Here is a 113,431-nt window from a genome sequence, read left to right on the forward strand (position 1 = left end):
AGGCGGCCCTGGGTGACGTACGGCGAAGTGATCGAGGTGTCGGCCGAGTAGACCTCGCCGAACATGAAGAAGTCCTTGCGCCCGTGCCGGGCGGCGTACGCGTCGAGGGCGGTGGCCCACTGCGTCCAGAACTCCATGTTCACGTGCTTCACGGTGTCGATCCGGAAACCGTCGATGTCGAAGTCCCTGACCCACTTCTCGTAGATCTTCTCCATGCCGCTGACGACCTCGGGACGCTCGGTCCACAGGTCGTCGAGGCCGGAGAAGTCGCCGTTCGTGGAGCTCTCGCCGGCGAAGGTGGAGTCGCCGCGGTTGTGGTACATGGTCGGGTCGTTCAGCCACGACGGAACCTTGGCGTTCTTCTTCGCGGCGGGCACGGTCGGCGTGCGGGGGAAGGAGTCGGCGTCGACGGCCGGGAACTTGGAGGTGCCGTCCGCGTAGTCGGCGTCGTCGAAGGGCACGCCGTCCTTGGTCAGATACGGGAAGGCACCCTTGGAGAGGTAGTCGTAGGACTTCTCCTCGTAGTCGACGACATCGGCCGTGTGGTTGGTGATGACGTCGAAGAAGACCTTCATGCCCTTGGCGTGGGCCTTGGAGATCAGCGTCTCCAAGTCCTTGTTGGTGCCGAAGTGCGGGTCGACCTGGGTGAAGTCGGTGATCCAGTAGCCGTGGTAACCGGCCGAGGCGTCCTTGCCGGTGCCCTGCACGGGCTGGTTCTTGAAGATCGGCGCCATCCAGATGGCGGTGGTGCCGAGCCCCTTGATGTAGTCGAGCTTCTTGGTCAGGCCCTTGAGGTCGCCGCCCTGGTAGAAGCCCTTGTCGGTGGGGTCGTAGCCGGTCGACAGGCGTGACCCGGTCAGGCCGCCCTCGTCGTTGGACGTGTCGCCGTTGGCGAAGCGGTCCGGCATCACGAAGTAGAACTGCTCGCGGGTGTCGTCGTGCCGGGACGGCTCGGCGGCAAGCTTCGCGTCGGACGGCGGTGCGGGCGGGGTGTCGGCCCGCGCGGCGAGGGGCTGCGCAAGCGATACGGCCAGAGCGGCGGCGAGGACGGCTGCGCGCAGCCTCAGACGGCGGCGCGCCGGCCCTCTCGGTATCAGGTCCACAGGTGTGAACTCCTAGCGATTACGGCGTATTCGGGTCCGACCCCGCGCTGCGTTCCGGCTTCGGTGCCGAACGCCCGCGTGACCGTATCGCTCACGCAAGGTTTACAGCAAGAGTCTTGCAATGCGCGGCAAGGGCTTTCAGCAGCTGGACTTGCCCGTGTAGATCGCCAGTGCCGTGTTGGAGCCCAGCGTCGCCGTGAACTGGCCGGAGCCGTTCACCGTGACGCTCGTGTTGTTCTGGACGTTGCAGTACGTCCCGGCGGCGAGCGAGGTGGTGTACGTCCGGGTCAGCGAGGAGGACTCGTGGTTGATGGCCACGAAACCCTTGCTGCCGCGACCGAAGGCGATGGCGTCGGCGCCGTTGTCCCACCAGTTGGTGAGGGACTCACCGCGGGTGGCGTTGCGGAAGGCGACCATCGACTTGATCTCCGGCCAGGCGTGCTGGCACTTCCAGCCGTCCTGCCAACAGGCGTTGACCGTACCGCCGTTGGGCGGGCCCGCGTCCGTGTCGGACCACTCGTAGCCGGAGTTGATGTCGGGCGCGCCGTAGGGGTAGGCGAGCATGAAGACGTTCGCGAGGGTGTAGTTCGCGCCGTCCTTGTAGTTGAGCGTCGAGCCGTTGCGCTCGGTGTCGTGGTTGTCGACGAAGACGCCCGCGACTGAGCTGCTCATGTACCCCCAGCCCTCGCCGTAGTTCTTCAGATAGGCGAGGTTCTCGTTGTTAAAGACCCGCTTGAGGTCGTAGGCGTACCGGAACTCCTGGACATCGCCGTTGCCCGTGTACTCGGTCGGCTGGACGGCCTCGCCCGAGCCGTAGATCACCTCCTGCTTCCAGTACACGGACGGATTGCTCAGCCGGGACTTGATGTTCGCGAGGTCGGCCGCCGGTATGTGCTTGGCCGCGTCGATGCGGAAGCCGTCGACGCCGTAGCCGAGCAGGGTGTTCATGTACCCGGCGATGGTCTTGCGGACGTACTCCTCGCCGGTGTCCAGGTCGGCGAGCCCGACGAGTTCGCAGTTCTGGACGTTGGCGCGGTTGGTGTAGTCGCTGATCGTCGCCGTGCAGTCGTCCATGTCGTAGGACGAGTACAGGCCCGGGTAGTTGTACTTCGTGTACGAAGAGCCGCCCGTGCCGGTGCCGGAACCGGCCGACATGTGGTTGATCACCGTGTCCGCCACGACCTTCACGCCCGCCGCGTGGCACGTGTTCACCATGTTCTGGAACGCGGTGGCGTCGCCGAGCCTGCCGGCGATCTTGTAGCTCACGGGCTGGTAGGAGGTCCACCACTGCGAGCCCTGTATGTGCTCGGCGGGCGGGGACACCTGGACGTAGCCGTAACCGGCCGGGCCCAGCGTGTTGGTGCATTCCTTGGCGACCGAGTCGAACTTCCACTCGAAGAGGACGGCGGTGACGTCCTTGGTGCCGGGTGGGGAGGCCGCCGCCGTACCGGGGGGAACGGTCACCGAGACCGCCAGGCCCGCCGCGAGGGCGAACGAGGCGGCAAGCGTTTTCCTTGCCATGTGGGTGCTCCTGCACTTCGTCGTGCGGGTGGGGGGATCGGAAGGTATCTCTTGCAAACAAGTTTCAGCAAGATGTCGTAAGAACTTTCAACTTCCTTATTGACGCCGCCCCTTCAACAGTCCCACGCTCCACACGTGTCAACTCCCGCCCACACCGCTCGAGTTGACCGATCCGGAGAGGAGCCGCATCACTATGGCCTTACGACGACGAAGAGTCACCAGACTGCTGGTGACCGCAGCGCTGGCAATCGGCGGCCTGGCCGCACTGCCCGCTCAGCAAGCCGCCGCGGCCGACACCGGTGTTCCCAACGGCGATGTGATCGCCAACCTGTGGGATTGACATCCTCCCCCCCCTTAAAAGTGGGGGATTCCAACCCGGGTGGGTTGAGGTTCACGGACGCTCGAACGGCCGGTGGCCGCTGTCATCCCTCCGGCACCGGCTGATCGCCGGGGGCGGGGAACCCGCCCTGTCCTGCCGCGACATTGGTTGCTGCGTTCTCGTCGGCGTTGCAGGTGAACCCGCAGGACACGCAGACGAAGTCGGCTTGGCTCTTGCGCGACTTCTTCTCGATCCATCCGCAGGCGCTGCACCGCAAGGAAGTGAAAGGTGCGGGGACGTCCTCGACCCGGCCGGGAGCCTTGTGCTCCGTGCGCTGCCGGAGCAGGCCCCAGCCCTGGGCGAGGATCGCCCGGTTCAGCCCGGCCTTCTGCTTGATCTTCTTGCCGGGCTGTTCGACCGTCCCCTTCGCGGAGGCGGTCATGTTCTTGATGTTCAGCTTCTCGAAGCGCACCAGGCCATAGGTGCGGGCGAGCATGGTGCTGGTCTTCTCGCACCAGTCCTTGCGCCGGTCAGCTTCGCGTGCCTTGAGTCTGGCGACCCTGGCGTACTCGGCGGTCCTAGCCTCGCTGCCCTTGGGCGCGCGGGCGGCTCGGCGCTGGTGCTTGCGGATCTGGGCACGTTCCCTGACGGTGAGCTGCGGGCAGTTCAGCTTCCGCCCGTCCGAGAGGGCGGCCGTGATCTTCACGCCCCGATCGATGCCGATGACTTCGCCCGTTGCGGGCGCGTCGACGGGCTCGGGGATGACCGCGAACGCGATGTGCCACTGGCCGTTGCGGAAGGTGACTCGGAACGTCTTCGCCTTCGGCAGTTCGGCGCGGGTGAGCCGGAAGCGCACCCACCCGCAGCCGGGCACCTTGACCTGCGCCCAGCGCCGGTTCAGCTTCTGCACTACGACAGACCGGCCCCAGACCTGCGTGCTCTTGGCGTTCAGCTTCGGCGACCCGTCCGCCTCGAACTCCGGCACGCGGTCGGTGCCGATGACACGGAAGCCTTCGTGCACGTACTTCTTGCGCCACGTCGGCTCACCGAAGCCGGAGGTGAATTTGGCGGTCTTGGCCGTGGCGAAGTCCTTCAAGGCCTGCTGCTGCACGTCGGCGTTACCGGCACGCAGCCATTCGCTGGCACGCCGGGCCTCGGTGAGCTGGCGGCACTGCTCGGCGAAGCCGGGTGCGGCCTTGCGGCCCTTGTACCAGTGCGAGTGCTGCTCGACGGCGAGGTTCCACACGTACCGGGCGTGCGCGCAGTGGTCGAGCATGATGCCCGCCTGCTCGCTCGTCGGGTACATCCGGAAACGTGACATGCCGCCACCGTAGCGGCGTGATCAAGTTCACGCTTCGCATCCCTGACGACCTGCACGACCGGCTGACCACTCAGGCACAGACCGACCGGCGGTCCCTCAACTCCGAGATGCTGCATCTGCTTGAGGTCGGCCTCAGCGTCGTACCTTCCGGAACGCCGAATCGCCCTGGCGGCGATTCGCCCTCCCCTGCCCGAAAGCAAGGTGGAACTGGCGGTCGGTCACCTCATCCGGCAACATGACGTGGGATCCCAACCCTTCTGTTTCACGGTGCCGCGCTCAGCGGTCACCATGAACCCGCACTCCGAAAGGTCGCGCTCCGCCCGGTCGGGTAGCGTCGCCTGATGCGCTGCCAACGCGTGTCATAGCCCCGCTACGCGCTCGTCCCGCGATGCCGCTCGGCTTCCCGCTGGTGCCCGGCGCAGAGTCCACCCCAAGTCAGCCCCGCCCCCTGCACCAGGGGCTGGTGCAGGGGACGGGCTTCCACGGCATGGGGGATCACCTGCGGGGCCCTCCTCCTATGCGAAGGCCCCACCGGAGTCGGTAACCAGAATGGGCAACTTGCGTGCGTCAGGCCGCCCACCACACGGTCGTGTCCGCGGGCAGCTTCGCCTCACCGTCCTGCGACAGGGTCACCTCGCCGCTGGCGAGGAGGACACGGCCGTACGCCGGGACGGCCACCGCCTCGCCCCCGGTGTTCGCGGTGCAGACGAACTCCCCGCGGCGGAAGGCGAGTACGCCCTCGGGCGCCTTCAGCCAGGTGACGGAGTCGCCCGCGCCGAGGTCGGGCTCGGCGCGCCGGGCGGCGAGCGCGCTGCGGTACAGCTCCAGGGTCGAGCCCTCGGCCCCCGTCTGCGCCTCCACGCTCAGCTCGGCCCACTCGGCGGGCTGCGGCAGCCAGCTGCCACCGCTGCCGAAGCCGTACGAGGAGCCGGTGCGGGTCCACGGGATCGGCACCCGGCAGCCGTCGCGGAACCCGTCCTGGCCTGCGCCCCGGAAGTAGGCGGGGTCCTGACGCACCTCGTCCGGCAGGTCCACGACGTCCGGCAGGCCGAGCTCCTCGCCCTGGTAGAGGTAGGCGGAGCCGGGCAGCGCCAGCATCAGCAGGGTCGCCGCCCGGGCCCGGCGCAGCCCCAGCTCCCGGTCGCCGGCGGTGCGGATCTGGGTGCCGAGCCCGGCCTCGTTGGCGAAGCGTGTGGCGTGCCGGGTCACGTCGTGGTTGGACAGCACCCAGGTGGAGGGGGCGCCCACCGGCCGCATCGCGTCGAGGGTGCGGTCGATGACGGAGCGCAGCTCGGCCGCGTCCCAATGGGTGCCCAGGTACTGGAAGTTGAAGGCCTGGTGCAGCTCGTCGGGGCGCACGTAGTTGGCGGTGCGCTCGATGGTCGGGGTCCACGCCTCCGCGACGAAGATCCGCTCACCGGCGTACTCGTCGAGGATCGTGCGCCACTGACGGTAGATGGCGTGCACGCCGTCCTGGTCGAAGAACGGCATGACATCGTTGCCCAGCAGCTTCAGCTGGTCGTGGTCGCCCAGGTCCGGCAGCCCGTCCGCCTTCACCAGGCCATGGGCGACGTCGATACGGAAACCGTCGACGCCCATGTCGAGCCAGAACCGCAGGATCGAGCGGAACTCGTCGCCGACGGCGGGATGGTCCCAGTTGAAGTCGGGCTGCTCGGGCGCGAAGAGGTGCAGGTACCACTCGCCGGGGGTGCCGTCCGGCTCGGCCACGCGCGTCCAGGCCGGGCCGCCGAAGATGGACTCCCAGTCGTTGGGAGGCAGTTCGCCGTTCTTGCCCTTGCCGGGCCGGAAGTGGTAGCGCTCCCGCAGCGGCGAACCGGTGCCTTCGCGCAGGGCCCGCTTGAACCACTCGTGCTGGTCGGAGGAGTGGTTGGGGACCAGGTCGACGATGATCCGCAGTCCCAGTTCATGGGCCTCGCGGATGAGGGCGTCGGCGTCCATGAGGTTGCCGAACATGGGGTCGACGGCCCGGTAGTCCGCCACGTCGTAGCCGGCGTCGGCCTGCGGCGAGGCGTAGAAGGGGCTCAGCCACACGGCGTCCACGCCGAGGTCGCGCAGATACGGGAGTCGGGAACGTACGCCCTCCAGGTCGCCCATGCCGTCGCCGTTGCTGTCGGCGAAGCTGCGCGGATAGACCTGGTAGATCACCGCGTCGCGCCACCAGTCGCGGTGGCCGGCGACGGTGGCGAGAGCGGAGTTCGGGGCCTGGTCGGCGGAGTGCTGGCTCATGGCGTCCTTGATGCGATGGGGGTCCCCCGCTCCGGGAGTCCTCCCAGGCCATTGAGGCGCTGGGGAGAAGCCGGGAGTGGGGAGGAATTCGGGTCATAGCTGCGTCTGGGGGCGGAGGTGATGAGGCGGCCGCGGTGCCGGCGGGGTCGGATGGGCACCGCGGCCGCCACCCGCGCGCGCCGGGCGCACGGGAGCCTTCGGGCGACGTGGGCGGATCAGCCCTTCGTTCCGCCCGCGGTGAGGCCGCTCACCAGGTTCTTCTGGACGAGGTAGAAGAACGCGGAGACGGGTATCGCCACCAGAACCGCGGTGGCGGCCATCAGGTTGCGCTGCGCGTCGTGCTCGCTGACGAAGCTCTGCAGTCCCACGGCGAAGGTGTACTTCGTGTCGGACAGCATGAACGTCGAGGCGAAGGCGACCTCGCCGAACGCGGTGATGAAGCTGTAGAAACCGGCGACCGCCAGGCCCGGCTTGGCGAGCGGCAGGATCAGTCGGAAGAAGGTGCCGAAGGGGGACAGCCCGTCGACGCGTCCCGCCTCGTCGATCTCGAACGGGATGGTGTCGAAGTAGCCCTTGAGCAGCCAGGCGCAGTACGGCACGGCGGTCGAGCAGTAGACGAGGATCAGGCCGAGATAGCTGTCGATGAGCTGCAGGTCCGAGAGGATCTGGTACATCGGCACGATGAGCACGGCGATCGGGAACATCTGGGTGACCAGGAGCACCCACATGAACTTCTTGTAGCCGGGGAAGCGCATGCGGGACACCGCGTAGCCGGTGGTGGCGGCGACCATCACACCGATGACCGTGGTGCCGAGGGAGACGATGAGGGAGCTCTTCAGCCACTCGAAGAAGTTCGTGTGCTGCAACACGAACGAGTAGTTGTCGAACGTCATCTTGTCCCAGATGCCCGCGGGGTGCAGATAGTCGTCCTTGTCCGGGCCGAGGGACAGGAAGAGCAGCCAGGCGACCGGGAACAGCGCGATCAGGCTCGCGACGATCAGGATGCCGTGGGAGGTGAGGGAGCCGGCGAGGCTGCGCTCACCGCGTTTGCGCGCCTTGCGGGGCTCGTCGTACGCGGGGACCTGGTCGGCCGGAGGTGTCTGCAGGGTGGTGGTACTCATGGGGGCTCCTGCCTCAGATCGCGAGCTGCTGGTCATTGCGGTTCAGCCAGCGGCGGTAGAAGGAGGTGAAGACGATCAGGATGGCCAGCAGCAGCATGCCGTAGGCCGCCGACTGTGCGAAGTCGCGTGGCTGTTGGCCGAAGCCCAGGTAGTAGGCCCAGGTGACGAGGATCTGCGCGTCCGGGGCGGTGTTGCCGAACAGCAGGAAGATGACGGCGAACTGGTTGAAGGTCCAGATGATGCCGAGGAGGACGACGGTGGAGCTGACGGACCTCAGCCCCGGCAGGGTGACGTACCGGAACTGCTGCCAGGGGCTCGCGCCGTCCATCTCGGCGGCCTCGTACAACGTGGAGTCGATGGACTGCAGTCCGCCGAGCAGCGAGACCATCATGAACGGCACACCGCACCAGGTGTTGACCATGATCGCGGCGAACCGCTGCCAGAAGGTGTCCTCCAGCCACAGCGGCGACGGCAGATGCACCGCGTCGAGCATGGAGTTGATGATGCCGCCGTCCGCGAGCATGAAGCGCCAGCCGAAGACGGTGACGAAGGTCGGCACGGCCCACGGCAGGACCAGGATGAGCCGGTAGAGGGTCCGGCCGCGCAGCTTCTGGTTGAGCAGCAGGGCGAGACCGAGGCCGATGCAGTAGTGCAGGGCGACACAGAGCGCCGTCCACACGATCGTCCAGATGAAGTGCGACCAGAAGCGGTCGTACGAGGTGGGGCCCCACAGGATGTCTTTGTAGTTGTCGAGGCCGATGAACTTGTAGGTGGCGTCGATGTGATTGACGCCGATCGTGCGGGCCGAGTTGAGGCTGTTGGCGTCCGTCAGCGTCAGGTAGAGGCCCCGCACCAGCGGATAGAGCACCAACCCGCCGAGTACGACGACGACCGGGGCGATCATCGCGTACGCGTACCAGTACTTCTGGTACGAGTGCTTCAGACGCTGCAGCCGGCCGGGGCGCGGTGCTCGGTCACCGCGGCGCTTGCCGGTCGCTCGGTCGATGGCGACTGTCATGGTTCGACACCTTCTGCAAAATCAGGAGTTGGGCGCACACAGCCGGTGGCCGCCGGATCTGTCCCCCCAATTCAGGCAGATCCGACGGCCACACGGACTACTTGCTGAAGTCCGGGACCAGCTTGGCGATCGCGAGTTCCGCGTTGCTCAGGCCCTTGTCCAGGGACTCCTTGCCACCCGCGATCTTCGGCAGCTCGGTGTCGAGCGGGCCCCAGAGCGAGCTGTACTCGGGCAGCGCCGGGCGCGGCTGGGCGGCGGAGAGCACACCCTGGTAGCCGGCGATGCCCGGGTCGGCCTTGACCTTGGCGGTGTAGGCGTCGTCGCGCGTCGGCAGCGTGGAGTTCTTCAGGGCGATGGTCTCCTGGGACTTCGCCGAGGTCATGAACTTCACGAACTTCAGCGAGGCCTCCTGGTGCGCCTTGTCCGAGCCCGCGTACACCGAGAGGTTGTGACCGCCGGTCGGGGCGCCCGCCTTGCCGGTGGAACCGGCCGGGACGGAGGCGATGCCGAGGTTGGCCTTGTCCTTGAAGGCCGAGCCCTTGTAGAAGTTGGTGATCTCCCACGGGCCCTGGACGATCGCGGCGACCTTGCCGTTGACGAACGCGTCCTGGATGTGGGCGTACGCGTCGGCGGTGGTGTCGGCCTTGTGCAGGCCCTTGCCGGAGAACAGACCCTGCCAGGTCCCGTACGCCTTCTTCGCGGCGGCCGAGTTCACGGTGATCTTCTTGGCGGTGGCGTCGACCGTGTCGGTGCCCTCGCCGTAGAGGAAGGACTGCGCGTAGTACGCCTGGGTGGAGCCCCAGTAGCCGTCGACGCCGGTCTTCTTCTGGATGGTGGCGGCGTCGGTCTTCAGCTCGGCCCACGTGGTGGGCGCCTTGTCGATGCCGGCCTTCTCGAAGAGGGCCTTGTTGTAGACCAGCGCGAGGGTGTCGGTGACCAGCGGCACGCCGTAGGTCTTGCCGTCGTACTTGGCCTGCTCGATCAGGCTGGACTGGAACTTGCCCTGGTCCGCGAGGGCCTCGGTGCCGTCCAGCGGCAGGAAGTAGCCCTTCTTGGCGAAGGCGGGGGTCCAGCCGACCTCGGAGCGCAGGATGTCCGGGGCGCCCTTGGAGCCGGCGGCCGTGTCGAACTTGTTCTGCGCCTGGTCGAAGGGGACGTTGACGTACTTGACCTTGATGTTGGGGTTGGCCTTCTCGAATTCCTTGGCCAGGGCCTTGTACGTCGGCGCCTCATTGGTGGCGTTGGAGGTGTCCCACCAGGTGATGGTGGTGGGGCCGTCCGACTTGTCGCTGCCGCTGTCACTGCCGCCGCAGGCCGTCGCCGCGAGGGCGAAGGACGCCACCAGCGCGGTGGCCGCTATGCCACGCCGCATGAGATCTCCTTGAGGGTGAAAGCCCGAGTGGTTGAGGCAGCGGTCCCGCCCGCTCCTCTTGCCGACTTGCCGACTGCGCCGTTGCGTCCGCCGGGCGACGTGAACGTAACAGCGTTGTAAGCGCGACGAAAGACCTTGCAGCAAAAAAGTGCAAGAACCGCTGAGAGTTACCCGCCCGTGACCTCTCCCTCTTGATCACGAAGCCCTGGTAAAAGGCCGTTCAGCAGACATGGGAGCCGCTGTGCAAGACTCTGCAAGCTCTTGCCATAGCTGTCGGGTACGGGGATCATCGCCCCGTCAGCGCTTGCAGGAGCCACCCCTTCCCGCGGCGCACGCACGGGACGCCGAGCCGACCAGAACACGAGGGAGCGCGATGACGCAGCAGCCCGGAACGGGCCGATCAACCGCCCGCACACGGCGTCTGGTTGGTGGGCAGGGTGAGGGCCGGCCGGTACAGTCCAATCCTGTGACCACACGGCTTGCCGACATCGCAGCCCAGGCGGGGGTCAGTGAGGCGACTGTCAGCCGCGTCCTGAACGGGAAGCCGGGCGTCGCCGCTACCACCCGCCAGTCCGTCCTGGCCGCGCTCGACGTACTGGGCTACGAGCGCCCCGTCCGTCTGCGACAGCGCAGCGAGGGCCTGGTGGGCCTGATAACCCCGGAGCTGGAGAACCCGATATTCCCTGCCCTGGCGCAGGTCATCGGCCAGGCGCTGACCCGGCAGGGCTACACACCGGTCCTCGCGACGCAGACCCCGGGCGGTTCCACCGAGGACGAGCTGACGGAGATGCTGGTGGACCGGGGCGTCGCCGGGATCATCTTCGTCTCCGGCCTCCATGCCGACACCTCGGCGGACATGCAGCGCTACGACCAGCTGCGTGCCCAGGGTGTCCCCTTCGTCCTCGTCGACGGTTTCTCGCCGAAGGTGCAGGCTCCGTTCATCTCGCCCGACGACCGTGCGGCCATGGCCCTCGCGGTCACCCACCTCGTCTCGCTCGGGCACACCCATATCGGACTTGCCCTGGGTCCCAAACGGTTCGTGCCCGTGCAGCGCAAGATCGAGGGCTTTGTGCGCACGATGCAGGAGCTACTGGGTCTGAGCCCCGCCGACATCGAGGAGCGACTCGTCCAGCACTCGCTGTACACGCTGGAGGGCGGTCAGGCGGCGGCGAGCGCCCTCATGGACCGTGACTGCACGGCGATCGTCTGCGCCAGCGACATGATGGCCCTCGGCGCGATAAGGGCGGCGCGCCAGCGCGGCCTGGAGGTCCCGAAGGACATTTCGGTGGTCGGCTTCGACGATTCTCCGCTCATCGCCTTCACCGACCCACCGCTCACCACGATCCGCAAGCCGGTCCCGGCGATGGGACAGGCCGCGGTGCGTACGTTGCTGGAGGAGATCGGCGGGACCCCGGCACCCCACAGTGAATTCGTGTTCATGCCGGAGCTGGTGGTGCGTGGTTCGACCGCTTCTGCCCCTGGGGACCGGAATCGTCCCTAGGGAGGAGTGCATACGGCACCCATGGGCCTCCTCCCGGCGTAGAACATGCGACGAGGACCCAACCAAGGGATGATCTGTCGGGGAACGCTTTTCTGGCAGACTCTGTGCCTATGGGTGAGACGACCGTGACGACACTGGAAGGCCAGGAGCAGGCCGCTCCACAGCCCGTCGCGGAGGAGAAGGCGGGAAAGGACTCCCCGCGTCGCTCGCGGGCCCCGCGTCGCCCCCGCTTCTGGTTCGAGATCCTGCTCATCGCGGTCAGTTACTGGACGTACTCGCTGATTCGGAACGCCGTGCCGGAGCAGAAGCACGAGGCACTGCGCAACGCGGACTGGATCTGGCAGACGGAGCACCACCTCGGGATCGCCGTCGAGGAATCGGTCAACCACGCCGTGAATTCGGTGACATGGCTGATCATCGGGATGAACTACTACTACGCGACACTGCACTTCGTGGTGACGCTGGGAGTCCTGGTGTGGCTGTACCGCAGCCACCCCGGCCGTTACGCGGCCACGCGGCTCACCCTCTTCGCCACCACGGCCGTGGCCCTGGTCGGCTACTACTTCTTCCCCCTGGCACCGCCCCGCCTGATGAACGGCGGCCACTTCGTCGACACGGTCCTCGTCCACCAGACCTGGGGCTCCATGGCCTCCGGCGACCTGAAGCACATGTCGAACCAGTACGCGGCGATGCCCTCCATGCACATCGGCTGGTCCCTGTGGTGCGGCCTGACGATCTTCGCGCTGGCCTCGGCGCCGTGGGCCCGGATTCTGGGCCTGCTGTACCCGGTGGCCACGCTGGTGGTCATCGTCTCCACCGCCAACCACTTCTGGCTCGACGCGGTGGGCGGCATGCTGTGCCTGACCTTCGGCTTCCTGGTGGCGCGGCTCTGGTATGGCTCCTTGCCGTACGCGCTGCCGCGCTGGGTTCCGGGGACGCGGGGGGCACCACTGCTGCCGGCGAAGGCCTGAGCAGCGGGCTTCGGCCGGCCTACTGATTGCTGAACGTCTTGAGGGGCCCCGCACCGCCAGGTGCGGGGCCCCTCGACAACTGAGCCGGGACGGCGCTCGGTCCCACGGCGGTGTCCGGCGGTGCCGAGCGGGCTCAGGCCCCGCGATGGGCGACGAGACCACCGGTCACGGTGAGACGTAAGGGCGCCTCCGCGACCTCGTCCACCGGCGCCTCCACCGGATCCAGGCCGAAGGCCGTGAGGTCCGCCCGGAACCCGGGAGCGATACGCCCCGTCTCCTGAGCCTCGCCGGCGGCGACAGCGGCATGCGTCGTGCAGCCCTCCAGCGCCTGGAGCCCGGTAAGACCACCGCGTGAGGCCGCCGCACCCCGCGGCTCCCGCGCCGTCGCCAGCACGCCGCGCACGTCGTAGTGGGCGATCGGCCAGTCCGAGCCCAGGGCCACCACCGCACCGGCGTCCCGCAGGTACCGGGTGCGCCAGGCACGGCCGGCCCGCTCGGGCCCGAGCCGCCGTGACCACTCGTCCCCGTGGTCGCCCCGCGTGTACGCGGTGTGCGGCGGCTGCATCGACGCGATGACCCCGAGGTGCGCGAAGCGCGACAGCGTGCCGTCCGGGGCGGTCTCCACGTGCTCGATCCGGTGCGCGAACCGCCCCCCGGCCCCGAGCCCCTCCACCGTGTCGAGGACGTGCCGTACGGCCGCGTCCCCGATCGCGTGTGTGGCCGTACGGACCCCGGCCGCGTGCAGCTGCCGTACGGCGGCGGTGTACGCGGCCGGGTCGGGCCAGAACGCCGCCGTGCCCTGCCCGTGACAGTCGGCGTGCTCCAGCCAGGCCGTACCACCCTCCACGGTCCCGTCCATGAAGAACTTGACCCCGCCGATGCTCCAGTGCCGTCCACCGCGCCCCTGGAGCGCCACGAGCTCACGCAGCGCGTCCTCATCGGCCCCCGGCATGCACCAGGGCGCGAACCGCAGCCGCACCGGCAGCACGGTCTCCTCGGCGACGGCTCCGACCAGCTCCGGATCTCCCAGGTCCATCGCGTGCGCCCCGGTCAGCCCGGTCGCCGCCATCGCGGAGAGCAGCTCGACGAGCCGGGCCCGCCGCTCCTCGTACGAGGGCCGGGGCATGACCTCGGCGACCAGCTCCATCGCGGCGTGCTCGACGAGATGCCCGGTGGGCCGCCCGTCGCCGTCGCAGACGACTTCCGAGCGCTGGACGAAGACCCGCGGCCCCTCGACCCCGGCGGCCTTGAGGGCGGCCTCGGTCACCAGCGCGGAGTGACCGTCGTACAGCCGCAGAAAGGCGGGGGCGCCGCCGAGCACGTCCTCGACGAGGGCCCGGTGCACGGGCCGCCCGCCGAAGACGTTGTGGTCGAGCCCGAACCCGATGACCCACCCGTCGATACGGGACGCGCCCGCGAGCGCGCGCCGCAGCCCGTCCAGGTCCTCCACGGCGGACAGATCGACGCCGGTGGCCATGTCCAGCCCCCACACGGGGTGGCTGTGCGCGTCCACGAGCCCGGGCACGAGGTGCGCCCCCTCCAGGGGGACGACCTCTGTTCCCGGCCCCCGCCAGTCCCGTACGTCGGTCTCGTCGCCGACGGCGGCGATCAGTCCGTCGCGTACGGCGACGGCGGTGGCGTACGGCCTGGCGGGGTCGAGGGTGCGTATCTTGGCGCCGGTGAGGATCAGCTCGGCGGTGGGCATGCGGGTGACTCCCTTGCTGTGGGCGGCTATTCGGCAGGTTCGGCGGCGAACTCCGCGTACACCCGCGGTCGTTTGCGACGCAGCCACCAGGCAAGCGCGAGCCCGACGACGAAGACGGCGGGCGACAGGACGATCAGGACGGTGTTCACCGTGGTGGACGCGCCGGTGAACAGGTCGATGTGCGTGATCACCAGGGCTATGGCCGTCGCGAGCAGCACGGTCGCGACGACGGGCGCGACGATCGTCCGCAGCACGCCCTCCTCGTGCCGTACCCGGCGGAAGTAGCACGGGACGGCGATCGCGGCGAGCAATTGGAGCACGAACAGGCCGATCATTCCTGGGGTGTTGACCCACAGCAGCAGCTGCCCGTACGGGTCGGCCCCCGCCGCCCAGAAGGCCAGCACGACGACGGCGCCGAGGACGGTCTGGACGATTCCGGCGACGTACGGGGAGCGGTGCCGCGGGTGAATGCGACCCAGTGCCCGTGGCAGCACGCCCTCTTCGGCGAGAGCGAGCCCGTACCGGTTGATGGCGTTGTGGAAGGCGAGCAGGGAGGCGAGGACGCTGGTGATGATGAAGACGTGCATCAGGTCGGCCGCCCAGCCGCCGACATACGTAGTGATGGCCGAGAAGAAGAGCCCCCCGGGGTCCTTGGCCGCGGCCCGCACGACCTCCGCGTCCCCGAAAGCCTGGATGACGACCCAGACGATGAACGCGTAGAAGAGCCCGAGGAATCCGACGGCGGCATACGTCGCGCGCGGCACCGTGCGCTCCGGGTCCCGTGCCTCCCGCCGGTAGATGACGGTGGACTCGAACCCGGTGAACGCGGCGAAGGCGAAGGCGAGGACGACGGCGGTGCCGGGGACGATCACGTTGCCGGGCGTGAAGGAGCCGCCCGACAGCCCGTGCGCGCCGCCCTTCAGGAGCACCCCGCCCGCGAGCAGCACGAGTATCCCGGTCTCGGCGACGAGCAGCACGCCCAGCAGCTTGGCGCCGAAGTCGATCGACCGAAAGCCGCCGTAGCCGATCACCACCAGCCCGGCCAAGGACACCGGAAGCCACGGAACATCGGTCCCGAAAAGCGCGTGCACGGTGTCCCGGCTGGCACTGCCCAGCAGACCGTAGACGCCGATCTCCATGCCGTTGTAGCCGACGAGAGCGAGCAGCGCGGCGCCGATGCCGATCGGGCGGCCGAGACCGCGGGTGATGTACGCGTAGAACGCGCCGCCACTGCGCACATGCCGGCTCATGGTGGTGAAACCGACGGCGAACACGGCGAGCGTGATGCCGGCGAGCAGATAGCCGACGGGGGCGCCGATCCCGCCGAGCAGGATCGCGAGCGGGGCGACACCCGCCATGACGGTGAGCGGGGCGGCGGCCGAGACGACGAAGAAGGCGATGTCGGCGGTGCCGAGGGAGCCGGAGCGGAGGGTCGCCGCGGGGGCCGGCGTTCTCTCCTCGGAGATGGTGGCGGGCATGCGAGGGAAGCCCTTCTGGCGGGGGCGGGGAGGGGCCCGGGGCGTGCGGGGTACCCCGGGTCCCGGAGCTGCGAACGCGTCCGGGATCCGTAAACCTAAAGGCTTTCGGTTTCGGCAATGTAACCTCCCGTTGGGCATCCGGGAAGACCTCAGGGAGAGCACAGATCATGGGACGGCCGCGCACACCCCTCCTCGACCGCGAGCGCATCGCCACGACGGCGCTCGAACTGATCGATGAGCGGGGAGAGTTCAGCGTGCCGCAGATCGCCAAGCGGCTCGGTGTGCAGACGGGCTCGGTGTACCACCATGTGGACGGCCGGGACGGCATCGTGGAACTTCTCCGCGAGCGGGTCGCCTCGACGATCGACACGGGAACCCTCTCCCTGACCCCCTGGGACACGGCCCTGGCCGCCTGGGCCCGCTCCTACCGCGCGGCCTTCGCGGCCCACCCGAAGGCGATCCCGCTCCTGACGACATCACCCGTACGAGCGCCACGCGTCCTGGAGCAGTACGAGCGCGCGGTCACCCTCCTGCTGGACGCCGGCTTCGCCCTCCCCGACGTGATGCCGGTGATCATCGCCCTGGAGAACCTGGTCCTCGGCTCGGCCCTGGACCTCGCGGCCCCGGAGACGATGTGGGAACTCCCCGACGACACGACGACACCACGCCTGGCGGCGGCACTGGACGCGGTGGGCGAGGGCCGCGCGGACCGGGCGTTCGAGCTGGCGCTGGACGGTTTCATGGCCCACGCGAGGGCGTTGCAGACGGCCTGAGCGAGGAAGGCCAGCGCTCCTCCTGGGCCACACCCCGAAGTGCCCCAAGTCGGCTACCTGCTCCCCGTAGTCTCAGTGGCACTGGGCGCACTGGTCCTGGACGAGCACATAGGCCTACGCGTAGCAGCGGGCATGGCGGTAGTCCTGACAGGCGTGGCGATGTCACGCAAACAGCCGCAACCCACGCACACAAGCCCGAAGCACCCGCACCCGCGGACGCACGGAAGGGGCCGTGCCGGTACATCACATGCCCCGTCGCTTACGTCCGGATCTGGAAACGTCTCCCCACAAGCCAACGTCTGATCCACCGGCGACGGGGCGGATGTACCGGCACGGCCCCGACCCCCACGGACCCGCAGGCGAACCGCAGGCGAACCGCAGGCGAACGGCAGCGGCCCGGGCTCACGCCCCGTAGAACAGCTCCTCGACAACGGCCCGAGCCCGCCGAGTGGTCCGCCGGTAGTCATCGAGCATGTCCCCGACATGCCCCGGCCCATACCCCAAGTACCGCCCCACGGCACCAAGTTCACGGCCGTCCGACGGGAAGGTGTCCCCCGCCCGCCCCCGCACGAGCATCACCGCGTTCCGCACCCGCGTAGCCAGCACCCAGGCCTCGTCCAGTATCGCCGCGTCCTCTGCGGACAGGAGCTCCGCGGCACACGCGGCGGCAAGCGCCGCCCGCGTCCGGGTGGTCCGCAACCCCGGCTCCACCCACCCGTGCTGCAGCTGCAGCAACTGCACGGTCCACTCCACGTCGGACAGCCCACCCCGCCCGAGCTTGGTGTGCAACGTGGGATCCGCCCCCCGCGGCATCCGCTCGGACTCCATCCGCGCCTTCAGCCGCCGGATCTCCCGCACCGCCTCGTCGCCCAGCCCCTCCGCCGGATACCGCAACGGATCGATCAATTCGATGAACCGGCGCCCCAAGTCCACGTCCCCCGCCACGACTTCGGCCCGCAGCAGAGCCTGTGACTCCCACACCAACGACCAACGCCGGTAATAGGCCTCATAAGACTTCAACGTCCGCACGAGCGGCCCGGACTTCCCCTCGGGCCGCAGATCCGCGTCGATCAACAACGGCGGATCCGCACTGGAAACCTGAAGCAGCCGCCGCATCTCGGAGACCACGGCGTTCGCGGCCCGGGAAGCCTCCTGCTCGTCCACCCCGTCCCGGGGCTCATGCACGAACAGCACATCCGCGTCGGACCCGTAACCGAGCTCGTGCCCCCCGAACCGCCCCATCCCGATGATGGCGAACCGGGTGGGAAGCGTCTCCCCCCAGCCGTCCCGCACAACGGCCCGCAGCGTCCCGGCAAGCGTCGCCGCCGTCAGATCGGAAACCGCACCTCCCACCAGATCCACCAACGCCCCCTGGTCGGCGACGGCCGGCGTCTCCTCGGTGCCGTAGGACGCGACAATGTCCGCCGCGGCCGTACGGAACAGCTCCCGCCGCCGCACCCCACGCGCCGCGGTGACCGCCTGCTCACCCCCGGCCGCGCGCCCCACCGCCGCGAGGATCTCCTGCTCGAGGTGGGCACGGGCCCGCGGTTCGAGCCCGCCTGCGTCCCCGTCCCCGAGGAGCGCCACCGCCTCCGGCGCACGCATCAGCAGATCCGGAGCGAGCCGCCCGGCCGACAGGACCCGCGCGAGGTTCTCGGCGGCAGCGCCCTCATCCCTCAACAGCCGCAGATACCAAGGGGTCTTGCCCAGCGCGTCCGACACCTTCCGGAAATTCAGCAACCCCGCATCGGGATTGGCGGAATCCGCGAACCACCCCAACAACACGGGCAGCAAGGTCCGTTGAATCGCGGCCTTACGGGTAACACCGGAGGCCAGCGCCTCCAGATGCCGCAACGCCGCGGCCGGATCGGCATATCCGAGCGCGACAAGCCGTTCGCGAGCCGCATCGGGACTCAACCTGGCCTCACCAGGGGCGAGTTGGGCAACGGCATCAAGCAGCGGCCGGTAGAACAACTTCTCGTGCAGCCGCCGCACCACGGCCGCGTGCCGCTTCCACTCACGGTTCAGTTCGACAACGGGATCGGACCGCAATCCCAGCGACCGTCCGATGCGCCGCAGGTCGGCCTCGGACTCCGGCACAAGATGCGTACGCCTCAGCCGATACAGCTGGATCCGATGCTCCATGGACCGCAGAAACCGATACGCGTCATCGAGCTGTACGGCATCGGCGCGCCCCACGTACCCACCCGCGGCCAGCGCCTTCAGCGCATCGAGCGTGGTCCCGCTCCGCAGTGACGTATCGGCCCGCCCGTGAACCAACTGGAGCAGCTGCACGGCGAATTCGACGTCCCTCAGTCCACCCGGACCGAGCTTCAGCTCACGCTCGATCTCGGTGGCGGGAATGTTCTCGACGACGCGCCGCCGCATCTTCTGCACATCGGGGACGAAGTTGTCGCGCTCGGCGGCATGCCACACCAGCGGCGCCAGCGTGGCCACGTACTCCTCGCCGAGCTCGATGTCACCGGCCACGGGCCGGGCCTTGAGCAGCGCCTGGAACTCCCAGGTCTTGGCCCACCGCTGGTAGTAGGCGAGATGGCTGCTCAGCGTCCGCACCAGCGGCCCGTTCCGTCCTTCGGGCCGCAAATTGGCATCCACCGGCCAAATGCTGCCCTCAATGGTCGTCTCGGAACAGATCCGCATCATATGCGAGGCCAGCCGAGTCGCGGCCTGTACGGCCTTGCCCTCATCGGCTCCGTTGACGGCCTCCCCCACGAAGATCACATCGACGTCGGACACGTAATTGAGCTCGTGGCCCCCGCACTTGCCCATCGCGATGACCGCGAGGCGGCACAGCGCGGTGTCGTCGGGTGCGTCGGTCCGGGCGATCGCGAGCGCGGCACGCAGGGTCGCGGTGGCGAGGTCGGCGAGCTCGGCGGCGGTCTGGGCGAGGTCGGTGGTGCCGCACACGTCGCGCGCGGCGATGGAGAGCAGGCAGCGCCGGTAGGCGACGCGCAGCGAGATCGGGTCGGTCGCCTCGGCCAGCCCCCGCTCGAACTCGGCCACCCCGGGATGCAGGTCCTGCGGCTCGTACGTCACGAGCGCCTGCCAGTCGCGCGGGTGCCGGGCGAGATGGTCGGCGAGCGCGGCGGAGGCGCCGAGGACACCGAGCAGCCGGTCCCGCAGCGGCTTCGCCGCGATCAGCGTGTCGAGCAGCTCCCGCTGGGCCGTGTGCCCGTCCTGCGCCTCGACGAGCCGGACGAGACCGAGCAGCGCCAGATCAGGATCGGCGGTCGCGCCCAGCGCGTCCAGGAGCACCGGGTCGGACCGTATGGGCGCCAGCTCGGCGCTCTCCAGGAGTCGCTCGGCGGCCGAGGGATCGGTGAAGCCGTGCCGCAGCAGCCGCGAAAAGGTACTGCTTCTGCGCCCCGGCGCCGTCATCCTCGGCCTCCTGTCGGATCAAGGTCGTACGAACTTGAGCGTAACCGCAGTCCTTGAGAGAAGCGCCGGGGCGGGCGGCCACACCCGGGACCGATGACTTCCGCCGGTGTGCGCGGTCTCCCTTACGGCGGGACCATGTCGATCGAGGAGGAGACCCATGTCCGGCACGCAACCGCAGACAGAGCTCGACCCGCGCTACGGCAGCCCCGGGGCGACCGCGACTCCGTGGTCGGAGGCCGTGCGGCGGCTGGCCGCGGCGGAGCTGTACTGGCTGTCGACGGTACGGCCGGACGGCCGGCCGCATGTGACGCCGCTGATCGGTGTCTGGCAGGACGGCGCGATGCACTTCACGACGGGCGCGCGGGAACGGAAGGCGCTCAACCTCGCCGGCAATCCGCACGTCGTGCTCACCACGGGGACCAACACGTGGGCCGAGGGGTACGACCTCGTCGTCGAGGGCGAGGCGGTGCGCGTGACCGACGTGGCCCGGCTGCGCGGGCTGGCCAAGGCGTGGGAGGAGAAGTACGGCACCGAGTGGCACTTCGAGGTCCGCGAGGACGGGGCGTTCCAGGGACAGGAAGGGTCCTCTCTCGTCTTTGCCGTAGCGCCGCGCACCGCTTTCGGGTTCGGTAAGGGAGAGCCGTTCAGCCAGACGCGCTGGCGATTCGAGTGACGTACTACGGCGCCGTGCGACAGCGACGTACGGCATGACTCACGCCATGGCGTACGACAGCGACGCGCGGCGTGACCCACGACATGACGTACGACAAGGGAGTCGTTCATGGACATGACGCTCGAAGTGATCCTGCTGCCGGTCTCCGACGTGGACCGGGCGAAGGAGTTCTACCGGGACAAGGTCGGCTTCCACGTCGACCTGGACGGTGAGGTGATGGAGGGGGTGCGGATCGTGCAGCTGACGCCGCCCGGTTCGGGGTGTTCCATAGCGCTCGTGGACGGACTGCAGGTCCCGACGGGGACGCCGCAGCCGGGGACGTACCACGGGATGCAGCTGTGCGTCACGGACGCCAAGGCGGCGTACGAGGAGCTCACGGCGCGGGGGCTCGACATCAGCGAGCCGGTGGAGTTCGCGCCGCAGGACGGCGCCACGTTCATGTACTTCAAGGACCCGGACGGGAACGGCTGGGCGATCCAGGAGTACCGGCGGCGGGAGACCGAGCCGCTGCACCAGCTGCTGAGCGAGCTGGCCGCCCAGCGGCAGTAGTTCATCCGCTCTTCATCCCTCCGGTTGGGGGACGTGAGGCGAGGGAATATTGGCGTGTACATGCTCTGTCCGCACCGCCACCGTCGCATCTCCCCCCACCGGAGGTCTGAAGTGTCCGGCAGAAACGTGTACCGCCGCAGTCGTGCCGTCGTGGCGTCCGCCCTCGCCTTCACCGCGGCCGCGGTCGGCGTGTGGACCGGGTTCGGCGGCTCGTCCCCGGCTCACGCCGCGGCCGCCGTCCCGACCCCGGACCACGTCGTCGTCGTGGTCTTCGAGAACCACGGGTACAGCCAGGTGATCGGCTCGTCCGGCGCCCCGTACATCAACTCGCTCAAGACCGGCGGCGCCAACCTCTCCCAGTCGTACGCCGAAACGCACCCGAGCCAGCCCAACTACTTCGCCCTGTTCTCCGGCGCCACCCAGGGGATCACGGACGACAGCTGCTACACGCCCGGCTTCTCCTCCGCCGCGAACCTCGCCTCCGAGTTGATCGCCGCGGGCAAGACGTGGGGGAGCTACAACGAGACGCTGCCCGGCCAGGGTTCGACGACGTGCGGCAGCGGCAAGTACGCGCGCAAGCACAACCCGTGGTTCGGCTTCAGCAACGTACCGACGTCGAGCGCCAAGACGTTCGCGCAGTTCCCGACGGACTACTCGACGCTTCCGCAGGTCTCCTTCGTCGTCCCGAACCTGTGCAGCGACATGCACGACTGCTCGGTGTCGACGGGTGACACCTGGCTGAAGAACAACCTGAGCGCGTACGCGACCTGGGCCAAGACCCACAACAGCCTGCTCGTCGTCACCTTCGACGAGGACAACCGGCTGTCCGGCAACCGCATCCCGACGGTCCTCTACGGCCAGCAGGTGACCGCCGGCTCCTCGTCCACCGCCACCTACAACCACTACGACCTGCTGCGCACGCTGGAGGACATGCACGGCCTCCCGCACGCGGGCAACGCCGCCTCCGGCAAGGACATCACGGGTATCTGGACGTCCTGACATGTACGTAGCGGACAGCCGCGCCGGCACCACGGCGGCGGCGTCCGCGGAAGGCGCCGCCCGGCCCCGTGCCGGGCGGCGCCGTGCCGCGGTCGCGCCCACGGTGCTGGCGCTCGGCACGGTCAGTCTGATCACCGACGTCTCGTCGGAGATGGTGACGGCGGTGCTGCCCCTGTACCTGGTGGCCGGTCTCGGTCTGTCCCCACTGGGCTTCGGGCTCCTCGACGGGATCTACAACGGCTTCTCGGCGCTGGTACGCCTGGTCGGAGGCCATTTCGCGGACCGGGGCGGGGGCCGCCACAAGTGGGTCGCGGGCTTCGGCTACGGCCTCTCGGCGGCCTGCAAACCGCTGCTGCTGATGGCGCAGACCCTCACCCCCATCGGCCTGATCCTGGCCGCCGACCGCACCGGCAAGGGCCTGCGCACGGCCCCGCGCGACGCGCTGATCTCCCTGTCGAGCACCCCGGAGACACGCGGCCGCGCCTTCGGCGTACACCGAGCCATGGACACGGCGGGCGCGCTGCTGGGCCCCCTGGTCGCCTTCCTGATCCTCCGGGCGACGGTCGACGGATACGACGCGGTGTTCACGGTGAGCTTCTGCGTCGCCGTGGTGGGCGTGCTGGTGCTGGTGCTGTTCGTGCCGGGGAGCGCAGGGCGGCACGGCGGTGCAGAGCAGCAGGGCAGTGGCGCTTCGCGGGCCCACGGCAGGGCCCTGCACGGTACTGCGGCCGGCCCGGCCGTCGGTCCGGAAGACGTCACCGACGGCGACCCACGCTCCGCCACCACCGCCGCCGACGCCACCGACGCCACCGACGCCACCAGATCGCACGATGCCGCTGCGCACGCGACAAACGGCGACGCGGCCGCGCGAGCGACGGGCGGCAACGCAACGCGCCCCGTAGAGGCCTCCACCGCGCCCGCCGCGACCCTCCGCGCGGCCTTGGCCCTGCTCGCCCAGCCCCACCTCCGCCAGCTCACCCTCTGCGCCCTCCTCCTCGGCCTCGCGACCGTCAGCGACTCCTTCGTCTATCTCCTGCTCCAGCGGCGCCTCGGCGTTGCGGACCGCTGGTTCGCGCTGCTGCCCGTGGGCACCGCGGCAGCGTTCCTTGTCCTGGCCGTCCCGCTGGGGCGGCTGGCGGACCGGGTCGGCCGGTGGCGGGTCTTCCTGGCGGGCCACGGAGCGCTGCTCCTCGCGTACGGCGTGCTGCTCTCCTCCTGGCACGGGACGGCGCTGCCGTACGCCGTTCTCCTCCTGCACGGGGGGTTCTACGCGGCGACGGACGGTGTGCTGATGGCCGCGGCGTCGGACAGCGTGCCCGAGGAGCTGCGCTCGTCCGGGCTGGCACTGGTCCAGACGGGGCAGGCGCTGGCCCGGTTCGTCTGCTCGCTCGGTTTCGGCGCGGCCTGGACGGCGTGGGGCGACCGTACGGCGCTCACCGCGTCGACGGTGGCCCTCGCCGTCTGCGCGCTGTTCGCGCTCAGCCTGCGCCCCATCACCCCAGAAGGCCTCGCATGACTCTGCGTACCCGCATCCTGGTCCTGATCTCGGCCCTCGTCGTCCTGGCGGGCGTCGCCACGGCCTCCGTCCTGCACGCCTCGGCCCGGGCGGACCGCCGGAACCAGACCCAGCCGGGCGGCCCGAGGATCACCGCGGGCACCGTCGCGCTGACCGGCGACAGCGGCCGCATGATCTTCCGCAACATGGCATGGGGCCCGCACCGCGACGAGCTGACGACGGTCCCGGCGTCGGACCCGGCGGGCCCGCGCACGGCCTCCGACGTCAAGTGCCTGCGCTTCTACGCGGCTTCGGGGACGGGAGTGTGCCTCCAGGCGGTGCACGGCGCCGTCCAGGACACCTACCGAGCCGTCGTCCTCGACGCACACCTGCACGAGACGGCCCACTACGACGTCCCCGGCATCCCGTCCCGCGCCCGCGTCTCCCCCAGCGGCCGCTACGCCGCCTGGACCGCCTTCGTGGGCGGCGACTCGTACGCGGGCACGAACTTCTCGACCCGCGCGGCGATCGTGGACACCCGTACGGGGAAACTGACCCCGTCCCTGGAGGCGTACCGCGTCGTGAAGGACGGCCGTCCCCATCGCGCCGCGGACGTCAACTTCTGGGGCGTCACCTTCGCCGCCGACGACCGCACCTTCTACGCGACGCTGGCGACGAAGGGCAAGACCTACCTGGTCCGGGGCGACCTCCGCACCCGTACGGTCACCACTCTCCGCACGAACGTCGAGTGCCCGTCCCTCTCCCCCGACGGCACCCGCATCGCCTTCAAGAAGCGGGTGAAGGGCCTCCCCAAGGACGCCCCCTGGCACCTGTACGTCCTGGACCTCCGCACGATGCGCGAAACCCCCCTCGCCGAACCCCGCAGCGTCGACGACCAGGCGGTCTGGCGCGACGACCACACCCTTGTCTACGCCCTCCCCGGCGACTACGGAGCCGACCTCTACACGGTCCCGTCCGACGGCACAGGAAAGCCGCGGCGGATCAGCACCGCGGCCGTGTCTCCTGCGTATGTGAACTAGCGCGTGCCCGTGCCCGTTGATGTCGATCAATCATTGGCGTGGCGCATGGCCCACTGCCCCAGGAACCATCCCCTGTTCTTCCAACACCAGCCGATGATCCCCGCAGCCAGCGCGATGACCGTGATCTTCCGTGCCCGCCCCATGTCTGCCCCTCCCTTTTTCACACCAAGCTACTGGGCAGGGTTGCGGGTTCGGCACAGATCGCCTCGCTCCGTCTCGCCCTCGCGCCACGCCGTGGACCCGGTCACCGCGAGACGCTCACCCAGGCTCATCCACGAAGAGCCAAAAAAAATCGGACGACGATGTCGAGAACCCGTGACTGGCTCCGTCCCCGCAGTGAACGCGACCACAATGGGTCGCACCAGCACCGAGGAGAAACACCATGGCCAAGTACTTGCTGCTCAAGCACTACCGCGGGGCCCCGGCTGCGGTCAACGACGTGCCCATGGACCAGTGGACGCCGGAGGAGATCTCCGCGCACGTGCAGTACATGAACGACTTCGCCGCCCGGCTCGAGAAGACCGGCGAGTTCGTCGACGGTCAGGCGCTCGCCCCCGAGGGGAAGTGGGTCCGGTACGACGGCGAGGGGCGCCCGCCGGTCACCGACGGCCCGTTCGCCGAGACCAAGGACGTCATCGCAGGCTGGATGGTGATCGACGTCGACAGCTACGAGCGCGCCCTCGAACTGGCCGGGGAACTGTCGGCCGCCCCCGGCGCGGGCGGCAAGCCGATCCACGAGTGGCTGGAGCTGCGCCCGTTCCTGACCGCGTCGCCCACCATCACGGAGTGCACCTTCCATTGATGGACGAGGTCCTGCTCAGGAGCCTCACACCGAGCGTGCTCACCGTCCTCGTCCGCCGCGGAGCCGACTTCGCGGCGGCCGAGGACGCCGTGCAGGACGCGCTCGTCGAGGCGGTCCGCGTCTGGCCGGCCGACCCGCCGCGGGATGCGAAGGGCTGGCTGGTCACCGTGGCCTGGCGCAAGTTCCTCGACGCGACCCGGTCGGACGCCGCCCGCCGTCGGCGTGAGGACCTCGTCGACGAGGAGCCGGCGCCCGGGCCCGCGCCCGCGGTGGACGACACGCTCCAGCTCTACTTCCTGTGCGCCCACCCGTCGCTGACGCCGTCGTCCGCGGTCGCCCTCACGCTGCGCGCCGTCGGCGGGCTCACCACCCGCCAGATCGCCCAGGCCTACCTGGTGCCCGAGGCGACCATGGCGCAGCGCATCAGCCGGGCCAAGCGCACCGTCTCCGGAGTGCGCTTCGACCAGCCCGGCGACGTCGCCACCGTGCTGCGCGTCCTCTACCTGGTCTTCAACGAGGGCTACTCCGGCGACGTCGACCTCGCCGCCGAAGCCATCAGGCTCACCCGGCAGCTCGCGGCCCAGGTCGACCACCCCGAGGTGGCGGGGCTGCTCGCCCTCATGCTGCTCCACCACGCCCGGCGCACCGCCCGGACCGCGCCCGACGGCAGCCTGGTGCCGCTCTCCGAGCAGGACCGCGGCCGGTGGGACACGGAGTCGATCGCCGAGGGCGTCGAGATCCTACAGACGGCCCTCGCCCGCGACCGGCTGGGCGAGTTCCAGGCCCAGGCCGCCATCGCCGCTCTCCACGCGGACGCGCCCACCGCCGAGGAGACCGACTGGGTGCAGATCGTCGAGTGGTACGACGAGCTCGCGCGCCTGACCGACAGCCCGGTCGTCCGGCTCAACCGCGCGGTGGCCGTCGGCGAGGCCGACGGACCGCGCGCCGGCCTGGCGGAACTCGCGAAGCTGGACGACTCACTGCCGCGCCACACCGCCGTGGCGGCCTACCTCAACGAGCGGGACGGCGACCTGACGACGGCGGCACGGTTGTACGCCGAGGCGGCCCAGACGGCACCCAACCTCGCCGAACGCGACCACCTGACGCGCCAGGCCGCCCGGCTCAACGCCCGCCGCTGTCGCTGACCGAGCAGCGGCAGTTGGATCCGGAAGGCCGTTGACAGCATGTACGCGGGCACCGATCCCCTGTCTCACGGCCCAGAGGCGGCCCAGGGCCGGTGAGACGCCGCAGGGCCGACGTTTCACGACCGTCGGCCCTGCGTGCCGTTCTGCCGGGATACCCGTCCTGGCCTGTGCTTACAGCACCGGCAGGTTCTTCCGCAGCTCGAAGGCGGTCACCTCGGAGCGGTACTCCTCCCACTCCTGCTTCTTGTTGCGCAGGAAGAAGTCGAAGACGTGCTCGCCGAGGGTCTCGGCGACCAGTTCGCTGCGCTGCATGAGGACCAGGGCCTCGCCGAGGTTCTGCGGGAGGGGCTCGATGCCCATGGCGCGGCGCTCGGCGTCGGACAGGGCCCAGACGTCGTCGTCGGCGCCGGGCGGGAGCTCGTAGCCCTCCTCGATACCCTTGAGGCCCGCGGCCAGCAGCAGCGCGTACGCCAGGTACGGGTTCGCGCCCGAGTCGATGGAGCGGACCTCGACGCGGGCGGAGCCGGTCTTGCCGGGCTTGTACATCGGGACGCGGACGAGGGCGGAGCGGTTGTTGTGGCCCCAGCAGATGTACGAGGGGGCCTCGCCGCCGGCGCCCGCCGTGCGCTCGGAGCCGCCCCAGATGCGCTTGTAGGAGTTGACCCACTGATTGGTGACGGCGGAGATCTCCGCCGCGTGCTTCAGCAGGCCCGCGATGAAGGAGCGGCCGACCTTGGAGAGCTGGTACTCCGAGCCGGACTCGTAGAAGGCGTTGCGGTCGCCCTCGAAGAGGGAGAGGTGCGTGTGCATGCCGGAGCCGGGGTGCTCCGAGAAGGGCTTGGGCATGAAGGTCGCCTGGACACCCTGCTCCAGCGCCACCTGCTTCATGACCAGGCGGAACGTCATGATGTTGTCCGCCGTGGAGAGCGCGTCGGCGTAGCGGAGGTCGATCTCCTGCTGCCCGGGGGCGCCCTCGTGGTGGGAGAACTCGACCGAGATGCCCATCGACTCCAGCATGGTGATCGCCTGGCGGCGGAAGTCCATGCCGACGTTCTGCGGGGTGTGGTCGAAGTAGCCGGAGTTGTCGGCGGGGGTGGGCCGCGAACCGTCCAGCGGCTTGTCCTTCAGCAGGAAGAACTCGATCTCCGGGTGGGTGTAGAAGGTGAAGCCCAGGTCGGAGGTCTTCGCCAGGGCGCGCTTGAGGACGTAGCGCGGGTCCGCGAAGGACGGGGAGCCGTCCGGCATCAGAATGTCGCAGAACATGCGGGCCGTGCCGGGGGCCTCCGCGCGCCAGGGCAGGACCTGGAAGGTCGACGGGTCCGGCTTGGCGATCATGTCGGACTCGTACACGCGGGCGAAGCCCTCGATCGCCGAGCCGTCGAAGCCGATGCCCTCGTCGAAGGCCTGTTCCAGCTCGGCCGGGGCCACGGCCACCGACTTGAGGAAGCCGAGTACGTCCGTGAACCACAGGCGTACGAACCGGATGTCCCGCTCCTCCAGTGTCCGGAGCACGAACTCCTGCTGCTTGTCCATCTTCCGCTTCCACCCATCCTTGCTGGTCAGGCTGCCTGCTCCCACGCCTCGGAGACGATCGGGGCACCTGAGCATCCCACCACAACACCATTTCATGCGCGTTGCGGACCTTGATCGCCCGGGCGACCACGGTCTGAACGCCTCGCGTACGGCAGGTGTCCTGCTCTGACGCCCATCTTGCCTGCTGGGCCGCTCATCCGTAACAGCCGATCGCCCCGGTCTCTCCTCCCCTTCTTAATTTGCATCTCAGATGCAAGTTTTACTACCGTGCGCAACGGACGAGAGGAGTCCCGATGCTGTCCGAGCAGTCCGCCGCCACCGTGCGCGCCACCCTTCCCGCCGTCGCCGGAGCCATCGACGAGATCACCGAACGCTTCTACGGCGGGCTGTTCACCGCCCACCCCGAGCTGCTGCGCGACCTCTTCAACCGCGGCAACCAGGCCGCCGGCACCCAGCGGCGCGCCCTGGCCGGTTCGATCGCCGCCTTCGCCACGTATCTCGTGGACCACCCGGACGAGCGCCCCGACGCGATGCTCCAGCGCATCGCCCACAAGCACGCCTCCCTGGGGATCGCGCCCGAGCAGTACCAGGTCGTCCACGAGCACCTCTTGGCGGCTGTCGCCGAGATACTCGGCGACGCGGTCACCCCCGAGGTCGCGGCCGCCTGGACCGAGGTCTACTGGCTGATGGCGAACGCCCTCATCGCCATCGAGCGACGGCTGTACGAGCAGCGGGGCGGCGGCGGATGGCGGGAGTGGGAGGTCGTCGAGCGCGTCGAGGAGACCGCCGACGTGGCGACCTTCCTGCTGCGCCCGGCCGACGGCGCACCGGTTCCGGACCACCGGCCGGGCCAGTACGTCTCGGTCCAGGTCGAACTGCCGGACGGCGCCCGCCAGATACGCCAGTACAGCCTCTCCGGCGCGCCCGGTTCATCCGCCCACCGGATCAGCGTGAAGCGTGTGTACGGGGGCGCCGCGCCCGACGGCGAGGTGTCGAACCACCTCCACGCGCGCGCGGAGGCGGGCAGCAGGCTCCGGCTCTCCGATCCGTACGGCGATCTGGTGCTGGACGCCGACGAGGCGCCGCTCCTCCTCGCCTCCGCCGGGATCGGCGTCACCCCGATGATCGCGATGCTGGAGCAGTTGGCGGCCACAGGACACCGCGCCCCGGTCACCGTCGTCCACGCCGATCGCTCCCCGGCCGAGCACGCCCTGCGCACCGACCACGAGGCCTACGCGGGCAAGCTCTCGGACGCGGCCGTCCACTTCTGGTACGAGCGCCCGGAGCCAGGGCACCCGGCCGACCGCACGGGCCTGGTCGATCTCTCCGAGGTGGCGATCGCGTCGGGCACGCGCGCGTACCTGTGCGGTCCGCTGCCTTTCATGCGGGCGGTACGGGAGGAGCTCATCGGGAAGGGCGTGGCGGCCGCCGACATCCACTACGAGGTGTTCGGGCCGGATCTGTGGCTCGCGCAGAGCTAGAGAGCCGCAGAGCCGGCGGGGTGGAGAGCCGCAGAGCTGCTGCAGAGCTGAAGAGCCGCGAAGAGCTCGGGAGCTAGGGCCTGCTGGAGATCCCGAGCAGCACCGGTCCGGTCGGCGCGGCGACCATGTCCGCGACGGTCAGCGGGTCCAGCGAGGCGAAGAACGCCTCCTGGGCCCGCTTCAGAGCGCCCCGCAGACGGCACGCGGAGTGCAGCGGGCAGGGCGTGGCACCCTCGCATTCGACGACGTCGCCGTCCCCCTCGAAGGTGCGGACGACGGCGCCGACCGATGCCGTGCGCCCCTCCTCGGTGAGCGCGAGGCCGCCGCCCCGACCCCGGCGGGCCGCCAGCAGCCCGAGGTGCTGGAGCTCGGCGACGACCTTCGCGGCATGCGTGTACGGCACGTCCATGTCCGCCGCGACCTCGCGGGTCGTGGGGGTGGACTCGCCCGCGACGGCGAGCCGCATGAGGACGCGCAGGGCCAGGTCGGTGGATCGCAACAGCCGCATACGGCGAGCGTAAATAATGCGCATCCACGATTCAAATTATCTGCGCGAAAGCCGCCTTTCCGCCCGCGCGAAAGCCGCCTCTTCGGTCATTCCCGCGGGGGCTCCCTGCTTGCATCCCCGCCTCCCCCACTACGATCAGCGGACCCGACCGTCCCATTCCCCATAAAGGACTCGCCATGGGCTCCGCCAAGAACAGCAGCAACGCCTCGCGCAAGGCGCGCATAGAGGAGATGCGCCGCGCCGAGCAGTCCCGCGAGCGTCGCAACCGGATCCTCACGATCACCGCCAGCGTGGTCGTCGTCGCCGGTCTCGTCGTCGGCGGCGTCGTCCTCGTCAAGTCGCAGTCCGACAAGAAGGACACGGCGAGCGACTCGAAGGGGTCGTCGGGGCACTTCGTCACGGGCGCGGACGGTGTGAAGACCTGGAAGGGCACGCTGGCGCGCAACCACGTCACCAAGACCGTGACGTACCCGATGGAGCCCCCGGTCGGCGGTGACCACAACCAGGTGTGGATGAACTGCAACGGCGACGTCTACACCAAGGCGATCAACAACATGAACGCCGTGCACTCCCTGGAGCACGGCGCGGTCTGGGTGACGTACAACAGCAAGGCCTCCGACGCCGACGTGAAGGCGCTCGCGGCGAAGGTCAAGAAGACCCCGTACACGCTGATGAGCCCCGTCGAGGACCAGAAGGACCCGATCATGCTCAGCGCCTGGGGCAAGCAGCGCACGGTGACGGCCGCGAGCGACCCGAACGTCGACAAGTTCTTCGCGGAGTTCGTGCAGGGCAAGCAGACGCCCGAGCCGGGCGCCGCATGCACCAACGGTCTGTCCCAGTGAGGCACGTCGGGTGGATCGCGGGGGCCGCGGCGGCCGTGCTCGTCGCGGCCGGGGCGATCACCTATGCGGTCGCCGACGGTGACGACTCCGGGACGAAGGCGCCCACCGCCGACTCCGCCGACGCGGGCTTCGCCCGGGACATGGCGGTCCACCACCAGCAGGCCGTCGAGATGTCGTACATCGTGCGCGACCGCACCAAGGACGTCGAGGTACGGCGCCTCGCGTACGACATCGCGCAGACGCAGGCCAACCAGCGCGGCATGCTGCTCGGCTGGCTCGACCTGTGGGAGCTGCCGAAGGTGTCCTCGGACGCGCCGATGACCTGGATGGGCATGGGCGACATGGCCTCCGGCAAGGACGGCGCGCTGATGCCGGGCATGGCCACCAACACCGAGATGAAGAAGCTGAACACGCTGAGCGGCAAGCAGGCCGAGATCTTCTACCTGCAGTTGATGACCGACCATCACGAGGGCGGCATCCACATGGCCGAGGGCTGTGTCGCCAAGTGCCAGGTCGGCGTGGAGAAGAAGCTCGCGCAGGGCATGGTCGACGCACAGCAGTCGGAGATCAAGCTGATGGCGGACATGCTGAAGGAGCGGGGAGCGAAGGCTCGCGACTAGCGACGAGTGGGACGGGTCCGGGGCAGCGCCCCGGACCCGTCCGCCCCCCCTCCGCCGCCTGATGGTCAACTGCCCTTGCGCCGCCTGATGGTCAACCGCGCCAGTCCGTACCGCACTTCAGTGCGACGTCGGTCGGCACCAGGCGTTCCACCGAACCCGGGCGGCCGTCGGTGACGGCGAGCTGGGCCTGGTCCAGGTAGCCGATGAAGAGCTGGGTGTGGGCGGGCATGGCCGCGGGGTCGTAGATGAAGACGACCGTGTCGTCGCTCCGCCTTTCCCGCTTCACGACGTCCTCGACCCCCACTCCCGAGCCGTGTTCGTCCACCTGTGTGTGGTCGTCAGGGCCCTTGCAGAACACCCCGGTCTTCACCAGGACGGGGAACCCCGCCTCGCGCAGCGCCTTCTGCAGCCCCGCCGGGTCCTTGAAGTACTGCTCCTTGGTCCAGGTCACCGCCACCGTGCCGTCCGTCCGCTTGGCGACGGTGAAGGCGGCGGGCTCGGCGCCCCCGGACGGCGGTGCCGTCGAGGGGTGGCCGACGCCCGGCACGCCGAGCGCGAGCCCCGCGATCGCCGTGACACCCACGGCCGCCACGGCCACGCGCCTGCGCCGCCGCCGGACCGCGCGGCCCTCGGCCACGATCCGCTCGACCGGCACCGGCATGGTGATGCCGTCGAGCGATCCCTTCAGTGTGTCCAGTACGTCCATGTCGTCGTCGATTCCGTTCACGATCCCGCCTCCGGGGTGTTGAGGGTGACAAGGTGGCCGCGCAACGTCCCGACGGCCCGCGAGAGATGGGCGGTGACGGTTCCCGGGGCGATCCCGAGCGTCTTCGCCGTGGTCGCGGTGTCGAGGTCGAGGAAGACCCGCAGGGCGATCACCTCCCGCTGCCGCAGGGGCAGTTGACGCAGCACGGCCAGCAGCGCGGGGTCGAGACCGGGCCCGCCGGACTCAGCGGCATGGGCCGCCCCGGCGTCCCGGCCGTCGTGGTCGCCCAGCGCGACCTCGTAGCGACGCCGACGCCACCACGAGATCCGGGTGTTGAGCGCCGTCCGTACGATCCAGGCGCGCGGGGCGGGATGCCGCCGCACCCGCGGCCAGGCCGCCCAGGCCCGGGCGAACGCCTCGGCCACGAGGTCCTCGGCCAGCTGCCGGTCGCCCACCGCGGCGAGGACCGCCCGCAGGCAGACGTCCCGGCCGCACCGGTAGAACTCTTCGAACTCCAGCTGCTTCACACCCTCTGAACGCGGTGGGGCCACGATGCGCTTACAAGAAAAGGGAACCCCTTGACGGAAGAAAAAGGGAAAACCCTAGACCGGGGCGGCACCCCCTCTCCATACCGCCCCAAATACCCATCAATCACAGCCGCTTGGCGTTTCCTTGGCCTTTTCATTCCCCTGGCATGAACGGTTCATCGAAAGAGTGGCCCCCATCTGTGATCCATTCCCCGCGCCCTGATACGGCCCGGGGGGTCTACGCGGATCGCCGACCAACCACTACATGCGACGAACCGCATCGCAGGGGGTTCTATGAGATCCAACCGCGCCATAGCGCGCGCCGGAGTGAGCATGGCAGCGACACTGCCCCTGCTCGCCGGCGCGCTGGCGCTCGGCATACCCGCGGCCCACGCCGCGGACGGCCCGAGCCGGGACACCCTTACGGGCACCAAGCCCGCGTGGGCCACGGCCAAGGCCGACAAGGGCGCCACGTCCGACAGCTCCCAGGTCTCCGCCCGGGTCTACCTCGCCGGCCGGGACGCCTCCGGTCTGGCGGCGTACGCCAAGGCCGTGTCCGACCCGCACTCGGCGTCGTACGGCAAGTACTTGAGTGCCAAGAAGACGCAAGCGCGCTTCGGCGCCACGAAGGCTCAGGTCGCCGCGGTGACCTCGTGGCTGAAGTCGGCCGGCCTGAAGGTCACCGGCACCACGCAGCACTACATCTCCGTGACCGGTGATGTCGCCGCCGCCGAGAAGGCGTTCGGCACCCAGCTGCACAACTACACCAAGGGCAACAAGACCTACCGGGCGCCGTCGAAGACGGCCTCCGCGCCGGCCGCCCTGAACGGCGCCGTCCTGACCGTCACCGGTCTGGACAACGCCCCGCACAAGGCGACGCACAGCGACCAGCTGCCGCCTCCGGACGCGGTGTTCAAGAACTCCGGGCCGTTCTCCTCGTACTACGGCTCGAACATCGCGAGCACCCTGCCGGACGCCTACGGCTCGAAGATCCCGTACGCGGTCAAGGGCTACACGGGCAAGCAGCTGCGCGCCGCGTACGGCGCGGGCACGCGCACCGGCAAGGGTGTACGGGTCGCCATCACCGACGCGTACGCCTCGCCGACCATCGCCTTCGACGCGCAGACCTACGCGGGCAAGCACGGTGACGCGGCGTACACCAGCGGCCAGTTGCGCCAGGTGCTGCCGAAGAACTACACGAAGACCAAGGAGTGCGGGGCGGCCGGCTGGTACGGCGAGGAGACCCTCGACGTCGAGGCCGTGCACGCGGTCGCGCCGGGCGCGAGCATCACCTACGTGGGTGCCGCCTCCTGCTACGACGACGATCTGCTCGACTCGCTCAGCAAGATCGTCGACGGGCATCTGGCCGACATCGTCTCCAACTCGTGGGGCGACATCGAGGCCAACCAGACGCCGGATCTCGCGGCCGCCTACGACCAGGTCTTCCAGTTCGGCGCGGTCGAGGGCATCGGCTTCTACTTCTCCTCCGGCGACAACGGCGACGAGGTCGCCAACACCGGTACGAAGCAGGTCGACACCCCGGCCAACTCGGCGTGGGTGACGGCGGTCGGCGGTACGTCGCTGGCGGTCGGCAAGGACGACAAGTACCTGTTCGAGACCGGCTGGGGCACCGAGAAGGCCGTGCTGTCCGACGACGGCAAGAGCTGGACGAACTTCCCCGGCGCGTTCACCTCGGGTGCGGGCGGTGGCACCAGCAAGACGGTCGCCGAGCCCTTCTACCAGAAGGGCGTCGTCCCGAACGCGCTCGCCACGGCCAACAGCGCCGCCGGCAACCGGGTCGTCCCGGACATCTCCGCGATCGCCGACCCGAACACCGGTTTCAAGGTCGGCCAGACGCAGACCTTCCCGGACGGGACGGAGCAGTACAGCGAGTACCGGATCGGCGGCACCTCGCTCGCCGCGCCGGTGATCGCGGCCGTCCAGGCTCTGGCCCAGGAGGCGCGCGGCGGCAAGGCGATCGGCTTCGCCAACCCCGCCATCTACGCCAAGTACGGCTCGAAGGCGTACCACGACGTCACGGACAACCCCACGGGGTCCGGGCTCGCCGTGGCGCGTGTCGACTTCGCGAACGGCTACGACGCGGCTGACGGTGTCATCACCTCCGTCCGCAGCCTCGGCAAGGACAGCTCCCTGCAGGCCGTGAAGGGCTACGACGACGTCACCGGCGTGGGCTCCCCCGCCCCGGGCTACGTCGACTCGTACGGCCGTCACTGACGCCCCGTCACGACGGATACGCCCGCCCCTCGTTGGCTGAGGGGCGGGCGTACGTGCGTCCGGTGGCAGGTGTGGGTTTTCTCGCCCCCTCCGCCCCTGCCCGTCCCGACCAGCCTTTCGGCTGCGGGTGCGTGGGGTTGTTCGCGCAGTTCCCCGCGCCCCTTTTCAGGGGCGCGGGGAACTGCGCAATCTTTTAGCGGGGGTCTGGGGGCGCAGCCCCCAGGGACGGGACGGGCAGGGGCGGAGGGGGCGAGAAACCCCGCCCCGCCGGCCGCTACGCGTGTTCGCGCCAGCGGTTGGTGATCGGAAGGCGCCGGTCCTTGCCGAAGCCCTTCGCGGAGATCTTGGTACCCGGCGGGTACTGCCGCCGCTTGTACTCCGCCGTGTCGACCATACGAAGCGTCTTCACCACGAGCCCCCGCTCGAACCCGGCGGCGACAATGGAATCCGCCCCCTCGTCCCGGTCGACGTACCGTTCGAGGATCGCGTCCAGGACGGGATAGTCCGGGAGCGAGTCCGTGTCGACCTGATCGGGCCGCAGCTCCGCACTCGGCGGCTTGACGATCGAGTTCTCCGGGATCGGCGGCGTCTGCCCCCGCTCCACCGCCGCCCGGTTCCGCCACTCCGCCAGCCGGAAGATCGACGTCTTGTACACGTCCTTGATGGGCCCGTACGCCCCCACCGAATCGCCGTAGAGCGTCGAGTACCCCACGGCAAGCTCCGACTTGTTGCCGGGCGCCAGCACGATGTGCCCCTCCTGGTTGGAGATGGCCATCAGCATCGTGCCCCGCAGCCGGGACTGAAGGTTCTCCTCGGCCAGCCCCGTCAGCCCCAGTGACGACATATAGGCGTCGAACATCGGCTCGATCGGCACGGTCCGGAAGTTCAGCCCGGTCCGCCGCGCCAGCTCCGCCGCGTCCCCCTTGGAGTGGTCGGACGAGTACTTCGACGGCATTGAGACGCCGTACACGTTCTGCGCGCCGAGCGCGTCACACGCGATGGCGGCCACCAACGCCGAGTCGATACCGCCCGACAGCCCGATCAGCACCGACCGGAACCCGTTCTTCGCCGCGTACGCCCGCAGGCCGACCACCAAGGCCGAGTAGACCTCCTCGTCGTCGTCGAGCCGCTCCGCGTACCCCCCGGCGAGCTCCGCCTCGTAGGCGGGCAGAGGCTCCTCGGAGAGCACGAGCCGCTCGATCCGCAGCCCGTCGTCGACGACACCCGTCACGGGCTCGGCGGCCCCGGCCGGCAGATCCAGGTCCAGTACGACGCACCCCTCGGCGAACTGCGGCGCCCGCGCGACGACTTCACCGTCCCGGTCGACCACGATCGAGTCCCCGTCGAAGACCAGCTCGTCCTGCCCGCCGATCATGGCGAGGTAGGCGGTGGTGCACCCGGCCTCCTGGGCCCGCTTCCGGACCAGTTCGAGGCGGGTGTCGTCCTTGTCGCGCTCGTACGGAGAGGCGTTGATGGACAGCAGCAGCCCGGCCCCGGCGGAACGGGCGGCCGGTACGCGCCCGCCGTCCTGCCAGAGGTCCTCGCAGATGGCGAGGGCGACATCGACCCCGTGCACCCGCACGACCGGCATGGTGTCGCCGGGCACGAAGTACCGGAACTCGTCGAACACGCCGTAGTTGGGGAGGTGGTGCTTGGCGAAGGTCAGCGCCACCCGGCCTCCGTACAGCACCGCGGCGGCGTTCTGCGGGGCGCCGGCCGGCTGCCCGTACTTCGGCTGCGCGGTCTCGGACCGGTCGAGGTAGCCGACGATCACCGGCAGCTCCCCGAAGCCCTCGTCGGCGAGCCGGGCGGCCAGCGAGCGCAGCGCCGCGCGGGAGGCCTCGACGAAGGACGGCCGCAGGGCGAGGTCCTCCACGGGATACCCGGTTAGCACCATCTCGGGGAACGCCACCAGATGCGCTCCCTGCTCGGCGGAGTGCCGGGTCCAACGGAGGATCGCCTCGGCGTTGCCGGCGAGATCGCCGACGGTCGAGTCGATCTGATTCAGGGCGAGGCGTAGTTGAGGCACGGGCCCAGTGTAATCGTCAGAGCGACACAATGGGGTGTGGGGCGCCCCACGTGGAGACCCGCGTGGAGACGCCCCCGCCCTCAGGGCCTCAGGCCTGGATCCGGCGCCTCAGCTCCGGTAACCGAGCACGGTCATCATCCCCGCCTCCGAGTGGTACACGTTGTGGCAGTGGATCATCCACAGCCCTGGATTGTCGGCGTCGAAGTCCACCGTCAGCGTCCCGTTCGGCAGCACGATCGCGGTGTCCTTGCGCGGGCCGCCCGCCACGTTGGCCAGGCCGAAGGTGTGCCCGTGCAGATGGACGGGGTGCCACATGCTCGTGGAGTTGGAGAACACGAGCCGCACCCGCTCCCCCGCCCGGACGGGATGCCGCTGATCCGCCCCGGCACGGTAGGGCTTCTTGTCGAAGGCCCAGTCGTACTTCTCCATCCCACCCGTGAGCTGCAGCTTCACCGTGCGGTCCGGCTCCTTCTCGGCCAGCGCCACCGACGCGTCGGCCCGCAGCTTGTCCGCGGTCAGCAGCCGCCCGTCGAGCTCCTTCGGCCGTACGGAGGCGTCGGGCGCCGTCCCTCCGCCCGTCCGCAGCAGCGCGTGCGCCGACGCCTTCTTGCCCTCGGCCAGCGCGGTCAGCGGGAAGACGCCGTCCTTGACGGTGACGAGGACGTCGTACCGCTCGCCCATGCCGAGCAGCAGCGCGTCCGTCTTCGCGTGCCGCACCGGAAAGCCGTCCGTGTGCGTCACCGTCATCTCGTGCCCGCCGAGGGCCACGCGGAAGGCGGTGTCGCCGCCCGCGTTGATGATCCGGATCCGGACGCGGTCCCCGGGGCGTGCCCGGAAGACCGAAGGCGCCGTCGCCGTACGCCCATTGACCAGGTAGTACGGATACGCGACATCACCGGCGTCGCCGCCCAGCAGTTCGCTCTCGGAGCCCATCAGCATCCGGGAGGGACCGGCCGAGGGCGACTCCTGAACCCGCATGGACATGTTGGACATGTCATGCCCGGAGTGATCCATGCCCCCGTCGTCACCCATGTCCATGCCCATGCCGCCGCTCAGCTGCTTGAGCACGGCGTCAGGGGTGGACCCGTCCACCCCGTCGACCCAGTCGTCGAGGACGACCACCCACTCCTTGTCGTACGACAGGGGCTCCTTGGGGTCCTCCACGATCAGCGGGGCGTACAGACCGCGGTCCTGCTGAGTGCCCGCGTGCGGGTGGAACCAGTACGTCCCCGCGTGCGGCACGGCGAAGCGGTAGGTGAAGTCCGCTCCCGGCTTGATGGCCCGCTGGGTGAGGTCGGGTACACCGTCCATGTCGTTGCGCAGGGCGATCCCGTGCCAGTGCAGGGACGTGGCCTCCGGGAGATGGTTGGCGAGCGTGAGGGCGAGGGTGTCCCCCGCGGTGACGCGGACCGCCTCGCCGGGCAGGTCGCCGCCGTACGCCCAGGACTTGACCGTACGACCGCCGAGGTCGAGGGCGGTCTCGGCGGCGGTGAGCCGCACCTTCCGGACGGGGCCGCCAGAGCCCCGCTGCTCCTCGGCGGCGGCGACTTCGCGACCCGCTGGGTCGACGTAACCCTTCGGGCCGCCGGTGGACCCGCTTCCCCCGTGGCCCGTGTGACCGGCCCCCGAGCAGGCGGACAGAATGCCCGTCCCGGCGACGGCGACCGCCGCGCCGAGGACGGTGCGGCGAGTGGGAGTGCGCGGCTCTGTGGTGCGCATGGCTGTGGTGCGCATGGCTGAGTAACACCTCGTCGTGGTGATGGTGCGTGCGGATGGGCGCGTCCGCTGCTTCTGGTACACCGCTCGACGCCCGGAGGTTCCCACCTCCGAACGGGCAGCCCGAAGCAGCCGGTGCGCCGGCCTAAATGCGCAGCACCGACAGACGAGAGAGAAGGGTTATTTGCGGGGGCGGGTTGGGCCACAGGGCCTGCAGCAGCCGTGCGCGCGTGGGCGGCGTGGCGCCGCTCGCGCACGGGGTGCCCAGCGCCGCCGCGAGCAGCAGGACGAGGGTGGCGCCGCCGAGTACGGCGAGGCAGACGGACAGTGGGTCCATGCCGTTCATGGGTGGCATGTCGGCGTTCATCGACGCGCCCGTCGTGTGCTCCTGCGCGTGGCCCGGCGTGGAGGACATGGCCTGCGCCATGGCGTACGAGGAGTGCCCGGAGCCCTCGTGGGAGGAGTACCCGGAGCTCCGGTCCGAGCCGTGCCCGGACGGATGCCCCAGCGTGTGCATCGTCACGATCCCGAGGAGCAGCGCGGCAAACAGCAACACCTCACGCGCCCGGCTCCTCGTCACCATGCCCTGCACCCTACCCCTACCGGGTATCGGGGGTGCGGGTGGGGAGTTTTTCGCCCCCTCCGCCCCTGCCCGTCCCGACCAGCCTTTCGGCTGCGGGTGCGTGGGGGCTGGTCGCGCAGTTCCCCGCGCCCCTTACGGGGCGCTCCTGGGCCCCCAGGGACGGGAATGGGCAGGGGCGGAGGGGGCGAAAACAACCCCACCCGCACCCCAAACCCGTCAGTGATCCACCCGCTCCGCATGCGGCGGAACGTGCGCGGCAACAAGCCGCCCCGAGCCGCCCGCAACGCCACCGGCCCGACGCCGGTCGACGCTGTACGCGGCACCGGCCACCGCAAGGCCGAGCACCGCAAGCCCCGCCCCCGCGACCGCCGGAGACGTCGCCCCGAAGCCCGCGGCCAGAGCGAGCCCCCCGATCCACGCACCACCGGCGTTCGCGAGGTTGAACGCCGCCTGGTTGGCGGAGGACGCGAGGGACGGCGCGGCGGAGGCCTTCTCCATGACCATCAGCTGGAGCGGCGAGCCGGTGATGAAGGCGGCCATGCCGAGAAGGGTGACCGCGACGGCCGCGCTCCACTGGGCGGCCATGAGGACGGGGAAGAGCGCGAGGACCGCCACAAGGGACACCAGGCCACCGAAGAGGGTGCCGCGCAGGGAGTGGTCCGCGAGGCGCCCGCCCACCAGGTTGCCCGCGGTCGCACCGACGCCGAAGAGGGCCAGCAGCAACGTCACGCTGCCGTCGGCGTACCCGGCCGACTCCGTGAGCATCGGCGTGATGTAGCTGTACGCGGAGAAGAGCGCGCCGAAGCCCGCCACGGTCGTACCCAGGGCCAGCCAGACCGGGAGGGAGCGCAGGGCGGCGAGTTCGCCGCGCAGGCCCCCGGCGGGGGCATGTGTGTGATCACGCGGGATCAGGAGCGCGAGCGAGGCGATGGCGGCCACGCCGATCGCGCTCACACCCAGGAACGTGGCACGCCAGCCCAGGTGCTGGCCCATGAGCGTCGCGACCGGCACACCGGCGATGTTCGCGACCGTCAGGCCGAGGAACATCAGCGAGACGGAGCGCGCCTTGCGCTCGGGGGCGACGAGGTTCGTGGCGACGACGGCGCCGACGCCGAAGAACGCGCCGTGCGGCAGCCCGCTGAGGAACCGGGCGGCCAGCAGCCAGTGGTAGTCGGGGGCGAAGGCGGAGAGCGCGTTGCCCGCCACGAAGAGGCCCATCAGGGCGATCAGGACCTTGCGGCGCGACATGCGGGCGGTGGCGGCGGCGAGCAGCGGGGCGCCGATCACGACGCCCAGGGCGTAGGCCGAGACCAGGTGGCCCGCGGCGGGGATGGATATGCGCAGGTCGTTCGCGACGTCGGGCAGCAGGCCCATCATCACGAACTCGGTGGTGCCGATGCCGAAGGCGCCCACGGCGAGGGCGAGCAGGGCCAGGGGCATGAGGGGCCTTTCAGAGGAGCGGAGAGCGTGCGGCGGGGCGGGGACGAGCGGTTCCATGGGCGTACGGACGCGTCGGGAGGGCGTACACACGCGCATGGACGCGCCCGTGCACACCGATGTGCACGGGACGCGTGGGTCGAGCTGTGGGTTCAGCCGTAAGTTTAGCTGGGGAACAAACTCTCTCAGGCCCAGTATTCCAGGAGGTTAAGACGCGGTTGCGTCCACCTTGACGCGGGCCGCAATCGGAAGGTGATCGCTGCCGGTCTCGGGCAGGGTCCACGAGGTCTCCGGCTCGATGCCCTTGACCATGATCTGGTCGATCCGGGCCATCGGGAACGACGCCGGCCAGCTGAACCCGAAGCCGCTGCCCGCCGCGCCCTGGGTGGAGCGCATCTGGGCGGTGACGGCGTTCAGCGCGCGGTCGTTCATCGTGCCGTTGAGGTCGCCGAGCAGGACGACCTTCTTCAGCGACTCACCGGCGATCGCCTCGCCCAGCGCGTCGGCGCTCTTGTCGCGCTGGCGGGCGGTGAACCCGGCCTCCAGCTTCACCCGCACCGAGGGCAGGTGGGCGACGTAGAAGGCGACCTGCCCGGCCGGCGTCGTCACCGTCGCCCGCATCGCGCGCGTCCAGCCCAGCTTGATGTCCACGGGCTGGGCGCCGGTCAGCGGGTACTTGCTCCACAGTCCGACGGTGCCCTGCACCGAGTGGTACTTGTACGTCGACGCGAGCGCCTTCTCGTACACCGGAACCGCCGAGGCCGTCAGCTCCTCCAGGGCCAGCACGTCGGCGCCGGACGCGGCCACGTCGCGGGCGGTGCCCGACGGGTCCGGGTTCTCGGCGTTGACGTTGTGCGTGGCGACGGTGAGGTCGCCGCCGCTGCCGGTCTTGTCGGTGAGCAGCCCGCCGAAGAGGTTCAGCCAGACGATCGCGGGCAGCAGCACCGCGATCAGGGCGCTCACAGACTTCCGTACGAAGGCGAGGATCACCAGGATCGGGACGAACAGGCCCAGCCAGGGCAGGAACGTCTCGGTGAGGCTGCCGAGGTTGCCGATGGTGTTCGGGATCTGCGCGTGCAGCAGCATCACCAGGGCGAGGATCACCGCGAGCGCGGCGAGGATCAGGCCGCGGCGCCAGATGCCGCGGTCACCGCGCCAGCCGTCGAGCAGGCGCCGAAGCCGGGACCCTCTGCGGTCCGGCTCCTGGCCGCCGCTGCCCGTCTCCGTCATATACGCCTGCGCCATACCGTCGCCTCACAACCTGCCGTGCGCACCGTCTGCCCCTCGGCTACGACCCTAGGGGATGATCGGTGTCGTTCTCGCCGTCCCGTGACGGCCGTACGGGCAAGGGGACGTACAACTTCGTGTTCGGAGTTCCGAATACGGGCATGGAGCGCGCCCTCTGTGACGAAACGCGCACATTCGCCCCGTCAGAAACAAGCGAAACGGCCCGTCAGGAACACACAGGACCAAGGGAACTACGGCTCGACCGGCCGCAGCCCCTCCAGCAGCGTGTCGACTATCCGCTCCGCGAGGTCTTCGGGAAGTTCGCTCTCCGGGCGCATGACGGCGCGGACGAGCATGGGGCCGACGAAGATGTCGTTGACCAGTTCGACGTCGACGTCCTCGCGGAGTTCGCCGTTCTCCTGTCCGCGGCGCAGGACTTCGTAGCCCAGTCGGCGCCGCGGGTCGACGACGGTCGCGTGGTACGCGTTCCAGAGTTTGGGGCTGCTCTTCATCTGGGCGTACACGTTGTGCATCATCGCCGACGAGCGGTTGATGAGGCCGCGTTGGCGCAGTGACTCCAGGAGGACGATGAGGTCGTCGCGCATCGAGGTGCCGGGGAGTTCGGGGTCTTCGGGCTCGGCGGCGCGCAGTACGTCGACGAAGAGCTCCTCCTTGCCGCTCCAGCGACGGTAGATGGTCGCCTTGCCGACACCCGCCGTGCGGGCGATGCGCTCGATGGACAGGTCCCCGAGCGGTACGCCGTCCTCCATGAGCTTCATCACGCCCTCGATGATCGAGCGCTCCACGGCCTCGCTGCGGGGGCGCCCCCTGGCGGGCCCCTCATGCCCGGCTCGGCTGTGCGCGAGGCTCACATCGAACTCCGTTTCCTTCGTCGACCTGCGTTCATTCTCCCCGGGTACGGCGTACGCGGGCACCCGGTGCCAGGTGCCCGCAGTCCCGTACGCCCTGTCAGTGCTCCCCGGCCGGCACCAACTCGGTTTCCTCCTTGCCCTGCTGCGCCTGCGGCGTCCGGCCCGGCAGGAACAGGGCCACGATGACCGCGCCGACCACAGCGACTCCCGCGCCGCACAGGGCGGTGACGTGCATGGCGTGCAGGAAGGCGTCGTTGGCGGGGGCGACGAGGGTCTTGCCCTGGGGGCCGAGCTTGGCGGCGACGCCGAGGGTGGCTTCGATGGACTCGCCCGCGGTGTGGCGCAGGCCGGCCGGGACGGCACCGAGCTTGTCCTCGATGCCGCTGCGGTAGGCCGTGGACAGGACGGAGCCGAGGACGGCGATGCCGAGGGCGCCGCCGACCTGGCGGAAGGTGTTGCTGAGCGCGGACGCGGAACCCGCCTTCTCGCGCGGCAGGGCCTGCATTATCACGACACTGGTCGGGGTCATGATGTGCGCCATGCCGGTGCCCATGAGGAAGAAGATGACCTCGAGGAGCCAGATCGGGGTGTCCGCATCGAGGATGGCGAACGCGGCCAGCATCGCGGCGATGATCAGCAGCCCCGCCGTGCACGTGGCCCTGTTGCCGAAGCGGTCGACGACGAGACGGGCGCGCGGCGCGAAGATGATCTGGGCCGCGGCGAGCGGCAGCATCAACAGGCCGGTCTGCAGCGGCGAGTAGCCCCGCACGCTCTGCGTGTAGAAGACGGAGAAGAAGGTCACACCCATCAGCGCGAAGAAGACGAGCGCGATGGCCGCGATCGCGGCCGAGAAGACCTTGTTCTTGAAGTACGCGACGTCGATGGACGGGTGGTCGCTGCGCTTCTCGTACACGACGAAGCCGGCGAGGACGACGAGTCCGGCCGCGATGGTCGCGAGGACCGTCGCATCGGTGAAGTCGGCCAGCTGGCCGCCCTTGATGATGCCGTAGACGAGCAGGACGAGCCCGATGACCGACAGGACGACGCCGATCGCGTCGACACGGCCGGGATTCGGGTCCCGGGAGTCCGGAACCAGCCAGAACATCAGAACAAGCGCGAGCAGCACGATCGGCACGTTGATGAGGAAGACGGAGCCCCACCAGAAGTGGTCGAGCAGGATGCCGCCGGTGATCGGGCCGATCGCGATGGCGAGGCCGACGCCGCCGGCCCAGATGCCGATGGCCTTGGGCTGCTCTTCGCGCTCGAAGACGTTCATCAGGACGGCGAGAGTCGCGGGCATCACGAAGGCGGCGCCGAGGCCCATCAGCGCGCGGAACACGATGAGCTGGACCGGCGAGCCCGACTCCGCGGCCAGCGCCGACCCGATGCCGAAGACGGCGAGACCGGCGAGCAGTACCTTCTTGCGGCCGAGCCGGTCACCGAGCAGGCCCGCGGTGAAGAGGAGTCCGGCGAAGACGAGCGTGTAGGCGTTGATGGCCCACTCCAGCTCGCTCTGGGTGGCGCCGAGGCCGGTGGGCGCCGGGGTCGAGATGGTCTTGATCGCAACGTTCAGGATGGAGTTGTCGAGCACCACGATCAGCAGGCTGAGCATCAGCACGCCGAGGATCGCCCAGCGGCGCCGGTGCACCGCCTCGGGCACACGTCGATCGGCAGGAGGAGCGGAAGTCGTCATGCGGCCCAGCCTATGTGGAATTCAATACGGAACCGTCTCGTATCGAAAACGCTTTACGGAGAACTTACCAAGAGATCCGGGACCCCGCGCACCGAGACGTGGATCGCCCGCCCCGCCCTAGCCGATGGTGGCACGAGGTGCCACCATGGACGTGGTCCGGGGACGCCGTAAGGGCGCCTCGAGATGACAGAAGGAGCCGTTGCAATGACGCAGCTTTCGGCTGCCCAGAAGCAGCCCGCGGAGGGTGTGCGCCCGTCCACCGACAGCAGCAAGGCGCTGTACGGGGGCAAGAGCACCCGCCGTATCACGGTGCGCGACATCACCGCCGCCAAGGAGCGCGGCGAGAAGTGGCCCATGCTCACCGCGTACGACGCGATGACCGCGTCCGTCTTCGACGAGGCCGGCATCCCGGTCATGCTCGTCGGCGACTCGGCGGGCAACTGCCACCTGGGGTACGAGACGACCGTGCCCGTCACCATGGACGAGATGACCATGCTGTCCGCCGCGGTCGTACGGGGCACCAGTCGCGCCCTGATCGTGGGCGACCTGCCCTTCGGGTCGTACCAGGAGGGCCCGGTCCAGGCGCTGCGCTCGGCCACCCGCCTCGTCAAGGAGGCCGGGGTCGGCGCGGTGAAGCTGGAGGGCGGCGAGCGCTCGCACCGCCAGATCGAACTGCTCGTCGAGTCCGGCATCCCGGTCATGGCGCACATCGGCCTGACCCCGCAGTCCGTGAACTCCATGGGCTACCGCGTGCAGGGCCGCGGCGAGGAGGCCGCGCACCGGCTGCTGCGGGACGCCAAGGCGGTGCAGGACGCGGGCGCCTTCGCCGTCGTCCTGGAGCTTGTCCCGGCGGAGCTGGCCGCGGAGGTCACGCGCACGCTGCAGATCCCGACGGTCGGGATCGGCGCGGGTCCCGAGACCGACGCGCAGGTCCTCGTCTGGACCGACATGCTCGGTCTCACCGGTGGCAAGGTGCCGAAGTTCGTGAAGAAGTACGCCGATCTGCGTGAGGTCATGGGCAACGCGGCGAAGGCCTTCGCCGAGGACGTCGTCGGCGGAACGTTCCCCCTCGAGGAGCACTCCGTCCACTGAGCCACTGCGGCACCAAGTGCAGCCCGCCGATTTCCCCCGTCGGCGGGCTGCGCCTTTCCCTCACGGGCGCCACAAGACGTTTTTTCGCCCCCTCCGCCCCTACCCGTCCCGTACCTGGGGGCTGCCGCCCCCAGACCCCCGCATCGGCCTGAACGGCCTCGTCCTCAAACGCCGGACGGGCTAAAAACTTGCCGGCCGGGGTGCAGGGGGCAGGCGGGGTGGGTGGGATATACCCGCAGTCGCAGACGCGCGCCACCACGGAGCCAGAGTCGCGGACACACGCCCCCACTCACCCGCACCCGCCGACGCACGGAAGGGGCCGTGCCGGTACATCACATGCCCCGTCGCTTACGTGGTTGCCAACAGGCAGAGCCACGTAAGCCAAGCGATCTGCCACCGGCGACGGGGCGGATGTACCGGCACGGCCCCGACCCACCCACCGACGGAACGCGATACGCCCACCGGCGGAAAGGCGGACCCACCCACCGACGGAAAGGCGAAAAGGCGCACCCCGCCACCACCTGTCGGCGATATATCGGCGGCTGTCGGTCGGCTGTAGGCGGTTTGTCGGTGGCACCTGGCACCTTGTTGCCCATGACGCGAATCGACAAGAACCCCAGCGGCGGTGCCAAGAGCGCCGTCACCGTACGGGGGCTGGTCAAGCACTACGGCGAGACCAAGGCGCTGGACGGCGTCGACCTGGACGTGCACGAGGGCACCGTCCTCGGAGTGCTGGGTCCCAACGGCGCCGGCAAGACCACCCTCGTCCGCTGCCTGTCCACCCTCATCACCCCCGACGCCGGTCACGCCACGGTCGCCGGCTACGACGTACTGAAGCAGCCCCGCCAGCTGCGCCGGGTCATAGGCCTCACCGGCCAGTACGCCTCGGTCGACGAGAAGCTCCCGGGCTGGGAGAACCTGTACATGATCGGGCGGCTGCTCGACCTGCCCCGCAAGGACGCCCGCCGCCGCGCCGACGAACTCCTGGAGCGCTTCTCGCTCACCGACGCGGCCAAGCGCCCGGCGTCCACGTACTCAGGCGGTATGCGCCGCCGCCTCGACCTCGCCGCCTCCATGATCGGCCAGCCGGCCGTCCTGTATCTGGACGAGCCGACGACCGGCCTCGACCCGCGCACCCGCAACGAGGTGTGGCTCGAGGTCAAGCGCATGGTCGCCGACGGCGCCACCGTGCTGCTCACCACCCAGTACATGGAGGAGGCCGAGCAACTGGCCTCCGAGCTGACGGTCATCGACCGGGGCAAGGTCATCGCGAGCGGCCGGATCGACGAGCTGAAGGCGCGGGTCGGCGGCCGTACGCTGCGGATCCGCCCGGTGGACCCGCTGGAGCTGCGCCCGCTCGCGGGCATGCTCGACGAGCTGGGCCTCACAGGTCTCGCCACCTCGACCGTGGACACCGAGTCCGGCACCGTCCTGGTCCCGATCCTCAGCGACGAACAGCTCACCGCAGTGGTCGGCGCGGTCACCGCGCGCGGCATCACGATCAACTCCATCAGCACCGAACTGCCCAGCCTCGACGAGGTGTTCCTGTCCCTCACCGGCCACAAGGCCAGTGCCCCGCAGGACGCCGCCCCCGCCCGCGCCTACGAGGAGGTCTCCGCATGAGTACCGCCGTTGTCGAAGCCCCCCTCGCCGCCCAGGGCGACTCCCACATCTCGCCCCGCGCGCACGCGCGCCACATCGGCGCCCTCGTCCGCCGCAATCTGCTGTGGATCCGCCAGGACCCGGAGTCGATGTTCGACGCCGTCCTGATGCCGGTCGTCTTCACCCTGCTGTTCGTGTACGTCTTCGGCGGCTCGATCGGGCAGTCACTGGGTGGCGGTCAGCACGAGTACGTGCAGTACGTGGTGCCGGGTCTGATGGCGATGATGGGCATGAACATCGCCACGGCGGTCGGCACCGGCTTCAACCAGGACTTCCAGACCGGCGTGATGGACCGCTTCCGCACCCTCCCGATCGGCCAGGGCTCCGTGCTCTTCGCCAAGATCGTGGTGGAGCTGATGCGGATGCTCGTCGCGACGACGATCCTCATGATCGTCGGCGTGCTGGTCGGCTTCGACATCACGAACTGGCCGGGCCTGTTCGCCGCCGTGGGACTCGCCACCCTTTTCGGCTCGGCCCTGATGTGGATCTTCCTGGTCCTCGGTGTGACGATGAAGAACGCCCAGTCCGTGCAGGCGATGGGCTTCCTGGTCCTGATGCCCCTGCAGTTCGGTTCGTCGATCTTCTCGCCGCCCCGGACCATGCCCGGCTGGCTGCAGAACTTCACCGACTACAACCCGCTGTCCTCGCTCGCGGACACCGCGCGCGGCCTGATGGTGGGCGGCCCGGTCGCGCACGACCTGTGGGTGACCCTCGGGTGGACGGCACTGCTCACGGTGGTGATGGCGCCGATCGCGATCCACAAGTTCCGTACCAAGAACTGACGTTCGCCCACCTGCGACGGCCATGACCATGGCCCCCGGTCCGCGTCAGATGAGGGCGGCGGCCTCCTCCGCGGAGAGCCCGCCGCCCTCGGCGTACGCGGCCTCGTAGGCCGCGTCGTCGAGTACGGCCCGCACGCCCGTCTCGGCCCGAGTGCGCACCTCGTCCTCCATCGGGCCCGCGAAGTGGCCCGGCGGCAGCAAGTGGTCGGCGGCGCCGAGGAGCCGGGCCGCCTCTCGGGCGCGGCTGCCGCCGTCCAGGCCGGTGAGGGCGATGGCGGCGGTGGTCAGATGCGCGGAGGTCATGTGCGGCGCGATCATCTGCGCCAGCGGATCCATGGAGCGCGCCATGGCCTTGCGGGCCTTGTCCAGGGCGCTCGCGTGCTGCCCCTCCACCGCGTCCAGCCAGGCTTCCACGCCGAGCACGAACCCGTCGAAGACGACGAAGGTGCTGGCCGCGAAGTCCTCGCGCAGCAACCGCATCTGCTCGCGCGCCTCGGGGACCCGATCGGTGCGGCCGAGCCACATCGCGAGGAAGAGCCGGGCCGCGGGCATGGCCTCGTTGTGGGCGCCATGGCCCTCCGCCAGCACATCCCGCAACATCCGCTCGCCCCGCTCGGGCTCCCCCAACTCGATGTACATGCTGCCGAGCCGGACGCTGAGTACGGCGGTCTGGGCGCGGGCACCCAGCCGCTCGGCGTACGTGCTCGCCTCCGCGTAGTCCGCGGCGGCGGCCCGGTACTCGCCCTTGCGCTCATGGGCCTCGCCGCGCGCGGAGAGCGCCTCGGCGGCACCCCAGGCGTCGCCGATCCGGGAGAACATCTCCAGCGCCTCGTCGGCGTCACGGGTCGCGTCGCCGACCATGTCGGCGCGGTTGGCGAGGATGTTGGCGCGCATCTGGAGGGCGACGGCCAGTTCCCACTCGAGGCCGAGGTCGCGGCAGGCGTCGACCGATACGTCGATGACGTCGCGCACCCGCTCCATGTCGCCGGTGAGCAGGACGGCGTAGAACCAGAGGTTGCCGGGGCTGCGACAGGTCTGCGGGAGGCCCGGCCGGTAGGTCTCGCTGATGACGCGCAGCTTCTCCTTGGCCTCCGGCGTCTGCCAGGCGTCCAAGTCCATGTCCATGCAGGCGAGATGGACGAGGTGCACACCGCGCCGGCCCTCTTCGAGGACGTCCGGGCGCATCGGCGGCGGGGCGGCCGTGCAGCTCTCGTGCAGCGGGACGGCCGGGCGCAGGGGCGGTGCGAAGGGGTCGGGGCCGAGGGCCATGACCTCGCGGGACCAGGTGCGGGCGTCGATGCGCTGGTCGCGTATCTGCCAGTACCAGGACAGCGAGAGGACGAGGCAGATCGCCTCCTGCTCGTCGCGCTCGGCGACGGCGTGCCGCAGGGCGGTGCGCAGATTCTCGTACTCGCGTTCGAGGAGCGCGATCGCGGCGCCCTGCCCGGGGCCGCGCAGGGCGGGGTCGGTGGTGCGGGCGAGTTCCCGGTAGTACGTGAGGTGGGCGCGCTCGGCGGCGGGGCGGTCGCCGGACTCGTCGAGGCGTTCACCGGCGTACTCGGCGACGGTCTCCAGGAGCCGGTAGCGCATCCCTCCTTCTCCCGAAGGGGCCGCGACGACCAGGGACTTGTCGACCAGCGAGCCGAGCGCTTCCAGCGCGGCGGGCCCGCAGACCGCTTCGGCGGCGGCGAGGTCGCAGCCGCCCGCGAAGACGGACAGCCGCCGCAGCACGTCCCGTTCGCCTTCATCGAGCAGGTCCCAGGACCAGTCGACGACGGCGCGCAGGGTCTGCTGCCGCGGCAGGACGGTGCGGCTGCCGGAGGTCAGCAGGCGGAACCGGTCGTCGAGCCGGTCGGCGATCTGGCGCGGGGTGAGCATCCGCAGCCGGGCGGCCGCGAGTTCGATGGCGAGCGGCAGTCCGTCGAGGCGCCGGCAGATCTCGGCCGCCGCCGCGGCAGTCTCGCCGTCGGCGTCGATCCGGAAGCCGGCCCGGGCCGCGGCCCCGCGGTCGGCGAGCAGCCGCAGCGCCACAGGCTCCGGCAACGGCTCCACGGGACGCAGCAACTCTCCCGGTACGCCGAGGGGTTCACGGCTGGTGGCGAGTACGGTCAGCTCCGGGCACCGCTCCAGCAACTCCTCGACGAGATGGGCTGCGGCGTCCACGACATGCTCGCAGTTGTCGAGAATGATCAGCATGCGCCGCTTGGCGCAGTGCTCGGCGAGCCGGGTGAGGGGATCGTCGTGCCGGTCGGCCACGGCCCGCATCTCCTCGGCGCCGGCGCCGCGCAGCACGGTCTCCCGCGCGCCGACCGCCGTGAGCACGGCCTCGGGCACCGCCTTCGGATCGTCCACCGGCGCGAGCTCGGCCAGCCACACCCCGTCCCGCGCCGCATCCGCCACGGTCTCCGCCGCCTCCTGCGACAACCGCGTCTTCCCGGCCCCACCGGGCCCGAGCAGCGTCACGAGCCGGGCCGCCGCGAGATCACCCCGAATGGCATCGATGTCGGCCTCCCGGCCGACGAAGGAGGTGAGGCGGGCGCGGAGGTTGCCGGGGGGCGCAGGCGTGGGGCGCCTACGGGAAAGGGCGGCGGAGCCGAGGGCCGAGGCAGGGGCGCCTACGGCCGGGGCGGGGGCGCCGTGCTGTGCGGCGACCTGCTCATCGGCTGCGTCCCGGCCGACGGCTCGGGCCACGTCTCCTCCGCCGGGGGCCGGGTCGCCGGGTCCGCCGATGCGGGGGCCTGACCCGTCCAGGCCTCGGCCATGCCCCGCGTACCCCACGGCGCGGGCCGCGTCGCCGGACTCTGCGGTCCCGGCGCCGGAAGCGTCCGTACCGGCGCGACGCACGGCCGTGTTCCCCGCGCCCGCACCGTACGACCCACGGCCGAAGCCACGACCACGGCCCGCAGCGGCGGGACCATCGGCCGGTGTCAGCAACTCCTTGTGCAGGGCGCGGAGTTCGGGCCCGGGGTCCGAGCCCAGTCGGTCGGACAGGAGTGCGCGTACGGACTCGTAGGCGGCGAGGGCCTCGGCGGGGCGGCCCGCGTCGCGCAGGGCTCGCAGACGCAGGACGTGAAGGGGCTCGTCCAAGGGGTGGAGATCGCACAGGGCGGTGAGCTCGGGCAAGGACTCTTCGGCGTGCCCCAGGGCGAGCGCCGCGGCGAGGCGGGTGCGGCGGACGTCGAGGCGGCGGGTCTCCCAGCGGGCCGTCTCGGCGGTGCGGTCCGGGAGATCGGCGAGGGCCGGGCCGTGCCACAGGGCGAGGGCGTCGTCGAGGACCGCGGCCGCCTTCGCCGGGTCGCCGTCCGCGAGGGCACGCGTGCCCTCGCCCGCAAGCCGCTCGAAACGGTGCAGGTCGACGTCGTCGGCCACCGCGGCGAGCCGGTAGCCGCCGTCCACCGAGTGCACCGCGTCCGGCCCGAGCGCCCTGCGCAGCCGCCCGACCAGCGCCTGCAGCGCGCCGGGCGCGTCCGCGGGCGGGTCGCCGTCCCACACCTCGTCGACCAGGACGGCCGCGGGCACGGTCCGTCCGGGCCGCAGCGCGAGCACGGTCAGCAGGGCACGCAGCCGCGCCCCGCCGACCGGGACGGGCGTGCCGTCGGGACGAAGTGCCTGGGTGGTGCCGAGGATGCGATAGCGCACGGGGTCCATTGTCTCTGGTGTCGGCCCGGCCCCGCCCCCGGGTTTCAGACCCGCATGAATTGGGAGGAGTCCAGGACGAGAGCCTGGTCGGCGAGGGGGATCTCCATCCGGTCGCCGAACGTTCCGGACGCCGTTCGCCGGTTCTCGTCGCCGACAGGCTCCGACAGCGGCGTCCGGCGTGCCGCGAGGACGTCAAGAAATGAGGTGGACCGGGATGCCGCGCACCGCGTAGTGCCCCGGCTTCGTGCAGTGGTGCCACCGCTCGCTCTCCGGCGAGACGGCCTCCACGAAGGGCAGCAGCTTCTCGTCGATCTCGCCGACCGCGGGGTCCACCTGCTCCAAGGGGAGCGCTGCCGCATCCGGCTCCGGCTTGCAGACCTGACGACTACCCGGAACCTGCGGCCGCCCGCACGACGTTCTTCCCAGACCACCGGTACGGTCGACCCGCACACCGCAGCCCACCCCAGGGAGCCCGCCCATGACCACCGCCGCGTCGTCCCGCCGCAGTGACCGGAGGATCAGTCCCGTCTTCGTCGGGATCGTGGCCGTCATGGCGGTGACCGGCTGGGCGGCCTGGACCGGGTTCGCCGAGCAGCCCGGCGTGGCCGTGTTCCTCTTCGTGACGGCCGCGTGGATCGTCTCGCTCTGTCTGCACGAGTACGCGCACGCCCGCACCGCCCTGCACAGCGGCGACATCTCGATCGGCGCGAAGGGCTATCTGACGCTCAACCCGCTGAAGTACACGCACGCGCTGCTGAGCATCGTGCTGCCGGTGATCTTCGTGATCATGGGCGGGATCGGTCTGCCGGGCGGCGCGGTCTTCATCGAGCGGAACCGGATCCAGGGCCGGTGGAAGCACAGCCTGATCTCGGCGGCCGGCCCGCTGACCAACGTCCTCTTCGCCGTTGTCTGCACCGCCCCGTTCTGGCTGCACGCCCTGGAGGGCGTCCCGGACACCTTCACCTACGCGCTGGCGTTCCTCGCGCTGCTCCAGGTCACGGCCGCGATCCTGAACTTCCTGCCGGTACCGGGCCTGGACGGCTACGGAGTGATCGAGCCCTGGCTGTCGTACAACATCCGCCGCCAGGTGGAGCCGTTCGCGCCGTTCGGGCTGCTGGCCGTGTTCGGGATCCTGTGGATTCCGTCGGTGAACATCGCGTTCTTCGACGCGATCGACACGATTCTGAGCGCCTTGGGCATCCGCCCGGAAGACACCAACTGCGGCCAGTGGCTGTACCGCTTCTGGCAGGAGAACAACGACGTCTGCCTCAGGTCGTGACGGACTTGCCCTTGTCCTGGACCCGGCCGCGGCGCACGTAGTACCACGTCATGTTGGACGACAGGCCCGCCAACAGCACCCACACGATCCCCAGCCAGCTGCCCTGGACGAAGGAGACCACGGCCGCGGCGACGGAGAGAACACAGACGGCGAGGGCGTAGAGGGCGAGGCGGGGCATGGGGGCTGGCTCCTGACGGACAACGCGGACGAGTGACGAGTGCTGCGCGTCCAGTGTCCCCCATGCCCGTGCGCCGCTATACGTCCGTCACCCGCAGCCCCGCGTGGGCCTTGTAGCGCCGGTTCACCGAGATCAGGTTCGCGACCAGGGACTCGACCTGGTGGGCATTGCGCAGCCGTCCCGAGAAGACCCCGCGCATGCCGGGGATGCGCCCGGCCAGCGCCTGCACGATCTCCACGTCGGCGCGCTCCTCACCGAGGACCATCACGTCGGTGTCGATCTCCTCGATCTCCGGGTCTTGAAGGAGGACCGCCGACAAATGATGAAACGCGGCGGTGACGCGCGAGTCGGGCAGCAGGGCGGCGGCCTGTTCGGCGGCGCTGCCCTCCTCCGGCTTCAGCGCGTACGCGCCCTTCTTGTCGAAGCCGAGCGGGTTGACGCAGTCGACGACGAGCTTGCCCGCCAGCTCCTCGCGCAGGGATTCGAGGGTCTTGCCGTGGCCCTCCCACGGCACGGCGACGATCACGATGTCGCTGCGCCGCGCGCACTCGGCGTTGTCGGCGCCCTCGACGCCGTGCCCGAGCTCCTCGGCCGCGCCCTGCGCGCGCTCCGCGACACGCGAACCGATGATCACCTTCTGGCCGGCCCTGGCGAGCCGGTAGGCGAGTCCCTTGCCCTGGGGCCCGGTGCCGCCGAGCACGCCGACGACGAGCCCGGACACGTCGGGAAGGTCCCAGGGGTCCTTGGCGGGGGCCTTCTGTGCACTGTCAGTAGAGGTCATGGGCCGACTTTACGTGCGCGGATCGCGGCCGTGGGCGTCAGGTGAGGGCGGTCACCGGGATGCGGCGGAAGGTGATCGTCTCGTACGCGCCGAAGTCGCCCGTCTCGTAGAGGAGGCCGACGGTCGTCGCGTCGACGCGTACGAGATCGGAGTACGCGGCGGGCAGTCCGTCCAGTGTGACGGCGGGGCGCCAGGTGGTTCCGCCGTCCGTGGTGGCGCGCACGGTCATCAGGGCGCGGAAGGTGGGGTCGGCGGGGCCCGAGTAGAGGAGCAGGTCGGGGTCGTGGAGCTGGAGGAGGCTGCCCTGGACGATGGGGGTGACGAGGCCGGCCTGCGGGCGGAAGGGCTTCTCCAGGCTCTTGCCGCCGTCGCGGGAGTGGGCGTCGGCGCGGTTGCCGGGGGACGGGGAGTCGTTGCGGGTGTTGAAGTAGACGCGCCCGTCCGGGAGTTCGGCCGCCGTCGTCTCGTTCGCATTGATGTAGCCGTTGGTGTTCTCGTCGATGTAGCCGAGGTACCAGGTCTCGCCGCGGTCGTCGCTGAGCAGGCAGTGGCCGCTGTTGTACTTCGCCTCGGTGCCGTTGTCCGTGCCGGTGGGCGGGAGCGTGTGGTTGCCGGGGACGACGACGCGGCCGGTGGTGAGCTGGATCGCGTGCCCGGGTGTGGTGGCGTACCAGCGCCAACTCGCCTTCTTCACCTGCGCGGTGATCTCCTTCGGGCCCGACCAGGTGAGCCCGTCGTCGTCACTGTGCTGCACCCAGACGCGCCGCCCGTCGGCCGCCTTCACCTTGCCGCGCAGGAGGGCGTCCTCGCTCGCGGTGGCCGCGCTGCGGACGTGTACGAGGAGGACACGGCCGGTGTCGAGGACGACGGGCGCCGGGTTGCCCGCGAGGTTGTCGCCGTTCTTGGCGACGGCCTGGAGCGGGCCCCAGGTGCGGCCGCCGTCCGACGACCGCTTCAGCACGATGTCGATGTTGCCGTGGTCGTGCGCGGAGTCGACCCTGCCCTCGCAGAAGGCGAGGAGCGTGCCCGCGGCCGTGGCGACGACCGCGGGGATCCGGAAGCTGGCGTAGCCTTCGCGGCCGGCGCGGAAGGGGGTGCTCGTCGCCGTGCTCGTCGCGGCACTCGGCTCTGTACTCGGCTCTGTCATGGGCAGGCTCCTTGTGTGACCGGTGGTGCGGGCCTTTGCCCAGCTTGGGCGAATTCGTGGTGAACTCCCGGTCACGAGTGGCCGGTTGCGGCAGGATGCGTGCGCATGGATGCCGTACGGGTCGCGTTGCTGCGCGAAGTGCTCGCCGGGACCGAGTGGTTGGGGGCCACGCGGCGGTTCGCGGGGGCGCTGCGGGGGTCCGTGGTGTCGTACGGGGGCGGGTTGCTGCTGGTCGGTACGGAGGAGTACGAGCCGTGGCATCTCGCCGCGCATCTCGTGGACGAGGCGGCGTGGTCGGGGACGCCGGAGCTGTCGCCGACGCTGGTGCGGCACGGGGCGCGGGAGTCCGATCCGGCCCACCTGGCGGTGGGGCTGGGGCGTATCGAGGCGGCTCGGCGGGGGGAGACGCTGCTGGTGGTGTCGCCGGGCGCGCCCGGGGCGCCGTTGCTGGAGCGGGTGCATGACGCGCGGCGGGCCGGGGCGACGGTGCTGGCGCTGTCCGCGGGGGACTCCGCGGGGGATCGTGAGCTGCCGGCTCTGGCTCACGAGTCACTTGCCGTGCCGGCCGAGCCCGAGCTCGATCTCGATACCGTGCAGCACCTTGTCAGTGCGGCGGCCGGCGAGAACGCGTTGCCTTCGCCGCGGGGGCGGCGGCGGTTCCGTGACCGGTTGTCCCGGCTCGCGGATCAGTTGACGGCTCCGCCGTCTGCGCGGTGGTAGCTGGGGGCTGCCTTTGTCCGGCGGTCGTGTGGCGCCGCTTCGCGGTCTTTGCCCGCCCGCCCACCCGACTCGGTCTCGCTCGCCGCCTTCGGCGGACGCCGTCGCCGCTTCGCGGCGGTTTCCCGCCCACCCACTCGGCCGGTTCACCGCCTTCGGCGGACAGAGCGAAGGCGCCGTCGGCGGACCGGCCCTGGACGCCCTCGGCGGGCAGGTCGTCGGCCCTCTCGGCGTACAGGCAATCGACCGCCGACCCCTTGGCGTACAGGCCGCCGACCGTCGCCCCCCTGCGCGTGCAAGCCGTCGACCCCCTCGGTCTACAGGCCGTCGACCGCCGACCCCTCGGCGTGCAGGCCGTCGACGCCCTCGGCCCACAGGCCGTAGGCCCTCTCGAAAGCACTCCCAGCCACCCCCGTCGCCCTCCACGCCGAAAAGCAGTTGCCCTCGCCCATGCCTCCCCCGAGCATGGCCCGTCGTGACCGACGACGCCCTCGCATCCGCGCCCGTCCCCTCCTCGCGGCTCCGTGCGCTGCTCCCCGATCTCGCCCCCTGGCGAGCCTCCGCCGACTTTCGGCGGCTTTGGGCGGCCGGGCTGATCACGAACTTCGGGAGTTTTCTGACGTTCGTCGCGCTGCCGGTGCAGATGAAGGTGCTGACGGGGTCGGCGGTGGCGGTGGGGGCGATCGGGGCGGTGGAGTTGGTGCCGCTGGTGGTGTTCGGGTTGTACGGCGGGGCGCTCGCCGACGCTCTGGACAAGCGGAAGTTGATCGTTTACACGGAGGCGGGGCAGGGCGTGCTGTGCGCCGGGCTGCTCGTCAACGCGCTGGTGCCGCGGCCGGCGGTGTGGCCGTTGTACGCGGTCGCGGGGCTCTCCTCCGCGCTCGGCGCGATCCAGCGTCCCGCGCTGGACTCACTCACACCACGGATCGTCGCGCACGAGGACCTGCCGGCCGCCGGCTCGCTCAACTCGCTGCGCTGGACGGTGGGCGGCGTCGCCGGGCCGGCTCTCGCGGGTGTCGTCGTGGCGTACGCCGGGCTCGGCTGGGCGTACGCCGTGGACCTGGTGACCTTCGTCGTGTCGGTGGTGATGGTCCTGGGGATCGCCGCGTCGCCCGCCGCGCACGAGGCCGCGAAGCCGTCGCTGCGGTCCATAGCGGAGGGCGCGCGGTACGCGTGGAGCCGTAAGGAGCTGCTCGGGACGTACGCCATCGATCTCGGGGCGATGTTCTTCGCGATGCCGCTCGCGCTGCTGCCGTTCCTCGCGGACGAGCTCGGCGCGGAGTGGTCGCTCGGCCTGATGTACGCGTCCGTGCCGGCCGGGTCGATGCTCGTGAGCCTCACCAGCGGGTGGACCTCGCGCATCCACCGGCACGGGCGGATGGTCGCGCTGGCCGCGGCGTGCTGGGGGCTCGCCATGGCGGCCGCGGGCGTCGCGGGCAACGTCTGGCTGGTGCTGCTCTTCCTCACGATCGGCGGCTGCTGCGACATGGTCAGCGGGATCTTCCGCGCCGCCATCTGGAACCAGACGATCCCGGACGAGCTGCGGGGGCGACTCGCCGGGATCGAGCTGTTGTCCTACTCCGTCGGGCCCACGCTCGGCCAGGTCCGCTCCGGCGGCATGGCCGCGTGGACGAGCGTCCGGACGTCGATCTGGGCGGGAGGTGTCATCTGCGTCGGAGCGGTGGGGCTCCTCGCCCTGTTCCTGCCGAAGCTGATGACGTACGACGTGCGGACGAATGAGCATGCGGTGCGGTTGCGCGCCGCCCGGGAGGCGGTGGCTTGACGGCCGGCCGTTGTCTTTTCCGCCCGTACCGCCCGTGACAGTCGGCTACCCGGCACAGGTTTCCCGTGGGGACCGGCCGCCGTCGGCGATTGCGACTCGCCTCCGGCCTCCCCCAAGCCCCCCGGCGGCGCAAGCAAGGCCCCCCGCGCCGCTCCGGCCGGCCCGCCCACACCGTCCTCAGTCGTCGTCCGAGCCCGGCGCCGCCCCCGTCGCGTCATGCCACTTGGGGTCGTTCTCCCACTGAAGGTTCCGCTCCCGGGCGGTCTCCATCGCGTGCTCCGCCTCCTGGCGGGAGGCGTACGGGCCGAAGCGGTCCTTCCCCGGGCAGTCGGGGCCCTCCTCGACCTTCTGGTGCTCCAGGCAGTAGTACCACTCGCCGGGCTTGCCGACGGTGCGCTTCTTGAAGAGGGCCATGACCGGCTCCTTTCGCCACGGACATGGTCCCCCATGCCCGCTGGTTAGACTCGCTGGCATGTCTGGCCAGTCGCTGCTCGTACCAGGGGAGCTCTCTCCCACCCGTCCCGTCCCGGGAAACATCCGGCGTCCCGAGTACGTGGGCAAGCCCGCCCCGACGCCGTACACCGGACCGGAGGTGCAGACGCCCGAGACGATCGAGGCGATGCGGATCGCCGGGCGGATCGCCGCGCAGGCGATGGCCGAGGCCGCCAAGCTCATCGCGCCGGGTGTGACGACGGACGAGCTGGACCGGGTGGCGCACGAGTACATGTGCGACCACGGCGCCTACCCCTCCACCCTCGGTTACCGCGGTTTCCCCAAGTCGCTGTGCACCTCCGTCAACGAGGTCATCTGCCACGGCATCCCCGACTCCACGGTCCTGCGGGACGGAGACATCATCAACCTCGACGTGACCGCCTACATCGGCGGGGTGCACGGCGACAACAACGCGACGTACCTGGTCGGCGACGTCGACGAGGAGAGCAGGCTGCTCGTCGAGCGGACCCGCGAGTCCCTCGACCGCGCCATCAAGGCGGTCAAGCCGGGCCGCCAGATCAACATCATCGGGCGCGTCATCGAGTCGTACGCGAAGCGGTTCGGGTACGGGGTGGTGCGGGACTTCACGGGGCACGGGATCAACTCGTCCTTCCACTCCGGGCTGATCATTCCGCACTACGACAGCCCGCACGCGACGACCGTCATCCAGCCCGGGATGACCTTCACCATCGAGCCCATGCTCACGCTCGGTACGCACGAGTACGACATGTGGGACGACGGCTGGACCGTCGTGACGAAGGACCGGAAGCGTACGGCCCAGTTCGAGCACACCCTGGTGGTGACGGACAGCGGGGCGGAGATCCTGACCTTGCCGTAGTCCCTCGCAGAACCCTCGTACATGCGAAAGCCCGCCCTGTCCACAGGGCGGGCTTTCGCATGTGGGCCTGATCGGGAATCGGGGTACGGTTTTACCGACAGGATGTCGGGAACCTATTGACTTAGGTAAGCCTAGCCATAGAAGGTTGGGCCGGGTCTCGCCCCTCCCTCTTCGGCTCCGGAGGCCTCATGAACGCGACGGACACGTCGAGCACCTCCTTCTCGACACTCATCCGCACCGCCTCGCACGAGCAGCACACGGAGGCGGAGACCTCGACGTTCATGAGCGACCTGCTCGGCGGCCGGCTGGGCGTCGAGGCGTACGCGCGCTACACGGAGCAACTGTGGATCGTGTACGAGGCGTTGGAGGCGGACGCCGAGCGCCTGGCGGCCGATCCGGTGGCCGGGCCCTTCATCCGGCCCGAGCTGCTGCGCCGCGCCGCCCTGGAGCGCGACCTGGCCCATCTCCGGGGCCCCGACTGGCGCGCGACGCTCACCACCCTGCCCGCGACCCGGGCCTACGCCGCCCGCGTCACCGAGTGCGCCCGGAAGTGGCCCGGCGGCTATGTCGCCCACCACTACACCCGCTACCTCGGTGACCTCTCCGGCGGCCAGATCATCCGCGGCAAGGCCGAGCGGACCTGGGGCTTCGCCCGCAAGGGCGACGGCGTCCGCTTCTACGTCTTCGAGGACATCACCAACCCGGCCGCGTTCAAGCGCGGTTACCGCGAACTGCTGGACGGGGTCCGGGCCGACGATCTGGAGAAGCAGCGCATCGTCGCCGAGTGCAAGCGGGCGTTCGCCTTGAACACCGGGGTCTTCCGTGCGCTGGGGGAAGAGTTCCCGCTCAGCGCGTGAGCGGGAAGGGCTCCGCCCTGGGCCCGCGGGTTGCATTCCGGCCGCGGGTGGGTGGGGGCTGGTCGCGCGGTCCCCCGCGCCCCTGAAAGCGGGGCTGCGCCCCGCATCCCCGGCGGGGGCGAGAAACCCTCACCGCTCCAGTCGCACTCGGCCCCCGACCTCGACCCAACCCCCGGGCTGCGGCGCCGTAAGGATCTGGGAGCCGACTCCCTGCACGATGTTGAGCGCTCGCCCCAGTTGCTGGGTCAGCAGCAGCGCCGCCGCCCCCGTCGCCTCGTCCTCCTCGATCCCGTCGCCCCGCCCGGGAAACGCACGGGCCCGCACCCGCCCCGCGGCCTCGTCCTCCCAGGCCCAGGCATAAATCCTCCCCCAGACTCCGTCCGGGGGGACCCCCATCTCGCTGCGCTCGCCGGGCGCCGGGACGGCCAGCGCGTCGACCTCGGCGGCGGACCCGTACCGTCGCAACGTACGCGCCGGCGCCCACTCCGCCCGCGCCTCGATCCAGCTGAACTCCCCGTCGAGCCGCACCCCCACCACCCCGGCGGGGGTGACCAGTTCAGGCACGTCGAGCAGCCACCCCACCCCGACGCAGGGATGCCCGGCGAACGGCAACCGCAGCGTCGGCGTGTAGATGTCGACGACCCCACGCTCGGGGTCGTCCACGAACACGGTCTCGCTGAACCCGAGCTTCGCGGCGAACGCCTGCCGTTCCTCGCGATCCGGCATCACCGAACCCTCGCGCACGACACCGAGCTCATTGCCGTACCCGCCGCCAGGTCCACAGAAGACCCGCAGCACGTCGTAGTCAGTCACTCCGGCATTCAAACATCACGCCGCGAGCGCGTCCCAGGCGGCGGTACCGCCGGGAAGGGCAAGGAGCGGGTGCGGCCGTGCTCGTACGGCAGCGAGGACATGAACATCGCCGTACGCCCGTTCCAGAACCGCCCGTTGCCGCGCCACACCGCTCCCCGAGCGGGCTCGCAGCCGTTCCCATCCACTTGCTCGTGCCCGGCCGTCACCTCGTCCGGCGTCCGCCGCCGGACGTCCTCGTGCCGGGACAGGGCGCACGCAGGGGACGCCGTGGTCGTGGTGCTGCACGATCCGGGGCTCGCGGCGGCGTACGCGCACCGGGCGGCGATTCTGTGCGCCGGTCGTGTCGCGGCCGACGGTCCGCCAGGCGGCGGTCCTCACCGAAGACTTGCCGAGCGAGGTCCACCACCGGCCGGTGGAGGTGTTCCCGCATCTCAGGACCGGTGCCGCTCTGATCATCCCGAAACAGAGCTCTTGACCTTTCCTTGGCCATCTCATGGGGTCTGTTTTGAGCCGCCGTGATCAAGCCGTGCCTGCACACCGCCTGTGAGAGCTGAATCACCGGACGCAGGGGTATGAGTGAGGTAAGCCTCAGGTAAGTTAGGCCAGCCTCACCATGCCGGCGCGGGCCCCACCGTGCGGTTTGTCCGAACTTCTCTTGGAGCCTGAATGCGAGCCGTCCGACTCTCAGTTGTCACCGCTGCCGCCACCGCGGCGGCTCTGACCGCCGTCACGGGCTGCACCGAGAAGAGCGACGCCAAGGGCGGTGACGCGATCCAGGTGACCGCCGCCGACTCCAAGTGCGACACCTCCGCCAAGTCGGTCCCGGCCGGCCAGGTCACCCTGAAGATCGAGAACAAGGGCTCGAAGGCCACCGAGGTCGAGATCGTCTTCCCGGACGACCGGATCGTCTCCGAGAAGGAGAACATCGGCCCGGGCACCAAGTACACGCTGACCGCCGAGGTCAAGGCAGGCTCGTACGAGATCGCCTGCCGACCGGGCATGAAGGGCCATGGCGTCCGCCAGAAGCTCACGGTCACCGGCGGCAAGGTCGCCAAGCGCGACCCGCGCCTCGACAAGGCCGTCGCCGCCTACCGCGAGTACGCGCAGGAGCAGGCCGACGCGACGCTGCCCAAGGCCGAGGCCTTCGCCAAGGCCGTCAAGGCCGGTGACATCGAGGCCGCCAAGAAGGAGTTCGCCACTTCGCGGCTGGGCTGGGAGCGCACCGAGCCCGTCGCGGAGTCCTTCGGTGACATCGACCCGAAGGTCGACGTGCGCGAGGACGGTCTGGAGGACGGCCAGGATCCGGCAACGGACTGGACCGGCTGGCACCGTCTGGAGAAGTCCCTCTGGCAGGACAAGAAGATCGGCGACCGTGAGAAGGAGCTCGCCGACCAGCTCGTGACGGACCTCACCGACTGGCAGAAGCGGGTCGGCAAGGCCGAGATCACCCCGACCTCCATGGCCAACGGCGCCAAGGAGCTGCTCGACGAGGTCGCCACCGGCAAGGTCACCGGCGAGGAGGACCGCTACTCGCACACCGACCTGAGCGACTTCAAGGGCAACGTCGAGGGCGCGCAGAAGGCGTACGAGCTGCTGAAGCCGGTCGCCAAGGAGAACGACGCGGCGCTGACGACGGAGCTCGACAAGCAGTTCACGGCGCTCAACACGCTGCTCGACAAGTACCGCACGGACAAGAACTCCTACGAGTTCACCTCGTACGACAAGGTCGGCGACGCCGACCGCAAGGAGCTCTCGGACGCGGTCAACGCGCTCGCCGAGCCCCTGTCCAAGCTCGCCGCCGCCGTCGTGAAGTAGGAGCCGCACCCATGACGGACACCACGCAAGCCACGGAAGACACCTCTGAGGTCGCGGGCGGCCCCGCCCCCTCCCGGCGTTCGCTGATCGGCTGGGGCGGCGCGGGTCTCGCGCTCGGCGCCGCCGCGGCCGGCGGCGCGGTGGCGATGACCCGCACCGGCAACGACGTCGACCCGACCGCCGCCGAGACGGGCGCCGCGGTCGCCTTCCACGGCACGCACCAGGCGGGCATCGCGACGGCGGTCCAGGACCGGCTGCACTTCGCCGCGTTCGACGTGAAGACGGACGACCGCGCCGAGTTCGTGCAGATGCTGAAGGACTGGACCGCGGCGGCACGGCGGATGACCGCGGGGCACGCGGTCGGCGAGGGCGCCTACGGCGGTCTGGCCGAGGCGCCGCCGGACGACACCGGTGAGGCGCTGGGCCTCAAGCCGTCGCGGCTGACGCTGACGATCGGCTTCGGCCCCTCGCTGTTCGAGAAGTTCGGGCTGGCGGACGAGCGCCCGGAGGCCCTGGTCGACCTGCCGAAGTTCCCGGGCGACGCCCTGGAGAAGGCCCGCAGCAACGGGGACCTGTGCATCCAGGCGTGCGCGGACGACCCGCAGGTCGCGGTGCACGCGATCCGCAACCTCGCCCGGATCGGCTTCGGCAAGGTCGTCATCCGCTGGTCCCAGCTGGGCTTCGGCAAGACGTCGTCCACGACTCCGGACGCGCAGACTCCGCGCAACCTGATGGGGTTCAAGGACGGCACCCGCAACATCGCGGGCACGGAGACGGACCGGCTGAAGAAGTTCGTGTGGGTGGGCGAGAAGGACGGTCCCGACTGGATGACCGGCGGCTCGTACCTCGTCGCCCGCCGCATCCGCATGCACATCGAGACCTGGGACCGGACCTCCCTGCAGGAGCAGGAGGACATCTTCGGCCGTGACAAGGGCGAGGGCGCTCCGGTCGGCAAGGCCAAGGAGCGCGACAAGCCGTTCCTGAAGGCGATGAAGCCCGACGCGCACGTCCGGCTCGCGCACCCCGACTCCAACGACGGGGCGACGATCCTGCGCCGCGGCTACTCCTTCACCGACGGCACGGACGGCCTCGGCCGGCTGGAAGCGGGCCTGTTCTTCCTCGCGTACCAGCGTGACGTACGCAAGGGGTTCATCCCGGTGCAGCGCAACCTCTCGCGCCTCGACGCCCTCAACGAGTACATCCAGCACGTGAGTTCGGCGGTCTTCGCCGTCCCGCCCGGCGTCCGCGACAAGGACGACTGGTGGGGCCGCGCGCTGTTCTCCAAGGAGGCGTAGCCCGTGTTCGGCAACTATCTGATCGGCCTGCGCGAGGGCCTGGAAGCCAGCCTCGTCGTCTGCATCCTGATCGCCTACCTGGTGAAGACGGAACGCAGGGACGCCCTGAAGCCCATCTGGATGGGCATCGGCGTCGCGATCGCGCTGGCGCTGGGCTTCGGCTGCGCGCTCGAATTCGGCTCCCAGGAGCTGACGTTCCAGGCACAGGAGGCGCTCGGCGGTTCGCTGTCGATCGTCGCGGTGGGCCTGGTGACGTGGATGGTCTTCTGGATGCGGCGGACGGCCCGGCACCTCAAGTCCGAGCTGCACGGCAAGCTGGACGCGGCGCTGGCGATGGGCACGGGCGCGCTGGTGGCGACCGCGTTCCTGGCGGTCGGCCGGGAGGGCCTGGAGACGGCGCTGTTCGTGTGGGCGTCGGTGCACGCGGCCAGCGACGGCACGCCGCGCCCGCTGATCGGCGTCGCCCTGGGCCTCGCCACCGCGGTCCTCCTCGGCTGGCTCTTCTACCGGGGAGCGCTGAAGATCAACCTCGCCAAGTTCTTCACCTGGACCGGCGGCATGCTGGTCGTCGTCGCGGCGGGTGTGCTCGCGTACGGCGTCCACGACCTCCAGGAGGCCGACTGGATCCCCGGCCTGACGAACCTGGCCTTCGACATCAGCAGCACGATCCCGCCGGACAGTTGGTACGGCACCCTCCTCAAGGGCGTCTTCAACTTCCAGCCGGACCCGACCGTCCTCCAGGTCACGGTGTGGGCGCTGTACCTGGTCCCGACGCTCGCGATCTTCCTCGCCCCGGTAGGGTTCGCCTCCGGGAAGGGGAAGGTGAAGGTACCTGATGAGCAGGGATCGCGCGGGTCGCAGCCCTCGAAGGCTTCGTAGCCCGAACCGTCTGAACCAATTCGCCCTGGCAACAGGGACGGTGACCGTTCTGTCCTTGACGGCGAGCGGCTGCGTGGTGGTGCACGGCGAGCGGGAGGTCGTACCGGCGGCGACCCGGGCCGAGGCCGCCCGCGCGCTCAAGGACTTCACCACCGCGTACAACAAGGCGGACAAGGAGTACGACAGTTCGCAGGACGCGGACCGGGTCGCCGGGCCGCTCGCCGACATCGACGGCGCCAAGCTCAAGGCCGGGCACAAGAACAACCCGGGCGGCAATCCGGCGCCTTCGCCGCTGAAGTTCAGCGACGCCAAGTTCGTGATACCCGAGAAGGCGGGCTGGCCACGCTGGTTCGTGGCCGACACCGCGGCCAACAAGGGCCTGCCGACCAGCCGTTGGCTGCTCGTCTTCACCCGGGGCAGCGCGGACGACGTGTGGCAGGTCTCGTATCTGACCGTCCTCGCCGCCGACGACGTACCGACGTTCAAGAAGGACGACGCCGGCTGGGCCGAGCCGGTCACGGCGGACGACGCGGCCCTGGCGATCCAGCCGGAGAAGCTGAGCCGGTCGTACGCGACGTATCTGAAGGCCGGCGGCGACACCTTCGCCGCGGGCACCCACACCTCGCAGTGGCGGGCCCAGCGCAAGAAGTTCGCCATCAAGCCCGGCCTCGCCCGGCAGTACATCGACGAGCCCTTGACCTCGGGCGACTACGCCCCCGTGGGCCTGCGCACCACGGACGGCGGGGCCCTGGTCTTCTTCACCACCCACCGCTACGAGAAGCAGACCGCCGCGACAGGCACCGAGATCCCCACCCCCAGCGCCGACGTCCAGGCCCTGACAACCGGCGAGATCAAGCAGTCCCTCACCCTGGAGTTCATCTCCAACCAGGCGGCCCTGGACCCACCGAAGAACGCGGCCGGCAAGGGCGTGGCGATCCTGGGGCGGATCGAGGGGTTGACGGGGGCGAAGGGCGAATAACGACTGCTCTTGCTACTGCTGTGGGCAATCGTTCCGCAGGGCGGAACGGGTGGGCACAGCCACCAGCACCGGGTGCCTTGTAAGCAGGGTTCAGCCCCGGTTGGGCCAGGCCGCCAACTGGTCCGACTCGTTCTCGCCCGCGTAACGGGCACACTCGTCGGTCAGGATCTCCAGGAGGGTGAGCGGATCCGGCAGAGGATGCTCGAGCCCCCGTACCCACTCGACCGTCAGGTCGCCCGGCAGCCGCGCCGGCGGAACAAGGACGTACGACCCACGGCAGTGCCACCGCAGCCCCGGATGCTCATCCATCGTCTCGGGATGGCAGTCCAGCTCGCAGGGCCACCACTCGTCCTCGTCCTCGGGCGTACCCCGCGTGGCCGTGAAGAAGAGCATCCTGTCGCCGCCCGACTCCGCGACGGGCCCGACCTCGATGCCGGAGGCCAGCAGCCGCTCCAGCGCCTCGCGCCCCGCGTCCAGCGGCACGTCGAGAACGTCGTGCACCATGCCGGTCGCGGTGATGAAGTTGGCCTTCGGCTGGTGCCGGGCCCACCGCTCGATCTGCGCACGGTCGGTCGTGGACTGTGTCTGCCAGGCGAAGGAGACGGGGTGGCGCGCGGGAGTGGGACAGCCGACGCGGTCACAGGAACACCGGTAGCCGGAGGGGTACGCGGCCTGCGCGAGCGGCAGCCCCGCGGCGGCAGCGGCGAGCAGCAAGGCCTCACGCCCGCCGTCCGCGGTCTCCACAGGATCCTTCGGCCGGCGTCCGCGGAGCCACTGGGAGATCCTGCCCTGCGCGCCGGAGCGGCGGCCGAACTCTGCGCTCATCGATCCCCTCGCCTAGCCGTTCGTGCCGACAACAGGCCTTCAAAAGGCCATCTGCAAGCCATCAACAAGCCCTATGGTCCCACCATCCTGCGCTCCGGGTGGCCAGAGCCCACATCCGGGGTAGGTGGGGCGAGGCGTCTCCCCCACCCCGATCGGGTGTCATTACCCACTTCGGCAGCATTTGTCCCCCTAGCGTGGTCGCCATGGTCACACGGACTGCGCTTCTTGGTCTTGCCGGTCTCACCTCGCTCGCCCTCACCGGACACGGCGGCGCGCTGTCCCCACTGGAGTGGGGCCCGGGGCCACTGACGGTGGACTCCCTCCCCCGCGTCACCTACGTCGCCCACCGCGGCGGTGCCCGGGAAGTCCCGGAGAACAGCATGTCGGGCCTGATGGCCGCGTACGAGCGCGGTACGGCGCAGGTGCTCGACGTCGACACCCGCATGCTGCGCGACGGGACCGTGGTGGTCATGCACGACGCGACCCTGAACCGCACGACCTACACGCGCGGAGCGGTGCGGGACCTGAGCCCGCGGGACTGGCGGGGCGTGCGGTTGCGCCCCAGCGACGCGCTCCCCGGCAACTGGCGCCCGGAGCGGCCGCCGACCGCCGCCGAGGTACTGGACCGCTTCGGCGGGCGGATCGTGCTGACGCTGGAGGCGAAGGACCCGGAGAGTCTGGGCGGACTCGCCGCGATGATCCGCGCCCGCGGTCTGACCCGCTCGGCGTTCGTGAACTCCAACGACCCGGAGGTGGCCCGGCGGGTCCACCGCCTGGGCCTGCTCAGCCAGCTGTGGCGCTCTGCGGCCCAGATGCGCACCGACCGGCCCGAGCACTGGGCGTCGTTCGTCGACCTCCTCGACGTCGACCACAAGGCGCGTGACGTCGATCTCGTACGGGCCGTGAAATCCGGCGTCCCGCGCGTGTGGGCGCACACGGTGATCACTCCGGCCCAGCGCGACCGGGCGCTCGCGCTGGGCTGCGACGGCATCATCACGGACGCACCGGGCCGGTTGTCGGCACGGGCGACGGCTCAGCGCGGGGCGAGGCCGTAGAGCGCGTAGTCGACGAGCGTGTCGGTGTACTCGTGCGAGATCGGGCCGGTGCGCTGGAGCCAGCGCTGGGCCAGCGGGGAGACGAACAGTTCCAGGGCGATACGAGGGTCGACGTCCCGGCGTACGTCCCCCTTCCCCTGCGCCGAGCGCAACCGCTTCACGTACAGCTGGAGCTGGGGTTCGAGGAGCTTGGCGACGAACTCGACGCCGAGCCGTTCGTTGACCAGACCCTCGGCGGCCAGAGCGCGCGACGGGATCTCGAACCTGGGGTCCAGCAGTTCGTCCACGGTGGCGCGCAGGACCAGTTTGAGGTCGGCGGCCAGATCCCCCGTGTCCGGGATCTCGTACGGCTCCTGCCCCGCCGCCTGCGCGGCCTGCTCACCGAGGTCCATGAAGGCGTCGAGGAGCACGTCCGCCTTCGACGACCACCAGCGGTAGATCGTCTGCTTGCCGACTCCGGCGCGGGCCGCGATGCCCTCGATCGTGGTCTTGGGGTAGCCGGCCTCGCCGACGAGGGAGAGGGCCGCGTCGTAGATCGCGCGACGCGATTTCTCGCTGCGGCGGGTGGAGTCGGGGGTGGGCTTGGGCTTGGGCTTGGGCTTTTCGGCCATGGGGGGAACTTATCAGGGCGACGATACGGTACGTCTCGCCTCCGGCGGGGGGGCCGGTGTGGCGGGGCTGGGGTAGGGGTTTTTCGCCCCCTCCGCCCCTACCCGTCCCGTGCCAGCCTGTCGGCTGCGGGTACGTGGGGGTTGCTCGCGCAGTTCCCCGCGCCCCTTCAGGGGCGCAGCCCCCAGGTACGGGACGGGTAGGGGCGGAGGGGGGCGAAGACAATCGCTCTGGGCCCCGCCCGGCCGATCGTAGAATCGCCGGGTGAACGCCCCCCTGACCCCCGCCGACACCCTGCGCACCGCCCTCGCCGGGCTGCTCGACGGGCTGCCGCCGAAGGCCGCCGCGCAGGCGGTCGACCGGCTGATCGCCAACTATCGGGGGACCACCCCGACGCACGCCCCCATCCTCCGCGACCGCTCGGACGTGGTCGCGTACGCCGCCTACCGCATGCCGGCCACGTTCGAGGCGGTGCACGCGGCCCTGGACGCGTTCGCGGACGCGGTGCCCGGATGGACGCCGGGCAGCCACGTGGACGTAGGCGGCGGCACGGGCGCGGCGACGTGGGCGGTGAACGCGACCTGGGAGGGCACCCGCCCGGTGACGGTGCTGGACTGGGCGGAGCCCGCGCTCGCGCTGGGCCGGGAAATCGCCGCGGCGAACCCGGAGTTGAAGAGCGCCGAGTGGCACCGCTCTCGTATCGGATCAGCGCTCACCATCGAGAGCACTGATCTCGTCACCGTGTCCTACGTCCTGGGCGAGCTCACCGACGCCGACCGCGCCTGCGCCGTGGACGCCGCCGCGGCCGCCGCCCAGGCCGTCGTGATCATCGAGCCGGGCACGCCGGACGGCTACGCCCGCGTCATCGAGGCCCGCGACCGCCTGATCCGCGCCGGATTCCACGTCGCCGCCCCCTGCCCGCACAGCGCGACCTGCCCCATCGTGCCCGGCGAGGACTGGTGCCACTTCTCCGCCCGGGTCGCCCGTTCCTCCCTGCACCGCCGGGTCAAGGGCGGCTCCCTGCCGTACGAGGACGAGAAGTTCAGTTACGTCGCCGCCACCCGCTTCCCGCCGGCCCCGGCCTCCTCCCGCGTCGTACGCAAGCCACAGATCCGTAAGGGCCTGGTGCTCCTGGACCTCTGCGAGACCGAGCCGTCGCTGCGCCGGGAGACGGTCGCCAAGCGTCACGGACCGCTGTACCGGGCGGCCCGTGACGCGCAGTGGGGCGACGCCTGGCCGCCGGCCGCGCAGGACTAGTCCCGCAGCTCCTGCGTGCAGCACTTCACGCTGCCGCCGCCCTTGAGGAGTTCGCTCAGGTCGATGACGACGGGCTCGAAGCCGCGTTCCCGGAGGGGGTCGAAAAGGCCGGTCGCGGCCTGTGGAAGCAGCACGTGCAGGCCGTCCGAGACCGCGTTGAGGCCGAGCACGGCGGCGTCCTCGTCGGTGGCGATCAGGGCGTCGGGGAACAGGCGGCGCAGCACCTCGCGGCTGCCGGGGGAGAACGCGGGCGGGTAGTACATGACCTCGTCCGCCGTGTCGTCCAGGACGGCGAGGGCCGTGTCCAGGTGGTAGTAGCGGGGGTCGACGAGATCCAGCCCGATCACCGGGCGGCCGAAGAACTCCTGGGCCTCGCCGTGCGAGAGAGGGCTCGCGCGAAAGCCGCGGCCCGCGAGCACGTACGACGCGGTGACCGCGAAGTCGCCCTCTCCCTCGTTGATGTGGACCGGCTCCCGCACGTGCGCGAAACCGTTCGCGCGGAACCACTCCAGATGCGCCCCTGCTTCCGGTTCGCGCTCGCGGTACGCGAACCGGGCGCCGAGCACCCGGCCGTCCACGACGGTCGCGCCGTTCGCCGCGAAGACCATGTCCGGCAGGCCGGGGCGGGGGGTGAGCTCCTCGACCGTGTGGCCGAGCGAGCGGTAGCGGTCGCGGAGGCCTTCCCACTGGGCGACGGCAAGCGGTACGTCGACCGGCTTGGCGGGGTTCATCCAGGGGTTGATGGTGTAAGTGACCTCGAAGTGCGCGGGCCGGCACATGAGATAGCGCCGGGGCGTGGCGCGGCGGAGAGGGTGCAAGGAGGGCTCCTTACGCAACCGCAGGGGCAGTTGATGCAGCTGATGCCCATGGTGCGCCGCGGGGTGCCCTCCGGGCGGGAGGCGAATGGGTTGTGTTCGGGCGGCGGGTTTCTTCGCCCCCTCCGCCCCTGCCCCTCCCTGGGGGCTGCGCCCCAAAGGGGCGCGGGGAACTGCGCGACCAGCCCCCACGCACCCGCAGCCAAAAGACAAATACGGGTTGGGCAGGGGCGCAGGGGGCGAAAAACCCCTGCCTCAAGCCCCCCGTACCGCCCGCCGCAGCCGCGTCCCCGCCGCCGCCCGAGGCGCGTTGTCCGCCGGGCGGCGCCGCGGATGCACCGTGTTCGCCAGCAGCACCAGGAAGGTGTCCGTCGCCGGGTCGAGGACCAAGGACGTGCCCGTGAAGCCCGTATGCCCCGCGGCCCCGCGCCCCGCCAGTGCGCCCATGAACCAGGGCTGGTCGAGGGCGAAGCCCAGGCCGGGCGGGGTCAGTATCAGCTCGACGAGGTCGGGGCCGAGTATGCGGGCGGGGCCGTAGGAGCCGCCGGCCAGCAGGGTGCGGCAGAAGACCGCCAGGTCGTGCGCCGTGGAGAAGAGCCCCGCATGGCCCGCCACCCCACCGAGCGCCCACGCGTTCTCGTCGTGCACCACACCCCGCAGCATCCCCCGGTCCGCCTTGGCCCACGGCCGCCGCTGGTCCTCCGTGGCCGCCGCGCCCGGGCAGGGGCCGAAGCCGGTGGCGGTCATGCCGAGCGGCCGCGTGATGCCGTCCCGGACGAGGACGTCGAGCGCGCGCCCGGTGACGCGCTCCAGAACGTACTGGAGGAGGAGCAGATTCAAGTCCGAGTACAGGTACTCGCCCGGTTCGGACGAGGGTGCCTCCGCCCGGAGCATCGCCAGGCGCGCGGCGTCGTCCGGGCAGTCGTACAGCGGGAGTTCGGGGCGCAGCCCGGAGGTGTGGGTGAGCAGCTGCCGTACGGTGATGTCGTACGCGGCGGCCGCGCGGAACTCCGGGAGATAGGCGCCCACCCGCGCGTCGATGCCGAGCGTGCCACGCTCCAGCTGCTGCACCGCGGCGACCGCGGTGAACAGCTTGGTGAGGGAGGCCAGGTCGAAGGGTGTGCGGACGGTCATGGGCACCCGCGCCCCGGGCGGCAGTTCGACCCCCGTGTCCGTCTTCTCGTCGTACGCCGCGTAGCGCACCGACCACCCCGCCGCCTCCTCGACGGCGACGACCGGGCCGCGCCCCGCGATCACCACCACGCCCGCCGCCCAGGGGTCCGGCCCGCGCGTGAGGGCGCGGACGTCCCGTACGAGGTGACGCAGTTCTTCGGGGTCGAGCCCGGCCCGTTCCGGTGTGTCGGTGCGCAGTCTCGGTGCGCTCAGCTGCCCGCCGCCTTTCCATCCGAAGTGCGTCCCGTCTGCCAGGGGCGGCAGAGTCCCACGAAGCAGGCGATGGCCACCAGTACCGCGGCCAGTTGGACGACGGCCATCGGGACGGCGGTGTGCTCCCCGGCGATGCCGACGAGGGGCGAGGCGATCGCGCCGATGAGGAAGGCGGAGGTGCCGAGGAGGGCGGACGCGGAGCCGGCGGCGTGCCGCACCCGCATCAGGGCGAGCGCCTGGGTGTTGGGCAGAGCCAGGCCCATCGCGGACATCAGCACGAACAGGGCGGCGGCCACCGGGGCCAGCCCCACCTCACCGAAGGCGCCCGTGGACATCAGCAGCAGCGCGGTCGCCGCGAGCGTGATCAGCGCGAGGCCGACGGCGAGCACCTTGTCGAGGCTGACCCGGCCGACCAGGACCTTGCCGTTGATCTGACCGGCGATCACCAGGCCGACGGAGTTGACGCCGAAGAGCAGGCTGAACGTCTGCGGGGAGGCGCCGTAGATCTCCTGCACGACGAACGGCGACGCCGAGATGTACGCGAACAGCGCGGCGAAGGCGAAGCCGCCTGCGAGCATGTATCCGGCGAAGGCCCGGTCCGCCAGCAGTCCGCGCATGGCGCGCAGCGCCTCGCCGACGCCACCGCTGTGCCGTTCGGCGGGTGTGAGGGTCTCGGGGAGCCGGAACCAGACGACCACCGTCAGCGCGATGCCGACCGCCGTGAGGACCACGAACACGCCCCGCCAGTCGGTGAAGCGCAGGATCTGCCCGCCGATGAGCGGCGCGACGATCGGGGCGACGCCGGAGATCAGCATGAGGGTGGAGAAGAAGCGGGCCATCGCCACACCGTCGTACAGGTCGCGTACGACGGCCCGGGCGATCACGATCCCGGCCGCGCCCGCGAGGCCCTGCGCGAGCCGGAAGGCGACGAGGAGTTCGACGTTCGGTGCGAGGGCGCACAGCACGGTGGCCACGATGTAGACGACGAGGCCGGTGAGCAGGGGGCGCTTGCGGCCCCACCTGTCGCTCATCGGGCCGACGACGAGCTGTCCGAACGCCATTCCCGCGAGGCACGCGGTGAGCGTGAGCTGCACGGTCGCGGCCGGGGCGTGCAGCGATTCGGTGACCTCCGGCAGCGACGGGAGGTACATGTCCATCGCCAGCGGGGGCGTGGCGGTGAGGCCGCCGAGGATCAGGGTGACGAGGAGTCCGGTGCGGCGGAGGGCGCCGGTGTCCGGCGCCTTTGGTGCCGCTTCCGAGACGTCGGCGAGCGCGGTGTTCGCTATGCGCCCCTCCGGGCCGGCTTCCTCCCGCTCGAACCGCTCTCCCCGCGTGGTGCGGCCACGCTCGGGCATGTACCCCTCCCTCTCCGAGTAATCCGCCACCTATGCTCTCAGTTCGAACGGGGTGTTCGGGGTCACAAAACTTCGGGGTCACAGGGCAAGGGGCGGGGATGACGGGCGAACGCGAGCGCGTGCGGTGGGGAATTCTGGCGACCGGAGGGATCGCCGCGGCGTTCACGGCGGATCTGGTGGACATGCCGGACGCCGAGGTCGTGGCGGTGGCCTCACGGACGGACGCCTCGGCCAAGGCGTTCGCGGAGCGGTTCGGGATACCGAAGGCGTACGGGGACTGGGCGTCGCTCGCCGAGGACCCGGACGTCGACATCGTGTATGTGGCCACTCCGCACTCGGCGCACCGGGCCGCTGCCGGGATGTGTCTGGAGGCCGGGCGTCATGTGCTGTGCGAGAAGGCGTTCACGCTGAACACGCGTGAGGCGGAGGAACTGGTCGCCCTCGCCCGCAGCCACGACCGCTTTCTGATGGAGGCCATGTGGATGTACTGCAATCCGCTGGTCCGGCGGCTCAAGGCGCTCGTCGACGACGGTGTGATCGGCGAAGTCCGCACCGTGCAGGCCGACTTCGGGCTGGCCGGCCCCTTCCCGCCCTCGCACCGGCTGCGCGACCCCGCGCAGGGCGGCGGCGCGCTCCTCGATCTGGGCGTCTACCCGGTGTCGTTCGCGCAGCTGCTGCTCGGGGAGCCCGCGGACATCACCGCGAGAGCAGTGCTCTCCGACGAGGGCGTTGATCTCCAGACGGGAGCACTGCTCTCTTGGGAGAGCGGCGCTCTCGCTTCGGTGCACTGCTCCATCAACGGCGGCACCCCCGTCTCCGCCTCCATCACCGGCTCCGAGGGCCGCATCGACATCCCGGACGGCTTCTTCTTCCCGGACCGCCTCGTGCTGCACCGCGACGGCCACGACCCCAAGGAGTTCAAGGCCGACCCGGCGGACGGCCCGCGCACCAGCCTCAGGCACGAGGCCGCCGAGGTGATGCGCGCCCTGCGGGCCGGCGAGACCGAGTCCCCGCTCGTCCCCCTCGACGGCAGCCTCGCCGTGATGCGGACGCTGGACGCGGTGCGGAAGCAGATCGGCGTCCGCTACTCCGGCGAAGAGGGCTGAGCGCAACTCCGCTCAGCGACACCCGCACGGTCACCGACACCCTGCGTGAGTTCCGTACGGCGGACAATGAGTTCCACAAGGCGGAGCCTCCCCGTACGCTGCGGCCCCATGAATGCCATGCAGACGAAGATCGCGGTGGTGACCGGAGCGGGCTCCGGCATCGGCCGTGCGGTAGCCGTGGAACTGCTGCGCGCCGGTTGGTCGGTGGCGCTGGCCGGACGCCGGACCGAGACCCTGGAGGAGACGGCGGCCCTGGTCCCCGAGGGGCCCTCGGTCGCCGTACGCACCGATGTCTCGCGACCCGACGACGTGACCGCCCTCTTCACCGCCGTGCGCGACCGCTTCGGGCGGCTCGACCTGCTCTTCAACAACGCCGGCACGTTCGGCCCGGGCGGTGTCCCGCTCGAAGAGCTGCCGTACGACGCCTGGCGGCACGTCGTGGACACCAACCTCAACGGCGCGTTCCTGTGCGCGCAGGCGGCGTACCGGCAGATGAAGGAGCAGGACCCGCAGGGCGGCCGGATCATCAACAACGGCTCCATCTCGGCGCACACACCCCGCCCGCAGTCGATCGCGTACACGGCGACCAAGCACGCGCTGACGGGCCTGACCAAGTCGCTGTCCCTGGACGGGCGCCCGTACCGGATCGCCTGCGGTCAGATCGACATCGGCAACGCGGCCACCGACATGACCGAGCGGATGCGGACCGGAACGCTCCAGGCGAACGGCGAACTGGCGGTCGAGCCTGTGATGGACGTGGCCGATGTGGCGCGCACGGTCCGGCACATGGCGGAGCTGCCCCTGTAGGCGAATGTGCAGTTCGCGACGGTGCTGGCGACGACGATGCCGTACGTGGGACGCGGCTGAGGCGACCGCGCCGCATCGTCAACGGCCGATCAACCACTCATCAACGACTCGTCAACGGCTCAACTTGCACAAACGGAAGCTGAACCTCCGGCTCATATAAGCCGGTAGTGGGCTTATGCTCAACATCTCCTCCACCAGAGCTTCACACTTGGAGCACGAGACTTCGGTACGGCCGGTACGGCCACGGTCCACACCGAGGGGGGAGGTGGCAGCCGTTCCGCGGACCGGGTGGGGGCGGACTTCGCGTGGGACCGCGAGGCATGCACCGGCCCGCGGAACGGCTGCCCCAGCATGTGTGCGGCGCCCGCGAGGTTCAGCGCCGGTGGCGGCCGTCCGTGGCGTCGTCGGCCGCCTTGCGCCGGCGGTTGCGCAGCGCGAGCGCCCCGCCCGCGAGCAGCGCGAAGGCTCCCCCGGCCTCGCCGACCAGTCCCCACGAGGAACCGTCCCCCGACGCGTCGGCCCGAGCGCCCGCGGCCGCCTTCGCCGCCTTCCGGTCGGGCGTGGCGCTCGCACCGCCCTCGCTGAGCGGATCGACCAGCGCGCCGACCGGCTCGGCGTTCGCCGCGTTCTTGAAGCCCCAGTCGAGCAGCTGTGCCGTCTCCTCATAGACGCCGCTGCCGCCGCTCTTCGGGTGCATCACGGTGACGAGGAGAGTCCGCCCGTCGCGCGTCGCCGCTCCGGTGAAGGTGTTGCCGGCGTTGCTGGTGTAGCCGTTCTTCACACCGATCAGGCCGTCGTACGTCTCCACGCCCCACGCGCCCGTGAGCAGACGGTCGGTGTTCTGGATCTGGAAAGTCTTCTTGCCGCCGGCCGGGAAGTCAGCGGTCTTCGTCGCACAGTAGGCACGGAAGTCGGCGTCGGCGAGACCGTGCCGGGCGAAGAGCGTCAGGTCGTACGCGGACGACAGCTGCCCCTTGTGGTCGAAGCCGTCGGGGCTGACCACGTGCGTGTCAAGGGCCTGCAGGTCCGCGGCCTTGGCCTGCATCTCGGCGACGGTCGCGGCGACGCCGCCGTTCATGTGGCTGAGCACATGCACCGCGTCGTTGCCGGAGCGCAGGAAGACGCCCTGCCACAACTGCTCGACGGTGTACGTGATGCCGGGCTTGACGCCGACGAGACTGGAGCCCGCCGGTATCCCGGCGAGGTCGGCGTCGGTCACCGTGTGCTTCTCGGTCCGCTCGAACTTCTTCAGCACGGTGTCCGCGAACAGCATCTTCAGGGTGGACGCGGGCGGGAGTCGCCGGTGCGCGTTGTACGCGGCGAGCACCTTGCCGCTGTCGTGGTCCGCGACGACCCAGGCGCGGGCGGTGAGGCGCTTGGGCAGCCCCGGGACGCCCCCGACCTGAACGCCGGTGCGGCCGAGCCGTTCACCGCCGATCACGGTCGCGGCGTACGCGGGGGAAGCGACGGCCAACGGGGCGGCCGCGGCGAAGCCGAGAACGGCACGACGGGACAGCCGAGAAGAATCACGCATCCCGGGACCGTACAAAGCCTGCCGATGACGCCGCACAGCGGGGTGACAAAGGAGAGGAAAGCCGCGTCCAAAGACGCGGTAAAGCGGCGCGGGCCCGCCCCGCACGACCGTCCACCGTCCCACCGGGAGATGCGTACCGGGCGAGCCCGCTGTCTTCACCAAGGGGCCACTCAACAGGCGTTTCCTGGCAGTACGCCCTAGAGAGCCTAGGAATCGGCTGTCTTACGGAATATTGATTTCGGGCGCCACTTTCTCAGCCCTCACACATCCCTTACTCAGCCCCGCTCAAAGGTTCCTCCATAGCTTGTGGCCGCGCCCACAGCGGGCGCCAAGAACCTTTGAGGAACGGGATGTTTGGCATCTATCTCAAGCGTGAGCTGAGCCGGCGCAAGAAGGCGGCGCTGGTGATCGCCATGGGTCTGGCGCTCGGTATCGCGCTGGTCATCACCGTCAACTCGGTGTCGGCCGGCATGCAGCAGGCACAGGACAAGGTCCTGAAGTCGCTGTACGGGCTCGGCACCGACATGACGGTCACGAAGGCCCAGACGGCGCCTTCCAGCAACTCCTCCGGCAGACCGAAGTTCAACTTCGACGCCAAGTCCAACGACAGCAGTGACACGCAGAGCTCCGACCGCGTGATGACGCAGGGCGGTCAGTCCCTGAAGTCCTCACTCGTCACCGAGGTCGCCGCGCAGAAGGGCGTGGCGAGCGCCGTGGGCGCGCTGACCCTGAACGTCACCAAGGTCGACGGCTCCTTCACGCAGGGCAAGGCGAAGTCGTCCACCTCGTCCGACGCGCAGCAGGGCGGCCCCGGCGGCGGCCAGGGCGGCGGGACCAGCACGGGTGCGCCGCAGGTGCAGGGCGGTGGCGCCTCCTTCGACGTGAACTCGTACTCCGTCGCGGGCATCGACGTCACCAACCAGGACCTCGGCCCGCTGGCCACCTCGAAGATCACCTCGGGCAAGACCTTCACGGCCTCGCAGACCAACGCGAAGGTCGCGGTGCTCAGCAAGTCGTACGCCAAGGAGAACAAGTACACGGTCGGCAAGACCTTCAAGATCTCCGGCACCAAGTACACGATCATCGGTATCGCGACGCCGGACAGCAGCGAGTCGACCACCGACGTCTACCTGCCGCTGAAGCAGGCGCAGACGCTGGGCGACTCGAAGAACAAGGTCACCACGATCTACGTCAAGGCGACCGACTCCCAGCAGATCGACACCGTCAAGACGACGATCCAGAAGAACATCTCGGGTACGACGGTCACCACCTCCGCCGACCTCGCGGACACCGTCTCCGGCTCCCTGTCGACCGCCTCCAACCTGGCGACCAGCGTCGGCAAGTGGCTGTCCATCGCGGTCCTCGTCGCCGCGTTCCTGGTGGCGGCCCTCCTCACCTCGTCCGCCGTCTCCCGTCGCGTCCGTGAGTTCGGCACCCTGAAGGCGCTCGGCTGGCCGTCCCGCAAGGTCACCCGCCAGGTCGTCGGCGAGTCCATCGTGAACGGTCTGCTCGGCGGCGTGCTCGGTATCGCCCTCGGCCTCGGCGCGGCGTACACGGTCACCGCGATCAGCCCGAAGCTGACGGCGGAGCTCGGCAACACCACCGGCGGCGGTGGCGGCATGGGCGGCGGCCCCGGTGGCGGCGGCCCCGGCCAGCAGGCGGCCTCGGCGGCCAAGAACACCATCGACATCGCGCTCTCCGCGCCGGTCTCGCTGACCACCATCGCGCTCGCCGCGAGCCTGGCCATCGCGGGCGGTCTGATCGCCGGCGCGATGGGCGGCTGGCGCGCCTCCCGGATGCGCCCGGCTGACGCGCTGCGCAGCGTCTCGTAACTGCCCTCGGGCCACATCCCCCTGAGCTGGGGCGCCGCGTCCACTCCCCCCGGGCCGCGGCGCCCCACCCCCTTCATCTTCGGAGACCTTCATGTACAAACTCACCGGCGTCACCAAGCGCTACACACGGGGCAAGGAGACGGTGGACGCGCTGCGCGGCGTCGACCTCGCCATCGAGGACGGCGACCAGCTCGTCATCCAGGGCCCCACGGGCGGCGGCAAGTCGACGCTGCTGCAGATGATCGGCGGTCTCGACCGCCCGACCTCCGGCAGCGTCGAACTGGACGGCGTGGACCTCGCCTCCATCAGCGAGGCCAAGCTGACCCGGCTGCGCGCCGAGAAGATCGGCATCATCTTCCAGGCCTTCAACCTCATCCCGACACTGACCGCGCAGGAGAACGTCGAGACCGCCCTCGTACCGCTCGGTGTGAAGCCCAAGGAGCGGCGCGAGCGGGCCGCCGAGGCGCTGAGCTCGGTCGGTCTCGGCGACCGCCTGGGCCATGCGCCGAGCGAGCTGTCCGGCGGTCAGCAGCAGCGCGTCGCCATCGCCCGCGCACTGGTCAAGAAGCCGAAGGTGCTGCTCGCCGACGAGCCGACCGGCAACCTCGACGAGGGCACCCGCGACGACATCATGGGCCTGCTCGAAGGGCTGTGGCACGAGTACGGGCTGACCTTCATCATGGTCACCCACGACTCGTCCATCGCCCGCCGCGCGCCGCGCCTCGCGACCATCAAGGCGGGGCAGATCACGCTGACCGAGCAGGGCGGCGGGCGCCGCGCCGCCGCGGCCCAGCCGTTCGCCCAGCAGGCCGACGGGCAGCAGTACGCCCAGCAGACATACGCCCAGCAGCAGACGTACGGCGATCAGGGCTACTGACCCCTCGGCGGCCTTACGGCTGCCCGTGCGCGGTCCTGGGCCGCTCACCGTCCGAGTACGCGGTCGACCTCGGCCAACTGCCCGGCGGTGAGCGGCCCTTCGGCGATCGCGCCCGCGTTCTCCTCGGCCTGGGCGACCGATCGGAACCCCGGGATGGGGACGGTGCGCGGGCTGCGCGCCCACAGCCAGGCGAGGGCGCCCTGCGCGAGCGTACGGCCGCCGCTGGTGAGGATCTCCCTGAGGGCGTCGACCCTGGCGAGCCAGTCCGGGTCGGCGCCGCCCTGGCCGGTGAAGCCCGGCAGCCAGGCGGGCGGCGCGCTCCGGATGTCCCCCGCTTCGAGGGCGCGCGCCGTCGAGTGCTTACCACTCAGCAACCCCATCGCCAGCGGGCTGCGGTTGACGCTCGCGAGGTTCGACTCCTCGCAGAGGACGAGGAGTTCGGGCGCGTCCTGCAGCACATTCAGCCGATGCTGTACGGCCGCACAGTGCTCGCCCTGCGCGAAGACGGCCGCACGCTCGGGGTCGTCGGTGCTCCACGCGTACGCGCGGATCAGACCCTCTCGTACGAACTCTTCGCAGGCTTCCCGGAGTTCGGCGGCGCGCTCCGGGTCCGCGTCGGAGAGGTGCAGCTGGTAGAGGTCCACGTAGTCGGTGTCGAGGCGCCGCAGTGAGGCGGTCAGCGTGCGGCGGGCGTACGCCGGGGAGTCGTCGCTGCCGGTGAGCAGCCGACGCTCCTCGTCGATCACGTTGCCCCACTTGGTGGCCACGACCACGTCGGACCGCCGCTTGCCCAGCGCCCGTGCGAGAACGCGCTCGCTGTGCCCGGCGCCGTACGCGTCCGCCGTGTCGAAGAACGTCACGCCCAGGTCGAGGGCGCGCCGGATCGCCCGTACGGACTCCTCGTCGTCGACCTTGCCCCAGCCGAGCGGCTGCCCGTCTGGGGTCGACCACTCACCGCCGATGGCCCAGCAGCCGAAGCCGAGGGCGCTGACCTCGATACCGCTGCGTCCCAATGTCCTGCGTTCAGTGGTCTCCATACCGCTGGACGCTAGGAGTTGGAGTGCACACGAGGGCAAGCCCCTTGCGGCAGCGCGTTTTTCAGGCCTGGCCGGTCTCGAAGCGGGTGATCTTGCCGCCGTCGTCGACGGTGAAGCTCCACTTCGTCTTCATCTCGCCCCAGGTGTCGTTGCTGTAGCGGGCGATGAGGGAGCGGCCGCCGTTGGACTCGTTGTCGACGTCCATGTGGCCGTGGGAGGAGAAGATCTCGCGCTCGGTCCAGTCGGCGAGGTCGCGGTCGGAGCCGTCGTCGGACATGGTCGCGCCCGGGGCGAGGAGGGCCTGGAAGGCGTCCCGGTCGTGGGCGTTGACCGCGGTGACGAAGGCCCGGACGGCCGGATCGCTGAGTTTCGCTACCTGAATCGTCATGTCAGCCAGACTCACACCGGTCCCCGGCGCCCGCCACCCGAACGGCTGCCCGGGAGCGTCGGGCCCGTCCGATCGGTGCGACGGTGGAGACCCGGGAGGGAACCGTTGCCGTTGTCTGCTCTGGGAGTCACCGTGACCTGTTTCGACCGAACCGATCTGGGACTGCTGCTGCTCCGTCTGGGCACGGGAGGGGTGCTGGCCGCGCACGGGTCGCAGAAGCTGCTCGGCTGGTTCGGCGGGGGCGGCCTCGAAGGGACCGGGGCGGCGATGGAGGCCATGGGCTACCTGCCCGGGAAGGCGAGCGCGACCGCGGCGGGGCTCGCGGAGGCGGGCGGCGGCACGCTGCTGGCGCTGGGCCTCGCGACACCCGCGGCCGGTGCGGCGGCGGCCGGCGCGATGGCGGGCGCGGCGGCGGTGCACGCACCGAGCGGGTTCTTCGCGCAGGAGGGCGGCTACGAGTACGCGGCGTCGCTCGGTCTGACGGCGGCGGGCCTCGCGGTGGCGGGACCCGGCCGGCTGTCCCTCGACCATCTGCTGGGCCACACGGTGAACCGCGGCTGGATGGTGCCGATGGCGCTGGGCGTGACGGCGGCGGTCACGGCGGTGGTCGTGGGAGCGCGGAACAAGAGGGTGCGGAAGGCGGCAGAGGGGGAACAGGAGGCGCTGTTCGACGAGCAGGCGTTCGTCGACGAGTAGACATCGGGTTCACGGGGAGGCCTCGGTTCTACGAGGAGGCGTCGGGCAAGCCGCCTCTGGGGAGGCTGGCCCCATGGCTGACTCCGGGGACGCGCACCCCATGGCTGACTCCGAGCACGCAGGTCCCACTGTCGGCTCCGGGGACGCTCGCCCCATGGCCGACACTGGCCCCATGGCTGATGAAGACGTCTGGGACTCGATCGACCGCCTGCACGCCTGGCTGGATGCCAACCGGGCGCACGGCGGCCGGGAGGGCCTGCTGCTGCGCATGCTGAAGCTGTCGGAGGAGGTCGGCGAGGTCGCCCAGGCTGTGATTGGCGCGACGGGCCAGAACCCGCGCAAGGGCACGAGTCACAGGTGTTATCTGGGGTCGTCTGCATATACGTGCAGGTCAGAGCTCGTTATGGCTGTCAGTCACGTACGGCACGTCTGCTCCTGGCGGCCGGAGGCCATCACTGCGCGCTCCTGTCTAGGGCCAGCAGGCTCATCAACTTGCGAGTGAATCGGTGCATGTGGGGGGGTCCAGGGTGTCCTCTGGCGTGGCGAGGACCTGGTCCAAGGAGAGCCACTTGATCGCGTCGAACTCGGCTTCGTCGAAGGAAGTGACCTGGCCTGCCTCTGCCCGCAGGACGTACCACAAGGAAACGTCAGTGTGCTGCCCCTGGCCGCGAGTCCGTGTGACGGTGAGGAAGATCGGGCGGTCCCCGGTGATCGTGGCGGGTACGGCTTCGATGCGCAGCTCTTCGCGGCATTCACGCCGGACCGTGTCCCACGGATCCTCCGTCGGCTCGACGTGGCCGCCGCTGGGAAGCCACAAGCCAGCCTTGCGGTGGGCAACGAGTAGGAGCTCCTCGCGGGTCTCATCGAGCACGACGAAGTAGCTGACCAGGTGCTTCGCTGGGGTGGCGGGCTTCAGCGTCCTGTGGAGCGGTGATCCGCTGGTGATCCATTCTGCAGTTGCGGCGAGGTGTGTCTGCTCCTGATCGTCCCAGGGCTCGATGCCGCTGAGCACCTGCATCAGCTGGGCGCGGAGTAGTTGGTCGGGGGCGTTTGAGGAATCCATGGTGACCACGGGCACATGATGGCAGGGGAGCCACAACCTCTCGCGTCAAGTCAGCCAGCGCTAGCGGACGGGGCCCTGCTCGTCGATGAAGAAGTCAGGCGTTCCACAGAACAGGTCAGTGGTCACCGGTCCGTAGGCGATATTGAAGGTGTCCAGCCAGTAGGACCAGTCCCGGATCCCCAGTGCGCTGCTGAAGCGGTAGTTCAGCTGCCAACGGACCCACTGCCCGGGAACAAGTCGCACCGCCGGCCGGCGTCGTCGCCGCGGCGGCAGGGCAAACAAAGGCTGCACTCGCGGGAAGACCCGCAGGCGTCCTTCGGCTTCACGGAGTTGGACGTCGACCTTGCCCAGGTCCTCAAGAGTGTCATGAGGCTGAAAGCCGTCCTCCTCACGCATGCGCACCACGTGCGCCAGCGACCTCGATGCATGTGTAAGAGGGAACCCGATCGGGGCGGCATTCCTGCGCGCGGCACTCTCACCTCCCCGAGACTCCTTGGTCCACGATGTCCGTACCCACTGCACGGTGATCTCCACGCCGTCTCACTCCCCGCTCAGCTCGTCGAGGATCTCGCCGTAGTAGCGGCGCCGCTGGCTCAGTGTCTGGGCGACCTCCTCGTCTGTGACTTGTGAGATCTTCCCGAGGTGCTCCAAGAGGTTGTCCCGCTGGGGATGGTCAGAGCCTTTGACGTACTCCGTGGTGATGGACACTCCGGCGGCGAGCAGCAGGTGGTGAGGAAGGCCGCACCAGGTGTCGAAGCTCCGGCAGACGGCTTCCCACAGGAGCCAGACGTCCTCGACGTGGCGTTCTTCGGCGACCCGCAGGGCGGCGAGTTCGATGCTGTGGCTGAATCCCCAGGAGTGCCCATGCCACCGTGTCTCCTGAAGCAACAGGAACCGGGCGAAGTTCCCGTCGTCCTGACAAGGATCCCGGACCAGGGCTTCGAGGGCCTGCTGCCTGTCCTCCCAGCGGGCGTCCATGGGCAGCCCATCCTCAGTGTGCTGCCCGTCGAACTCCAGAAGTTCCCATCGCTCGGGGTCCCCGCGCCACCAGGCCAGGTCGGGTATCGCGGGACGGCTCATTGGCGTGTCTTCCGTGCGGGGGGAGCGGGGCGTCGTTGCATGTGCGCGATCAGCGTCGGCAGGGGCGACCCCAGCTTCGCACGTCTGCTGCTGGTCTTGGGCCGCCTGCGAGCCACCTGAGGGGCGATCACGTTGAGTCGCGGTTCTGGTCGCGCATCATGTTCCGCAGGGCCGTCCGGGCGGCAGCCAGGTCGTCCTGTGCCTCGGCCACATCATCCTGCAGGCTGTCGCGGTCTGCTTCGGCTCGGGCCAACTCCGCGGCGAGCCGTTGGTTGGCGATGGTCAGCTCCTGAATACGGGCGAGCAAGTCCTTGGCCGGGACGGCGTCGACCCGCTCGCCGAGGCTGCGCTGCACCGCGGCCCTGAGCCGGTCACGTTCCTCGGTGAGCGCCCGGACCTGGGCACGCGCAAACTCAAGGTCGGTTGCCAGGCTCGCGGCGCTGGCCGCCGCCCCTTCCTTGCGCTGTCGAGTTACGCCGACCGCCTGGCCAGCGCGAGCGGCTTCGATTTGCTCGCGAACCCCTTCGGCGTAGACAAGCCAGTTTGAGACGCCAGCCCGCTTGGCGACTGCGAGGAACGTGATCGGGTCGCCGTCGGCCTTCATCTCGTCCACTACAGCGAGCACCCTTGCGCGCTTCTCCCGGCTGGCCTTCTGCCGGGACTCAAGCAGCACCTGAGCTGGCGTACGCGGCTCCGTCGTCATACGACTACCTCCGGAGGACCGAATGCGGGCATGCCCAGGCTCACAGCCCGCGTCGAGGCCCCAGCACGGAGCTTTCGCAGAACCTTGCTGGCCTCCTCGACCTCGTGTCGCATCTCATCGGGCATCGAAGCCAGTTTCTCCTTCTGGTTTTCACGGACGGCCTGGAACGCGGCGATCTGGTCGTCCAGGTTCCGGATGACGAACTCGGCTGTGCCTGCTGCGGCAGCGACCTCACGGTCCGCCTTCAATGCACGGATGTGCTCCTCAACAGCGGGCAGGTAGGAGGGATCGGGTCGATACGAGCCGCAACCAGCGCATTGGAAACGGATGGGGCACGCTTTCCCGCCAGCCTTCACGTTGGTGGGTTCGATGCAGTTTCCGAACGCCACCGCTACCGACCGCATCTCGTACGCCGTGCTCGATCTCATCGGGGCAGGATTGCCGAAGCGGTCGGTGGTCAGGCCCTTGATGGTGTTGATGGCCTCCCGCTTCATCTTGATGCTCACCTTGTAATAAGCCGCGGTGGTGTCGGCCGACTTGTGATCCATCAGATCCTGGAGTACGTGCTGCGGCATACCGGCGTCGGCGTACCGCTGGCAGAAGGTGTGGCGGAAGGCGTAGGGGTAGATCAGCGACCGTTCGAAAGGCAATGGTGTGCCGTCCGGGCCGAGTTCTTCGGAGTAGATCTCCGGAATTGAATCGGTCCACGATCGGATGGCAGCGCCAATGTTCCCGGTGGTCAGGTGGCCAGTGGCGGCGTTATCGGTGATCGCCGGGAAGAGGAAGGGGAGGGCCCGAGAAGGCAGGTTGACTCGCTCTCGGACCGATGTCCACTCTTTGACCGCCCTGACCGTGTCGCTGTCCAAGGGAAGGCGTCGCCGGAGCCGACCTGCCTTGGTGTTGTCCCAGATCAGCTGGTATTCGCCGCCGTCGTACTCCAGGCAGCTCAGGCCGAGAGCTCCGATTTCGTTGGGGCGGCGTCCGGTGTCTCTCAGCAGTACATAGACCGTGCGGAACATGGCCCGGATGCAGTCGGTCGGCATGCTGCCATAGGTCACCCCTACGCCGATGAAGTCGAGGTGCTTGTCGAGCTGGGCGACCACCGACTCCGGGAGGGCCTTGCCGATGTTGTCCTCATCGACTTTGTCCCGCTTGATGCGGTGCTCGTTCGTATGGAGGACGAACCGAGGAGAGAGGGCATCAAGGACTCCTTCGGTGCGGCCGAATTCCAAGAGCTCCGTGAAGAGCTTCAGCAGCCGGGCCCGTGAGTCGTTGCTGCGGGGCTTCCCGTCTCTGCGAACGGCCGCCCTGAACTCGTTGACGACCGCCGTCATGTCCGCGAAGCCCAGTGCGGCCGGGGCATCGCCTGCGCTTCGCGTAGCGAGGGCCTGAGAGGCGATCGTGCAGGCCAGGAGCCGGTCGCGAAGAGCCGAGGAACCTGGACTCGTCGTGCGAGCCCAGTGCATGGCTACTTCACGAAGCCATGGCTGGAGGATGGGAGTGAAGTCGATCTCGCCCTCACGCACGCGATACCCGGTCCGCGTGCGTGCCGGTAGGGGAGTATCGAGCGCTCGCAGGTCCCATACAGGTTTGGCGGTCTCGTCGATGCCGCGGTACGCGTCGAGTGCCCTGCTGATGTCCCGCTTGACCTCCTTGATCAGGGACCGAGTTCCGGTGCATGTGATGTCGGAGGGGCCCGGTGTGGTGCCTACCGCGAGAGCCACAGAGGGGATCCCGGCGAACAGCCTGACGATCTTTCTGACCAGAGTCGGGCGGAGAACCTGGCCACGCGCGTCTCTGCGCTGAAGGGCGTAAAGCAGCTCAAGACACGTCGTCTTTTCAAGGGGAACGAGGCTGAACTCGTTCTGGAGGAGGAACGGCACCCGCGCTTTGGTCCACTCGGCCAGGTCCCTGTCACTGTCTCGCCCGCTCTCGCGGGCGTAAGCCGCCCACAAGTTACGGTGCGGGTAGCACAGGTGGGTCGGCAGGCTCTCCTCGCTTCGGCATCCGCGAACCGCGCACATCGGAAGCCCCGGGAATGGTTCTTGGGCGGCTGCCCATGCTTCGCGCTCGCTTGCGTAGCGGCCGATCCGGGCATGGTGGCCGTACGTCCTGCGCACGTGATCGCGCCAGAGCGAGTAGTGGCTGTGGCAAAGTCGCCCTTTGATGCCGTCGCGTCCGCAAGCTGGTACAACGCATCGCTCAGGCGTGGCGTGGAACCTGCGGTTGCGTCGTGGGACGAAGGTCTGCTCGAACTCGGATTCCGTTAGCTTCGACTTGCGGTGATCGATGCCGCAGCTTCCGCAGTACATCGGACCCTCGGTCGGGGAGTCACAGAGAGGATGACGACAGCGTCGAGATCCAGTGAGCGGGTGGTCCGGGTCGCCGACGAACAGCAGATCATGAGGACGCCATTCACCGGGCCTCCAGCTCATGTCGACGGTGTCCTGAAGCCAGGTGTTCCAGGACCGGAGCAGGCGATCATCAGTCGGCAGAGTCGTGACGCCCGCGTACTCCGCCAGGTCGGCCCTGACGTTCACCGCTGCGCGGCCCTTCGCATCTCCGAGACCGCCGTCACAGCGTCACGCTTTTCCTGGTCACTGGCGTGCAGGTAGATCGCCATCGACTGCTCGCTGACATGACCGAGCAAGTTCTGCACCACGTGGCGCTGCTTGCCCTGGCGAATCCACCGGGTCGCAGCCGAGTGCCGGAACATGTGCGGCCGGGTGACGAAGCCCGCCCGTTTGGCAAGGCGCGCGAACAGGTCGTACGTGGCTTGGTACTTCATCGGCGAGCCCAGAGGCGCGCGGAACAAGTTGACGAACGTCATGTCGCAGGACGCGGCCTCGGGTACGGCTTCCCGTTCCCACTGGTAGTCGGCGTAGAGACCGACGAGGTCGTCGCTGACGGGGATCGATCGAGGCTGCCGTGACTTGGCCAGGGCTCCGTTGGAGTTCTGGCGACGGCGCACATGGATGTGGGGACCGACCGTGGGGCACCCAAGCGTCATCGAGTTCGACAGCAGATGCATGTCCTCCCGCCGCAGGCCCAGGGCTTCCCCGATGCGCACACCCGTTTCGGCCAGGAGCGTCACCAGGAAACGGTCGCGAGCATGGGCCGTGAGGTCGATGATGCGGAGGATCTGCTCGTCGGCCAGGTGCTCGTATCCCGAGACCGCGACTTTGAACTTCAGCTTTCGTGCGTTGACAGTGCGGTACTGATCGTCCTCACCGGTGTTGTAACCGGCCGGCATGTGGTGGAGAAGCCTCGGCTCGGTCAGCAGGGCGATCAGGTCTGCGGCGACCCACCCGTGAAGAGAGCAGTGCCTCAGGAACTGGCAAGAGGTGGTCATGATCGCGTTCGCGGTCTTCTTGCTGCGATGCCGGGGCTCGGCGAGCATCCTCTGACTCCTGGCCGGCAGGGGTTCGTCAACCAGCCAGTGCAGGAACTGAGCAAGCTGCACGACGGTGGGTGCCGACCAACAGATGCCGAACTCCGCACAGTAGGACAGGTACAGCGCCACCCGGCCCGCGTAGCTGCGCAAGGTGTTGACGGATGCGTCCTCCTGGGAGGCCAGCGCGGTCAGGTACGAAGTCGCCTCAGGGTGGATCTCGTAGTCCCTGCTGATGACGATCCACATCGTTGCCCCGTCGGCGGGCCTGATGGCCTTCTCGGCTCGGTAGGCGCGGAGCTCGGAAGAGAGTCCGGCTAACGTCACTGAAGTCCCCCAAGATAGTTGTCTGTCACGTAGAGAACGCGCAAACGTCACTTAGGTAACTGAACTTCAGGACTCACTAGAGATAACACCTGGGACGACGTCCAGTCGGAGCTCTGCGACGTCGTCATCACGGCTCTGGTGGCCCTGCGCACCCTGGCGCCGGATGCCCGCGAGGTGTTCACGGCCCACTTGGCGGGCGTCACGGAGCGGTCGCTCGGGCCACTCGAGGAGGGCCCAACTCCCTGAACGCAGGAAGCACTTGCGACCTGGCGGTGACCGAAGGTATTCACCCCGCGGACGTACGCGCGCCGCATGGAGTTACCGGGCGCGGCTGAACCTTCTCGTCGGCATCACGTCGACGAAAGGGTCCCAGTGCAGGACTACGTTTTTCCCTCAGGCCGCAGGGCGGTTGCCGTGGTGAGCGGGGTGCTTACGCTCGCCGTCATGGGGATGGGAAGCCAGGCGCAGGCGGCGAGTTACGGCACGCCGAGCCTTTCGTTGTCGGCGGCGTACCTGTCCGGCGCGGTGGGTGCGACCGGTGATCCGGTCGTACGGGTGACGGTCGCCCAGAGCGGTGCCGACGCCGGTGCGCTCGCCGTGTCGGTGACCCAGAGCAGCAAGACCTCGGTGGCGACCACGGGAGACGTCACCGTCACGGGAACCGGCGCCACGCGTCAGGTCGCCGTCGCCGCGCGCGGCCGGGGCTACACCGACCTCACCGTGAAGGTGACGGGGGTCGACGGCCAGACGGCCACGAAGACGCTGCACTACGCCGCGTCGGCCGCCGTCCAACAGAGCGCGGACAGCAGGTACTTCACCGGTTCCAGCGACGCCTCCGCCGCCGTCGACGTGGGCGGCGGGTACGCGGTCGTCGCGGACGACGAGTCCAACACGCTGCGCCTGTACGACCGTTCGACGTCGGGCGCGCCCGTCAGGACCTGGGACTTCAGCTCCAGGATCGGGGTCTCGAAGGAGATCGACATCGAGGGCGCCGCCCGCGTCGGCGACACCATCTACTGGACGGGCTCGCTGGGCAACAACAAGGACGGCGAGTACAAGTCGGCCCGCAACACGGTCTTCACGACCAAGGTCACCGGCTCGGGCGCGGCCACGACCCTCTCGTACGGCGGCTCGTACGCGAAGCTCCGCGACGACCTCGTCGCCTGGGACGAGGCGAACGGCGACCGCTACGGCTTCGCGGCGGGCACCGCCGGCGGCCAGGTCCCCAAGCAGATCGACGGCTTCAACGTGGAGGGCCTGGAGTTCGCCCCGGGCTCCACGACCACGGCGTACATCGGCTTCCGCGCGCCCCTCGCCCCGGCGGTGGCGGGCGGCAAGGCGCTCCTCGTCCCCGTCACGAACATCGACAAGATGGTCGGCAGCGGCGCGTCGGCCACCTTCGGCGCCCCGATCGAGCTCGACCTCGGGGGCCTGTCGATCCGCGACATCCGCAAGAACGTCTCGAACCAGTACCTGATCGTCGCCGGGTCCTGGGCCGCCGACGACAACACCGACCCGTACGCCCTCTATTCCTGGGACGGCAACCCGGCCCACGCCCCGGTCAAGCGCCTCGACCTGCCCACCTCGGACCCCGGCGGCTGGGAGTCCGTCGTCGACGTCCCCGACCTGACGGTCTCGGGCGCCCGCGCCCAGCTGATCACCGACGACGGCTCCGCCGACCTGTACGGCGACGGCACGGAGGCCAAGGACCTCACCCACCCGGAGTGGAAGAAGTCCCGGGCCACGTGGTTCACGGTCACCGGCTGAGGCAGCGGTAGCGGTAGCGGCGGTGCTACTCGACGCCCGCGGCGTCCAGCAGCACCGTCGCGGTCGTCATGGTCAGCCCGTCGAGCGTCTCGACCCGGGCGCCCGCGCGGGCGCTCGCACCGTCGAAGACCAGCATCAGCTGCCGGGCGAGGAGATCGGGGTCGCGCGCGCCACCGCGCTCGGCCTCGACCCGGAACACCTCTTTGAGGCGCTGCTTGGCGCCGCCTGCGACCGCACTCGCCGGGTGCTCGGGGTCCTTCAGTTCGACCAGCACGGCGAGGAAGGGGCAGCCGCGGTACTCGGGCAGCGCCGATGCCTTCTCCAGCTGCTCGAAGACGCCCAAGATCCGCTCGCGCGGCGTGAGGGCCTCCGTCGAATCGGGCGCGAGCTGCTCCTCGACCTGCGGAATCCGCCGCTCCAGGCTCGCCGCGAGGAGGTCGTCCTTGCCGGCGAAGAGCTGGTACATCGACCTCTTCGAGACTCCGGCCGAGCGGCACAGCGCCTCGATGCCGATGGAGACGCCGTCGCGGTAGGACAACTCGGCCGCGGCGTCCAGCAGCCGGTCCCTCGGGGACGCCTTGTCTGTAGTGGCCATACGGCGAGGTTACCTCGCAAGAGGCCGCGAGGAAACCGATCGGTATACCGAGGTGTGCGAGCCCCCTCACACAGGACGCCGTGCGACCACCCTCACACGTGACAGGGGGGTGAACAAGCGCTTAGATAGTGAGCCGAACTCGCCCGTGCCGAGCTGGAGGCCCCGTTGCTCTTCACATCCGTCGACGATGTCTCCGCGCGCCTCGCCGAGACCGGCTATCTGGCGTCGCCCGCGGTCGCCACCACGGTCTTCCTGGCCGACCGCCTCGGCAAGCCGCTCCTGGTGGAGGGCCCCGCCGGGGTCGGCAAGACGGAGCTCGCCAAGGCCGTCGCGCAGGTCGCCGGAGCCCGGCTGGTCCGGCTGCAGTGCTACGAAGGCGTCGACGAGTCCCGGGCGCTGTACGAGTGGAACCACGCCAAGCAGCTGCTGCGCATCAGCGCGGGCCGCGACGAGACGTGGGACGAGGCGCGCACCGACATCTTCAGCGAGGAATTCCTGCTGGCGCGGCCGCTGTTGACCGCGATCCGCGGCGACGACCCGAAGGTGCTGCTGATCGACGAGACCGACAAGGCCGACGTCGAGGTGGAGGGCCTGCTGCTCGAAGTGCTCAGCGACTTCCAGGTCACCGTCCCCGAGCTGGGCACGATCAGCGCAACCAGCCGCCCCTTCGTGGTGCTCACCTCGAACGCGAGCCGCGAGCTGTCCGAGGCTCTGCGCCGCCGCTGTCTCTTCCTCCACATCGACTTCCCGGACGAGGAGTTGGAGCGTCGCATCGTACGGCTGAAGGTGCCGGGCCTCGACGAGGCGTTGGCGGAGTCCGTGGTGCGGGTGGTGGGCGCGCTGCGCGAGATGGACCTGCGGAAGGTCCCGTCGGTCGCCGAGACCATCGACTGGGCGCGCACGCTGCTCGCGCTCGGAGCGGACACCCTCGACGAGACCGTCGTGCACGACAGCCTCGGCGTGCTCCTCAAGCACCAGGACGACGTCCTCAAGGCGACCGCCAAGCTCGACCTGGACGCCGTGTGACCGCGCCGTCGGCCGGTGCGGCGGAGCGGTTGACGGGTCTGGTCGGAGCGCTGCGCTCGCACGGGGTGCGGATCGGCACCGGGGAGACCCTGGACGCCGCACAGGCGTTGGAGGCGCTCGGCCTCGCCGACCGGGAACGGCTGCGCGAAGGGCTCGCCGCCACGCTGCTCCACAGCACGGGGCAGCGGCGGGTGTTCGATCCGGTCTTCGACGTGTACTTTCCGCGTCGCGTCGGGGCGTCGCCGGACAGCGAAGCGCCCGCCGACCGGGAGGACCTGCGCAGCCGGCTCGCGGCGGCGCTCGCGGCCGACGACCAGGCGGCGATCGCCCGGCTGGCGGTCGAGGCGGTGGACGGCTTCGGCGGCTACGGTTCCTCGCCGGGGTCGGACGGCTGGTCGTCGTACCAGACGCTCGACCGGCTGCGGCCGCAGACGCTGATGGCGCGGGTTCGCGACAGCGTCCGGTCGCGGCGCGGCGGGACGGGGTTCACCGACCGGCTGCTGGAGGACGAGATCCGGCGGCGCATCGAGGCCTTCCGCGCGCAGGTCGCCACGGAGGCGCGGCGCCGGGTCGCCGAGCGGCGCGGCCGGGACGAGATCGCGCGGCGGGCGGTGGCCCCGACCGCCGACCGGGTCGACTTCCTGTTCGCGGGGCGGACCCAGCTCGCCGAGCTGCGCAGGGTGGTGCAGCCGCTCGCGCGCAAGCTGGCCACCCGGCTCGCCGCACGCCGCCGCCGGGCCGCCCGCGGCACCATCGACCTGCGGCGGACCCTGCGCGGGTCGCTGTCGACGGGCGGGGTACCGATGCGCCCGGTGCTGCGCAGGCGCCGCCCCGTCCGGCCCGAACTCGTGCTGCTGTGCGACGTGTCGGGCTCGGTGTCGGGATTCTCCGACTTCACGATGCTGCTGGTGCAGGCCCTGCACGACCAGTTCAGCAAGGTGCGGGTGTTCGCCTTCGTCAACCGGATCGACGAGGTGACCGGGCTGCTGGTGCACGGCACGGCCGACCCGGAGGGGCTGGGCGCCCGTATCCGGGCGGAGGCCACGCTGACGGGCTGGCACGGCAGCAGCGACTACGGCGTCGCGTTCGGCGAGTTCGACGAGCGGTACGCCGACGCGGTCGGGCCGCGCACGACCGCGTTCGTCCTCGGCGACGCCCGTACGAACATGAGCGACCCGAATCTCCCGGCCGTGCGGCACCTCTCCCAGCGGGCCCGCCGCGTCTACTGGCTGAACCCCGAGCAGCGGTCCCAGTGGGGCACGGGCGACTCCGCCGCGCCCGCCTACGCCGAACTCGTCGAGATGCACGAGTGCCGCAACGCCCGGCAGCTCAGCGAGCTGATCGCCCGCTTGCTGCCGGTCTGAGATCATCCGCCCACTGCCGGTCCGACCACGGTCCGACTACGCCGACAGCTGCGGATACATCGCGCCGATGTCCTGCGACAGCTGGGCCTTGACGTGCCGGGAGACGTCGTCGGCCAGCACCTCGAAGGCACCGGACTCGATGCCGTCGAGCGCCTGGGCCGCGACGCTCTCAGGGGTGGACTTCGGTGCGTCGACATGCGCGGCCAAGTCCGTGTCGACGTAACCGACATGGAGTCCGGTGACCTCGATGCCGCGCGGCTTCAGATCGAGGCGCAGGGAGTTGGTCTGCGACCAGAGGGCGGCCTTGGACGCACTGTAGGAGTTCAGGAGGCCGATCCACGACAGCACCGAGTGGACGTTGAGGATGTGGCCGCCGCCGTTGCGCTCGATGATCGGGACGAAGGCGCGCGTGACGAGGAGCGGGCCGTAGAAGTTCGTCTCGAACTCGCGGCGGACGTCCTCGACGGGCGAGTCCAGGAAGTTCGCGTTCACGGACGCGCCGGCGTTGTTGATCAGGACGGTGACGTCCTGCGCCTGCTTGGCGGCCGCGGCGACGGACGCGGGGTCGCTCACTTCCAGCGCCAGCGGCACGGCGTCGGGGTGCGTGACCGTCCGGGGGTCGCGCGCGGTGGCGTACACCTTCTGCGCGCCGCGCTCGTACAGGGACTGCACCAGCGCCCGGCCGATACCGCGGCTGCCGCCGGTGACGAGGGCGACCGAACCTTCGATGGATGTCATGGGTACTCCCAGGAACGAATAACGAGAAACCGATCGGTTTACCTACTTCCGCGAGAGTAAACCGATCGGTTTCCCACCGCAAGGCGGGACCCGGGCGACGGCCGTTCCGCGTGGCTCACCCGCGCGCCGGCCGTTCCGCGTGACTCACCCGCGCGCCGGGCGTTCCGCGTGACTCACCCGCGCGCCGGCCGTTCCGCGTGACTCACCCGCGCGCCGGGCGTTCCGCGTGACTCACCCGCACGCCGGCCGTTCCGCGTGACTCAAAGGACGCGCGTGCCGACCACGTTTCCGAAATCGCCCCGCTCCGCGCGACGGAACCGCCGCCCCGCCCCGTAGAGCAGACGACATCGGCCCACAGGGAGGGGAGCTCAACGTGGCAGGGCACAGAGTCAAAGGCGTCAGGGGTGCGGCGATCGCGGCGGCGGCGATGGCCGCGCTGACCGCGTCACAGGCGCCGGGTGCGGTCCCGGCAGGGACCTCCGCCCCCCAGCGGGAGGCGCCCACCGAGCACGGGCAGAGCGTGTCGGGAGACACCCCGTACCGCACCGACCTCCCGCCGCTGCGGACCCGGGCACGCGAGCGCGGGGCATCGGAGGCGGGCGCCGCCCTGCCGGCAAGCGTGTTCGCCGCCTACCGGCACGCCGAGGCGGAGCTCGCGCGCACCGCGCCCGGCTGCCGGCTGCGGTGGCAGTTGCTGGCCGCGATCGGCCAGGTGGAGTCCGGGCAGGCGCGGGGCGGCCGGGTGACGGCGGACGGTACGACCGTGGCGCCGATCCTCGGGCCGCGGCTGGACGGCGGCGCCTTCGCCGTCGTGCGGGACACCGACGGCGGCGCGTACGACGGGGACGCGGCCTACGACCGGGCGGTCGGACCGATGCAGTTCATCCCGTCGACCTGGGCCCGCTGGGGCACGGACGGCAACGGCGACGGGCGGGCCGACCCGGGCAACGTCTTCGACGCGGCGCTCGCCGCCGGGCGCTACCTGTGCGCGGGCGGGCGGGACCTCTCCGACCCGGCCGAGCTGGACCGGGCGGTCCTCGGCTACAACCACTCGGAGGCCTATCTGCGCACGGTCAGGGCCTGGTACGCGTACTTCCTGGAAGGGCACCGGGTGGTGCCGGACAGCCCCGCGAAGCCCTCGGCGCACCGGGAGCCGTCGCGGCCCCCGTCCACGCCGAAGCCCTCCCGCCGTCCGAGCGCCGCCCCCTCCCCGGCACCGTCCGCACCTGCCTCGCCGACCCCCGGCACGTCCCGTCCGGCGGGCGGGCCCAAGGAGACGGAGGAGCCCCAACTCCCCACGCCCGGCCCGGACATCGAGCTGCCCGGCGCCGACCTGCTGCCCAGCGACGGTCCGCTGACCAGCAACGGTGTGGACTCGATGGCCTCCGCCCCCTCCACAACCGCGGATACTGGGCGGTAATGTCGCCACCCGCCGGACGGCACGAGACCGGCGGATGAGCGCGAAGGGGCCCTCATGGCGACGGACATGCCTGCGGAGATGCAAGCGGCCGACGACCGTTGGCAGCGCATGTGGAGCCACCGCGAGCAACTGCTCAAGGTGGCCCGGCGCAGGTCGATGAGCTCGGAGGACGCCGAGGACGCGGTGCACGAGGCGATGCTGCGCGCCGCGGAACGCCCCGACCTGGACGACGAGCGCCTCGGCGCCTGGCTGACGACCGTGACCATGCGGCTGTGCGTCGATCGGTACCGCCAGGTCAACCGTGAGGCCGAGGTGCACCGCAGCCCCACGCTCACCGCACCGGGTCCGGTGCCCGTCGAGGAGGCGGTGTGCGACCGGGCCGAGGCGAAGTGGCTGGCCGTGCGCAGCGGGGAGCTGCCCGCGCGCCAGGCCGAGGCGCTCCGGCTGAAGTCCGAGGACCTCGACGTCGGCCAGGTCGCCGTGCGCATGGGGCTGAGCTACCGGACCGTCGAGTCGCTGCTCGCCCGGGCCCGGCGCACGCTGCGCAATTCGCTGGCCGGAACGCTGGGCCTCGCCCTGTTCCTGTGGGGGCGCGGCAAGCTGCGCGCGAGCGGACACGCGCAGGCCGTGGCGGTGACCTCGACGGCCGCGACTCTGGTGGTGGCGGGGTTCGTGCTGCCGTACGTCCACGACGCGGACGGGAAGGGCACGACTCCGGGTCCGTCCGTGTCCCGTATGGCCCAGAAGACCACGGAGACCGTACGGCCCGACGGCGCGGGCCGGGCAGCCACCCCGAACGCCCGTGAGCTGTCGGCCGCCCCGACGGCTCCCGGCGCGACGCCGTCGACCGGCGGCCACGACCGGTCGCTGCTGCCGCTGTCGGTGCCGCCCCTGCCGGAGGCCTCGCTGTCACCGGTGCCGGCCGTCCCCGAGGTCCCGGCGGTGTCCGACCTGCCGAGCGTGCCCGCTCTCCCTGATGTGCCGGCCGCGTCCGCGGTCCCGACGACGCTTCCGGCCGTACCGAAGGCTCCCGTCGAGGTACCGACCCCGACCGCACTGCCGTAGAACCCTCGGAACCCTCGGAGCCCTCGAAAAAAATCCGCCTCCGTCGCGACGGACGCCCCGCCCCTCCCCGTAGAGCAGATGTCGGAGCTGCTGCACGGCCGAAGGGTGGACCGGATGGGTGTCGAGATCTGTGTGGAAGGGCTGACCAAGTCCTTCGGTCACCAGGTCATCTGGCAGGACGTCTCGCTGACGCTGCCCGCCGGGGAGGTATCGGTCATGCTCGGCCCCTCGGGCACGGGCAAGTCGGTGTTCCTCAAGACGCTCGTCGGACTGCTGAAGCCGGACCGGGGCTGCGTGAAGATCGCGGGCCGGGACATCACCAAGCTGCGCGAGCACGAGCTCTACGAGGTACGGAAACTCTTCGGCGTGCTGTTCCAGGACGGCGCGCTGTTCGGCTCGATGAGCCTGTACGACAACATCGCGTTCCCGCTGCGTGAGCACACCCGCAAGTCCGAGAGCCAGATCCGGCGCATCGTGCTGGAGAAGATGGACATGGTCGGGCTGATCGGTTCCGAGGGAAAGCTGCCCGGTGAGATCTCCGGCGGGATGCGCAAACGGGCCGGGCTGGCGCGGGCGCTGGTGCTCGATCCGGAGATCATCCTCTTCGACGAGCCGGACTCGGGCCTCGACCCGGTGCGCGTCGCGTACCTCAACCAGCTCATCGTCGACCTCAACGCACAGATCAACGCGACCTTCCTGATCGTCACCCACGACATCGCCTCGGCCCGCCAAGTGCCGGACAACATCGGCCTGTTGTTCCGCCGTGAGCTGGTCATGTTCGGGCCGCGCGAGGAGCTGTTGACCAGTGACGAGCCGGTGGTACGGCAGTTCCTGAACGGCCGGATGCAGGGCCCGATCGGCATGGCGGAGGAGAAGGACGCCGCACAGGTCGAGCAGGAGCTGGCGCGGCTCGGCGAAGCGGACCGGAAAGCCCGCCACGTCGGCAACGACATGACGCCGCGCCTGCTGCCGGGCCCCGGCATCACCCGCCCGCCCCGCTGGGAGGCGATCGCGAGACGCGAGGCCGAGCTGCACCGCAAGGAGGTGGCGGACGCATGAGCCTGTCGCCGACCGGAGCGCTCAGGCACTCGGGGAACCTCTTCGCGATGGCGCTGGACGTCGTCCGGACCATACCCCGACGGCCGTTCCAGGCACGGGAGTTCATCCAGCAGGCCTGGTTCATCGCGAGCGTGACCATCCTGCCGACGGCCCTCGTGTCCATCCCCTTCGGCGCGGTCATCGCGCTGCAGATCGGCAGCCTGACCCGGCAGCTCGGCGCCCAGTCCTTCTCCGGCGCCGCCTCGGTCCTCGCGGTGCTGCGGGAGGCCTCACCGATCGTCACCGCGCTGCTGATCGCGGGCGCCGGCGGCACGGCGATCTGCGCGGACCTCGGGGCGCGGAAGATCCGCGAGGAGATCGACGCGATGCAGGTGCTGGGCATCGACCCCATCCACCGGCTGGTCGTCCCGCGGGTACTGGCGTCGATGGTGGTGGCGGTGCTGCTCAACGGCCTGGTGTCGGTGGTCGGCGTCGCGGGCGGCTACTTCTTCAACGTCGTCCTGCAGAACGGCACACCAGGCGCCTATCTCGCCTCCTTCACCACGCTCGCGCAGCTCTCCGACCTGTGGGCGGCGGAGATCAAGGCGCTGGTGTTCGGCGCGATCGCCGCGATCGTCGCCTCCTACAAGGGACTCACCGCGAAGGGCGGCCCGAAGGGTGTGGGCGACGCGGTGAACCAGTCGGTGGTGATCACCTTCATGTTGCTGTTCGTGACGAACTTCGTGATGACCGCCGTGTACTTCCAAGTCGTTCCGCAGAGGGGCTGAGTCATGGCGCTGCTGAATCGCCTGGAGGAACTGGGCAGCCAACTGTCCTTCTACGGCCGCTCGTTGGCGTGGGCGGGCCGCACCGTACGCCGCTACAAGAAGGAGATCCTCCGGCTGCTCGCCGAGGTGAGCTTCGGGCGCGGCGCCCTCGCCGTCGTGGGCGGCACGGTCGGTGTCATCGCCTTCCTGTCGTTCTTCACGGGCACGGAGGTGGGCCTGCAGGGGTACGCCGCGCTCAACCAGCTCGGCACCTCCAACTTCGTGGCGTTCCTCTCGGCGTACTTCAACACCCGGGAGATCGCCCCGCTGGTGGCCGGGCTCGCGCTGTCCGCGACGGTCGGCGCGGGGTTCACCGCCCAGCTCGGCGCGATGCGGATCAGCGAGGAGACGGACGCCCTCGAAGTCATGGGCGTCCCCTCGCTGCCGTTCCTGGTGACCACCCGGATGATCGCCGGTTTCGTCGCGGTGATCCCGCTGTACGTGGTCGGGCTGCTGTCCTCGTACTTCGCCGCCCGCACCATCACCACCGGCTACTACGGGCAGTCGGCGGGCACCTACGACCACTACTTCCAGCAGTACCTGCCGCCGGTCGACGTGCTGTGGTCCTTCGGGAAAGTGCTCGTCTTCGCTGTCCTGATCATCCTCGTGCACTGCTTCTACGGCTACTACGCGAGCGGCGGCCCGGCGGGCGTCGGCGTCGCCGTGGGCCGCGCCGTGCGCACCTCGATCGTCGCGATCAACGTCCTGGACTTCTTCCTGTCGCTCGCGATCTGGGGCGCCAACACGACCGTACGGATTGCGGGGTGAGCCGTATGAGGGCGCTGAGACTGCGGTTGTACGGCGTCGTGTTCCTCGCCGTACTCGCGCTGCTGCTGTCCCTGTCCGTCGCCGTGTACCGGCAGGTGTTCACCTCGGCCGTACGGATCGAGCTGGAGGCCGACAGCCTCGGCAACCAGCTCGATCCTCGTGCCGACGTCAAGCTGCGCGGGCTGTTGGTCGGCGAGGTGCGCGCGGTGCACGCCGACGGGTCGAAGGCGACGCTCGACATCGCGCTGAAGCCGGAGTACGTCGCGGACATCCCCTCCGACGTGCACGCGCGCCTGCTGCCCAAGACGCTGTTCGGCGAGAAGTACGTCGACCTGGTCGCGCCCGCGCGCTCCTCGGCCCGGCCCATCCGCGCCGGGGATGTCATCACCCAGGACCGCACCCGGGTCGGCATCGAGCTCCAGCAGCTGATGAACGACCTGCTGCCGCTGCTGCGGACCGTGCAGCCCGGCAAGCTCAACGCCACGCTCTCCGCGTTCGCCACCGCCCTCGAAGGGCGCGGCGACCGGATCGGCGACAACCTCACGCGCGTGGAGGACTATCTGCACCGCCTCAATCCTCATCTGCCGTCCCTCACCGAGGACTTCGCGCGGCTGGCCGACGTCGCCGAGGTGTACGGCGACGCGGCGCCCGACCTGATGGCGATCCTGCGCAACACCGTCACCACCAGCCGCACCCTGGTCGAGCAGCGGGACCGGCTCGCGTCCGCGCTCACCACGACGGCCACCGCCGCGCGCACCGCGGACGACTTCCTCGACGCGAACGGCGACCGGCTGATCACCCTCGGCCGAGTCTCCCGCCCCACACTCGACCTCTTCGCCCGCTACTCGCCCGAGTACCCCTGCCTCCTCGCCGGCCTGGTGCGCGAGGAGCAGGCATCCGAGCAGGCCTTCCAGGGCGGCAAGATGCACATCACGCTCGAGGTCGTGCGCCAGCAGGGCGCGTACGAACCGGGTGAGTACCCCCGCTACGGCGATCGGTCGGGGCCCAACTGCCGCGACCTGCCCCATCCGCAGGTGCCCGCGCCCGGGGTCCACCTCAACGACGGTTCGGCGAAGGGGAGTTCGTCCGGTCCGGTCGGCGTTTCCTCCACCAGGACCGAGCAGCGCGCCGTCGGCTCGCTCGTCGCGCCCGTCATGGGTGTGCCCGCCGACGAGGTGCCGCCGGTCGCGACCCTGCTGTTCGGACCGATGGCGCGCGGGACGGCGGTGAGCGTCGCATGAGGACCAAGAAGAACACGAAGATCACGAAGACCTCGCGGACGTCAGGAGCCCGGCAGGCCGCTGCCCCGCTGATCAAGTTCAGCCTCTTCGCCCTGGTGACGATCCTGGCGACGGCGCTGCTCGCCGCCACCATCGTGAACATCTCCTTCACTCCCGAGCACACGTATCGCGCGGTGTTCAGCGACGTGACGGGCCTGGAGAAGGGCGACGACATCCGGGTGGCCGGGGTACGGGTCGGCGAGGTCCAGGGCATCCGGATCAAGGACCGGACGCTGGCGGAGGTCACCTTCAGCGTCAGCGCGGATCGTCCGCTGCTGAACAGCACCGGCGCGGTCATCCGCTACCGGAACCTGGTCGGACAGCGTTACCTCGCCCTGACCGAGGGCGCGGGAGACGGCACCCGGCTGAAGCCCGGCGCCACGATCCCGTTGTCGCGCACCCAGCCCGCGCTGGACCTCAACGCGCTGCTGAACGGCTTCAAGCCACTGTTCGCCGCGCTCAGCCCGCAGGACGTCAACCAGCTCGCGACCGAGATCATCCGGACACTCCAGGGCGAGGGCGGCACCGTCAACAGCCTGCTCGCACACACGGCTTCGCTCACCACGACGCTGGCCGGCCGCGACAAGCTGATCGGTTCGGTGATCGACAACCTCAACACCGTGCTGGAGACGCTGGACAAGCGCGGCGCCCGCTTCTCCGGGCTCCTCAAGCAGCTGCGGCGAGTGATTTCGGGGCTGTCCGCCGACCGCAAGCCCATCGGGCAGTCGCTGGTGGGCATCGGCGACCTGACCGATGCCACCTCGGGGCTGCTCAAGGACGCGCGTCCGCCCCTGAAGGACGACATCGCCGAGCTGACCGATCTCACCGGAACGCTGAACAAGAACGAGAACACCGTGGAGGGCGTCCTGAAGCGGCTGCCGAACAAGCTCAACGCACTGACGGGGACGGCGTCCTACGGCTCGTGGTTCAACTTCTACCTCTGCGACTTCGACGGCCGGATCGTGCTGCCGAAGACGAAGCAGGTGCTCACCCCCGAGCTGCATGTGGCGAGGGCGAGGTGCGGCGCATGACGCAGCACTTCCTTTCGCGCCGGACTCGTAAGCGCCGCCCGGAGCCGCTGGTCAAGGTCCGCATCGACCCGCCCAAGCTCCCGAAAATACGGCTCCTGCCGCGCCGGGCACCGCGCCCGCGCCGCCCGGAACCCCTGGTGAAAGTCCGCATCGACCCGCCGAAGCTCCCGAAAATACGGCTGCTCCCGCGCCGGGCGCCCCGTCCCCGCCGTCCGGAACCGCTGATGAAGGTTCGCATCGACCCGCCTCGGATACGGCTTCCACGGATCCGCCGTCCGCGCCTGATCCCGTTCCGCGAGCGCAACCCCGTGGTGATCGGAGCTGTCGGTCTCACCACCCTCGGGCTGCTGGCCGTGGCCGCGTTCAACGCGGACAGCCTGCCGCTGATCGGCGGCGGCGACACGTACAGCGCGGCCTTCTCGGAGGCGGGCGGTCTCAAGCCCGGCGACGAGGTGCGGATCGCCGGCGTCAAGGTCGGCAAGGTCGAGGACGTCGATCTGGACGGCGACCACGTCAAGGTCACCTTCAAGATCAAGGGCGATCCGGCGTTCGGCACCGGGACCGGCGCCTCGATCCGGGTCAAGACGATCCTCGGCGCCAAGTACCTCGCGCTGCATCCCGAGGGGCCGGGGCAGTTGAAGCCAGGCAGCGAGATACCGCTGAAGAGGACGGTTCCGGCGTACGACGTCGTACAGGCGTTCAGCGATCTCACCACCACGACGGAGAAGGTCGACACCGACCAGTTGGCGAAGGCCCTGGACACCATCTCCACCACCTTCCAGGACTCGCCCGCCGAGGTACGGGCGTCCATCAAGGGCCTGTCGAAGATCTCCCGGACGGTCGCCTCGCGCGACAAGGCGCTGGGCGAACTCCTCGACCACGCGAACGGTGTCACGGGCGTGCTGGCCGACCACTCCGAGGACTTCTCCGGGCTGGTCAAGGACGGCGACAAGCTGTTCAAGGAGATCAGCAAGCGGCGCAAGGCGATCCACAAGCTGCTGAAGAGCTCCGCCGCGCTGGGCATCGAGCTCTCCGGCCTGGTCGAGGACAACGACAAGGAGATCGGGCCCGCGCTCAAGGGCCTGAACCGTGTGGTGCAGATGCTCGAACGGAATCAGTCGAGCCTCGACCGGAGCGTCAAGCTGCTCGCGCCGTACGTCCGGGTCTTCAGCAACACCCTCGGCAACGGCCGCTGGTTCGACAGCTACGTCCAGAACCTGGTCGCCGCTCCGGTGGTGCCGCGCACGGGAGGCACGCAGTGAAGAAACTGAAGAGGCGCGTGGCCGTGAAGACCCTGAAGAGGCGCGTGGCCGTGGTCACCGCACTCGCCCTCGTCGCCGCGCTGACCTACATGCTGTGGCCGCGCTCCGAGCCCGTGCACGTCACCGCGTACTTCCCGCGCACCGTCGGCATCTACCCCGGCTCGGACGTCCGCGTCCTCGGCGTCCGGATCGGCGAGGTCGAGAAGATCACGCCGGAGGGCGACCGGGTGCGGGTGGAGCTGACGTACGACGAAGGCCGCAAGGTCCCGGCGGACGCCAAGGCCGCGATCATCAACTCCTCGGTGGTCAGCGACCGTTACGTGCAGCTGCTGCCGGTGTACCGGAAGGGCCCGGTACTACGGAACGGCGCCGTCATCCCCGAGACGCGGACGGCCGTGCCGGTCGAACTGGACCGCATCTTCGACAGTCTGCACACGACGGCCGACGCGCTCGGCCCCCAGGGCGCCAACAAGGACGGCTCGCTGTCGCGGCTGCTCGGGGTGAGCGCGGACAACCTCGAGGGCCAGGGCGAGAACCTCAACCAGACGGTCGAGGACCTCTCGCAGGCCGTCACCACGCTGTCGGACGGCCGCACGGACCTCTTCGGCACGGTGCGGAACCTGCAGGTGTTCACGGCGGCACTGGCCGCGGACGACAAGAGCGTGCGGTCGTTCAACACCAGCCTGGCCGAGGTCGCCGGACAGCTCGCGGGCGAGCGCAAGGACCTCGCGGACGCGCTCAAGAACCTGGGGACGGCGCTCGGCGACGTGTCCGCCTTCGTGAAGAACAACAAGAAGTCGCTGACCTCGAACGTGAAGGGCCTCAGCAAGGTGACCAAGGTGCTCGTCACCCAACGGGCCGCGCTGGCCGAGCTGTTGGAGGTCGCTCCCACGGGTCTGTCGAACCTGAACAACGCCTACAACCCGTCCTCGGGCACCCTCGACACCCGCAACAACGCCCAACAGGCACAGGATCCGGCCTCACTGCTGTGCTCCGTACTGAGGACGACCGGCGACGAAGGCGGCAAGAACCCCGACTGCAAGGAGCTGAAGGACCTCTTCGACTCCCTGCCCAAGGTGCCTCAGGGCTCCGCGGTGACGGGAACCGTCGACCGGACGCTCGGCGGAATTCTGGGGGCGAGCGCATGAGCGCGCGGCGCAAGGTCGGGGCGGTGGCGATGGCCGCGGTCGGATCGCTGCTGCTGTCCGGCTGCGAGTTCAACGGCTGGTACGACGTCCAGCTGCCCGGCGGAGCCGCCGCCGACGGCCACGCGTACCACGTCACCGTCGAGTTCCGCGACGTCCTCGACCTGGTGCCGCAGTCGGCGGTGAAGGTCAACAACGTCACTGTGGGCGCGGTCGAGAAGGTGGAACTCGACGGCTGGCACGCGCGCGTACGGCTGCGGGTCGCCGACTCGGTGAAGCTGCCCGCCAACGCGATCGCAGAGCTGCGGCAGACCAGCATGCTCGGCGAGAAGTACGTCGCGCTCTCCGCCCCTTCCGGCACCGCCCCGGTGGGTCGGCTCGGCGACGGCGACCGCATCCCGCTGTCCCGCAGCGGCCGCAACCCGGAGATCGAGGAGGTGCTCTCCGCGCTGTCCGCGCTGCTCAACGGCGGCGGAGTGGCCCAGCTCAAGACGATCACCGTGGAGCTGAACAAGGCCCTGCACGGCCGGGAGAACCGGGTCAGGTCGCTGCTCAAGGAGCTGAACACGTTCATCGGCGGTCTGGACGACCAGCGCAAGGACATCGTCCACGCCCTCAAAGCCGTCGACCGGCTCGCGGGACGGCTCGGCAAGGAGAAGAAGACGATCGCCCAGGCCGTCGACACGATGCCGCCCGCCCTGAAAGTCCTCGCCGACCAGCGCCGCGATCTGACGAGGATGCTCACCGCCCTGTCGAAGCTCGGCAAGACGGGCACCAAGGTGGTCAACGCCTCGCACGACGACACGGTCGCGAACCTCAAACAACTGCGGCCGATCCTTCAGCAGCTGAACAAGGCGGGCGACGATCTGCCCAACTCCCTTGAGCTGCTGACCACTTACCCGTTCCCGCGCAACGTCACGGGCGCCATCAAGGGGGACTACGTCAATCTCGACATCACCGCGGATCTGGACCTGGCCGGCATCTACGGGAACGTGACGGACGGCAACTCCGGCCGGGGCGACGGCGATTCCCAGAAGCCCGACACTCCCGACGTACCCGATCTCCCCGATCTTCCCGATCTGCCGAGCGTGCCGACACCCACCGCGTTGCCGAGCACACCGAGCCTGCCGTCGTCCCCCTCGGTGCCGTCGGCCCCGTCGGCGTCGTCGGGCGGCGGCGGTCCGCTGTGCCCGCCGGTGTGCACCAGCAGCTACACCACCCAAGGCGGGCTGCCCGAGGGGATCAACCTCGCGCTCGCGGAGCTGATGCTGAAGGGGGTTCAGCCGTGATCACCCGTACGGTCAAGGCCCAACTGCTCGCCTTCGCCACCGTCACCGCCGTCGGGGTGTCGTACGTCGGCGCCGAGTACACCGGCCTGGTGGACGACGTCCTGGGTCGCGGCTACACCGTGCAGGCGGACTTCACCGAATCCGGGGGCATCTTCCCCGGCGCCGAGGTCACCTACCGCGGGGTGCCGGTGGGCCGCGTCGGCGCGCTGGGGCTGACCGGCGCCGACGGCGTCTCGGTCTCCCTCGACATCAAGGACGGCGCTCCGCGCATCCCGGCGGACACGCTCGCCGTGGTGGCGAACCGTTCGGCGGTGGGCGAGCAATACGTAGATCTGCAGCCGCGTAGTTCGCATGGCCCATATCTCCTCGACGGCAGCGCCATCCCGCGCGGCAGCACCCGCGTGCCGCTGCCCACGACGGACCTGGTCCTCAGCCTGGACCGGCTTGTGAACTCGGTCGGCAAGGACGATCTGCGGATCACCGTCGACGAGCTGGGCAAGGCCTTCTCCGGCACCGGCCCGAACCTGAGCCGGCTGGTGGACTCGGGCAACGCGCTCGTCGAGTCGGCCTCCGAGTCACTCCCCCAGACGATCTCGCTGATCGAGGACTCGCGAAAGGTCCTCAAGACGCAGGCCGACCAGGGTTCGTCCATCAAGTCGTTCGCGCACGATCTGGCGGCCCTCAGCGCGCAGTTGAAGTCGAGCGACGGGGACCTGCGCAAGCTGATCGGCAACGCGACGCCGGCCGCGCAGCAGGTGAACTCGCTACTGAAGAACATCTCACCGCGGCTGTCGGTCCTGTTGGCGAATCTGATCAGCGGCGGCCAGGTCACGCTGGCCCGCCTGCCCGGCGTGGAGCAGTCCCTGGTCACCTTCCCGGCACTGGTCGCGGGCAGCTACACGGTCGTCCCGGGCGACGGCACCACCCACTTCGGCCTGGTGGTGAACGCCGACGACCCGCCGCCGTGCACCCAGGGGTACGGGACAACACGGCGCGACCCCTCGGACACCAGCACGCGCGAGGCGAACACCGACGCGCGCTGCACGGCCCCTCGCGGGAGCAAGACGTCGGTGCGGGGCGCGCAGAACGCCCCCGGCGCGTCGGCCGCTTCCGGCGGCGCGAACCAGACGGCGTACGGGACGCCGTACATCACGCCTTACGACCCGGAGACCGGCACCGCGACCGGCCCGGACGGAAGGCCTGTCGAGATCGGCTCGACGGGCGGCCAACAGGCTTTGTTCGGAAAGGAGTCGTGGCAATGGCTGCTAGTCGGACCGATGGCATGAGCGGGGCCATGAGCAGAGCGGTGAGCGGGGCCCTGTCGGGCAGGGCGTGGTCGGTGGGACTGGTGGTGGCGACCGTCCTCACCACCGCGCTGACGATCTGGCTGAGCCTCCGGGTCTACGACCAGCACGAGGCCGAGCAGCGCCGCCAGGACATCCTGTCCACGGCACGCCAGTCGGCGCTGAACTTCACGTCGCTCGACTACCGGCACTACGACCGGGACAGCGCGAACGTCCTCGAGGGCGCCACCGGCGACTTCAAGAAGCAGTTCGCCGCGCAGACCGAGCAGTTGACCAAGCTCGTCGCCGCGAACGAGTCCGTGTCCGAGGGCCAGGTCCTCGACGCGGGCATCGTCCGCTCCGACGAGCACTCGGCCCGCGTCCTGGTGGTCGCCGACAGCAAGGTCACCAACACCGCCGCGCCCAAGGGCGAGGCGCGCACCTACCGGCTCCAGCTCGACCTGGTGCACCGGGACGGCCGCTGGCTGACCTCGGACGTCGAGTTCGTCGGCTGACCGCGCCCTGACCGCCGTACGCCCATGAGGACTTGAGGAGCAAAACCGTGACGAAGACGACCACCCGGGGCCGCGGCTCCGGTTCCGGATCCGGCACCCGGCGCACCATCACCGCGGCCGCCCGCGCGGCGGCCAAGCGCGCGGAGCGCGGCCACCACGAACTGGACCCGGCGGCCGCCGACGAGGAAGCCCCGCAGCGCCCCGAGGCACCGACCGCCGGCCGCACCGTGCTCATCGAGGCCCCGGCGGAGGACGGCTGGGACGACCCGCCGGAGCCGTCGCCGGAGTCCTTCGAGGAGGACGAGCCGCAGGAGAAGGGCGAGTCCGGGTCCGGTACGACGACGCGGCGCGGTAGGGGCGAGCCGGACGCCAGTACCGCGGCGCGGCGCGGCCGACGGCGGCTGCTCACCGCGGCCCTGTGCGTCCTGCTCGTGGCGGGCCTGGTCGCGGCCGCCGTGCTCGGGTGGCGCTACCGGGAGGGCGTGCGGGCCGAACAGGCTCGGGCACAGGCGCTCGCGGCCGCGCGCCAGGCGGCGCCCGTCGTGCTGTCGTACGACTACCGGCACCTGGACCGCGACTTCGCCGCGGCGCGCACCCGACTCACCGGCCACTTCCGCGACGAGTACCGAAAGACCACCACGACGGTGGTCGGTCCCACGGCCAGGAAGTACCACGGTGTGGTGAAGGCGACGGTCGCACAGCCCACCGGCGGCTCCCCGGCAGCCTCCGTGATCTCGACGTCGCCGGACCGGGCCGTGGTCCTCCTCTTCGTCAACCAGGTGACCACAAGCACCCAGGTCTCGGGCTCCCGCGTCGACCTGAACCGGGTACGGATGACACTGACCCGCACGTCCGACGGCTGGAAGGTGAGCGGGGTCGACGCGCTCTGACATCCGCTTCTGCCGGAACCCGAAGGGGTGGGTCTCTGGCAGAGCACGCGGTGACTTGGTCGCCGTCCGCGCCGGGGATCGGGGAGTGACCCCGAGGAAGTTGAATACTGTGCCGTCATCCTGACGGTTGCGCGCCGGGCCGTCGCCTGACGCTCCGTTCCATCAAACCTCGGATCCCCTCGTTCCGCATGTCCACATCCAGGGCGCTGCCGGACGCCGAAATGACGGTTCTTGCATGACAGTTCGTATGCGGGCCGACGCGGTCCGCCGCTGCGGTTGCGGGTGCCGCAGCGGCGTGTGTGACTGGGAGAAACCCCACTTTCTCGTTTCAAGGGGGATCGTCATGTCCGATTGCATTCCGCCCCGCGCCGGCGCTGTCGCCATCTGGTCCGACTTCTGCGCCGTGTGCCCCAGTCCGGAACTGCGTGAGCGGCTCCAGGAAGAGCAGCAGCGCATCCGCAGCGCCTCACCGCTCGGCCGCCAGTTCGTCGTGAGCGGCGCTCCGCGCCCCCTCGGGTTCGATGACGGCACGATCATCCCGCCCAGCGAGTTCCCTGTCGGCACGCCGCGTGCCACCATCGCCGCCGCGGCCGCCGAGCGCAGGCCGCTCACCGGCGCCGTACGCGTCGTCGTCGTCCTCGCCGACTTCGGCGACAAGCAGATGTCGCGCGACAAGCAGCACTTCGAGGAGCTGTTCTTCTCGCTCGGCGCGCTTGCGAACGGCAGCGTCCGCGAGTACTACCGCGAGGTGACCCATGGTCTGGTCGACATCGTCGGCGAGGTCGTGGGCCCCGTCCAGCTGCCGAAGGACCTCTCCTGGTACGCGAACGGCAACTTCGGCATCGGCAAGCCGACCGGACAGCCCCGGGCACATCTCATGGCCAGAGACACCGCCATCGCCGCGGATCCGCAGATCAACTACGCCCCGTACGACAACGACGGCAACGGGTTCGTCGACGCCTTCATCGTGCTGCACCCGGGACCGGGCGGCGAGGTCACCGGTGACCCCGGCGACATCTGGTCGCACAAGTGGACCCTGCCGGACGCCTACAACGCGGACGGCGCGCGCATCTTCGCGTACCTCACCATCCCCGAGGACGCCAAAATCGGCGTCTGCGCACACGAGTTGGGGCACCTGCTGTTCGGCTTCCCCGACCTGTACGACATCGACGGCACGTCGGAAGGAGTCGGCAACTGGTGCCTGATGGGCGGTGGTTCGTGGGGAGGCGGCGGTGACGTGCCGACGCACCCGTCGGCCTGGTGCAAGGTCGACCAGGGCTGGGCGACGGTGTCCAACGTCAACGGCCCGACGACCCTGTCGATCCCTGACGTGAAGAACAGCCACCAGGTGCACCGGCTGTGGACCGGCGGGCTGCCCGGCAGTGAGTACTTCCTGGTCGAGAACCGCCAGCGCACCGGCTATGACGCCTCGCTGCCCGGCGACGGGCTGTTGATCTGGCACGTCGACGAGCACCAGCCCGACAACTCCGACGAGACCCACTACATGGTGGGACTGGTACAGGGCGACAACCAGCAGGACCTCGAGTGGTCGGCGAATCGCGGCGACACCGGCGACCCCTACCCCGGAAGCACCGGGAACACCGCGTTCGGTCCTACGAGCGCCCCCAGTTCCCACTCCCACTCGGGCGCCCCGACCGGTGTGTCCGTCACCGGCATCTCGGCGTCCGGGCCCACGATGACGGCCACGGTCGCGGTCACCGTGCCGGGACCGGTCCATCTGCCGGTCGGCGTCACCGCGGCGCGGACCGAGGCGGACGGCGAGCTCGGGCTGACCGAGATGATCCACGCCTTCCAGGCGCGGCTGGAGGCTCTGGAACAGGCCGTGGCAGGGGACGCGCGGAGGTCTGCCGAGCCGGTCCTCGAAGGCGGCCAGCGACAGGAGTACGACGGCACGCCGGGAGCCGCGGAGTCCGCCACGGGCGTCGGCCACGGCTACCGTCGGCCCTAGGACGCCCCACCACGCCGGCGGGTACGGCTACGGCAGGACGACCGAAGACGGGCGGAGGGCGTGAGCCATGGTGCAGGCGACCGAGAATCTCACCGCGCTGACCGTCCGCCTGGTCACGACGGGGCCGCATCCACGGCTGAAGGACTGGTACCGGCTGGTCGTCGACGTCCTCGACGCCCAGCCGGTCGCCGGCTACGCCGATCTTCTGTCCCGGCACGTCGGGCACCGTCTCGACCTCGCCGTGCCGAGCGACCTCGTAGCGGGTCCGGCTCCGGGCACCGTCATCCACCTGCGGGCCAGACTCGCCGGAGGCGAGGCGCTGGCCGAGAAGCGTCCGCCGCCGGGCACCTTCGTGGTGGAGCCTCCACCCTGACGTCCGGCGGCCCGCCCGCAGTGCGTCCAAGGGCAGCGTGAGCGGGCACGACCACCCAGCGTTCGACCAGCGCAGCCAGGAAGGAAGCGGCGGTGGCGCTACGTCTGTCTCGGCACCGGTGGGTCTACCCAGCCGTGTCGGACGGCGTGGCCGCCGAGCTGCATCCGGGTCCGAACTCCGGCTATGTCCATGAGGTGGCGCAGGCGTCGGTGCAGCGTGCGCGGTGACAGACCGAGCTGTGTCGCGGCCGTCGGGTCGGTCACGCCGGCCAGCAGGAGCGCGAGGATCCTTCGGTCGAGGTCGGTCGGGCCCTCCGCCCCGAGTTCGACAGGGGGTTCGGCTTCTCCGCCGGTGCCCGACAGCTCCAGCGGGTGGGCGGTGCGCCATACCGTCTCGAACAGCGCGTCCATCGCGTCCAGCAGACCGCTGCGGTGCAGCAGCACCGCGCCGGGCTCTCCGGTCGGCGTGGTCGCGAGCGGGACGAGGCCGAGTTCGGCGTCGGCCAGCATGAGTTTCATGGGCAACTGGTCGGCGACACGCAGCTGCACGCCGTTGCGCAGGGAATCGATCGCGTCGTGGACGATGCCCGGCTCCGCCAGCACGGCCCGGTCCAGTACCGCCCGGAAGTGCACGCCGCGGCCGATGGCCATGGGTTCGGCCGTGTTCTCGTCGGGAGGCAGGGCGACGAACGGTGCGGTGATGAAGGCGCGGACCTGCATGCGGGCCGCCTGCTGCACCTGGAGGTAGCGATGGCGGATGGCGTCGACGCCCGTGACGACCTCGATCAGATCGACGATGCTGCTTCCGGTCATCGCCGCCCGGTGTTCCTCGGCGAAGGTCACCAGGGCATGCTCGGCCGCGCGCAGCCCGTCCCGGCGATGGCTGATGAGAGCGCCGAGCGCCATGGCCGGCGGCGCGGCGGTGAACTGCTCGTCCGCCGACCTGATCACCAGCCCCCACCCGACCAGGCGGGACAAGGCCTTGTCTACCTGGGCCTGCGGCATGACGAGCAAATCCGACAGCAGCGTCGCGGTGGAGTCCGGCCGTCCGATCAGCGCCCGGTAGACGCGCTCGTCATCGGGTTCGAGGCCCAGAACATCCAGCATCGGCGACCGACTCTCTTCCGCTTGCCGCAGCGGGGAGAGTATGCGCCATGGCGGCAGACTCTGAATAGTCCCTGGTGGGAGTGGGTGCGACGGGAAGGGCCCCGGGGAGTCGCCTCCCCGGGGCCCGACAGTGCGGTTCATCGCAGGCCGTACGCCCGGATGATGTCGTTCTTGACGCCGAAGCCGCTGTTCGTCTCGGCGCTCGCGCGGACCGAGAGGAAGCCGCCGGGCTTCTTCGCCGTCCTGAACGAACCCGTCCAATAGCCGTCGGCGCCCTTGGTCAGGGTCACCTTCTGCCAGGTGGCACCGTCGTCGTAGGAGACATCCAGCTTCACCGTGGTGACTTTGCCCGGCACGGTGCCGCCGTCCATCGACACCGGCTTGAGCGCGATCTTCTGGGTCGCGTTGGCCTTGACGTCGCCGTGCAGGTCCGACTCCAGCTTGTAGTTCAGGTTCAGCACCGAGAACGGCTCGAAGAAGTCCGAGTCGACGGTGTCGGACATGAACGTCCACTCGGTGTGGGTGCGCGTCGACAGCCGGAAGACGTCGGCGGGCCGCTCCGCGTCGAGGACGGCGCGGTAGGGCAGGTTGCCCGCCGGCACCTCCACCCACTGCATGTCCGTGCTGTGCGGGTTGTCGTGGATCAGCGTGTCGCCCTGGAAGACCTGCAGGTGGGTCGGCGTCTCACCCCACTGCAGGAAGCCGCCCAGCCGCATGTTGTCGCTGGCGGAGGCCCATGCCTGCACGTTCCAGGTCATGTAGTTCTGCCAACGGGAGTTGTACACGCCGAAGGCCTCGCCCTGGCCGGGCCGGGTCGCCGGAGCGAACCAGTCCAGACGGGTCGTGCTGCCCTTGGCATACGTGTTGTCGCCCGACACCATCACCCACGGCAGGTCTCCGTCGACGCCCTGCGCGTGGAACTCCCTCCAGACCTGACCCGGGGTCACCCATTCGGTGCGGGTGCCCGGGTGCCACTCGGCCTCGGGGAAGTTGAACGACGGGCTGAGCGTGAAGTCGGACCGGTAGCCCTCCGCCAACTTGCCGTCCGTGGCCGAGTAGTAGCGGGCATCGATCCGGGCGAGGTCACCCTTGGTCGGCTTGTAGACCAGGGCCCGGTCCGGCACCTGGCCGGGGTACTCCCGGGTCAGGTCGTAGACGAACGGCGTGTACTCGGTCTGCTTCGCGGTCAGCTTCAAGCTGCCGGCCTTGGCCATCGCGATAAGGGACTTGCCCGCGTCGCGGTGCACGGTGGCGACCGGGATGGTCGACTCACCGACGTACTCCATCAGGGCACCGACACCGTCGTTGACCACGATCAGCGCCTTCGCACCGGCCGCGACCGCGGCCTCGGCGCGTTCCTGCGGCGAGACCTCGTCGCTGCGCTCGATGACGACGACCTTGCCCTTGGCCCTGACCTTCTTGTATTCGGCCGCCGCGCCGTTGCCCGCGTAGACGGCGTCCAGCCTGTCCGTGGCGGTGCCCAGGGCGCTGCCCGCCTGCACCAGTGCCTCGAAGCGGCGGCGACCGCCCGGCGTGCTCAGGCTGAGCTGCGGCTCGCCCTTGCGCCAGCGGGTGGTCAGCAGGAACTCGCCCTGCTTCATCGGCTTCGTGGGCGCGACGTAGACGTCGTCGTATGTCGGCGGCAGCACGTACGCGCTGCGGTAGTCCGTGTACGGGTCGAGGCCCTTGTAGTGGACGTTGAAGTCGACCTTGCGCTGGCGGTCCTCGGTGCGCTGCGGCGCCTCGGTCTGCAGCAGGCGTGCCTTGCGCGCGTCCAGCACCACGTCCGCGGAGCCGTCCTTGAGTACGGTCTCGGGGTCGACCAGCACGGCCAGACCCGAGCGGTCCGCCTTCTCGCCGGCCACGTCGAGGTACCCCGCGACGGTGTAGAGGCCGGGTGCCATGCGCATGGTGGTCGAGCCGTCGACGTACACCTGCCACGGCCAGAAGTCGCCGGCCAGGTTGATCGTGACCCAGCCGGCGGCGGGCTTGCCGTCCCGGTCGACCAGCTTGATGTTCAGGTCGTAGCGCTCCTCCTCCTTGAGCAGCGCCACGGACGTGCGGGTCACCGGCTTCCCGGTGGCCGCGTCGGTGGCTATCACGTAGCCGACGTGCCGGCCCGGCGAGGCGGCTTGCGGGTCACCGGTCACCGGGACGGCCGCGGTGCCGCCCGCCGGGACGGTCACCTTGGTGGCTCCCAGCGTGAACGGGCCGGCGTCGTCGGTCAGCGCCAGGTTCAGCGTGACGTCGGCGGAACCGGTGTTGGTGAAGGTCAGGTCCTTCGTGACGGCGACGTCGCTCGGCTCGTGCGGCCATGTGTAGTTGCCGAAGAAGAGCGATCCGGTACCGCGGACCGTGGTGCGCACGGCGGCGGCCACGTCGACACGGCCGGTGCCGACCTCGTACGGCGAGTACTCGTCGGCCAGACCCTTCGCGGTGCTCATCAGGTGTTCCTTGAGCTGCGCGCCGGTCCAGTCGGGGTGTCGCTGGGCCAGGATCGCCGCCGCGCCGACCACGTGCGGGGTGGCCATCGAGGTGCCGCTGAGGGTGCGGTAAAGGCCCTCACCACCGTCGGTCATCTCCTGCGAGCGGGCCGCGGTGATGTCCACGCCGGGCGCCGAGATGTCCGGCTTCATGCCGCCGGAGGAGGCCAGCGGGCCGGTGCTGGAGAAGGACGCGAGCCGGTCCTGCTTGTCCGTGGCGGCCACGGTCAGCGCCGAGGCGGCCGCACCCGGGGAGGAGATGCTCTCCGGGCCCGCGTTGCCGGCGGCGATGACGAACAGCGTGCCGTACTGCGCGGACAGCGCGTCGACCATCTGCGACATCGGGTCGCTGCCGTCCGTCGGGTAGGTGTCGCCGAGGCTCATGTTGACGACGTCCGCACCGGACTCGGCGGCCCACTGCATGCCGGCCATGACCCAGGAGTCCTGGCCGTAGCCCTCCGCGCC

At 70.1% G+C, this 113,431-nt stretch carries 99 protein-coding genes and 1 pseudogene (2 of these 100 only partly in view); 54 read left to right on the plus strand and 46 right to left on the minus strand.

All coding sequences use genetic code 11. The features are described from left to right. The 3 genes from pulA to AB5J53_RS14855 form a co-directional block, all read right to left on the minus strand. On the minus strand, positions 1-1,097 hold the beginning of the coding sequence (gene pulA / locus AB5J53_RS14845; RefSeq protein ID WP_369252235.1) for a pullulanase-type alpha-1,6-glucosidase. It extends 4,294 nt beyond the left edge of the window; 1,097 of the gene's 5,391 nt are visible here — the first part of the coding sequence; the start codon lies at positions 1,095-1,097; the stop codon falls past the left edge of the window. Between the two features lie 144 nt (positions 1,098-1,241). Further along, positions 1,242-2,624, minus strand: coding sequence for an alpha-amylase family protein (locus AB5J53_RS14850; RefSeq protein ID WP_369246113.1), 1,383 nt, complete (start codon positions 2,622-2,624; stop codon positions 1,242-1,244). 422 nt (positions 2,625-3,046) lie between these two features. Next, positions 3,047-4,264 (minus strand): RNA-guided endonuclease InsQ/TnpB family protein, encoded by a 1,218-nt coding sequence (locus AB5J53_RS14855; protein WP_369246114.1) that lies wholly within the window; start codon positions 4,262-4,264, stop codon positions 3,047-3,049. A 17-nt stretch (positions 4,265-4,281) separates the two neighbouring features. On the opposite strand from AB5J53_RS14855, the gene AB5J53_RS14860 reads away from it, so the two are divergent. Continuing rightward, a complete protein-coding gene (locus AB5J53_RS14860) occupies positions 4,282-4,503 on the plus strand; it encodes an Arc family DNA-binding protein (RefSeq protein ID WP_369246115.1) in 222 nt (73 codons plus the stop codon). A gap of 328 nt (positions 4,504-4,831) precedes the next feature. Here AB5J53_RS14860 and AB5J53_RS14865 read toward each other — a convergent pair whose 3' ends face one another. The 4 genes from AB5J53_RS14865 to AB5J53_RS14880 form a co-directional block, all read right to left on the minus strand. Then, positions 4,832-6,511, minus strand: a complete 1,680-nt coding sequence (locus AB5J53_RS14865) for a glycoside hydrolase family 13 protein (RefSeq protein ID WP_369246116.1) — start codon at positions 6,509-6,511, stop codon at positions 4,832-4,834. Between the two features lie 215 nt (positions 6,512-6,726). After that, the gene (locus tag AB5J53_RS14870; protein WP_369246117.1) at positions 6,727-7,632 is read right to left on the minus strand and encodes a sugar ABC transporter permease; all 906 of its coding nucleotides are present in this window, start codon (positions 7,630-7,632) and stop codon (positions 6,727-6,729) included. Positions 7,633-7,645: 13 nt separating this feature from the next. Further along, positions 7,646-8,650 carry a carbohydrate ABC transporter permease gene (locus tag AB5J53_RS14875; RefSeq protein ID WP_369246118.1) on the minus strand — a complete coding sequence of 335 codons (1,005 nt, stop codon included), beginning with the start codon at positions 8,648-8,650 and terminating at the stop codon, positions 7,646-7,648. Between the two features lie 97 nt (positions 8,651-8,747). Then, positions 8,748-10,022 carry an extracellular solute-binding protein gene (locus AB5J53_RS14880; protein WP_369246119.1) on the minus strand — a complete coding sequence of 425 codons (1,275 nt, stop codon included), beginning with the start codon at positions 10,020-10,022 and terminating at the stop codon, positions 8,748-8,750. Between the two features lie 466 nt (positions 10,023-10,488). Here AB5J53_RS14880 and AB5J53_RS14885 point away from each other — a divergent pair, with 466 nt between their 5' ends. Then, positions 10,489-11,523 carry a LacI family DNA-binding transcriptional regulator gene (locus AB5J53_RS14885; RefSeq protein WP_369246120.1) on the plus strand — a complete coding sequence of 345 codons (1,035 nt, stop codon included), beginning with the start codon at positions 10,489-10,491 and terminating at the stop codon, positions 11,521-11,523. A 110-nt stretch (positions 11,524-11,633) separates the two neighbouring features. After that, positions 11,634-12,494: a phosphatase PAP2 family protein gene (locus tag AB5J53_RS14890; protein ID WP_369246121.1), complete on the plus strand. Its 861-nt coding sequence runs from the start codon at positions 11,634-11,636 to the stop codon at positions 12,492-12,494. Positions 12,495-12,627: 133 nt separating this feature from the next. Here AB5J53_RS14890 and AB5J53_RS14895 read toward each other — a convergent pair whose 3' ends face one another. Together AB5J53_RS14895 and AB5J53_RS14900 are read right to left on the minus strand one after the other, a co-directional pair. Beyond that, a complete protein-coding gene (locus AB5J53_RS14895; protein WP_369246122.1) occupies positions 12,628-14,199 on the minus strand; it encodes an amidohydrolase in 1,572 nt (523 codons plus the stop codon). Positions 14,200-14,225: 26 nt separating this feature from the next. Beyond that, positions 14,226-15,677 carry an APC family permease gene (locus AB5J53_RS14900; RefSeq protein WP_369246123.1) on the minus strand — a complete coding sequence of 484 codons (1,452 nt, stop codon included), beginning with the start codon at positions 15,675-15,677 and terminating at the stop codon, positions 14,226-14,228. 167 nt (positions 15,678-15,844) lie between these two features. Between AB5J53_RS14900 and AB5J53_RS14905 the strand changes: the two genes are divergently transcribed. Further along, positions 15,845-16,450, plus strand: a complete 606-nt coding sequence (locus AB5J53_RS14905) for a TetR/AcrR family transcriptional regulator C-terminal domain-containing protein (protein WP_369246124.1) — start codon at positions 15,845-15,847, stop codon at positions 16,448-16,450. A 402-nt stretch (positions 16,451-16,852) separates the two neighbouring features. Here the strand turns inward: AB5J53_RS14905 and AB5J53_RS14910 are convergent, their stop codons facing one another. Beyond that, positions 16,853-19,849 (minus strand): bifunctional [glutamine synthetase] adenylyltransferase/[glutamine synthetase]-adenylyl-L-tyrosine phosphorylase, encoded by a 2,997-nt coding sequence (locus AB5J53_RS14910; protein WP_369246125.1) that lies wholly within the window; start codon positions 19,847-19,849, stop codon positions 16,853-16,855. Between the two features lie 157 nt (positions 19,850-20,006). On the opposite strand from AB5J53_RS14910, the gene AB5J53_RS14915 reads away from it, so the two are divergent. The 7 genes from AB5J53_RS14915 (at position 20,007) to AB5J53_RS14945 (ending at position 26,552) form a co-directional block, all read left to right on the plus strand. Then, positions 20,007-20,522, plus strand: coding sequence for a pyridoxamine 5'-phosphate oxidase family protein (locus tag AB5J53_RS14915; RefSeq protein WP_369246126.1), 516 nt, complete (start codon positions 20,007-20,009; stop codon positions 20,520-20,522). Between the two features lie 108 nt (positions 20,523-20,630). After that, the gene (locus tag AB5J53_RS14920) at positions 20,631-21,071 is read left to right on the plus strand and encodes a VOC family protein (RefSeq protein WP_369246127.1); all 441 of its coding nucleotides are present in this window, start codon (positions 20,631-20,633) and stop codon (positions 21,069-21,071) included. Positions 21,072-21,182: 111 nt separating this feature from the next. Further along, positions 21,183-22,070 (plus strand): alkaline phosphatase family protein, encoded by an 888-nt coding sequence (locus AB5J53_RS14925; RefSeq protein WP_369246128.1) that lies wholly within the window; start codon positions 21,183-21,185, stop codon positions 22,068-22,070. A 1-nt stretch (position 22,071) separates the two neighbouring features. After that, on the plus strand, positions 22,072-23,586 hold the full coding sequence (locus AB5J53_RS14930) for an MFS transporter (protein ID WP_369246129.1): 1,515 nt from the start codon (positions 22,072-22,074) through the stop codon (positions 23,584-23,586). Beyond that, on the plus strand, positions 23,583-24,605 hold the full coding sequence (locus AB5J53_RS14935) for a TolB family protein (RefSeq protein ID WP_369246130.1): 1,023 nt from the start codon (positions 23,583-23,585) through the stop codon (positions 24,603-24,605). Before AB5J53_RS14930 ends, AB5J53_RS14935 begins: the two co-directional genes overlap by 4 nt. Positions 24,606-24,987: 382 nt before the next feature. Then, entirely contained in the window at positions 24,988-25,407 is a 420-nt protein-coding gene (locus AB5J53_RS14940; protein ID WP_369246131.1) for a YciI family protein, read from the plus strand. Beyond that, positions 25,407-26,552 carry an RNA polymerase sigma factor gene (locus AB5J53_RS14945; protein WP_369246132.1) on the plus strand — a complete coding sequence of 382 codons (1,146 nt, stop codon included), beginning with the start codon at positions 25,407-25,409 and terminating at the stop codon, positions 26,550-26,552. The genes AB5J53_RS14940 and AB5J53_RS14945 overlap by 1 nt, the downstream gene beginning before the upstream one ends. Before the next feature lie 171 nt (positions 26,553-26,723). On the opposite strand, the gene AB5J53_RS14950 is transcribed toward AB5J53_RS14945, so the two are convergent. Then, a complete protein-coding gene (locus AB5J53_RS14950; RefSeq protein ID WP_369246133.1) occupies positions 26,724-28,085 on the minus strand; it encodes a glutamine synthetase family protein in 1,362 nt (453 codons plus the stop codon). 293 nt (positions 28,086-28,378) lie between these two features. Here AB5J53_RS14950 and AB5J53_RS14955 point away from each other — a divergent pair, with 293 nt between their 5' ends. Further along, a complete protein-coding gene (locus tag AB5J53_RS14955) occupies positions 28,379-29,566 on the plus strand; it encodes a globin domain-containing protein (RefSeq protein ID WP_369246134.1) in 1,188 nt (395 codons plus the stop codon). A gap of 73 nt (positions 29,567-29,639) precedes the next feature. Here the strand turns inward: AB5J53_RS14955 and AB5J53_RS14960 are convergent, their stop codons facing one another. Then, positions 29,640-30,074: an Rrf2 family transcriptional regulator gene (locus AB5J53_RS14960; RefSeq protein ID WP_369246135.1), complete on the minus strand. Its 435-nt coding sequence runs from the start codon at positions 30,072-30,074 to the stop codon at positions 29,640-29,642. 176 nt (positions 30,075-30,250) lie between these two features. On the opposite strand from AB5J53_RS14960, the gene AB5J53_RS14965 reads away from it, so the two are divergent. Together AB5J53_RS14965 and AB5J53_RS14970 are read left to right on the plus strand one after the other, a co-directional pair. After that, positions 30,251-30,916: a DUF3105 domain-containing protein gene (locus tag AB5J53_RS14965; RefSeq protein WP_369246136.1), complete on the plus strand. Its 666-nt coding sequence runs from the start codon at positions 30,251-30,253 to the stop codon at positions 30,914-30,916. Further along, entirely contained in the window at positions 30,892-31,536 is a 645-nt protein-coding gene (locus AB5J53_RS14970) for a DUF305 domain-containing protein (protein WP_369246137.1), read from the plus strand. Before AB5J53_RS14965 ends, AB5J53_RS14970 begins: the two co-directional genes overlap by 25 nt. A 91-nt stretch (positions 31,537-31,627) precedes the next feature. Here AB5J53_RS14970 and AB5J53_RS14975 read toward each other — a convergent pair whose 3' ends face one another. Together AB5J53_RS14975 and AB5J53_RS14980 are read right to left on the minus strand one after the other, a co-directional pair. Beyond that, positions 31,628-32,263 (minus strand): hypothetical protein, encoded by a 636-nt coding sequence (locus tag AB5J53_RS14975; RefSeq protein WP_369246138.1) that lies wholly within the window; start codon positions 32,261-32,263, stop codon positions 31,628-31,630. Beyond that, positions 32,260-32,769 (minus strand): sigma factor-like helix-turn-helix DNA-binding protein, encoded by a 510-nt coding sequence (locus AB5J53_RS14980; protein ID WP_369246139.1) that lies wholly within the window; start codon positions 32,767-32,769, stop codon positions 32,260-32,262. The genes AB5J53_RS14975 and AB5J53_RS14980 overlap by 4 nt, the downstream gene beginning before the upstream one ends. 333 nt (positions 32,770-33,102) lie before the next feature. Between AB5J53_RS14980 and AB5J53_RS14985 the strand changes: the two genes are divergently transcribed. Continuing rightward, positions 33,103-35,004: a protease pro-enzyme activation domain-containing protein gene (locus AB5J53_RS14985; protein WP_369246140.1), complete on the plus strand. Its 1,902-nt coding sequence runs from the start codon at positions 33,103-33,105 to the stop codon at positions 35,002-35,004. 274 nt (positions 35,005-35,278) lie between these two features. On the opposite strand, the gene AB5J53_RS14990 is transcribed toward AB5J53_RS14985, so the two are convergent. The 7 genes from AB5J53_RS14990 to AB5J53_RS15020 all read right to left on the minus strand — a co-directional run bounded on the left by AB5J53_RS14990 (position 35,279) and on the right by AB5J53_RS15020 (position 44,561). Continuing rightward, positions 35,279-37,033, minus strand: a complete 1,755-nt coding sequence (locus tag AB5J53_RS14990) for an NAD+ synthase (protein ID WP_369246141.1) — start codon at positions 37,031-37,033, stop codon at positions 35,279-35,281. A gap of 108 nt (positions 37,034-37,141) precedes the next feature. After that, entirely contained in the window at positions 37,142-38,767 is a 1,626-nt protein-coding gene (locus AB5J53_RS14995) for a multicopper oxidase family protein (RefSeq protein WP_369246142.1), read from the minus strand. A 127-nt stretch (positions 38,768-38,894) separates the two neighbouring features. Further along, positions 38,895-39,332, minus strand: a complete 438-nt coding sequence (locus AB5J53_RS15000; RefSeq protein WP_369246143.1) for a DUF6153 family protein — start codon at positions 39,330-39,332, stop codon at positions 38,895-38,897. A gap of 216 nt (positions 39,333-39,548) precedes the next feature. Further along, entirely contained in the window at positions 39,549-40,772 is a 1,224-nt protein-coding gene (locus AB5J53_RS15005; RefSeq protein WP_369246144.1) for an MFS transporter, read from the minus strand. A 204-nt stretch (positions 40,773-40,976) separates the two neighbouring features. Beyond that, the gene (locus AB5J53_RS15010) at positions 40,977-42,014 is read right to left on the minus strand and encodes an endonuclease/exonuclease/phosphatase family protein (RefSeq protein WP_369246145.1); all 1,038 of its coding nucleotides are present in this window, start codon (positions 42,012-42,014) and stop codon (positions 40,977-40,979) included. A 233-nt stretch (positions 42,015-42,247) separates the two neighbouring features. Continuing rightward, positions 42,248-42,868, minus strand: coding sequence for a TetR/AcrR family transcriptional regulator (locus AB5J53_RS15015; protein WP_369246146.1), 621 nt, complete (start codon positions 42,866-42,868; stop codon positions 42,248-42,250). A gap of 97 nt (positions 42,869-42,965) precedes the next feature. After that, the gene (locus tag AB5J53_RS15020) at positions 42,966-44,561 is read right to left on the minus strand and encodes an MFS transporter (RefSeq protein ID WP_369246147.1); all 1,596 of its coding nucleotides are present in this window, start codon (positions 44,559-44,561) and stop codon (positions 42,966-42,968) included. 204 nt (positions 44,562-44,765) lie between these two features. On the opposite strand from AB5J53_RS15020, the gene panB reads away from it, so the two are divergent. The 3 genes from panB to AB5J53_RS15035 all read left to right on the plus strand — a co-directional run bounded on the left by panB (position 44,766) and on the right by AB5J53_RS15035 (position 48,097). After that, positions 44,766-45,653 (plus strand): 3-methyl-2-oxobutanoate hydroxymethyltransferase, encoded by an 888-nt coding sequence (gene panB / locus AB5J53_RS15025; protein ID WP_369246148.1) that lies wholly within the window; start codon positions 44,766-44,768, stop codon positions 45,651-45,653. A gap of 594 nt (positions 45,654-46,247) precedes the next feature. Further along, positions 46,248-47,276 carry an ATP-binding cassette domain-containing protein gene (locus tag AB5J53_RS15030; protein WP_369246149.1) on the plus strand — a complete coding sequence of 343 codons (1,029 nt, stop codon included), beginning with the start codon at positions 46,248-46,250 and terminating at the stop codon, positions 47,274-47,276. Then, the gene (locus AB5J53_RS15035; RefSeq protein WP_369246150.1) at positions 47,273-48,097 is read left to right on the plus strand and encodes an ABC transporter permease; all 825 of its coding nucleotides are present in this window, start codon (positions 47,273-47,275) and stop codon (positions 48,095-48,097) included. The genes AB5J53_RS15030 and AB5J53_RS15035 overlap by 4 nt, the downstream gene beginning before the upstream one ends. Before the next feature lie 45 nt (positions 48,098-48,142). Here AB5J53_RS15035 and AB5J53_RS15040 read toward each other — a convergent pair whose 3' ends face one another. Then, the gene (locus tag AB5J53_RS15040) at positions 48,143-51,745 is read right to left on the minus strand and encodes a BTAD domain-containing putative transcriptional regulator (RefSeq protein ID WP_369246151.1); all 3,603 of its coding nucleotides are present in this window, start codon (positions 51,743-51,745) and stop codon (positions 48,143-48,145) included. A gap of 183 nt (positions 51,746-51,928) precedes the next feature. Next, positions 51,929-52,078: a hypothetical protein gene (locus tag AB5J53_RS15045; protein ID WP_369246152.1), complete on the minus strand. Its 150-nt coding sequence runs from the start codon at positions 52,076-52,078 to the stop codon at positions 51,929-51,931. Positions 52,079-52,214: 136 nt separating this feature from the next. Between AB5J53_RS15045 and AB5J53_RS15050 the strand changes: the two genes are divergently transcribed. After that, positions 52,215-53,015, plus strand: a complete 801-nt coding sequence (locus AB5J53_RS15050) for a site-2 protease family protein (RefSeq protein WP_369246153.1) — start codon at positions 52,215-52,217, stop codon at positions 53,013-53,015. Here AB5J53_RS15050 and AB5J53_RS15055 read toward each other — a convergent pair. From AB5J53_RS15055 to AB5J53_RS15065, 3 genes are all read right to left on the minus strand, one after another. After that, on the minus strand, positions 53,005-53,193 hold the full coding sequence (locus AB5J53_RS15055; RefSeq protein ID WP_369246154.1) for a hypothetical protein: 189 nt from the start codon (positions 53,191-53,193) through the stop codon (positions 53,005-53,007). The two genes, AB5J53_RS15050 and AB5J53_RS15055, sit on opposite strands and share 11 nt — an antisense overlap. Before the next feature lie 76 nt (positions 53,194-53,269). After that, a complete protein-coding gene (gene npdG, locus AB5J53_RS15060; RefSeq protein ID WP_369246155.1) occupies positions 53,270-53,974 on the minus strand; it encodes an NADPH-dependent F420 reductase in 705 nt (234 codons plus the stop codon). Between the two features lie 37 nt (positions 53,975-54,011). Beyond that, positions 54,012-55,121, minus strand: a complete 1,110-nt coding sequence (locus AB5J53_RS15065; RefSeq protein ID WP_369246156.1) for an exo-alpha-sialidase — start codon at positions 55,119-55,121, stop codon at positions 54,012-54,014. Positions 55,122-55,226: 105 nt separating this feature from the next. On the opposite strand from AB5J53_RS15065, the gene AB5J53_RS15070 reads away from it, so the two are divergent. Together AB5J53_RS15070 and AB5J53_RS15075 are read left to right on the plus strand one after the other, a co-directional pair. Then, positions 55,227-55,841 carry a hypothetical protein gene (locus AB5J53_RS15070; RefSeq protein ID WP_369246157.1) on the plus strand — a complete coding sequence of 205 codons (615 nt, stop codon included), beginning with the start codon at positions 55,227-55,229 and terminating at the stop codon, positions 55,839-55,841. 472 nt (positions 55,842-56,313) lie between these two features. Then, entirely contained in the window at positions 56,314-57,621 is a 1,308-nt protein-coding gene (locus tag AB5J53_RS15075; RefSeq protein ID WP_369246158.1) for an MFS transporter, read from the plus strand. Positions 57,622-57,798: 177 nt separating this feature from the next. Here AB5J53_RS15075 and AB5J53_RS15080 read toward each other — a convergent pair whose 3' ends face one another. Next, positions 57,799-58,035 (minus strand): hypothetical protein, encoded by a 237-nt coding sequence (locus AB5J53_RS15080; protein WP_369246159.1) that lies wholly within the window; start codon positions 58,033-58,035, stop codon positions 57,799-57,801. A gap of 58 nt (positions 58,036-58,093) precedes the next feature. Here AB5J53_RS15080 and map point away from each other — a divergent pair, with 58 nt between their 5' ends. Both map and AB5J53_RS15090 read left to right on the plus strand, forming a co-directional pair. Beyond that, positions 58,094-58,951: a type I methionyl aminopeptidase gene (gene map / locus AB5J53_RS15085; RefSeq protein ID WP_369246160.1), complete on the plus strand. Its 858-nt coding sequence runs from the start codon at positions 58,094-58,096 to the stop codon at positions 58,949-58,951. Between the two features lie 188 nt (positions 58,952-59,139). Next, the gene (locus AB5J53_RS15090) at positions 59,140-59,808 is read left to right on the plus strand and encodes a heme oxygenase (biliverdin-producing) (RefSeq protein WP_369246161.1); all 669 of its coding nucleotides are present in this window, start codon (positions 59,140-59,142) and stop codon (positions 59,806-59,808) included. Positions 59,809-59,937: 129 nt separating this feature from the next. Here AB5J53_RS15090 and AB5J53_RS15095 read toward each other — a convergent pair whose 3' ends face one another. Further along, positions 59,938-60,621: a PhzF family phenazine biosynthesis protein gene (locus AB5J53_RS15095; protein WP_369246162.1), complete on the minus strand. Its 684-nt coding sequence runs from the start codon at positions 60,619-60,621 to the stop codon at positions 59,938-59,940. A gap of 237 nt (positions 60,622-60,858) precedes the next feature. On the opposite strand from AB5J53_RS15095, the pseudogene AB5J53_RS15100 reads away from it, so the two are divergent. The 5 genes and pseudogenes from AB5J53_RS15100 to AB5J53_RS15120 form a co-directional block, all read left to right on the plus strand. After that, positions 60,859-61,096 (plus strand): annotated as a pseudogene (locus AB5J53_RS15100) (hemin ABC transporter ATP-binding protein); the annotation flags it as partial. 191 nt (positions 61,097-61,287) lie between these two features. Further along, positions 61,288-62,436, plus strand: a complete 1,149-nt coding sequence (efeO, locus tag AB5J53_RS15105; protein ID WP_369246163.1) for an iron uptake system protein EfeO — start codon at positions 61,288-61,290, stop codon at positions 62,434-62,436. Between the two features lie 11 nt (positions 62,437-62,447). After that, positions 62,448-63,731, plus strand: coding sequence for an iron uptake transporter deferrochelatase/peroxidase subunit (efeB, locus tag AB5J53_RS15110; RefSeq protein ID WP_369246164.1), 1,284 nt, complete (start codon positions 62,448-62,450; stop codon positions 63,729-63,731). Positions 63,732-63,734: 3 nt separating this feature from the next. Continuing rightward, complete coding sequence (gene efeU / locus AB5J53_RS15115) at positions 63,735-64,610, plus strand: iron uptake transporter permease EfeU (protein WP_369246165.1); 876 nt, start codon at positions 63,735-63,737, stop codon at positions 64,608-64,610. After that, a complete protein-coding gene (locus AB5J53_RS15120) occupies positions 64,567-65,589 on the plus strand; it encodes a hypothetical protein (protein WP_369246166.1) in 1,023 nt (340 codons plus the stop codon). The genes efeU and AB5J53_RS15120 overlap by 44 nt, the downstream gene beginning before the upstream one ends. Before the next feature lie 90 nt (positions 65,590-65,679). Here the strand turns inward: AB5J53_RS15120 and AB5J53_RS15125 are convergent, their stop codons facing one another. Then, positions 65,680-66,414, minus strand: a complete 735-nt coding sequence (locus AB5J53_RS15125; protein WP_369246167.1) for a bifunctional DNA primase/polymerase — start codon at positions 66,412-66,414, stop codon at positions 65,680-65,682. A gap of 203 nt (positions 66,415-66,617) precedes the next feature. Here AB5J53_RS15125 and AB5J53_RS15130 point away from each other — a divergent pair, with 203 nt between their 5' ends. Next, on the plus strand, positions 66,618-67,469 hold the full coding sequence (locus tag AB5J53_RS15130; protein ID WP_369246168.1) for a glycerophosphodiester phosphodiesterase: 852 nt from the start codon (positions 66,618-66,620) through the stop codon (positions 67,467-67,469). On the opposite strand, the gene AB5J53_RS15135 is transcribed toward AB5J53_RS15130, so the two are convergent. Further along, a complete protein-coding gene (locus AB5J53_RS15135) occupies positions 67,448-68,080 on the minus strand; it encodes a TetR/AcrR family transcriptional regulator (protein WP_369246169.1) in 633 nt (210 codons plus the stop codon). The two genes, AB5J53_RS15130 and AB5J53_RS15135, sit on opposite strands and share 22 nt — an antisense overlap. 262 nt (positions 68,081-68,342) lie before the next feature. Here AB5J53_RS15135 and AB5J53_RS15140 point away from each other — a divergent pair, with 262 nt between their 5' ends. Further along, complete coding sequence (locus AB5J53_RS15140) at positions 68,343-69,335, plus strand: small ribosomal subunit Rsm22 family protein (protein WP_369246170.1); 993 nt, start codon at positions 68,343-68,345, stop codon at positions 69,333-69,335. Here the strand turns inward: AB5J53_RS15140 and ddaH are convergent. The 3 genes from ddaH to AB5J53_RS15155 all read right to left on the minus strand — a co-directional run bounded on the left by ddaH (position 69,332) and on the right by AB5J53_RS15155 (position 72,891). Further along, entirely contained in the window at positions 69,332-70,153 is an 822-nt protein-coding gene (ddaH, locus tag AB5J53_RS15145; RefSeq protein ID WP_369246171.1) for a dimethylargininase, read from the minus strand. The genes AB5J53_RS15140 and ddaH overlap by 4 nt on opposite strands. Positions 70,154-70,405: 252 nt before the next feature. Further along, the gene (locus tag AB5J53_RS15150; RefSeq protein WP_369252237.1) at positions 70,406-71,578 is read right to left on the minus strand and encodes a serine hydrolase domain-containing protein; all 1,173 of its coding nucleotides are present in this window, start codon (positions 71,576-71,578) and stop codon (positions 70,406-70,408) included. Continuing rightward, complete coding sequence (locus AB5J53_RS15155) at positions 71,533-72,891, minus strand: multidrug effflux MFS transporter (protein WP_369246172.1); 1,359 nt, start codon at positions 72,889-72,891, stop codon at positions 71,533-71,535. The genes AB5J53_RS15150 and AB5J53_RS15155 overlap by 46 nt, the downstream gene beginning before the upstream one ends. Before the next feature lie 98 nt (positions 72,892-72,989). Here AB5J53_RS15155 and AB5J53_RS15160 point away from each other — a divergent pair, with 98 nt between their 5' ends. Together AB5J53_RS15160 and AB5J53_RS15165 are read left to right on the plus strand one after the other, a co-directional pair. Then, entirely contained in the window at positions 72,990-73,997 is a 1,008-nt protein-coding gene (locus AB5J53_RS15160; RefSeq protein WP_369246173.1) for a Gfo/Idh/MocA family protein, read from the plus strand. A gap of 108 nt (positions 73,998-74,105) precedes the next feature. Then, entirely contained in the window at positions 74,106-74,804 is a 699-nt protein-coding gene (locus AB5J53_RS15165; RefSeq protein ID WP_369246174.1) for an SDR family oxidoreductase, read from the plus strand. A 373-nt stretch (positions 74,805-75,177) separates the two neighbouring features. On the opposite strand, the gene AB5J53_RS15170 is transcribed toward AB5J53_RS15165, so the two are convergent. Further along, positions 75,178-76,338 carry a D-alanyl-D-alanine carboxypeptidase family protein gene (locus tag AB5J53_RS15170; protein ID WP_369246175.1) on the minus strand — a complete coding sequence of 387 codons (1,161 nt, stop codon included), beginning with the start codon at positions 76,336-76,338 and terminating at the stop codon, positions 75,178-75,180. Between the two features lie 350 nt (positions 76,339-76,688). Between AB5J53_RS15170 and AB5J53_RS15175 the strand changes: the two genes are divergently transcribed. Next, entirely contained in the window at positions 76,689-78,170 is a 1,482-nt protein-coding gene (locus AB5J53_RS15175; protein ID WP_369246176.1) for an ABC transporter permease, read from the plus strand. A 91-nt stretch (positions 78,171-78,261) separates the two neighbouring features. Then, positions 78,262-79,047 (plus strand): ABC transporter ATP-binding protein, encoded by a 786-nt coding sequence (locus AB5J53_RS15180; protein WP_369246177.1) that lies wholly within the window; start codon positions 78,262-78,264, stop codon positions 79,045-79,047. 44 nt (positions 79,048-79,091) lie between these two features. Here the strand turns inward: AB5J53_RS15180 and AB5J53_RS15185 are convergent, their stop codons facing one another. Next, positions 79,092-80,084 (minus strand): aldo/keto reductase, encoded by a 993-nt coding sequence (locus AB5J53_RS15185; protein ID WP_369246178.1) that lies wholly within the window; start codon positions 80,082-80,084, stop codon positions 79,092-79,094. 61 nt (positions 80,085-80,145) lie between these two features. Continuing rightward, positions 80,146-80,472 (minus strand): nuclear transport factor 2 family protein, encoded by a 327-nt coding sequence (locus AB5J53_RS15190; protein WP_369246179.1) that lies wholly within the window; start codon positions 80,470-80,472, stop codon positions 80,146-80,148. 132 nt (positions 80,473-80,604) lie between these two features. Between AB5J53_RS15190 and AB5J53_RS15195 the strand changes: the two genes are divergently transcribed. Both AB5J53_RS15195 and AB5J53_RS15200 read left to right on the plus strand, forming a co-directional pair. Continuing rightward, positions 80,605-81,168 (plus strand): DoxX family protein, encoded by a 564-nt coding sequence (locus AB5J53_RS15195; protein ID WP_369246180.1) that lies wholly within the window; start codon positions 80,605-80,607, stop codon positions 81,166-81,168. 154 nt (positions 81,169-81,322) lie between these two features. Beyond that, a complete protein-coding gene (locus AB5J53_RS15200; protein WP_369246181.1) occupies positions 81,323-81,670 on the plus strand; it encodes a MazG-like family protein in 348 nt (115 codons plus the stop codon). On the opposite strand, the gene AB5J53_RS15205 is transcribed toward AB5J53_RS15200, so the two are convergent. The 6 genes from AB5J53_RS15205 to AB5J53_RS15230 form a co-directional block, all read right to left on the minus strand. Next, positions 81,656-82,246, minus strand: a complete 591-nt coding sequence (locus AB5J53_RS15205; protein WP_369246182.1) for an NUDIX hydrolase — start codon at positions 82,244-82,246, stop codon at positions 81,656-81,658. The two genes, AB5J53_RS15200 and AB5J53_RS15205, sit on opposite strands and share 15 nt — an antisense overlap. Before the next feature lie 45 nt (positions 82,247-82,291). Further along, complete coding sequence (locus AB5J53_RS15210) at positions 82,292-82,765, minus strand: hypothetical protein (protein ID WP_369246183.1); 474 nt, start codon at positions 82,763-82,765, stop codon at positions 82,292-82,294. Between the two features lie 6 nt (positions 82,766-82,771). Continuing rightward, entirely contained in the window at positions 82,772-83,311 is a 540-nt protein-coding gene (locus AB5J53_RS15215) for a hypothetical protein (RefSeq protein WP_369246184.1), read from the minus strand. Between the two features lie 127 nt (positions 83,312-83,438). After that, positions 83,439-84,014, minus strand: coding sequence for a DUF6262 family protein (locus AB5J53_RS15220; RefSeq protein ID WP_369246185.1), 576 nt, complete (start codon positions 84,012-84,014; stop codon positions 83,439-83,441). Further along, positions 84,011-85,897: a tyrosine-type recombinase/integrase gene (locus tag AB5J53_RS15225; RefSeq protein WP_369246186.1), complete on the minus strand. Its 1,887-nt coding sequence runs from the start codon at positions 85,895-85,897 to the stop codon at positions 84,011-84,013. The genes AB5J53_RS15220 and AB5J53_RS15225 overlap by 4 nt, the downstream gene beginning before the upstream one ends. Positions 85,898-86,550: 653 nt before the next feature. Further along, positions 86,551-87,783, minus strand: coding sequence for a tyrosine-type recombinase/integrase (locus tag AB5J53_RS15230; RefSeq protein WP_369246187.1), 1,233 nt, complete (start codon positions 87,781-87,783; stop codon positions 86,551-86,553). Positions 87,784-88,176: 393 nt separating this feature from the next. On the opposite strand from AB5J53_RS15230, the gene AB5J53_RS15235 reads away from it, so the two are divergent. Beyond that, positions 88,177-89,499: a hypothetical protein gene (locus AB5J53_RS15235; RefSeq protein WP_369246188.1), complete on the plus strand. Its 1,323-nt coding sequence runs from the start codon at positions 88,177-88,179 to the stop codon at positions 89,497-89,499. Positions 89,500-89,524: 25 nt separating this feature from the next. Here the strand turns inward: AB5J53_RS15235 and AB5J53_RS15240 are convergent, their stop codons facing one another. Beyond that, the gene (locus tag AB5J53_RS15240; RefSeq protein WP_369246189.1) at positions 89,525-90,094 is read right to left on the minus strand and encodes a TetR/AcrR family transcriptional regulator; all 570 of its coding nucleotides are present in this window, start codon (positions 90,092-90,094) and stop codon (positions 89,525-89,527) included. Positions 90,095-90,259: 165 nt separating this feature from the next. Here AB5J53_RS15240 and AB5J53_RS15245 point away from each other — a divergent pair, with 165 nt between their 5' ends. After that, positions 90,260-91,120: an AAA family ATPase gene (locus AB5J53_RS15245; RefSeq protein WP_369246190.1), complete on the plus strand. Its 861-nt coding sequence runs from the start codon at positions 90,260-90,262 to the stop codon at positions 91,118-91,120. Then, the gene (locus AB5J53_RS15250; RefSeq protein WP_369246191.1) at positions 91,117-92,484 is read left to right on the plus strand and encodes a VWA domain-containing protein; all 1,368 of its coding nucleotides are present in this window, start codon (positions 91,117-91,119) and stop codon (positions 92,482-92,484) included. The genes AB5J53_RS15245 and AB5J53_RS15250 overlap by 4 nt, the downstream gene beginning before the upstream one ends. A gap of 36 nt (positions 92,485-92,520) precedes the next feature. On the opposite strand, the gene AB5J53_RS15255 is transcribed toward AB5J53_RS15250, so the two are convergent. Then, entirely contained in the window at positions 92,521-93,222 is a 702-nt protein-coding gene (locus AB5J53_RS15255; RefSeq protein ID WP_369246192.1) for an SDR family oxidoreductase, read from the minus strand. Positions 93,223-93,595: 373 nt separating this feature from the next. Here AB5J53_RS15255 and AB5J53_RS15260 point away from each other — a divergent pair, with 373 nt between their 5' ends. The 15 genes from AB5J53_RS15260 to AB5J53_RS15330 all read left to right on the plus strand — a co-directional run bounded on the left by AB5J53_RS15260 (position 93,596) and on the right by AB5J53_RS15330 (position 109,377). Further along, positions 93,596-94,642: a lytic transglycosylase domain-containing protein gene (locus tag AB5J53_RS15260; RefSeq protein WP_369246193.1), complete on the plus strand. Its 1,047-nt coding sequence runs from the start codon at positions 93,596-93,598 to the stop codon at positions 94,640-94,642. Between the two features lie 54 nt (positions 94,643-94,696). Next, complete coding sequence (locus tag AB5J53_RS15265) at positions 94,697-95,707, plus strand: sigma-70 family RNA polymerase sigma factor (RefSeq protein ID WP_369246194.1); 1,011 nt, start codon at positions 94,697-94,699, stop codon at positions 95,705-95,707. Between the two features lie 114 nt (positions 95,708-95,821). Beyond that, positions 95,822-96,766, plus strand: a complete 945-nt coding sequence (locus AB5J53_RS15270; protein ID WP_369252239.1) for an ABC transporter ATP-binding protein — start codon at positions 95,822-95,824, stop codon at positions 96,764-96,766. Beyond that, positions 96,763-97,533, plus strand: coding sequence for an MlaE family ABC transporter permease (locus AB5J53_RS15275; RefSeq protein WP_369246195.1), 771 nt, complete (start codon positions 96,763-96,765; stop codon positions 97,531-97,533). Before AB5J53_RS15270 ends, AB5J53_RS15275 begins: the two co-directional genes overlap by 4 nt. Positions 97,534-97,536: 3 nt before the next feature. After that, positions 97,537-98,340: an MlaE family ABC transporter permease gene (locus AB5J53_RS15280; protein WP_369246196.1), complete on the plus strand. Its 804-nt coding sequence runs from the start codon at positions 97,537-97,539 to the stop codon at positions 98,338-98,340. Between the two features lie 5 nt (positions 98,341-98,345). Further along, positions 98,346-99,581 carry an MCE family protein gene (locus AB5J53_RS15285; protein WP_369246197.1) on the plus strand — a complete coding sequence of 412 codons (1,236 nt, stop codon included), beginning with the start codon at positions 98,346-98,348 and terminating at the stop codon, positions 99,579-99,581. Then, positions 99,578-100,651 carry an MCE family protein gene (locus tag AB5J53_RS15290; RefSeq protein ID WP_369246198.1) on the plus strand — a complete coding sequence of 358 codons (1,074 nt, stop codon included), beginning with the start codon at positions 99,578-99,580 and terminating at the stop codon, positions 100,649-100,651. The genes AB5J53_RS15285 and AB5J53_RS15290 overlap by 4 nt, the downstream gene beginning before the upstream one ends. A 281-nt stretch (positions 100,652-100,932) precedes the next feature. Further along, positions 100,933-101,913, plus strand: a complete 981-nt coding sequence (locus tag AB5J53_RS15295; RefSeq protein WP_369252241.1) for an MCE family protein — start codon at positions 100,933-100,935, stop codon at positions 101,911-101,913. Positions 101,914-101,957: 44 nt separating this feature from the next. Continuing rightward, entirely contained in the window at positions 101,958-103,061 is a 1,104-nt protein-coding gene (locus AB5J53_RS15300; RefSeq protein WP_369252243.1) for an MCE family protein, read from the plus strand. Beyond that, positions 103,058-104,347: an MCE family protein gene (locus AB5J53_RS15305; RefSeq protein ID WP_369246199.1), complete on the plus strand. Its 1,290-nt coding sequence runs from the start codon at positions 103,058-103,060 to the stop codon at positions 104,345-104,347. The genes AB5J53_RS15300 and AB5J53_RS15305 overlap by 4 nt, the downstream gene beginning before the upstream one ends. Continuing rightward, positions 104,344-105,633, plus strand: a complete 1,290-nt coding sequence (locus tag AB5J53_RS15310) for an MCE family protein (RefSeq protein ID WP_369246200.1) — start codon at positions 104,344-104,346, stop codon at positions 105,631-105,633. The genes AB5J53_RS15305 and AB5J53_RS15310 overlap by 4 nt, the downstream gene beginning before the upstream one ends. Positions 105,634-105,641: 8 nt before the next feature. Beyond that, entirely contained in the window at positions 105,642-106,145 is a 504-nt protein-coding gene (locus AB5J53_RS15315) for a hypothetical protein (protein ID WP_369246201.1), read from the plus strand. A gap of 47 nt (positions 106,146-106,192) precedes the next feature. Further along, positions 106,193-107,035, plus strand: coding sequence for a hypothetical protein (locus AB5J53_RS15320; protein WP_369246202.1), 843 nt, complete (start codon positions 106,193-106,195; stop codon positions 107,033-107,035). A 343-nt stretch (positions 107,036-107,378) separates the two neighbouring features. Next, on the plus strand, positions 107,379-109,004 hold the full coding sequence (locus AB5J53_RS15325; protein WP_369246203.1) for a M6 family metalloprotease domain-containing protein: 1,626 nt from the start codon (positions 107,379-107,381) through the stop codon (positions 109,002-109,004). Positions 109,005-109,071: 67 nt separating this feature from the next. Beyond that, a complete protein-coding gene (locus AB5J53_RS15330) occupies positions 109,072-109,377 on the plus strand; it encodes a hypothetical protein (protein ID WP_369246204.1) in 306 nt (101 codons plus the stop codon). A 98-nt stretch (positions 109,378-109,475) separates the two neighbouring features. Here the strand turns inward: AB5J53_RS15330 and AB5J53_RS15335 are convergent, their stop codons facing one another. Further along, entirely contained in the window at positions 109,476-110,483 is a 1,008-nt protein-coding gene (locus AB5J53_RS15335) for a helix-turn-helix domain-containing protein (RefSeq protein WP_369246205.1), read from the minus strand. A gap of 137 nt (positions 110,484-110,620) precedes the next feature. Then, positions 110,621-113,431, minus strand: the 3' portion of a protein-coding gene (locus tag AB5J53_RS15340; protein ID WP_369246206.1) for a S8 family serine peptidase. 924 nt of this gene lie beyond the right edge of the window; only the last 2,811 of its 3,735 coding nucleotides appear in the window; the start codon falls outside the window, past its right edge — the gene reads right to left on this strand; the stop codon is at positions 110,621-110,623.

Origin of the sequence: Streptomyces sp. R41, from assembly GCF_041053055.1 — a bacterium.
Lineage (GTDB): Bacteria > Actinomycetota > Actinomycetes > Streptomycetales > Streptomycetaceae > Streptomyces.

Excerpts from the sequence above, each read along its gene's own strand:
- AB5J53_RS14850 (WP_369246113.1), bottom strand. The coding sequence starts at position 2,624 with ATGGCAAGGAAAACGCTTGCCGCCTCGTTCGCCCTCGCGGCGGGCCTG.
- AB5J53_RS14855 (WP_369246114.1), bottom strand. The coding sequence starts at position 4,264 with ATGTCACGTTTCCGGATGTACCCGACGAGCGAGCAGGCGGGCATCATG.
- AB5J53_RS14865 (WP_369246116.1), bottom strand. The coding sequence starts at position 6,511 with ATGAGCCAGCACTCCGCCGACCAGGCCCCGAACTCCGCTCTCGCCACC.
- AB5J53_RS14870 (WP_369246117.1), bottom strand. The coding sequence starts at position 7,632 with ATGAGTACCACCACCCTGCAGACACCTCCGGCCGACCAGGTCCCCGCG.
- AB5J53_RS14875 (WP_369246118.1), bottom strand. The coding sequence starts at position 8,650 with ATGACAGTCGCCATCGACCGAGCGACCGGCAAGCGCCGCGGTGACCGA.
- AB5J53_RS14880 (WP_369246119.1), bottom strand. The coding sequence starts at position 10,022 with ATGCGGCGTGGCATAGCGGCCACCGCGCTGGTGGCGTCCTTCGCCCTC.
- AB5J53_RS14890 (WP_369246121.1), top strand. The coding sequence starts at position 11,634 with ATGGGTGAGACGACCGTGACGACACTGGAAGGCCAGGAGCAGGCCGCT.
- AB5J53_RS14895 (WP_369246122.1), bottom strand. The coding sequence starts at position 14,199 with ATGCCCACCGCCGAGCTGATCCTCACCGGCGCCAAGATACGCACCCTC.
- AB5J53_RS14900 (WP_369246123.1), bottom strand. The coding sequence starts at position 15,677 with ATGCCCGCCACCATCTCCGAGGAGAGAACGCCGGCCCCCGCGGCGACC.
- AB5J53_RS14905 (WP_369246124.1), top strand. The coding sequence starts at position 15,845 with ATGGGACGGCCGCGCACACCCCTCCTCGACCGCGAGCGCATCGCCACG.
- AB5J53_RS14910 (WP_369246125.1), bottom strand. The coding sequence starts at position 19,849 with ATGACGGCGCCGGGGCGCAGAAGCAGTACCTTTTCGCGGCTGCTGCGG.
- AB5J53_RS14915 (WP_369246126.1), top strand. The coding sequence starts at position 20,007 with ATGTCCGGCACGCAACCGCAGACAGAGCTCGACCCGCGCTACGGCAGC.
- AB5J53_RS14920 (WP_369246127.1), top strand. The coding sequence starts at position 20,631 with ATGGACATGACGCTCGAAGTGATCCTGCTGCCGGTCTCCGACGTGGAC.
- AB5J53_RS14930 (WP_369246129.1), top strand. The coding sequence starts at position 22,072 with ATGTACGTAGCGGACAGCCGCGCCGGCACCACGGCGGCGGCGTCCGCG.
- AB5J53_RS14935 (WP_369246130.1), top strand. The coding sequence starts at position 23,583 with ATGACTCTGCGTACCCGCATCCTGGTCCTGATCTCGGCCCTCGTCGTC.
- AB5J53_RS14940 (WP_369246131.1), top strand. The coding sequence starts at position 24,988 with ATGGCCAAGTACTTGCTGCTCAAGCACTACCGCGGGGCCCCGGCTGCG.
- AB5J53_RS14945 (WP_369246132.1), top strand. The coding sequence starts at position 25,407 with ATGGACGAGGTCCTGCTCAGGAGCCTCACACCGAGCGTGCTCACCGTC.
- AB5J53_RS14950 (WP_369246133.1), bottom strand. The coding sequence starts at position 28,085 with ATGGACAAGCAGCAGGAGTTCGTGCTCCGGACACTGGAGGAGCGGGAC.
- AB5J53_RS14955 (WP_369246134.1), top strand. The coding sequence starts at position 28,379 with ATGCTGTCCGAGCAGTCCGCCGCCACCGTGCGCGCCACCCTTCCCGCC.
- AB5J53_RS14960 (WP_369246135.1), bottom strand. The coding sequence starts at position 30,074 with ATGCGGCTGTTGCGATCCACCGACCTGGCCCTGCGCGTCCTCATGCGG.
- AB5J53_RS14965 (WP_369246136.1), top strand. The coding sequence starts at position 30,251 with ATGGGCTCCGCCAAGAACAGCAGCAACGCCTCGCGCAAGGCGCGCATA.
- AB5J53_RS14970 (WP_369246137.1), top strand. The coding sequence starts at position 30,892 with ATGCACCAACGGTCTGTCCCAGTGAGGCACGTCGGGTGGATCGCGGGG.
- AB5J53_RS14985 (WP_369246140.1), top strand. The coding sequence starts at position 33,103 with ATGGCAGCGACACTGCCCCTGCTCGCCGGCGCGCTGGCGCTCGGCATA.
- AB5J53_RS14995 (WP_369246142.1), bottom strand. The coding sequence starts at position 38,767 with ATGCGCACCACAGCCATGCGCACCACAGAGCCGCGCACTCCCACTCGC.
- AB5J53_RS15000 (WP_369246143.1), bottom strand. The coding sequence starts at position 39,332 with ATGGTGACGAGGAGCCGGGCGCGTGAGGTGTTGCTGTTTGCCGCGCTG.
- AB5J53_RS15005 (WP_369246144.1), bottom strand. The coding sequence starts at position 40,772 with ATGCCCCTGGCCCTGCTCGCCCTCGCCGTGGGCGCCTTCGGCATCGGC.
- AB5J53_RS15010 (WP_369246145.1), bottom strand. The coding sequence starts at position 42,014 with ATGGCGCAGGCGTATATGACGGAGACGGGCAGCGGCGGCCAGGAGCCG.
- AB5J53_RS15020 (WP_369246147.1), bottom strand. The coding sequence starts at position 44,561 with ATGACGACTTCCGCTCCTCCTGCCGATCGACGTGTGCCCGAGGCGGTG.
- panB (WP_369246148.1), top strand. The coding sequence starts at position 44,766 with ATGACGCAGCTTTCGGCTGCCCAGAAGCAGCCCGCGGAGGGTGTGCGC.
- AB5J53_RS15030 (WP_369246149.1), top strand. The coding sequence starts at position 46,248 with ATGACGCGAATCGACAAGAACCCCAGCGGCGGTGCCAAGAGCGCCGTC.
- AB5J53_RS15035 (WP_369246150.1), top strand. The coding sequence starts at position 47,273 with ATGAGTACCGCCGTTGTCGAAGCCCCCCTCGCCGCCCAGGGCGACTCC.
- AB5J53_RS15040 (WP_369246151.1), bottom strand. The coding sequence starts at position 51,745 with ATGGACCCCGTGCGCTATCGCATCCTCGGCACCACCCAGGCACTTCGT.
- AB5J53_RS15050 (WP_369246153.1), top strand. The coding sequence starts at position 52,215 with ATGACCACCGCCGCGTCGTCCCGCCGCAGTGACCGGAGGATCAGTCCC.
- AB5J53_RS15055 (WP_369246154.1), bottom strand. The coding sequence starts at position 53,193 with ATGCCCCGCCTCGCCCTCTACGCCCTCGCCGTCTGTGTTCTCTCCGTC.
- npdG (WP_369246155.1), bottom strand. The coding sequence starts at position 53,974 with ATGACCTCTACTGACAGTGCACAGAAGGCCCCCGCCAAGGACCCCTGG.
- AB5J53_RS15065 (WP_369246156.1), bottom strand. The coding sequence starts at position 55,121 with ATGACAGAGCCGAGTACAGAGCCGAGTGCCGCGACGAGCACGGCGACG.
- AB5J53_RS15070 (WP_369246157.1), top strand. The coding sequence starts at position 55,227 with ATGGATGCCGTACGGGTCGCGTTGCTGCGCGAAGTGCTCGCCGGGACC.
- AB5J53_RS15080 (WP_369246159.1), bottom strand. The coding sequence starts at position 58,035 with ATGGCCCTCTTCAAGAAGCGCACCGTCGGCAAGCCCGGCGAGTGGTAC.
- map (WP_369246160.1), top strand. The coding sequence starts at position 58,094 with ATGTCTGGCCAGTCGCTGCTCGTACCAGGGGAGCTCTCTCCCACCCGT.
- AB5J53_RS15090 (WP_369246161.1), top strand. The coding sequence starts at position 59,140 with ATGAACGCGACGGACACGTCGAGCACCTCCTTCTCGACACTCATCCGC.
- efeO (WP_369246163.1), top strand. The coding sequence starts at position 61,288 with ATGCGAGCCGTCCGACTCTCAGTTGTCACCGCTGCCGCCACCGCGGCG.
- efeB (WP_369246164.1), top strand. The coding sequence starts at position 62,448 with ATGACGGACACCACGCAAGCCACGGAAGACACCTCTGAGGTCGCGGGC.
- AB5J53_RS15120 (WP_369246166.1), top strand. The coding sequence starts at position 64,567 with ATGAGCAGGGATCGCGCGGGTCGCAGCCCTCGAAGGCTTCGTAGCCCG.
- AB5J53_RS15125 (WP_369246167.1), bottom strand. The coding sequence starts at position 66,414 with ATGAGCGCAGAGTTCGGCCGCCGCTCCGGCGCGCAGGGCAGGATCTCC.
- AB5J53_RS15130 (WP_369246168.1), top strand. The coding sequence starts at position 66,618 with ATGGTCACACGGACTGCGCTTCTTGGTCTTGCCGGTCTCACCTCGCTC.
- AB5J53_RS15135 (WP_369246169.1), bottom strand. The coding sequence starts at position 68,080 with ATGGCCGAAAAGCCCAAGCCCAAGCCCAAGCCCACCCCCGACTCCACC.
- AB5J53_RS15155 (WP_369246172.1), bottom strand. The coding sequence starts at position 72,891 with ATGCCCGAGCGTGGCCGCACCACGCGGGGAGAGCGGTTCGAGCGGGAG.
- AB5J53_RS15160 (WP_369246173.1), top strand. The coding sequence starts at position 72,990 with ATGACGGGCGAACGCGAGCGCGTGCGGTGGGGAATTCTGGCGACCGGA.
- AB5J53_RS15165 (WP_369246174.1), top strand. The coding sequence starts at position 74,106 with ATGAATGCCATGCAGACGAAGATCGCGGTGGTGACCGGAGCGGGCTCC.
- AB5J53_RS15170 (WP_369246175.1), bottom strand. The coding sequence starts at position 76,338 with ATGCGTGATTCTTCTCGGCTGTCCCGTCGTGCCGTTCTCGGCTTCGCC.
- AB5J53_RS15175 (WP_369246176.1), top strand. The coding sequence starts at position 76,689 with ATGTTTGGCATCTATCTCAAGCGTGAGCTGAGCCGGCGCAAGAAGGCG.
- AB5J53_RS15180 (WP_369246177.1), top strand. The coding sequence starts at position 78,262 with ATGTACAAACTCACCGGCGTCACCAAGCGCTACACACGGGGCAAGGAG.
- AB5J53_RS15185 (WP_369246178.1), bottom strand. The coding sequence starts at position 80,084 with ATGGAGACCACTGAACGCAGGACATTGGGACGCAGCGGTATCGAGGTC.
- AB5J53_RS15190 (WP_369246179.1), bottom strand. The coding sequence starts at position 80,472 with ATGACGATTCAGGTAGCGAAACTCAGCGATCCGGCCGTCCGGGCCTTC.
- AB5J53_RS15200 (WP_369246181.1), top strand. The coding sequence starts at position 81,323 with ATGGCCGACACTGGCCCCATGGCTGATGAAGACGTCTGGGACTCGATC.
- AB5J53_RS15215 (WP_369246184.1), bottom strand. The coding sequence starts at position 83,311 with ATGAGCCGTCCCGCGATACCCGACCTGGCCTGGTGGCGCGGGGACCCC.
- AB5J53_RS15220 (WP_369246185.1), bottom strand. The coding sequence starts at position 84,014 with ATGACGACGGAGCCGCGTACGCCAGCTCAGGTGCTGCTTGAGTCCCGG.
- AB5J53_RS15235 (WP_369246188.1), top strand. The coding sequence starts at position 88,177 with ATGGGGATGGGAAGCCAGGCGCAGGCGGCGAGTTACGGCACGCCGAGC.
- AB5J53_RS15240 (WP_369246189.1), bottom strand. The coding sequence starts at position 90,094 with ATGGCCACTACAGACAAGGCGTCCCCGAGGGACCGGCTGCTGGACGCC.
- AB5J53_RS15255 (WP_369246192.1), bottom strand. The coding sequence starts at position 93,222 with ATGACATCCATCGAAGGTTCGGTCGCCCTCGTCACCGGCGGCAGCCGC.
- AB5J53_RS15265 (WP_369246194.1), top strand. The coding sequence starts at position 94,697 with ATGGCGACGGACATGCCTGCGGAGATGCAAGCGGCCGACGACCGTTGG.
- AB5J53_RS15270 (WP_369252239.1), top strand. The coding sequence starts at position 95,822 with ATGGGTGTCGAGATCTGTGTGGAAGGGCTGACCAAGTCCTTCGGTCAC.
- AB5J53_RS15275 (WP_369246195.1), top strand. The coding sequence starts at position 96,763 with ATGAGCCTGTCGCCGACCGGAGCGCTCAGGCACTCGGGGAACCTCTTC.
- AB5J53_RS15280 (WP_369246196.1), top strand. The coding sequence starts at position 97,537 with ATGGCGCTGCTGAATCGCCTGGAGGAACTGGGCAGCCAACTGTCCTTC.
- AB5J53_RS15285 (WP_369246197.1), top strand. The coding sequence starts at position 98,346 with ATGAGGGCGCTGAGACTGCGGTTGTACGGCGTCGTGTTCCTCGCCGTA.
- AB5J53_RS15290 (WP_369246198.1), top strand. The coding sequence starts at position 99,578 with ATGAGGACCAAGAAGAACACGAAGATCACGAAGACCTCGCGGACGTCA.
- AB5J53_RS15305 (WP_369246199.1), top strand. The coding sequence starts at position 103,058 with ATGAGCGCGCGGCGCAAGGTCGGGGCGGTGGCGATGGCCGCGGTCGGA.
- AB5J53_RS15315 (WP_369246201.1), top strand. The coding sequence starts at position 105,642 with ATGAGCAGAGCGGTGAGCGGGGCCCTGTCGGGCAGGGCGTGGTCGGTG.
- AB5J53_RS15325 (WP_369246203.1), top strand. The coding sequence starts at position 107,379 with ATGTCCGATTGCATTCCGCCCCGCGCCGGCGCTGTCGCCATCTGGTCC.
- AB5J53_RS15330 (WP_369246204.1), top strand. The coding sequence starts at position 109,072 with ATGGTGCAGGCGACCGAGAATCTCACCGCGCTGACCGTCCGCCTGGTC.
- AB5J53_RS15335 (WP_369246205.1), bottom strand. The coding sequence starts at position 110,483 with ATGCTGGATGTTCTGGGCCTCGAACCCGATGACGAGCGCGTCTACCGG.